Raw genomic sequence first — 113,155 nt, 5'->3', positions numbered from 1 at the left:
CGGCCACCACCGACCTGACCGTCTACAGCCCCGAGTCGGCGCTCGGCAAGGCGATCCTGGGCGGCCGGCCGGGGCAGACCTGCACCTACACGGCGCCGAGCGGTGCCGACATCAAGGTGACCGTGGTCAACTTCGAGCCGTTCTCCGGCTGACCGTCGCCGGTCGCACCACCCCGCTCAACGGCATCGCTCCCGAGGCGTGGCACCACCGGTGTCACGCCTCGGCGGCGAACACCACCTGGTAGCCGCTGGCCCGCAACGCGCTGATCAGCGTGTCCGAGTGCTCCACGCCCCGGGTTTCCACCGACAGTGCCACCTCCACCTCGCCGAGGCTGAGGTGCGGGTTGGCCCGCTGGTGCTCAACGTCCACCACGTTGGCCCGGTGCTCGGCGATCTGGCTGAGCAGCGACGCGAGTTGCCCCGGCCGATCCGAGCAGCGCACGGTAACCCGCAGATAGCGACCCGCGGCGGCCAGGCCGTGCTCGATCACCCGCATCATCAGCAGCGGGTCGATGTTGCCGCCGGAGAGCACCGCGACCACCGGCGTCTCCACCTCGACCACGCCGGCCAGCAGCGCGGCGACGCCCACCGCCCCGGCCGGCTCGACCACCTGCTTGCCGCGCTCCAGCAGCATCAACAGGGCCCGGGAGATGTCTTCCTCGGAGACCGTCACGATCTCGTCGACCAGCTTGCGCACGTGGTTGAAGGTGATCTCCCCCGGCCGGCCGACCGCGATGCCGTCGGCGATGGTGGAGAAGGCGGGCAGCCGGACCGGTTCCCCGGCCACCAGCGAGGGCGGGAACGCCGCCGCGCCGGCCGCCTGGACGCCGATGATCCGGACGTCGGGCCGCAACGCCTTCGCGACCACCGCCATGCCCGAGATCAGTCCGCCACCACCGACCCCGGTGATGATCGTCTTCACCTCCGGGCACTGTTCGAGGATCTCCAGCGCCACCGTCCCCTGACCGGCGATCACGTCGGGGTGGTCGAACGGGTGGATCAACACGGCGCCGGTGCGCTCCGCGTACGTGTGGGCGGCGACCAGCGACTCGTCGACGGTGTTGCCAGCCAACTCGACCTGCGCGCCATACCCCTTGGTGGCGGCCACCTTCGGCAGCGGCGCGTTCACCGGCATGAAGACGGTGGCGTGCGTCCCGACCAGGCCGGCGGCGAGGGCCACGCCCTGCGCGTGGTTGCCCGCGCTCGCCGCGACCACACCGCGCTCCCGCTCCGCCGCCGACAACCGGGAGATCCGCACGTACGCGCCCCGCACCTTGTAGGAGCCGGCGCGCTGCACGTTCTCGCACTTGAGCCAGGTCGGCCCGCCCAGTGCGGCGCTGAGCGGGCGGGAGGGCTCCATCGGGGTGGTCCGGATGACACCAGCGAGCAGTTTCCGTGCAGCCCGCACGTCGTCGAGACCGACCAGTTCCGTCATGCCCCGATCGTGCCACCCGCCTCCGGAGCCCTCGGCGGCGACACCGGGGGTCGCCGGAGCGAGCTCGGTGGGCACGCGCACCCGATGACGATCAGGCAGAGGCCGGCGTCCCCGTACCGACCCGGGGATAGCCGGGGGCGTGGCGTGCCCACGGGGCGGCCATCTCGAACTGGCCGGCCACACCGAGCAGCAGCAGCTCCGACCCCGGCGGACCGACCATCTGCACGGCGACCGGCAGGCCGTCCGGGCGGCGGCCGACCGGCACCACGACCGCCGGCAGGCCGGCGATGTTCCACGGCGCGGCGTACGGGGCGTACCGGATGTTGGCTGTCATGTTCGCCCGCCAGGACCGGTCGGACCAGCGTGCCGCCTCCGGGGGTGCGGTGGCCAGCGCCGGGGTGAGCAGCAGGTCGACCGAGTGGTCGGTGAAGAAGTCCACCGACCGTTGCCGCCAGGCGGCCCGGTCGGCCTCCCGCACGTAGCCGCGACGCTGCGCCCATTCGCCGAGCGCGACGTGCCGCCGGGTACGCCGTTGCAGGCCACGCCGGTCCAACCCGGAGGCCCGGACGTCGGTGGCGGCGGCGGCGAACCAGGTGGCGATGCCCTGCAGGCCCAGCGCGGTGGGGTAGACCGGATCGGCTGGCACCGTGTCGTGCCCGGCGGCGGCGAGGAGTCGGCCGGCTGCGGCGACCGCGTCCCGGTTGGGCGCGTCCGGTGCGACGCCGCGCACCGGGGAGCGCAGCGAGACGCCCACCCGTAGCCGCTGCGGTGGGACCAGCTTCTCGGGACGCCGGCCGGCGAGCACCGAGAAGCCGACCGCCGCGTCGGCGACGGTGCTGGTCAGCATGCCGTGCTCGGTGAGGCCGAACCAGTCGTCCGCGCCGAGCTGGCAGGGCACCACGCCCCGACCGGGCTTGAGCCCGACCAGACCGCAGCAGGCCGCGGGAATGCGGATCGAGCCGAGACCGTCGTTGCCGTGCGCGATCGGAACCAGCCCGGCGGCCACCGCGGCGGCGGCGCCGCCGGAGGACCCACCGGGGGTACGCGTGCTGTCCCACGGATTGCGGGTCACCGCGCTGTCGTCGTCGGTGAGTGCCCACAGCCCCAGCTCGGGCATCCGGGTCACACCGAGGATCACCGCGCCGGCGCCCCGCAACCGACGCACCACCTCGTGGTCGGCCTCCGCGACGTCGGTGCGCGCGGCCGCCGACCCGTTCCAGGTGGGCAGACCGGCGACCGGAGTGTTCTCCTTGACCGCCACCGGCACCCCGGCCAGGGGCAGGTTGGCCAGGTCCTCCTGCTCGTCGACCTTCTCCGCCTCGGTGATCGCCTCGCCGCCGCGCACGGAACGGAACGCGGCCAGCTCAGGGTCGGCACGGGAGATGTACTCGAGGTGGTCGGCGACGACCTGGGTGGCCGACACGTCACCCCGGCGCACGCCCCGGGCGATCTGCTTGGCGGTCGCCCCGACCCAGGTCGCCATGATGTCCTGCACGGCCATCCTCCCCAGCGGTCAGCCCAGCGCCTGCTCCAGATCAGCGAGTAGGTCGTCGACCGTCTCGATGCCGACAGACAGTCGCACGAGATCGCCGGGAACTTCAAGCGGCGAGCCGGCAGCACTTGCGTGTGTCATCCGCCCCGGATGCTCGATCAGGGATTCCACGCCACCCAGCGACTCGGCGAGCACGAAGAGCTTGGTGCGGTTGCAGATGTCCACGGCGTGCTCCTCACCGCCAGCGGCACGGAACGAGATCATGCCCCCGAACCGGCGCATCTGCTTGGCGGCCACCTCGTGACCAGGGTGCGAGGGCAGCCCGGGGTAGATCACCTCGGCCACCTTGGCGTGCCCGTCGAGGTACGCGGCGAGCCGCTCGGCGTTGTCGCAGTGCCGGTCCATGCGTACCCCGAGGGTCTTGATGCCGCGCAGGGTGAGCCAGGCGTCGAACGGGCCGTTGATCGCGCCCATCGCGTTCTGGTGGTAGCGCAACTCCTCGCCGAGGCTGCTGTCCGCGACGACGAGTGCGCCACCGACCACGTCGGAGTGCCCGCCGATGTACTTGGTGGTGGAGTGCACCACCACGTCCGCGCCGAGCGCGATCGGCTGCTGCAGGTACGGCGAGGCGAAGGTGTTGTCCACCACCAGCAACGCGCCCGCGTCGTGTGCCACGGCGGCCAGGGCGGCGATGTCGGCGATGCCGAGCAGCGGGTTCGTCGGTGTCTCCAGCCAGATGATCTTCGTGCGGCCGGGCTGCACGGCCGCCCGGATCGCGGCCGGGTCGGAGACCTTGGCCGGGGTGAACGTCAGACCCCAGCGCTCGGCGACGCGGGCGAACAGCCGGTACGTGCCGCCGTACGCGTCGTCCGGGATCACCACATGGTCGCCCGGCTTGCACACGGCCCGCAGCAGGGTGTCCTCGGCCGCCAGACCGCTGGCGAAGGCGAGCCCCACCGGCCCGCCCTCCAGCGCCGCGAGGCACTCCTGGAGCGCGTCGCGGGTCGGGTTGCCCGAGCGGCTGTACTCGTAGCCGAGGCGGGGCGCGCCGACGGCGTCCTGCGCGTACGTGCTGGTCTGGTAGATCGGTGGAATCACCGCGCCGGTACGGGCCTCAGGGTCCTGGCCGGCGTGGATGGCGAGCGTCTCGAAGCCGTGACTCATTCTGGTGAGGCTAGTGCCCCGCCGGAGAGGGCTGGGACGGAACCCGCGCTCCCGGGCGGGGGCCGGACCGTCCGGCCCGGCCCCCGCGCGCCGATCGGCGGGCTGGCGGGCCGGTCAGGCGGCCGGAACCGGCAGAACGTGCAGGGTGGCCTGGTTGACCCCGGTCCAGTCATAGGCGACCGCGTAGAGCCGTGCGCCATTCGGCGACCAGGCCAGCGCGCCGGAGCTGAGTTCGTCGCCGAGCTCGAAGCGGGCCAGCTCGGTGCCGTCCGGCGTGAAGACGAACACGTCCGGGTCGTAGGTGGCGTCCGCCCCGGCGGCTACCCGGGTGCCGTCGCGGGAGACCTCGACGGCGTTCGGGTACGCACCGGTGGGGTAGGTCGCGGACGGGGTGCTGATGTCGGCGAACGGGAACGCCTGCGCCTCGTACGGCGCTCCGGCGGCGGTGTAGAGGGTGGTGCCGGTCGGGTCGAGGGCGATGTCCCGCAGGTTGCTGCCGAGCACCGACCACGCGTTCGTCCCCAGGGTGGTCAACGCGCCCGCAGTGCCGATGCCGTACGCGTACGCCGACGCCGGGCTCAACGACGGTTGCCCGGCGAGCAGCACCGCCCGGTTCTGGCTGGCCGCGGCGAGCAGCGGCGCACCGTGGAAGTCCTGGCTGACGACCTGGGTGGTCAGCCGGGCCGGCTGACGGCCGAGGTCGATCCGGCCGATGTTGCCGCCCCACTGGTCACAGCCGTAGCCGAACCACAGGTACCGGCCGGTCAACGCCAGCGACGACGGGCACTCGCCCGCACCGGTGTCGTAACGGGCCGACTCGATCAGCGAGCCGGTGTCGAATGCCGCGATGGTGTTGGCGGTGGGCAGCGCCACGTAGAGCGTCCGCCGGTCGGCACTGAGCAGCAGGTCGGTGGGGCCGGGCAGGCCCGACAGGGTGCCGGTCACCACGCCGGTCGCGCTGGTCACCACGACGTCGGTCGAGGAACGGCCACCGCTGACGAAGACCCGGTCACCGGCCGACACCACGTCGGCGACCGTCTTCAGCGGCAGTGGGGTCGCTGTCGGCGCGGCGGCCGCCTGGGCGTGGCCCGGGACCGCACCGGTGAGCAGCCCGGCGGTCAGCGCCGCGAGCACCAGGGTGAAGCCTCTTCTGATCTGCAAGGTTCGTCCTTTCGGAGCATCGACGCGTACGCCGATGGCCGGGTCGTCAGGTCGCACCGGGGAGTCGGATCGTCGGCCTGACGAGACCCGCCCGGCGGCGGGCCACCGCGACCGACCGGCCGGGCGACGCCGTCGCCACAGCACGCCACCCCCGCGCTGATCCATTCACATGAATGGATAGCACAGCCGGTACGCACGTGGGGGGCACCAGGTCCCGCGAGGGAGCCGGCATAGCCTGACCCGATGAGCGGTTGCGTGTTCTGCGGGATCGTGACGGGCGAGGTGCCGGCGTTCCGGGTGGCTGACACCCCGGCCGGGGTGGCGTTCCTGGACACCCGGCCGGTGTTCAAGGGGCACGTGCTGGTGGTGCCCCGGGTGCACCTGGTGACCCTGGCCGAGCTGCCGGCCGACCTGCTGCCCGACTACTTCGCGCTGGTCCAGCGGCTGGCGGTGGCGGTGGAGACCGCTCTCGGTGCCGGTGGGACGTTCGTGGCGATGAACAACAAGGTGTCCCAATCGGTGCCGCACCTGCACACCCACGTGGTTCCGCGTACCAAGGGCGACGGGTTGCGTGGCTTCTTCTGGCCGCGCACACGGTACGACGACGACGCCGAGGCCCAGACGTACGCAGACCGCATCGCCGCGGCCCTTCCGGGTGGGGCCTGAGTCACGGTGGTACGGGTAAGGAAGCAGGACCCTCCGGTGTTACACGCTGGGAGAGGTACGAGAGGAGATCCCCACCGTGTTTTTGCGCCGCATGAACGCCGAAATGGTTTCGCCCGACCAGGCCCTGCCAGGTCGCCCGATCGCCATGCCGGTCGCCGACCGCCACGAGGTGCTGGGCACCCCGTTGAAGGGCCCGTTCCCTGAGGGCCTTCAGGTCGCGGTCTTCGGCATGGGCTGTTTCTGGGGCGCCGAGCGGCTGTTCTGGACGCTGCCCGGCGTTTACACCACCTCCGCCGGCTACGCGGGTGGCATCACCAAGAACCCGACGTACGAGGAGACGTGCTCCGGCCGGACCGGGCACGCCGAGGTCGTCCAGGTGGTGTACGACCCGAGCAAGATCAACTATGAGGACCTGCTGAAGGTCTTCTGGGAGAACCACGACCCGACCCAGGGCATGCGCCAGGGCAACGACGTGGGCACCCAGTACCGCTCGGCGATCTACACGACCACCGACGAGCAGCGGACCATCGCCGAGTCGTCCCGGGACGCGTTCCAGCCGATCGTGACGCGGGCCGGCAAGGGTGAGATCACCACCGAGATCGCCCCGCTCGGCAGCTACTACTTCGCCGAGGACTACCACCAGCAGTACCTGGCTCCGACCAAGAACCCGAACGGGTACTGCAACCACGGCCCGAACGGCATGAGCTGCCCGGTCGGAGTCGCACGAGTCGGCGGCTGACCACCGCCACTGCGTCAACTGGCAAGGCCACTGGGTTTCGACCCGGTGGCCTTGTTCGGTGTCGGGCTCGTTTCGGTGGCATGGTCGTCAGCAACAGCGCTGCCCCACCCGACGGCTGTCCCTGCTCGCCCCGGAATGCCTGTCAGCGTCGTGCGTCTGGACCGGTCTCGTACGCGCACGGAGACGAGCATCTGCTACCGGCCGCATCTTCCACGATGAGCGCCGAGTTGTCCGCGTCAAGCCAGTAGCGCTGCCCCGGCTGGACAAGCACGGGCCGCCGCAAAACCAGCGGCGCCCCGCCGCCCAGGCTCACCTCAGAAATGAGCGTCAACCGTTCTGCGCGCATCTCGCCTGCCATCGGCCAACGATAGTCCGGGTCCCTCCGGCCGGCCGAAATGCGGGGGCGGCACGCATCGTCGGACGCGGTAACGCACGTCCGGCACCGCTCACTGACCACCCATTGCGGTAACTGGCAAGGCCACTGGGTTCCGACCCGGTGGCCTTGTTCCGTATCGGGGTCGGTTCGGTCGCATGGGCGCCGATCGCTCGCCCACGCGGACCGGTGGCGGACCCGCACCACCGCTCCCGCCAACATCGACGCGGAAAATTCCGGCCCGAGGTGTCGTATCCGCCCGGCGCCGTTCGTAGCGAAGATGGAGGCAGACAAAGGTCCGCCCGGGACGAGGGAGCAGACATGGCCGAGTACCTCATCTACTTCAACCAGCAGTGGGTGGGTGACCACACCGAGGAGTGGTTTCGCGGGCGCGGGCCACTCGCCGCGGCGGTCGTGAACGAGATCAAGGCAGCCGGGGAGTACGTGTTCGCCGGCGGCCTGGAAGAGGACGGCCCCGTCTTCAGTGCCGACGCCACGAGCGGCACGACGATGTTCGCCGACGGGCCCTACGTCGAAACCAAGGAGTGGCTGGGCGGGCTGACCGTGGTGGACGTGGCTGACGAGGAAACGGCCCGGATGTGGGCCGGCAAGATCGCGGAAGCGTGCGGCTGGCCCCAGGAGGTCCGACGGTTCGGCCGCGGCCCGCAATCCGCTGGCGAGTGAGCAGGAAGTTGGCGGCTGGCCAGACCACTGCACCCGCAGAAGCGTGCTGCCCGGCCGCCGATGAGGCGGCCGGGCATTCCCATTTGGCCCTGTGATCGAAATCCGTTGCCGAGCCCGGCGAGGACTCGATAACGTGGCCGTACACGTGAAGGGAGGTGGTCCAGACTTGTATAGCAATCGGACTCGTGAGGTGGCTGTCAGCTAGCCGCTGTCCTCGACAGTGATCGGTCCGCCGCAAGGCGGACACCAGCACCATCGTCGAGACCGTGTGGCAGCGGTGCGGCGAATCCACGACAGCCACCCGACCCCCGGGGTGCCGGCCAAGTCCAGCCGGCCCGCGCACCAGCGCGGAGCGCCCCGGGGGTCGCTCCATATCCGGGGGAGCGGCGATGTCCATGCGCGAGCTGGTGGTGCTGGGGACGGCCAGCCAGGCGCCGACCCGCCAGCGCAACCACAACGGGTACGTGCTGCGCTGGGACGACGAGGTGATCCTCTTCGACCCGGGTGAGGGCAGCCAGCGCCAACTCCTGCACACCACGGTCACCGCCACCGACCTGACCCGGATCTGCGTCACCCACTTCCACGGCGACCACTGCCTCGGCCTGCCCGGCACCATCCAGCGGCTCTCCCTGGACCGGGTGCCGCACCCGGTCGCCGTGCACTTTCCCGCCGGTGGCGCCGAATACTTCGCCCGGCTCCGGCACGCCACGTCCTTCTACGAGACCGCCGAGCTGCAGGTCACCCCGATCGAGGCGGACGGCCAGCGGATCGACCTTCGCTGCGGCACGCTGGAGGCACGCCGGCTGCGACACCCCATCGAGACGTACGGCTACCGGCTCGTCGAGCCGGACGGCCACCGGATGCTGCCGGAGAAGCTGACCGCGTACGGCATCGCCGGTCCGGCCGTCGGCGAGCTGATCCGCGTCGGGCACCTGGACCTCGACGGGCGCCGCGTGACCCGCGACGAGGTGAGCGTGCCCCGACCGGGGCAGCGGTTCGCGTTCGTGATGGACACCGGCCTCTGCGACGGGGTGTACGCCCTCGCCGAGCACGCCGACCTGCTGGTCATCGAGTCGACGTTCCTGGAGTCGGAGGCCGCGCTCGCCGCCGAGGTCGGCCACCTGACCGCGGCGCAGGCCGCCCGGGTGGCGACCGAGTCCGGGGTACGCCGGCTCGTGCTCACCCACTTCTCCCAGCGCTACAACGACCCGCGCCGGTTCCACGACGAGGCACGCGCACACTTCGACGGCGATCTGATCATCGCCGAGGACCTGATCACGGTGCAGCTTCCACCCCGCCGGGTAGCCTCGGCCGGGTGACCGTCACGCTCCGCCCCGCGACCGATTCCGACCTGATGGCGGTGGGTGCCCTGCACCAGCGCTCCCGGGTCGCCGCGTACTCCGCCTTTCTGTCGGCCGAGGCGTTGGCGGACCCGACACCGGAGGCGATGGGGCGGTACTGGGCCGAGCGGTGGCACTGGGAGCGCGACACCCACCGGCTGACCGTGGCCGAACGGGCCGGGGCGCTGGTCGGGTTCAGTCACCTGGGCCCGGACGACGAGGACGACCCGGCCACCGGGCTGCTCAACGCGATTCACCTCGACCCGGTCGAGCAGGGCCGCGGCACCGGCCGCACCCTGATGGTGGACGCGCTGGACGGCATGCGGGCCCGAGGCTGGCGGCGAGCCGTGCTCTGGGTGCTCCGGGACAACGCCCACGCCCGCTCCTTCTATGAGCGCGGCGGCTGGATACCCACGGGCGACGAACGAGACGAGGCGATCGGCTCAGCACCAACCCGACAACTCCGCTACACCCGCCCGCTCTAAATACCCCCACCCCGCCTCACCCCCACCCCTGGCCCGCCGATCTTGCAGTTTCTGTCGGGACAAAACGCCGCTATAGCGACTTTCACGCGACAGTAAGTGCAAGATCGACGGGCGAGGGGGGTGAGGGTGAGAGCGGGGGTGCGGGTGCGGGGCGGGTTTAGTGGGCGCCCAGGTGGGCCAGGAGGTCTTGGCGGGTCAGGACTCCCTTGGGCTTGCCGTCGACCAGGACCAGGGCCGCATCGGACTTCTCCAGCAGGCCCACAGCCTCGCTCACCGGCTGACCGCCACCGATCATCGGCAGCGGGTCGCCCATGTGCCGCTCGATCGTGTCGTGGAGGTGCGCCTGGCCGGTGAACAACGCGTCGAGCAGGTCCCGCTCGGCGATCGAGCCGGCCACCTCGCCGGTCACCACGGGTGGCTCGGCCTTGAGCACCGGCAGCTGCGAGACGCCGTACTCGCGCATGTAGTCGATCGCGTCACGGACCGTCTCGGTGGGGTGCACGTGCACCAACTCCGGCAGCCCGCCCGGCTTGCTGGCCAGCGCGTCGGCCACCGTCGGCTCCGCGCCGGAGTTGTCGAGGAAGCCGTACCGGGCCATCCACGAGTCGTTGAAGATCTTGGAGAGGTAGCCCCGGCCGCCGTCCGGCAGCAGCACCACCACCACGTCGTCGGGGCCGGCCTTGCGGGCGACCTCCAGCGCGGCGACCACCGCCATGCCGCAGGAGCCACCCACCAGCAGCCCCTCCTCGCGGGCCAGCCGACGGGTCATCTCGAACGACGCCTTGTCGGAGACCTCGACGATCTCGTCGGCCACGCCCTGGTCGTACGTCTCCGGCCAGAAGTCCTCGCCGACGCCCTCGACGAGGTACGGCCGGCCGGTGCCGCCCGAGTAGACCGAGCCCTCCGGGTCGGCTCCGACGACCCGCACCCGCCCCTCGGAGGCCTCCTTGAGGTACCGGCCGATGCCGGAGATGGTGCCGCCGGTGCCGACGCCCGCCACGAAGTGGGTCAGCCCGCCCTCGGTCTGCTTCCACAGCTCCGGGCCGGTGGTCTCGTAGTGCGAGCGCGGGTTGGCCGGGTTGCTGTACTGGTTGGGCTTCCAGGCGCCGGGGATCTCCCTGGTCAGCCGGTCCGAGACGTTGTAGTACGAGCGCGGGTCCTCCGGGGCGACAGCGGTCGGGCAGACCACCACCTCGGCGCCGTACGCCCGGAGCACGTCCTGCTTGTCCTGGCTGACCTTGTCGGGGCAGACGAAGACGCACTTGTAGCCCTTGAGCTGGGCCACCAGGGCCAGCCCGACACCGGTGTTGCCGCTGGTCGGCTCGACGATGGTGCCGCCGGGCTTGAGCAGGCCGGCGGCCTCGGCGTCCTCCACCATCCGCAGCGCGATCCGGTCCTTCACCGAGCCGCCCGGGTTGAGGTACTCCACCTTGGCGAGCACGGTGGCCTGGATGCCCTCGGTGACGTTACGCAGACGTACCAGCGGGGTGTTGCCGATCATGTCGACGACGTTGTCGTAGTACTGCACGGTGTGCCCTTCGTTGCGGCGCCGGCAATGGCGGCCGGGCAGACGTTTCCTCGCCGCCCAGCGTACGTGTCGTCAGGGCACCAGCCGCCCGGGGATGACAGAGCTGCGGCGGGCCTCCCACTCCAGGAAGCGATCGGTTTCGGAGAGCACGCTGCCGGCCAACCAGGTGATCATGACCGCGTCGTCGGCCAACCCGAAGATCGCCAGCGGGATCTCCGGGAGCAGGTCGATCGGCGACACGATGTACGCCGTCGCCGCGGTCATCAGGGCCAGCCGCAGGCCACCGTCGTACTCCCCTTTGGTGGTGGCCCGGATCATCCGGGGCAGGGCCGCCAGCCGGGTGCCCAGCGACGGCCCACCGCGGGCCCCGGCCGCCAGTGCCCGCGCCAGGGCCGTGAACGCCGCGCTGCGCTTCAGTGTCTTCCCCATCGTCGCGCTCCTCTCCGCCGGATCAAGCGTGGCGGGTCGACGCAAGCCGGCCGGCCTCTCCCGCCCAGATACCCCGTCGCGTCGGTTTCCAGGCACCCGCGTGCCGTCACGACGACAGCGGTGTGTCGGACCGGCGCGATAATGTCGCGGTATGGGGGTGGCTGATTCCGTCGTACCCGGTAGTGAGCGCTGGCGGCAGGCCCGGCGGTTCGCCCGCCTGGCGGCGATCGGGACGGGCGCCACCGCGGCGGCCGCGGTGGCGACCGGCGGGGTGCTGCTCGGCCAGGCCCGGCAGGCCCGACGCACCATCCCGATGGCCGAGGCACCGCCGCCGCGCTGTGACGGGATCTACGGCGCGAAGTTCCCCGGACCGGCGCTCACCATGGTCGTGCTCGGTGACTCGTCGGCGGCCGGCTACGGCGTGCACCGCCGTCGGGAGACACCCGGCGCGCTGCTCGCCACCGGCCTGTCCCGTCGACTGCACCGGCCGGTGCAGGTGCACCGCTTCGCGGTGGTGGGTGCCATCTCCTCGGCACTCCGTCACCAGGTGGAGGCGGCCTTGGAGTGCCGACCCGACATCGCGGTGATCCTCATCGGCGGCAACGACATCACCAACCGCACCCCCCGCGGGTTGGCGGTGCGCTACCTCGTCGAGGCGGTGCACAGTCTGCGCGACGCCGGCTGCGAGGTGGTCGTCGGCACCTGCCCCGACCTGGGCGCGATCCGCCCGATCCAGCCGCCTCTGCGCTGGCTGGCCCACCGGTGGAGCCGTCAGCTCGCCGCAGCCCAGACGGTCGCGGTCGTCGAGGCCGGCGGTTCGACGGTCTCCCTCGGTGATCTGCTCGGCCCTCGGTTCGCGGCCGAGCCGACCCGCATGTTCGCCTGGGATCGGTTCCATCCCTCCGCCGAGGGTTACGCGATGGCAGCCGCCGCGCTCCTGCCGACGATGCTGTCCGCGCTCGGCGCAGGGCAGGAACGACGGGCCACACCGACGCGGGGCGAGGGCGTACGGTCGCTGGCGGAGGCCGCGCAGGAGGCGGCCCGGCACGCCGGCACGGAGGTGAGCGGCACCCAGGTCCGGGGCCACGACCGGGGGCCAGCCGGCCGGTGGGCGCAGTTGCGCCGCCGGGCGTTCTTCGGTGTCGGCACGGTGCCGCAGCACGGGTCCGCCTCGGACACCTCGACAGTGGAGGGACTGGCATGAACGAGCGCAGCGAGCGGGGCGTGACCGCCGGCCTCGCCGGCCGGCTGGGTCGGGCGGCGGCAATCTCGCTGCTGGCCGGCACCGTGGGAGGCGCCGCCGTCCTGGCCGGTGAGGCGTTCGTCGCCCGGCACCGACGCTACGCCCAACCGGAGCTGGGGTTGGCCCTGCGGGCCACGATCGGCCGGGCGGGCGCTCCGCCGCTGCGGCTGGTGCTGCTCGGCGACTCGTCGGCACTGGGGGTGGGTGTCGACCGCCTCGACGACACCATCGGCGGCCAGTTGGCCAACCTGCTCGCCGAGGGCCCGACCGGCCGGCGCGTGCACCTGTCCAGCGTCGGCGTCTCCGGGTCCCGCTCGACCGACCTGGCCACCCAGGTGGCCCGGGCCCTGCTGGGTGAACGGCCGGACGTGGCGCTGATCCTGATCGGCGCGAACGACGCCACCGGGCTGCGCCGGCCCTCCGACGCTTCGGCCTATCTGGGCGCGGCGGTGCACCGGCTGCGCGAGGCACGGGTCGAGGTGGTGGTGGGCACCTGCCCCGATCTCGGTGCGGTTCGTGCCATCGCGCCTCCGCTGCGCCAGGTGGTCGGCTGGTCCGGGCGTCGGATGGCCCGCGCACAGACCACGGCCGTGTTGGATGCGGGCGGTTCGGTCGTCGACCTCGCCACCGAGACCGGGCCGGTGTTCCGGGCCGACGCGGGGACGCTCTGCCACGACGGCTTCCACCCCTCCGCCGACGGCTACCGGGTGTGGGCCCATGCGCTGCTGCCGGCCATCGCCGCGGCGGCGACGGTCGCGACCCGACGCTAGATCGTCCCGGCCAGGGTGACATTTCCCGCCGCGCCGGCTTCTTCCGCGCCATGTTACTGGCGGGTTAACGTTGGCCCATGCCGATTGAGTCGTCCCGCGACGCCGTCATCGTCGCCACCGCCCGCTCCCCCATCGGCCGGGCGCACAAGGGTTCCCTGCGCGACGTCCGCTCCGACGACCTCGCCGCGACCATCGTCCAGGCCGCCCTGGACAAGATTCCCCAGCTCGACCCGACCACGATCGACGACCTCTACCTCGGGTGCGGCCTGCCCGGCGGCGAGCAGGGCTTCAACATGGCCCGGGTGGTGTCCACCCTCCTCGGTCTGGACACCGTGCCCGGCGCCACGCTGACCCGCTACTGCGCCTCGTCGTTGCAGACCACGCGGATGGCGATGCACGCGATCCGGGCCGGCGAGGGTGACGTGTTCGTCTCCGCCGGTGTGGAGGTCGTCTCCCGCTACGCCCGGGGCAGCTCCGACGGGCTGCCGCCCGAGGCGCAGGCCCTGGTCGGCGGCGGCTGGGAAAACCCGCGCTTCGCGGCGGCCGCTGAGCGCTCGAAGCGCCGCGCGCAGGGCGGCGCCGAGACGTGGACCGACCCGCGCGAGGCCGGGGAGCTGCCCGACATCTACCTGACCATGGGGCAGACCGCGGAAAACCTGGCCCAGGTGTACGACGTGACGCGCGCCGACATGGACGAGTTCGGCGTACGCAGCCAGAACCTCGCCGAGAAAGCCATCGCCGACGGCTTCTGGGCCCGGGAGATCACCCCGGTCACCACGCCGAACGGCACCGTGGTGAGCACCGACGACGGTCCCCGCGCTGGCGTCACCCTCGACGCGGTCGCCGGCCTGAAGCCGGTGTTCCGCCCGGACGGCCGGATCACGGCAGGTAACTGCTGCCCGCTCAACGACGGCGCAGCCGCCGTGGTGGTGATGAGCGCCCAGCGGGCCGAGGAACTCGGCCTCACCCCGCTGGCCCGGATCGTCTCCACCGGTGTGACCGCCCTGTCGCCGGAGATCATGGGCCTCGGGCCGGTCGAGGCGTCCCGGCAGGCGCTGCGCCGGGCCGGCATGACCATCGACGACGTCGACCTCGTCGAGATCAACGAGGCGTTCGCCGCGCAGGTCATCCCCTCCTACCGGGAGTTGGGCATCCCGGAGGAGAAGCTGAACGTGATGGGCGGCGCGATCGCGGTCGGTCACCCGTTCGGCATGACCGGCGCGCGGATCACCGGCACCCTGCTCAACGCCCTGGAATGGCACGACAAGACCATCGGTCTGGAGACCATGTGCGTGGGCGGCGGCCAGGGCATGGCCATGGTGCTCGAACGGCTCAACTGAGCCGAGTCGACGTCAGAGCGCGCTGCGGGTCGCCGTCACCTCGGCGGCGGCCCGCGTTAGCGCCTCGCCCCCCGCGTCGGCGGCCACCAGGTCTGCCGCCACGACCCGCAACTGGTCGGGCAACGCCAGATCGTTGTCGAGCCGGGGCACCACCCGCCGGGGCTCACCCTCGGCGTCGGCGGCCAGGTTGGCGATCTCCTGCACCAACCGGTGCACCAGGTCGGCACGGGACACGTTGCCGGTGGTCGCGACCGCTGCCCAACGCGGCGACTGCCAGTGCCCGACCTGACGGACCAGCAACTGCACGGCCTGATCCAACTCCGCTGCGCTCATCGCCGCCGAGTCTACGGCCGGCACCGGCCACGCCACGGCGGGCCGGTCAACGGCGTAGGTAGCTGAGCAGCCGCAAGATCTGCCAGTAGAGGAAGACCAACCCGGTGAGCAGGCCGAACGCGCTCAGCCACGCGTACCGGCGGGGTCGGCCGTCGCGCACCGAACGCTCAACGAGGTCGAAGTCGAGGATGAAGCTGAACGCCCCGGCGATGATTGCCACCACCGAGAAGGCGTACGGCAGCCAGCCGACCTCCCCACTGACGCTGTAGACCTCCAGGCCTGGTCGCCCGGAGATCAGGTACGACACCAGGTTGACCACGCTGAGCACGGCGATGCCGAGCAAAGTGCCGATCACCAGGCGAGCCAGCCGGGGCGTCGCCCGGATCACCCGGGCCCGGTAGAGCGCCGCCATGCCGAGGAAGACGCCGAAGGTGCCGGCCACCGCCTGCACCACGATGCCCGGGTAGACCTGCTCGAAGGTGCGGCTCGCCACTCCCAGCAGCAGGCCCTGGAGCACGGCGTAGCCGACGATCGGCGCCGGGTTGGTGATCCCCCGCAACGAGATGACCAGGACCAGCGCGATGGAGGCGAGCGCGCTGCCGGCGAGCGCGGCGCCGAGCCACGCCGCGTCGGGGATCACCACCCAGGACACCACCGCGGCCGCGCCGGTGACCAACAGCAACCCGACGGTACGGGTCACCACGTCGTCGACCGTCATCGGCTCGACGTCGCGGGCGCCGAGCACCCGGGCCTCCACCCGGCCGGTCTCGTCCAGCCGGTTGAGCACCGGGTTGTTACTGCGCACCGCCGCCTCCTTCGCCCGCGTACCCCTCGCAGTCACTCTGCCCCGGGCGGACCGGCGGCGGCGGGAAAACGGCGCTGACGACGGCGCCCGCCCCCGCCAGAGCGGGAGCGGGCGCCGGTCGGCAGTGCGGACGAGGTCAGTCGTCGCCCTGGAAGTAGCTCAGCAGGCGCAGGATCTCGATGTAGAGCCAGACGAGGCTGACCAGGATGCCGAACGCGGCCACCCAGGAGTAGCGCTGCGGCAGGCCCATCCGAACGCCGTCCTCGATCTCCTTGAAGCTGAGCACGAAGCTCAGCGAGGCGACCACGATGCAGACCAGGCTGAAGCCGATCGCCAGCGGGCTGCCGTCGCGCAGGCCGGTGTTGACGCCGAAGATGGCCAGCACAAAGTTGATCAGCATGACCGCGAAGAGGCCGGTCATCACCGCGATCATGCCCTTGACGAACGCCGGGGTGGCCCGGATGACCTTCGCCCGGTAGAGCATCGCCATCAGGAAGAAGATGCCGAAGCTGGCCACGGCGGCCTGGAGCACGATGCCGTCGTAGAGCGTCTCGAACGCCTTGCTGACCATGCCGACGAAGACGCCTTCGACGACCGCGTACGTGATGACGAGCGCCGGGTCGGCCATCCGGGAGAACGAGATGATCAAACCGAGGACCAGGCCGACCACCGCCGCGCCGATCCAGGCGACACCGACCAACGAGTCGGGCACGAGCACCCAGGCTGCCGCGGCGGTGATGCCGAGGATGCCGAGCAGAGCGACGGTCTTGACGACGACGTCGTCGACCGTCATCGGCGCCACGGTCGGCGGCGCGGCCGGGTAACCGGCCTGGGACGGGTACTGCTGGGGAATGCCGGGCTGTCCGTACGGCCCGGCCGGGGCGTACCCGGCGGAGCGCTCCCGCTCGGCCGCCTGGCCGAGCCGGGCGAGCACCGGGTTCGAGGTCTTCACTGTCTGGCCTCCCTCAGGGGGTCGTGTGCACGTGAACGTGCCCTCCAAGAGTAAACGGCCCAGCCAAGTCCTGGTGATCACGAATGAGAATGTGTCGAGGTGATCCGGTGTGCCCGGGGCGGGGGTCGAACCCGCACGCCTTTCGGCAGCCGCTTTTAAGGCGGCCGTGTCTGCCGTTCCACCACCCGGGCGGGTGGCACCGGCGCGCCGACACGCACGGTGCAGTGTCACCGTAGCCGGTTAGCGGCGACCCGACGTACCCAGCAGGGCTGGCCACATTAGGGTCGATGCCGTGAGCAGCGCAGCCCCCACGGCCCCCGACGCAGCCCCTGAGCAGGCCTTCCGCCTCGCCGGTCGGGTCAAGGGCCGACCTCGGGCCACCCGTCTGCTGGCCGCCGTCAGCCGCCACCGACCAGATCTGCTGGTCGCTCTGATCTGCGTGGTGCTGGCCGGCTGGCTCACCCACGGGCTGTGGCCCGACCCGACCGGCCGCGTCCTGGCACTCAATCCGGAGGACCAGACCCTCTACGAGTGGTTCCTGGCGGTCGACGCCCGCGCGCTGCTCGGCGACTTCAACCTGCTCACCGAACGACTCAACGCGCCCGACGGCGTCAACCTGATGGCCAACACCTCGGTGATCGCGCTCGGCATCGTCTTCGCGCCGGTCACCCTGCTGCTGGGCGCGCCGGTCACCTTCGCGCTGCTGGCCGCCGCCAACCTCGCCGGCACCGCCCTCGCCTGGTACCTGCTGTTCCACCGCACGCTGCGTACCCGCCGGATCGCCGCCGCACTCGGCGGAGGGTTGTGCGGGTTCGGCCCCGGCATGGTCTCGCAGACGAACAGCCACCTGCACATGACCGCGCAGTGGCTGGTGCCGGTGATCGTCTGGCTGGTGGTCCGCCTGCTGCGGGCGGCCGACCCGGAGCCGGCGGCACCCGACGTGACCGGTCGCACCCAGCCCGCCGTGCCGGACCGCCGACGGATGTTCACCTCGGCGGCAGGGCTGGCCGCCGCGATCAGCGCGCAGGTCTTCATCGGCGAGGAGGTGCTCTTCCTTGCCGCCGTCACGCTGCTGGTGATGGCGATCAGCTATGCCGTGGTGGACCGGGACCTGGCCCGACGGGCGCTGCCCGGCTTCGCCGGAGGGCTGGCGATCGCCGCCGGGCTCGCCCTGCTGGTGCTCGGCTACCCGCTCTGGTTCCAGTTCGCCGGGCCGCAGGGGGTTGCCGACGGGATGTTCACCCCGGCCTACTTCTCCGCCGACCTGAGCAGTTGGTGGGCGGTCTCCCCACTGTCGGTGGCCGGCAGCGACGAATCCGCCCGGCTGACCACCGGACCGGCCGAATACAACACCTTCCTCGGCTGGCCCCTGCTGCTGGTGGCCGTGGGGTGCGCGATCTGGGTCGGGCGACGCCGCCTGGTCTTCGCCTGCGTCGTGGCGGGCCTGGTGATGGGTGCGCTGTCGCTCGGCCCCGAGGTGGTGCTCGGCGGCACCAGGACGGCGCTTCCCGGCCCGTACGCGCTGATCGGCGGGCTACCGGTGGTGGACGGCGCGTTGCCGATGCGGTTCGCGCTGGCGCTGCTGCCGATCGTCGCGACGCTGCTGGTGCTGGCGGTCGACCGGGCTCTGCGCAGCACCGGTCGGGCGCGGCGGCTGGTGCCACTGGCCGTCGGCGCGGCGCTGCTGCCGATCTTCCCGACCCCCCTGCCGACCGCCGAACGGCCCGCCGTGCCCGAGTTCATCAGCGGCGGCCACTGGCGGCAGTGCGTACGCCCCGGCGGGGTGCTGGTGCCGGTGCCGCTGCCCACGCCCAAGGAACCCTGGCCGATGCGCTGGCCGACCGCCGCCAACGCCGCATTCGGTCTACCCGAGGGGTTCTTCATCGGGCCTTACGGGCGGGGCGGTACCGCGGCGATGGGCACCTTCAAGCAGCCGACCTCCGCGCTGCTGGCGGACGTCGCCCGGCGCGGCGACCAACCGGCCATCGGCGACGAGCAGCGCCGTCAGGCCGCCCGGGACGCGGACTTCTGGGGTGCCTCCTGCGTGGCGTTGACCGACGACGCCCCGCACGCCGACAGCCTCCGAGCCACCCTGGAGCAGCTCTACGGCCCCGCGACCCGCCTGTCCGACGCCTGGATCTGGCGAGTCTGACCACCCGCCCCCCCAACGGCCGCCGCCCCCACTCCGCCGATCTTGCACTTACTGCCCGGACAGAACGTGCCAACAGCCGTACAACGGCGTCCGGAAGTGCAAGATCGATGGAGCAGGGGCGGGTTTGGGTATGTCAGACGCGGGGCGCGCCCACCGGCTGGGACGCCTCGACGAACTCCTCGCGCGGGTCGTGCAGCTGCCCCAGGGCGACCACCTCACGCTTGAGGAAGAACGCCAACGACCAGTCCACCACCACGCGGACCTTGCGGTTGAACGACGGGATCCGGCTCATGTGGTACGTCCGGTGCATGACCCAGGCCGGCCAGCCGGTCATCTTGATCCCGTACACCTGGGCGACGCCCTTGTGCAGACCGAGGCTCGCGACGCTGCCGACGTGCTTGTGCTTGTAGTCGACCGGCTCACGGCCCCGGATCACGGCCGCGATGTTGTCGGCCATCCGGGCAGCCTGGCGCACCGCGTGCTGCGCGCTCGGCGAGCAGAAGTTGCCCGGCTCCTTCGTCAGGTCCGGCACGGCGGCGCAGTCACCGGCGCTCCACGCGCCCTCGACCACCTGGTCGCCGTCCACCACCTGGAGAGTGGGCAGGCAGGTGATCCGCCGACGGTCGTCGCGCGGGAAGTCAGTCGAGTCCAGCATCGGGGACGGCTTCACGCCGGCCGTCCACACGATCGTGTCGGACCGGAAGCTGTCACCGTCGGAGAGCTTGACCACCCCGTCGACGCAGGACTCGAGCCGGGTGTCCAGCCGAATGTCCATGTTGCGCTTGAGCAGCTGCTGCACGGTGTAGGCGCCCATGTCCCGGTCGACCTCGGGCAGCACCCGCTGGGTGGCCTCGACCAGCACCCAGCGAACCTCGTCCTGCTTGAGCTCGGGGTAGTAACGCAGGGCGTCGCGAGCCATGTCCTCCATCTCGGCGAGCGCCTCAATGCCGGCGTACCCACCGCCGACGAAAGTGAAGGTCAGCGCCGAACGGCGGACCTCCTCATCCGGCGTGGCCGCTGCCACGTCGAGACGGTCCAGCACGTGGTTGCGCAGGTAGATCGCCTCGCCGATGGTCTTGAACCCGATGCCCTGCTCGTGCAGGCCGGGGATCGGCAGGGTGCGGGAGACCGAACCCGGAGCCACGATCACGTGGTCGTACGTGATCTCCCGGGCCGGGCCGCTGATCGGCTGCACGGTGGCCACCTTGCGGTCGTGCTCGATCCGCGTGACCGTGCCGGCCACCATCTTGCAGCGCCGCAACTCCCGCCGCAGCGGCACCACGGAGTGCCGCGGGGAGATGTTGCCCGCTGCCGCCTCAGGCAGGAACGGCTGATAGGTCATGTGTGGCTGGGGATCCACCACCATGACCTCAGCCTCACGGGAGCTGAGCTTCTTCGACAGGCGCAGCGCGGCGTACAGACCGACGTGCCCGGCACCAACCACAAGGATCCGCTTCGGATTCACGTTGTCTATCTTTCCCCGGCCGGCTCAGGTAATCCCGCTCGCGGCCCCCATCTGTGACGGAGCACAACCCCTGTGACCTGCGTAACTCTCATTTCACGCGCGTCACCGGCGCCGCAGGAGCCAGCCCAGCAACGTAGACATCCCCACCGCCACCAACAGCCCCAGCACTGTCACCCACTGGTGTCCGGTTCCCCCGCCGATGCCTGCTGCCTGCAACAACAGCACCCCCAGCACTGCCGTGCCCAGCACGACGGCCCCCGACCGCAGCAACCACCGGGTGATCAACTCGGGGTCCACCACCGCGTCGTAGGGCAGCAGCGCGGCCAGCGCGCAGAGGGTGTGCCCCAGGTAGAGCAGGGCGGCGATGGCGAGCAGCCGCCAGAGGGCGACCGGGCGGCCGTACCCGTCGGTCGCGAGCAGCCAGCCGCCGACCGTGACCAACGTCGTGAAGGTCGCCCAGGTCCGGCGTGGACCGAACGCGGGCAACAGTGCGGCAACCGCCAGGAACAGGATTGGCCGTCCGGAGAGCACCTCGGCGGGAAAAGCCAGGATGAACCCGGCAAACACCGTGACGAAGATTCCGGCCCGAACCAACAGCGGGGCAGCGCTGATCCGGGCGACAGCGTTCTGGGCCGCCCGAACCCGCCCGGTGACAGCGTCGATCATCTGCGCCTACCCTCGTTCGCGACTGCGGGGCTCGCAAGCGCACTCCTCGCGCTCACCGGCCACCGCCCCTCACCGGCCACCGACCCGAGGAGCCGTCGCCAACCGGGCCACGTCCCGCAACACCTGGTCCAGGCTGCCGGCGCCGGCCCAGCGCACCACCGGTACGCCGTGTTCCCGGAGCTGTCCGATCATGATTTCGCGATCCAAGCGCCACAGCCGGTACGCCACCTCGGCCCAGGTCTGGTCCTTCGGCGGCGCCAGGTCGGTCGGCAATGTGTCGACGGCCACCACGAACCGCCCGGCACGGGCCAGCCGGGCGAGCATCTGCGCCGACCGTTCGTCCAGCAGCGGGGTGAGCACCACCACCAGCGCGTCCGAGGAGAGCAACTGCGGGCCGAACACCTGGTCGTACGGCTCGTGCGAGGACGAGTGGACGCGGACGTCGAGGAGCCACTCCAGCACCGTCAGGTACTGCCGACGCCCAGCGGCCGGCCGCAGCCGGCGAGCTGCCGGCCCGTACTCCAGCAGGGACACCCGGTCGCCACGGTGCAGGTAGTGCTCGGCGATCGCGGCGGTGGCCCGGACGGTGGTGTCCAGCACCGAGGCGGCCCCGCCCACCCCGCCGGAGCGGCCAGCCTCAGCGAGCACGTCGAGCAGCACCACCACCTCGGCGTCGCGGTCGGAGAGAGTGGCCGCCACGTGCAGTTGCCGGGCACGCAGCGACACCCGCCAGTCGATGCGGCGCAGCCGGTCCCCCGGGCCGAAGCGCCGTACGCCGGCCAACTCGCCGCCCTCACCGGGCCGGCGGGAGTGGTGTGCCCCGACCAGACCGGCGGCGCGGGGCATGGCCTCCACCGCCTCGAACGGCTCGGTACGCGGGTACACCCGCACCCGGACCGGCTCGCTGATCACCGCCCGGGAGACCAGCAGGCCGCCCGCCGTGGCGACCCGGGCGCCGGCCGGGCCGACCGGGTGCCGGCCCCAGCGCAGGGCACGTCCGGCCAACTCCAGGTCCACCGCCGCACCGGTGGGCACCGACGTCACGAACGGCCGGTCGGCGAGGGAACGGCCCGTGCCGCTGGCCGGCGTCTCTCCGTTGTTCGGTGTCGTGGTGGCGGGAGGTACGTCGTCGGCGGTCTCGTCGTGTGCGAAGCCGGCCCGGTCGACGCGCAGCCACGGCGACACGCGGGAGCGCAGCACCACCAGGTCGTAGTCGACCGTGTCCGGGTTGCCGACGCTCACCGCCGCGGTCACGTCGCCGCCCTCGACCAGCGGCGCGTCGTCACCCGAGGTGATCCACACCTGCGGCAGCGCCGTGGGTCGTCGGCGCAGCGCGTACGCGGTGCCCAGCGCGAACGGGGCGGCCAGCACGATCAGGTCGACCCGCCCCAGCAGCACCCCTGCCACCAGCAGCAGGCCGGCGAGCAGCACCGCCCGGCCGAGCGCCCGGGTGGGCGCCCAGCCGGCAGCCGGTTCCGGCTCGGTGGCTCTCGGCACGGTCGGACCCGTCATCAGTGCCGAGGCCCGCCGGCGGCGTAGCTGGGTAGCGCGCCGCTGGCCGGGGCGGGGGTCGCCTCCAGCACCTCGCCGACCACGAACGCCGGATCGACGCGACGCAACCACATCTCCGGGCGCAGGGTGATCCGGTGGGCCAGAGCGGGGGCCGCCACCTCCTTGACGTCCTCCGGCACCACGTAGTCCCGTCCGCCGAACACCGCGCGGACCCGGGCCAGCAGCAGCAGCGCCAGCGAACCGCGAGGCGAGGCTCCGACCAGCACCGACGGGTGCTCACGGGTGGCCGCGGTGAGGGACACGATGTAACGGCCGATGGAGTCCTCCACCACCACGTCCTCCAGCGCGGCCTGCATGGCCCGGAGCGTGGCCGCGTCGACCACCGCCTTGATGTCCGCCTCCTCGCGGCGTCGGCTCATCCGACGGCGCAGCACCTCCCACTCCTCTTCGTGCTGCGGGTAACCGAAGGAGACCCGCAGGAGGAATCGGTCCAGTTGCGCCTCGGGCAGCGGGTACGTGCCCTCGTACTCGATGGGGTTGGCGGTGGCCAGCACGTGGAACGGCTCGTCCAGCTTGTAGGTCACACCCTCCACCGAGACCTGCTTCTCCTGCATCGCCTCCAGCAACGCGGACTGGGTCTTCGGCGGCGTCCGGTTGATCTCGTCGGCGAGGAGCAGGTTGGTGAAGACCGGCCCGGCCCGGAAGGTGAAGTCGCCGTTGCGCTGGTCGTAGAGGAAGGAGCCGGTGACGTCGGCGGGGAGCAGGTCGGGGGTGAACTGCAACCGCCGGAAATCCAACCCGAGCGCCTGGGCGAACGATCGTGCGGTGAGCGTCTTGCCCAGCCCGGGCAGGTCCTCCAGCAGCACGTGGCCGCCCGCGAGGATGCCGGCGAGGACCAGTTCCAACGCGTCGCGCTTGCCGACCACGACGGTGCCGACCGCGTCCAGCACCGCCCGAGCCAGCTGGCCGACCTCGGCGGGGGCAATGCTCCGGTCCACGTCGTTCATCAGATTTTCTCCAGTTCGGCGACGATCACCGCGAGGTCGCGCGGCGACGGGGTGCGGCGAGGTGGGGTCTCCAGGAACGTCCACAGCCGGTCGCCCAGCAGGACACGGGCGCGGGCCGGATCCGACTCACGGGTGACGCCGTGCTTCAGGCGCATCCGCTCGTCGGCCAGTTCACCGATCCGAGGCAGGACCACCTCGGTGAAACGTTCGGGTCGGGTGTTGGACCAGTCCAGTGGCCATTCCCAGCGATTGATCGCGGAACGCAGCGCGTCCCGCGCACCCCAGTTGTAGCTACCGTCCTCCTCGCCCGTCACGGCCCGGCCACCCGCTGGCGGCGGGGGTGGCGGCGCGAGCAGGGCGGTGACTCGGCGGACCGCCAGCACGGCGAGCACCCCGGCGACGAGTACGGGCAGCGACACCTGCAGGCCGACCGCGCGGAGGCCGACGACCAGCACCGCGACCATGCCGGCGGCCCACGCGAGCGAGCGCAGCACCGGGCCGACCCGGGAGCCGCGCGCCTGCGGGCCCGTCGGCGCGGCCTCCTCCTCGAAGGTGAGCAGATCGTCGATGCTGGTGCTACTCATGCGGTCACCACCGCTGACAGTTCGCCGCGCAGCCGGCGCAGCGCGGCGCGGGCCTGGTCCCGGGTGCTCTCGCCGACCGGGCGGGTGGCGTACCGGGCTTCCCGGTAGACGTGCGCGAACTCGCCCAGCACGTCGGTGCTGACGATCGCCGGCACCCCCGCCGCCGGGTCACCGCGCAGCAGCCGGCTGACCAGATCGGTGGGCGTGTCTCCGGTAAGTCTCGGGACGCCGGCCGCCGCGGCGGCCTCCTCCAGGCGCACCCAGCAGGCGATCACCGCCACCCGCGGATCGGTGTCCCGGTCGTCGAGCTCCACCAGGCCGGCGTCGAGGGCGGCGACCACGTCGCGGGCAGTGCCCTCGGCCGTACGCCGGGCCCGGTGCGCGGGCAGCGAGCGGATCGCCCGGCGACGTCGGAAGCCCCGCAGCAGGATCCAGGCGAGGTAACCGAGCGCGGCGAGGATGGCGAGACCGAGCAGCACCATCGCCACGGTTCCGATCCACTCTGGAATGTGCGCCTGCGTGGCCTCACCGGCGTCGCGCGGCTCGACCGGAATCGACGGCGGCGGCTCTGCGGTCGGGTACTCGGGCACCCACGGCAGGCTCTCCGCGGCTGGCGGGATCCGGCTGGCTCCGATCGACGAGTGGGCTGACGCCAGCGCGGCACCGGCAAGCAGCACGGCGACCGCCCCCACCGGCCACCACCGGCGAAGCAGGCCGAGCGCCGGGCGTAACACCCCCGGCTCGGCCTCAGACGGTGTCGGCGGGAGTGTTCCGTCTGTCATCGCCACCGCCACCGCCCCACGCGCGTCTCAGTCCACTCCGGCCAGCAGCTTGGCCTGGCCGAAGACGTCGTCCAGCATCTCTGGTGTCAGCCGCCCCGTAAAGGTGTTCTGCTGGCTGACGTGGTAGCAGCCCAGCAAGTCCGGAGCGTCCGTGCCGGACCAGTGTGCCCCATGACCGAACGCCGGTCGCGGGCTGGGCGGGCGCTGCCCGTACACCTGACGTAGCACCGGCCACCACGCCGCCCAGGCGAAGGCGCCCAGCGCGACCACGACGCGCAACGTGGGCCGGATCAGCGTGACCTCGCGATGCAGCCAGGGTGCGCAGGTGTCCCGTTCCTCTGGGGTCGGCTTGTTGTCCGGGGGCGCACACCGGACGGCCGAGAAGATCCGCAGGTCCCGCAGGGCGAGCCCGTCGTCGGCGGCGACGCTGGTCGGCTGGTTGGCCAGCCCGGCCCGGTGCAGCGCGGCGAACAGCACGTCACCCGACCGGTCGCCGGTGAAGATCCGGCCGGTGCGGTTGCCGCCGTGCGCGGCGGGCGCCAGCCCGAGGATGGCGATCCGCGCGTCGCCGGTGCCGAAGCCGGGAACCGGCCGGCCCCAGTATTCCTGGTCGCGGAACGCGGCCCGGCGGGTGCGGGCGACCTCCTCCCGCCACCGGACCAACCGGGGGCAGGCGAAGCAGTCGCTCACCGCCGCGTCGAGGTGAGCCAGGTCGGTCGCCCGCGCTGCGCGGGCGACCACCTGCTCGGGGGTACGCGACTCAGCCAAGCTTGGCCCGGAAGAGTTCCAGGGTGCGGGCCCAGGCGCTGGCGGCGGCGCGCTGGTCGAACGCCTCCGGCCGGTCGTCGTTGAAGAAGGCGTGCGAGGTGCCCGGGTAGTCGTAGAGGTGGCAGTCGCCACCGGCCTCCTCGATGGCCCGGCGGGCGGTCTGAATGCCCTCGGCGGCCGAGGTGCCGTCCTCTTCGGAGCAGTGGATGACCGCGGCCTTGCCGGCGTAGTCGACCCAGTCGGGGCGCATCGACTCCCAGGGCAACACGGGATAGAAGCCGGCGGTGGCGACGATCCGCTCGGAGATCGTGGCCGACCAGAGGGCAAGGCTGCCGCCGGCGCAGAAGCCGACGGCTCCGACCTTGCCGGTGACCTCCGGCCGCCCCGCGAGATAGTCGGCGGCGCCGGCGATGTCCTTGGCCGCGTCGTCCATCCGCATCGCCATCAGCAACCGCTGCGCCTCGTCCGGCTCGCTGGTCGTCTCACCGTGGTAGAAGTCCGGGGCGAGGGCGACGAAGCCGGCCTCGGCGAACCGGTCCGCCACCGATCGGATGTGCGGGACCAGGCCCCACCATTCTTGGATGACGATGACGGCGGGGCTGGCCGTGCCGCTGGCGGGTATCGCGAGATACCCCTCGCTCGTGCCGCCGTTGCTGCGGTAGCTCACCATTTCGCCCATGGGCCGTCCTCCTAGCGGTCAGTCATCGTTGGCTGGTCGCCCAGTGGTCCTAGTGCCGGTAGCCTGCCATGCCGCGCCGCCGCCGGGAAGACGCCGGAACAGTGGCATTCACCTCCCGTTCGCCCGCCGATGACTCCGGGTACGCCGACGGCGGCGGGGTAGGTCCCCGCCGCCGTCGATGCCGATCTACCGCTCTGGTCAGGCCTTCTTGGTCAGGCAGAGCACATAGCCCGTCTTGCCCGGCTCGATGCTGGAGTAGATGTACCCCTGTTCGCCTTCCTTGAAGTACTGCTCACAGGTGGTGTCGGCCTTGGCCTGGGCCTCGCTCTGGTCGTTCACCCGACCGACGACGCTGTACGCCGCGTCGGTGGAGGTGCACTCGACGACCTTGGCACCATCGACAGTCTCCTGCTCGGTGCCCGTGATCTCCGGCAACTCGGCGATGCAGTCGCCGGTCTTGGCGGCAGCGGTCTCGTCCTTGTTGAAGTAGTTGCCGATCGCCGAGGCGACGCCGAACTTCAGACCGGCGACGACGACGATGGCGAGGACCGCGCCGACGACGCCGAGAACCTTCTTCGCACCGGACTTCTTCGCCTCCTGCTCGGCCGGCTGCGACTCGGCCGGCTGCGACTCGGCCGGCTGCGACTCGGCCGGCTGTGACTCGGCCGCCTGTGGCTCGGCCGGGCCCGGCTCCGCCGGCTGCGGCGTCTCGACGGCCGGCTCAGCTGGTGCGGCGTCGGACGCGGGGGGCGGTGCGACCTGCTCTGACACGGGGGTTTCCTTCCGAGGGGTTGAGGAGCAGACGACACCGTAACGATCACTGATTTCCGATGCCGTCCCGCTCACCTCGGCCGTTCAGCTATTTCCCAGCTTCAGTCGCATGATCCATTTCACACCGTGGCTCAGCTCGTCGCGCTGGGGGTCGGCGCAGCGCTCGGCGTGCCGGTCGCGGTCGGGTCTGCCGTGGGCTGGCCGGTCGGGATCGGCGTGGTGCTCGGGTCCGGAGTGCTGGTCACGCCCGGCGCGGCGGTGGGTGGTTCGGAGGGGATGGGCGCGCCCGGAGCGCGGGGCGCGAAGGGCGCCTGCTCGGGGCAGTACGGGTACGCCCGCAACGGCGTCTTGCCGTAGGCGTCTTCCGAGCAGTCCGGGTAGCCGAGGCGGATCGGGTCGCCGTTCTGGTCGAAGAGCCGGGCATTCTCCACCAGGCGGCCCTCACTGTCGTAGACGAAGACGTCCCGGACCCGGTCGTACTGACTGTCGACCGAGGTCTGGTCGTAGCCGTAGTCGCCGTAGCGCATCCGGTCCTCGGCCTGCATCAGAGCGGCGAACGCGAACACCACCAGCACCGCGCTGCCGACCTGCACCGCCGAACGCGGCCAGCGGGTCAGCCGGGCGGAACCGCGGCCGATCCAGATGGAGGCGAGCACGAAGCCGACCAGCATGACCAGGCCGGCGAGCAACTCGCCACCGAACCTCGGCAGCAGCCCGAAACTGCCGCCGGTGCTGATCACGGTGACCAGCATCGCCGCCAGATAGCCGCGCACCACCCACCAGCCGGGGCGCAACAACCGGAGGAAGTCGCTGGCTGTGGCGTACCCCAGGGGTGGGCCGAGCCGGATGTCGAGCGCGCGCAGCCGGGTGCGGACCCGGACCACCGCGGTCGCGACCCGCTGGTCGAGATTGCGCCCACCACCCGGGGCGGCGCCGGCTGCGGCGCGCAGCTCTGCGGCGTACGTCTCGGGCTCGCCCAGTCGCTCGACGAGGGTGCCCTCCGCCTCGGCAGCGACCTCGGTGAGGTGGTCGCCAAGATCTTCGATCAACTCGTCGCGTTGCGTGGGCGGCAGGTCGGCCAGAGCGGCCCGGACCCGTGCCACATAGTCGGTGATCTCCTGCTCCGTGACGGTCATGCCGCCATCCCCCGATCGTCGAGCAGACTGTCCATGGTCGTGGCGAACGAGCGCCAGAGCTTGCCGGAGCGGGTCAACTGGTCACGCCCCGCGGCGTTGAGTGAGTAGTACTTACGGTGCGGCCCGGATTCGCTCGGCACGACGTACGTGGTGAGCAGGCCGGCGGCGAAGAGGCGGCGCAGCGTCCCGTAGACCGAGGCGTCGCCGACCTCCTCCAGGCCGGCCTCGCGCAGCCGGCGCAGGATGTCGTAACCGTAGCCGTCCTCCTCTCGGAGCACGGCGAGGACGGCCAGATCGAGCACGCCCTTCAGCAACTGTGTGGTGTCCACGCGATGCACACTACTGTGCAATCCACAGTACCGTCCAGAGTTTCGGCCCCGACACGCGCTGATCCACTCAGCATTCACTCTCGCCCCGACGCGCGAACTCCTCGAGAGAGACGCGCTGCTGCACCTCCTCGCCGTCGACGATGTCGGTGAACAGCACCGTTCCGGGCGCCAGGTCGGCCAGTTCGCCAAGGCGGAAGGACACCCGGAGCGTGGTGAAGCTGCTGTCATCGGCGACCGCGTACATCGTGAAGGCGACATCGGGATCGACCACCGGCTCGGGTGGGAAGCCGTCGAGGAGCACGGTTGCGGGCGACGTGGCGGTACGCGGCACGGTGTAGTCCCACCTCGAGTAGGCCGGCGCCACCGTCACCGGGACCGACGGGGTTGGCGACGACGGCTCCTGGGTGCGGAAGAGCACCACGACGTCCGGTGGCCGGCTCGCGCACCAGGCCACGGCCGCGAGTGGACGGCCGGCGTCGTCAACGGTCAGTCCGGTGACGCCCTTCCTCTCCGGCGAGCAGCCGGTCAGTCCGCCGACCATGAGCGCCGCCACGGCCAGCAGAGCGACCGTCCGGCGCGTCGTCGAGTTTGCGTGAAGGCCCATTCACCGACGGTCACAGCTCAGCGTCAGCGCACGACCTCGGGCCCGTCACGGTTCGACGACGATCAGTGCGGCATCTACTGCAGGCTCCAGGCGATGCCGTCCAGAATGTCGTGCTCCGAGGCGACCACCGACGGCATCCCCGCCCGCTCCATGATCACGCGGAGCACCAGCGCGCCCGCGCCGATCACGTCGGCCCGGCCCGGGTGCATCACCGGGTTCGCCAACCGCTGCTCACGGGTCTGACGCAGCAGGTCCGCGGTCACCTCAGTGACCTCCTCGTACGACACCCGGGCGTGGTGGATGCGCTCCGGGTCGTACTCCCGCAGGCCCTTGGCGAGGGCGACCACGGTGGTGACCGACCCGGCGAGGCCGACCAGGGTGGCCGCCTCGCGGCCGGGCACCACGGCGAGCGCGCGGTCGACCGCGGCCGCGATGTCGGCCTGCGCCGCCGCGACCTGCTCGGGTGTCGGCGGGTCGCCGGGCAGGTGCCGCTCGGTCATCCGGACACAGCCGATGTCCACCGAGACTGCCGCGCGCACCCCACCGGCCCGGTCACCGACCACGAACTCGGTGGAACCGCCACCGATGTCGACGACCAGAAACGGTTCCTTCGCGTCGGCCGGCAGCCCGCGCACGGCGCCGGTGAACGACAACCGGGCCTCCTCGTCGCCGGTGACCACCTCGGGCGCGACGCCGAGGGTGCGCTGCACCATCTCGGTGAAGTCGGCGGCGTTGGCGGCGTCCCGCGAGGCCGAGGTGGCGCACATCCGCACCCGCTCAGCGCCCAACTTCTCGATGTCGGCGGCGTACGACGCCAGCGCCACCCGGGTCCGTTCGATCGCCTCCGGTGCCAGCCGGCCGGTGCGGTCCACCCCCTGCCCGAGCCGGACGATCTCCATCCGTCGGGTCAGGTCGACCAGCGGCGCCTGCGACCCGGCCGACTCCTCGGGCAGGTCGGCGACCAGCAGTCGGATCGAGTTGGTCCCGCAGTCGATGGCCGCCACACGCGTCGTCACGGCAGCAACCTTACGGTAGGACGGACGGCCACCCTGCGGCTTGGTCGGACGGCAACCACGCCCCGGACGAGTCGACCGACGAGCCCTCCAACAGCTCCGCGCCGAGGGCAGTCAGGTGATGCCGGACAGCGCCACCCTCCCGCTCGCTGGCGACCAGCCCGGCAGAGCGCAGCGCGGTGGCGTGCTCCGAGGCCGAGGAGAGACTGATCCCGACGGCCCGGGACAGCACGGTGGTCGTCAACCCACCGTCGGCCGCCAACCGGCGCAGCACCAGCGCCCTGGTCACGCCGAGCAGTCGACCGAGGGAATCGCCCCCGGCAGCGGCCCCCCGCGTACTCATCACCGCCGGATAGACGAGCAGGATCGGATGACCTGGCTCGACCAGTACCCGGGGGCGGGGCCCGGCCAACGGGGACGGCAGCAGGATGAGCCCGTGGCCGGTGCCGGGCAGATCTCCGCCCCACCACGTCCGCACCTCGAGCACCGGCTCCCGCCACCGGATCGCCGGGTGCAAGCCCGCGAAGAGGCCGTCCAGGCCGTGCTGCGCCAGCCGCAGGCTGGCACAGGTCACCTGCTGGCGGTACGCGGACACCAGATCGGGCCAGTTCGGTGCCAGGACCGCGTCGAACCAGGTGCGGACAGCCCCGCCGAACAGGTCCAACACTTCCGGGTCGGCAGCCGCGAACCGTCGCCGCAGCGGGGTGACGTGCGCGTGCGCGTACGCCGCGGTGGCCTCGGCGCGGATTCGCCAGGCCGGGGTGGCCCGAATCGCCTCCAGGCCGGCCTCGACCGATTCCAGGCCGGAGAAGGGGGTGACGAAGTCCGGCAGACGCCCCCGGGCGGGCAGCAGGTGCCGCAGCGTCGCGGTGGCGGCCTGCGCGGCGCCCGTACTCTCGACCGCCGCCGCCCGCTCGGCCAACGCCGGTGCCATCGCCGCGACCGTCGGGTCCCGCAGCCACTGACCGGCCAGCAGTGCGGTGCCGACCGGGTGCAGCCGATCGGCGAATCGCACCCGGCAGAGGTCCGCCGGCCCGAGCTGGAGGCGAAGCATGAGGGACAGCCTGCCTGCCTTCGCCCAGGACCGAAAGGGTTGATCCGTAGGCGGGTCACCTCCAGTGTGGACGCGGGGTCGACGGGGGGTGGCCGACGTGCGGCGATCGGTGGCAGTGTTGACGGGGCTCTGCCTCATGATCGTCGCCGCAGGCTGTGGTGAGCGGGGGCGGCCCTCGTCGACCCCGTCGTCGGCGGCACCCTCCGCGTCCAGCGAACGCCCGGCAGCCGGCGACCACGACCTCACCCTGAGCCACAACGGGCTCGACCGCGCCTACCTGCTGCACGCCCCACCCGGTTACGACCCGAGCCGGCCCGCCGCGCTGATCATCGCGCTGCACTTCTACCCCGGATCCTCCACCTCGATGCGGGAGCTGGCCGGCCTGGAAGCCAGAGCTGACAAGGACAACGTGCTGGTCGCCTACCCCGACGGGGTGGGCGGCGGCTTCAACGCGCTGATCTGCTGCGGCAGCGCGGACGACGTCGGCTTCCTCACCGCCCTCACCGACCACCTGGTGCAGACCTGGCGTGCCGACCCCAACCGGGTCTTCCTCACCGGCATCTCGAACGGCGGGGACATGAGCTTCCGGGCGGCGGTGGAGAGCACGGGCAAGTTCGCCGCGATCGGGGTGGTCAGTGGCGGTTACAGCGGAAAACTGACCACGGCCGACAGTTACGTGCCGAAGAGCCCGGTCTCCGTGATCACCTTCATCGGCGGCCAGGACCGGTACGCGTCGACCTTCCAGACCGGCATCCAGACCTGGCAGCAGCGGCTCACCTGCCAGCCGAGCCCGAAGGCGTCCGGGGTGCCGGGCGTGACGCACACGGTGGCGGGCTGCAAGGACGGCAGCGAGGTCAGCGTCTACACGATCGCCGACATGGGCCACAGCTGGCCGGGGGCGACAACCGGCCAGCTCGCCGCATCCTCCGCGGGCCTGTCCGCCACCGACCTGATGTGGGAGTTCTTCGCCGCGCACCCCCGCAAGGCCTGACTACAGCCGCAGCAGCATCCGGATGTTGCCCAGCGTGTTCGGCTTGACCCGCTCCAGATCCAGGAACTCCGCGACACCCTCGTCGTACGAGCGCAGCAGCTGCTCGTACACCGGTTGCGGCACCGGTGCGCCGTCGATCTCCTGAAAACCGAACGCGCCGAAGAACTGCGTCTCGAAGGTGAGCACGAAGATTCGTGCCACACCCAACTCGCGGGCGGCGTCGATCAGCTCGCCCACCAGCCGATGCCCGATCCGCCGGCCCCGACAGGACGGATCCACCGCGACCGTACGGATCTCGGCCAGGTCCTCCCACATCACGTGCAGCGCGCCGCAGCCCACCACGGCGCCGTCGGAGGGGCGGACCGCCACCCGGAACTCCTGCACCTGCTCGTAGAGCGTGACGGTGGCCTTGCTGAGCAGCCGCCGGTCATTGGTGTAGGTGTCGACCAGCCGCCGGATGCCGCGCACATCCCCGGTGCGGGCCCGCCGCACCAGGATCTGACTCTCGGGAGCCGACGACCCGGCCTGCGCGCTCATTCGCTCGCCGGCACGTCCACGCACGGGCCGGCCGTCCACCAGGGCTCGACCAGCTCCAGGGTCTCGTCACCGAACGGGTTCACCCCGGGGCCGGCGCCCAGCGCGTGCCCCAGGTGCACGTGCAGGCACTTCACCCGGCCCGGCATCCCGCCGGCCGAGATACCGGCGATCTCCGGCACCTCGCCGATCGCCTCCCGCCGGGCGAGGTAGTCCTCGTGCGCGGCCCGGTAGTGGGCGGCCAGCTCGGGATCCGTCGTCAGCCGGTCCGCCATCTCCTTCATCAGCCCCGCCGACTCCAGCCGGCTGCACGCCGCGGTGGCCCGGGGGCAGGTCAGGTAGAAGAGCGTCGGGAACGGGGTGCCGTCGGAGAGGCGGGGAGTCGTCTCCACCGCGTCGGGAAGGCCGCACGGGCAACGGTGGGCCACCGCCCGGGTGCCGCGGGGCGTCCGGCCGAGCTGCGCGGCCACCGCGGCCAGGTCGGCCTCGGTGGCCGGCTCACGCTGCGGCAGGGGTACGGAATCCGCCGCCGGCTCCGACGGTGGTACGACAGTCACGGTGCCCATCTCTCCTGGTGTGCTGATCGGTGGATCACTTGCCCGGCTGCTGGCTGTCCGCCGCCTGCACGCTCGACCAGAGCGTGTCGTACCAGGTCACCGGGCCGGTCGGCGCGCCCGAGCCGGCCGACTTCCCGGCGTCCCGGGCGGCGCCCTCCGGGTCGTGCAGCACCACCATCATCTTTTCGCCCGGGCGGCCCATGAAGAACCGCTCCCGAGCCTGCGTCGTGATGTACGCCGGGTCTTTCCAGTTGGCGGCCTCGGTGGCGAGCTTGGCGATCTCCGCCTCCTGCACCGCCTGGGCCGCTTCCATCCGCTCGATGTCGGCCTGCTGGTCGAGGTAGACCCGGACCGGGTACGTGTAGGCCAGCGCGAGCGCGATCAGGACCGCGAACAGCACGGTGGCCCGACCGGTGAAGCGACGTGGGTGGGGTGCGGCGAGCCGCTTGACGGCACCACCGGCGGCAGTACGCCGAGCGGCGCCAGGACGATTCGCGGAGCGAACGCCCTCAGCGCCCCGAGCCGCGCCCGGTGCCCGACCAGCGGCGCCACGCGGTTCGGCGCGCACGCCGGTCTCGCGGACCGATCCCCGGGTGACCCGGCCACCACCCGGCCGGCCGGACTGACCCGGCCGGCGGGCGGGACGTTGACCACCCGGTGTGCGGCGCTGCTGCATCGTCACACCCCTCCCCCGAGGCTTTAGGCCGAACGGTAGCGCGGGAACGCGCCAGCGCCGGCGTAGCGCGCCGCGTCGGCCAGCTCCTCCTCGATCCGGAGCAGCTGGTTGTACTTCGCGACGCGGTCCGAGCGGGCCGGCGCGCCGGTCTTGATCTGGCCACAACCGGTGGCCACCGCCAGGTCGGCGATGGTGGTGTCCTCGGTCTCGCCGGAGCGGTGGCTCATCATGCACTTGAAGCCGGCCCGGTGGGCGAGATCCACCGCGTCCAGGGTCTCAGTCAGCGAACCGATCTGGTTGACCTTGACCAGGACCGCGTTGGCCGACTTCTCGGCGATGCCGCGGGCGATGCGCTGCGGGTTGGTCACGAACAGGTCGTCACCGACGATCTGCACCCGGTCGCCGATCGAGGCGGTCAGCGTCTGCCAGCCGCTCCAGTCGTCCTCCGCCAGCGGGTCCTCGATCGACACGATCGGGTAGTCACCGGCCAGCTTGGTGTAGTAGTTGCTCATCTCCTCGGCGGACTTCGCGGCACCCTCGAAGGTGTAGGTGCCGTTGTCGAAGAACTCCGTGGCGGCCACGTCGAGCGCGAACACGATGTCGGTGCCGAGCCGGTAACCGGCCTTCTCGACCGCCTCGGCGATCAGGTCCAGGGCCGCCGCGTTGGTCGGCAGGTTCGGCGCGAAGCCACCCTCGTCGCCGAGCCCGGTCGACAGGCCCTTCTTCTTCAGCACCGACTTCAGCGCGTGGTAGACCTCCGCGCCCGAGCGCAGCGCCTCACGGAAGGTGGGCGCGCCGATCGGTGCGACCATGAATTCCTGGATGTCGACGTTCGAGTCGGCGTGCGCGCCACCGTTGAGGATGTTCATCATCGGCACCGGCAGGAGGTGCGCGTTCGGGCCGCCCAGGTAACGGAAGAGGCTCAGCTCGGCGCTGCCGGCGGCGGCCTTCGCCACGGCCAGGGAGACCCCGAGGATGGCGTTCGCGCCCAGCTCCGACTTGCTGTCGGTGCCGTCGATGTCGAGCATCTTCTGGTCGATCAGCCGCTGCTCGCTGGCCTCGTACCCGATGATCTGGTCGACGATCTTGTCTTCGACGTTGGAGACCGCCTTCTCCACGCCCTTGCCCTGGTAGCGGTCGGCGTCACCGTCGCGCAGCTCGATCGCCTCGAAGGCGCCGGTGGAGGCGCCGGACGGCACGGCGGCACGGGCGACCGTGCCGTCGTCCAGGCCGACCTCGACCTCGACCGTCGGGTTGCCCCGCGAGTCGAGAATCTCCCGGGCGACGATTCCCTCGATGGTTGCCACTAAGTCGCTCCTCGTTGTTGTGATCCGGTCCGTGGGTGGGCCGCGACGGTGCGGCTGAGGCAGGTGTTGAACGCAGCGTATCGGGCCGCGAGAACGGACACGGCGTCGCCCGCGCACCCGAGTCGCCCCGCACTGACGGACATTCCCGGATTTTCGGGCGTCAACCGGCAACGGGTTTGCGCTGCGCGGACCAGATCCACCAGGCTGTTCGCCATGCCCGCCGCCTCGACCACCCTCCGCATGCTCGCCGTGTCGGTCATCGCGTCGCTCACGGTCACTGGCTGTCAGACATTCGAGGACGCCGGAGTCGCCATGGGGCGCTCGGAACTCGTCAACGACCTCGCCGCCCGGCTCGACCGGGCGCTGGAGCTGACCTACTCGGCCGACTACCAACTCCCTGGGGGCCAGAGCGCCGCGATCGTGCAGGCGCAGGACCCGGCCCGGTCCGCGTACACCTACCCGGGCGGGCGGCTCACCGTCACCCCGGAGGCCATCACCCGGTGCACGACAACCGGCACCCGCCCGGAGTGCACGCTGGTCGCCCCGCCCGCCCCGGGCAGCAAGCCCACCGTGACGCTCTTCGGCGAGGCCAACGCGCAGGGCCTCGTCACGCCTCCGGTGGTGGTCGGTCTGCTGACCGCCGCCGCGCTCGACCCGCAGGCGGTCATCAGGCAGAGCGACACCACCGTCGCCGGGCACCACGCCGCCTGCGTCGAGGTGCAGGCATCCTCCGGCGACTTCACCGCCTGCGTGACCACCGAGGGCGTGCTCGGCAGCTTCACAGGGGCGGTCGACGGCAAGCCGATGGACCTGGCGCTGAGCCGCTACTCCGCGACGGTCGACACGGGGGCGTTCGACCCGCCCGCCGGCGCCGGACTCGTGGACCGCCGCCCCACCGGCTCGTAACCGCCAGGCGGCGCTGAGCGGCGCGCGGCACGACGGCGCTGACCCGCGTGCGGCACGGCGGCGCTGACCCCGCGTGGCACGGCGGCGCTCAAGATCAGCGCAAGTTCGCCGATGTTGCTGCCTCCACCGCGCCGGAAGCAGCAACATCGGCGACGTTGCGCGGACCCGACGCTGCGCGGAGCCCGGGGAGCCCGGGAGCGCGGTCGTCAGAGGCCGAGCAGGGTACGCAGGTGGCGCGGGGGCGGGCAGTCGTGGGCGAGCATCGCGTCGTGCCAGTCACGGACCGACACCCCGTCCGGGCGGGCGGCGGCGATCTCGGCGACCTCGCTGTAGCCGACGAAGTAGGTGGAGAGCTGCGTGGAGGTGAGCTGCGCCCGGCGCCACTTGCCGGCCGCCTCGCCCTCCTCCTGGAAGCCGCGCCCGGTCATCAGCGCCATCGCCTCGGCCTCGGGCAGGTCCTCGGCGTGCACCAACTGGTCGAGCAGGGCGTTGATGGTCATCCGTAGCTGCATCTTGAGCTGCTGCAACCGCACCGGCAGGCCGCCGAAGCCGAGCCCGACCATCAGCTCCTCCGCGTACACCGCCCAGCCCTCGATGAACGGGCCGGACTCGGCGAGTGCCCGGACTCGGGTGTCACCGACGTAGCGGCGGGCGTGGGCGAGCTGGAGGAAGTGCCCCGGCATCGCCTCGTGCACCGTCAGGTTACGGATCATGTGGTCGTTGTATTCGCGGTAGAACGACTCGACCTTGTGCGCCGGCCAGTCCGAGGGGGTGGGCGCGATGCAGTAGAAGGTCGGCACGGCCGCCGTCTCCAACGGGCCGGGCGAGTCGCAGTACGCCACCGCCACACCACGCGCGAACTCCGGCATCTCCTGGATCACACACTTGTCGTCGACCAGGGTGATCAGGTCGTGCGCGCGGACGAAGTCGGTGGCCTCGTCCAGGGTCACCCCGGCCAGCTCGACGATGGTCCCGTCGTTCGGGTGCTCGGCGGCGAGCATGTCCAGCGCCTGGCGTACCGCCGCGTCGTCGGCCCGACCACCGACCAGCTCGACGGCTGCCTCGCGGATCTCGGCGGTGACCCGGTCCAGGTTGGCCCAGGCGCGGCGCTGGATCTCGGCGGCGCCCAACTCGGTGTCCAGGGTGTGCCAGAGACGGGCCTCCCAGCGGCGCCGGCCCAGCCGCGGGTCACGGCCCGGGCCGGTGTCGGCGGCCAGGCCGACCCGCAGCCAGGCGACGAACTCCTCCAGCGCGGCGATCGCCGCGGTCGCCGCCGGCTCGACCCGGTCGTGCTGGCTCGGCGCCTGGGCGAGCAGCGCCGGCAGTTCGTCGCGGATCAGCGCGGCCGTGCCGGTGAACTGCCCGACCGCCGTCTCCGCGTGGATCCGCGGCATGTCCCGCAGCGTCGCGCGGGCGGTGGCGAGAGCGTCCGGTACGGCGGCGAGCCGGCCGGCGAGGCTGGTCAGCCGGACGTCCGCAGGAGCGAACGGGCGGGCGAGGAGGGCGTGCAGCAGCGGGCCGGGATTGTGCCTCAGCGGATCCCATTCGTGCGCCCGCATCTCGGTCGACTCGAACAACCCCCGGTCCACCAGTGAGCTGAGCAGCGCGTGGTCGACCTGTTCCGCGACATCCAGAGCATCTGGATCGATCTCGGAGAGCGCGTCGGCGGCCTCCTTGAGCATCGCCTGGTCGGCGGCGACCGCGCCGGCCGAGAGGTCCGGCAGTCGATCGTCGTAACGGTGGTCCCCCACGGAGGTGGCGAGCCCGGGCCGGCTCTCCAACACCGCCTCGACGATCCGCTCAGCCAATGGCACGAAGGACTCCATGCCCCGACCCTAGACGGCACCCCTGACCCGAGCAGCCGCACCAACCCCCGGCACGCCCAGTCGACGCCCCTGAGCCACCCGCCGCCGGCTCAGTGGTCAGAGAGACCCGGTGGCCGGTCGGACTCGGCGGCGCGGATGGCCTCGGCGTAGGCGAGGGTGGCGCGGCGAAGGGCCGCTTCCGGGTCGATTCCCGCCTCGCGTGCTGCCGCGACCGTTGCCAGGAGGCTGGCGCCCAGCCGTGCCTCCGGGTCTACCTGGGTGTCGGCCAGTGGTGGCGGGACTGCTCGGCCGGCGCGGGCGGCGCGACCCAGGATCTGCGCGGCCAGGGCCAGTGCGGGCTGGCTCAGCGCCACTCCGTCCAGCACCGAGTCCCGCGCCTTCTCGGCGCGCTTGATCCGCTCCCAGTTCTCGGTGATCTCCTCCAGCGTGCCCGCCTCCGCACCGGCGAAGACGTGCGGGTTGCGGCGGATCATCTTGTCGACCAGGCCACCCGCCACGTCGTCGATCGTCCAGCGCTCGTCCTCGGGCAACTCCTCGGCGAGCCGCGCGTGCAGGACCACCTGCAACAACACGTCGCCCAACTCCTCGCGCAGCGCGTCGGTGTCGTCGGCGCTGATCGCGTCGTACGCCTCGTAGCTCTCCTCCAGCAGGTAACCGGCGAGGCTACGGTGCGTCTGCGCCCGCTTCCACGGGTCGCCGCCCGGCGAGGCCAGGCGGTCCAGCACGGCCACCGCGTCGAGCAGCCGGGCGCCCGGCGGATCCCACGAGCCGTACATCAGCTCCATCTCGGCCAACCCTGGCTGCCGGGCCAACCGCAGACCCAACTCCCGGGCCAGCGCCTCGTCGCCCGCAGGGCCGGCCAGCCACACCGCTGTGCCATGCGTCGCCACCGCATCCAGCAACGGCTGTGTCGCCGGCCCGTCCACGACGGTCACCTCGGCGCCCGCCTGGCGCACGGCCATGGTCAACTCGCTCTCCGCGCCGGTCAAAACCGGGTGCTGGCGTACGACGTCCCAGGCTGCCGAAGTCAGCAGGCCGGCCGGCAGCCGCGGTGAGGTGACCAGAAGGACGATCCGTGCCGTCATCCTCAGCTGGCCGTGCCCTCGGTGCCAGGGCCAGCGTCGGGGCCGGCGTCCGGGCCAGTGCCTGGGCCAGCGTCCGGGCCGGCGGTCGACGGCACCGGCTCCGGGGTGGAGATGTCCGAAACCGTGCTGTCCTGCTCAAGGTAGGGCAGGTTGTACCTGCCGAAGCCGCTGTTCGGCACCTGGAGCAGGGCCGGAATTTCCAGGGTGGAGTAACGAGGGTTGACGGAGACGTCCTCCCGCTTCACCTCATCCTGGAACGCCGCGCTGAGAGCCACCACCGCCGCCACCTGCTGGGCGATGGCCGGATCGGCGAACGCCTCGCGCTGCTGCTCGACCGTCCAGCCGGGAGGGGCCACCTTGCCTTCCACCATCTTGTCGTAGACGGTGGCGCGCAGGTCGTCAGTCAACTCGGCCGGCGGCAGGCCCGCCTGGAGGGAGAGGAAGAGGTCGTACCAGTCAGCGGCGAGCCTCGCGTATTCGGTGCCCGGAGCCCCGAAACTCTCACCCAACTCGTCGGCGGCGAGCTGGTCCTGCACCGGGATCTTCTTCTCCGCGATGATCCGCTTGGCCAGGTCGATCCCGACGAGCAGGTTGAGCATGTCCTGCTTGGTCGCGCCGATCTGGAGCATCTCCGGCGAGGGGGACGCGGACGGCCCGTTCTGCTGCTTGAACGCCGCCCGGACGGTCGTCTCGTACTTTGCCTGAGCCTCGGCGTGAATCGCATCGACGCGGTCCACCGAATAGGAGGTGTCACCGACGTACGCGGCGATGCCCGGCGCGGACTTGCCGCAGGCAGCGAGGGAAAGGACACCCAGGGCCGCGACGCTGGCGGCGGCGATCACACGGCGAGCACGCATGCCCGTCACTCTCTCATGCCCTCTCCCATGCTGTGACGGCCCCCACCTCACCCAGGACCCACCTCACCCCGCCGCGACGGCGAGCGGGGCGGGGGCACCCAGCACATCGGAGAGCAACTGCGCGCACCACTGGAGCAGCGCCTGGTCACGCAACGGCTCGCCACCGACCCGACGGGTGGTCGGCCGGGGAACGCTGACCTGGTCGGTGGCCAGCTTGTAGACGGCGTCCGGGTGGTAGCGCTTGAGCCGTAGCTGCTTCGAGTCCGGCAGGGGCAGCGGACCGAACCGCACGTGCTTGCCCTGCATGGACACGTCGGTCAGGCCGTACCGGCGGGCCAGCAGGCGGAACCGGGCCACCTCCACCAGGTTCTGCACCGGTGCGGGTGGCTCGCCGTACCGGTCGGTCATCTCGGCGACCACCTCGCGCAGCCGCTCCTCGTCTCGTGCCTCGGCGAGCTTGCGGTACATCTCCAGACGCAGCCGCTCCACGCTGACGTAGTCGTGCGGCAGGTGCGCGTCGATCGGCAGGTCGATCTTGACGTCGGTCTCCTCCTCCGACCGCTCACCCTTGAACGCGGAGACCGCCTCGCCGACCATCCGCACGTAGAGGTCGAAACCGACGCCCTCGATGTGCCCGGACTGCTCGCCGCCGAGCAGGTTGCCGGCACCACGGATCTCCAGGTCCTTCATCGCCACGTACATGCCGGCGCCCAGCTCGGTGTGCTGGGCGATGGTCGCCAACCGCTCGTGGGCGTGCTCGGTGAGCGGCTTCTCCGGCGGGTAGAGGAAGTAGGCGTAGGCGCGCTCCCGACCCCGGCCGACCCGGCCGCGGATCTGGTGCAGCTGGGCCAGGCCGAGCAGGTCGGCCCGTTCCACGATCAGCGTGTTGGCGTTCGGGATGTCGATGCCCGACTCGACGATCGTGGTGCAGACCAGGACGTCGAACTCCTTCTCCCAGAAGCCGACCATGACCTTCTCCAGGGCGTCCTCGCTCATCTGGCCGTGCGCCACCGCGACCCGGGCCTCGGGCACCAACTCCCGCAGTCGCCGCGCCGCCCGGTCGATCGACTCGACCCGGTTGTGCAGGTAGAAGACCTGCCCGTCGCGGAGCAACTCGCGGTGGATGGAGGCGGCCACCTGCCGGTCGTCCTGCGCCCCCACGAAGGTGAGCACCGGGTGCCGCTCCTCCGGCGGGGTGGCGATGGTGGACATCTCCCGGATGCCGGTGATCGCCATCTCCAGGGTGCGCGGGATCGGGGTGGCCGACATGCTCAGCACGTCGACCGACGCGCGGAGCGTCTTCAGGTGCTCCTTGTGCTCGACACCGAAGCGCTGCTCCTCGTCGACGACCACCAGCCCCAACTGCTTGAAGCGGGTGGCAGTCTGCAACAGCCGGTGGGTGCCGATGACGATGTCGACGGTGCCGTCGGCGACCATCTCCAGCGTCCGTTCGGTCTCCTTCGCGGTCTGGAACCGGGACAGCTGTCGGATCTGCACCGGGAACTGGCTCATCCGCTCGGCGAACGTGTTGTAGTGCTGCTGCACCAGCAGGGTCGTCGGCACCAGCACCGCCACCTGCTTGCCGTCCTGCACCGCCTTGAACGCCGCCCGGACGGCGATCTCGGTCTTGCCGTAGCCGACGTCGCCGCAGATCAGCCGGTCCATCGGGACGGTCTGTTCCATGTCCCGCTTGACCTCGTCGATCGCGGCGAGTTGGTCCGGCGTCTCCTGCCAGGGGAAGGCGTCCTCCAGCTCCCGCTGCCAGGGGGTGTCCGGGCCGAACGAGTGGCCCTTGGACGCCTTGCGGGCGGCGTAGAGCTGGATCAGCTGCGCGGCGATCTCCCGGACCGCCTTACGGGCGCGGGCCTTGGACTTCTGCCAGTCCGAGCCGCCCATCTTGTGCAGGGTGGGCTGCTCGCCGCCCACGTAGCGGGAGAGCTGGTCGAGCTGGTCGGTGGGGACGAAGAGGCGGTCGCCGGGTTGGCCCCGCTTGCTGGCCGCGTACTCGATGACCAGGTATTCGCGGCTGGCGCCGTTGACCGTGCGCTGCACCAGCTCGACGTAGCGGCCGATGCCGTGCTGCTCGTGCACCACGAAGTCGCCGGCCTTGAGCTCCAGCGGGTCGATGGTGTTGCGTCGCCGGCTCGGCAGCTTGCGCATGTCCCGGGTCGAGGTGCCCCGACCACCCGTCACATCGTTGCCGGTGAGCAGCACGAACCGGGACGCCTCGTCGACGAACCCGCTGCTCAGCGCCCCACAGGTGACCACCAACTCGCCGGGGACGGGCGCGGTCGGCACCTCCTCGGTCAACCGCGCGCCCAGGCCGGCGTCGCGCAGCACCTCGACCGCCCGCTGGGCCGGGCCGTGCCCCTCGAAGACCAGCGCGATCGACCAGCCCTCGCCGGCCCAGCGCTTGAGGTCGTCGACCACCCGCGTGGTCTCGCCGTGGTAGAGCGGGGCCGGCTGGGCGGACAGCGTCACCGCGATGGCGTCGTCCGGGGTGACGGAGCCCTGTTCCGGCGCGTCCTCCCAGGGCTGCCGCGTCTCGGCGGTCTCCGCCTCGACGAGACCGAACGGGGACAGCGTCCACCACGGCTGGCGGAGTTTGCCCGCAGTGGCGCGGACCTCCCCGAGGGTCCGGAAGGCGGCGGCGCCGACGTCCACCGGGGCCTGGCCGCCGACCGCGGCGGCGGCCCAGCTGGCCTGCAGAAACTCCTCCGAGGTACGCACCAGGTCGTGCGCCCTGGTGCGGATCCGCTCCGGGTCGCACAGCAGTACGTGGGTGCCGGCCGGCATGGCGTCCAGCAGCAACTCCAGCGAGTCGGGGCCGACCAGCACCGGAGCCAGCGACTCCATCCCCTCCACCGGGATGCCCTCGGCCAGCTTGTCGAGGATCTCGGCCAGCTCGGGGTGCTGCTCGGCGAGTGCGGCGGCCCGTTCGCGGACCGACGGGGTGAGCAGCAACTCCCGGCAGGGCGGCGCCCACAGCAGCGGAACCTGCTCGATGGTCCGCTGGTCGGCGACGGCGAAGGTACGGATCTCCTCCACCTCGTCGCCCCAGAACTCGATTCGGGACGGGTGCTCGTCGGTGGGCGGGAAGACGTCCAGGATGCCGCCCCGCACCGCGAACTCGCCGCGCTTGGTGACCAGGTCGACCCGGGCGTACGCCATGTCGATCAGACGGCGGGCGACCTCCTCCAGGTCTGCCTCCTCGCCTGCGGCGAGCTGCACGGGCTCCAGATCGCCGAGCCCCTTGAGCTGCGGTTGAAGCAGCGAACGAACCGGGGCCACGACCACCCGCAGTGGCCCGGTGCCACCGTGCGCGTCGGTCGCCTCCGGGTGCGCCAGCCGGCGCAGCACGGCCAGCCGACGGCCCACCGTGTCCGAGCGGGGGGAGAGCCGCTCGTGCGGCAGCGTCTCCCAGGAGGGGAAGACCACGATCTGCTCGGCCGGCAACAGCCCGCCCAACGCGGCGGCGAGATCGTCGGCCTCCCGGGTGGTGGCGGTCACCGCCAGCACCGGCCGCCCAGCACCGCCGGCGGCGTTGTCCGCCGCGACCGCCGCGACGGCGAACGGGCGCAGCGCGGCGGGGGCGGTGATGTCGAGGCCGTCGACCTGGGCGGCACCGGAGCGCGCCAGGTCACGCGCCCGGGTCAGCCCGGGATCGGCCAGGGCGGCGGAGAACAGACCGGTGAGCATGTGATCACTTCCAGGGGAGTCGACGCACACGACGGCGGCCCCTCGTCCAGCCGGACGGGGGGTGCATGACCAGCCTATCCCCGTCCACCGACAGACACCGCCTTCCGCCCAGGTACGCGTCGCGCCACCCCTCCCACGCCCCACGCGCCCCTCACGCCCGCCCCAAGATCCGCGCAACTTCCCGGAAGTTGCTGCTTCCGGAACGCGGGAGGCAGCACCTTCCCCGATGTTGTGCGGATCTTGCCGGCGAGCGCGCACTCAACGCCCCGGGAGGGTCGCTCGCGCTTCCACCGACGTGCTCCGTCCGTCAAGATCACGCTCGATCCAGGATGTAGTGGCCTCGAAGCCGGAGGAGAGCACTCTTTCCTGGATCGAGCGCGATCTTCCCCGATCGGGAGGTGCGAACCGCACCGGCGAGGGCGTTCGGGCGACCGCCGACCGGGCCAGCGGCCGGACCGGGCCAGCGGCCGGACCGGGCCAGCGGCCGGACCGGGCCAGCGGCCGGACCGGACCGTGGATCTTGACCGGTAGGTGGCGTCTGTGGTCGGGTTTCGGGATGGGAGAGCAGTGGCGGGCGCAGTTCGACGCGCAGGTGAGCTTTGCCAACGGCGGCGGGCTGAACACCGAGGGGTTCCGGCTGGACATCCCGGGGCGGGAGATCACCGACGACGACCTGGCGGCGTTGTTCGTCCGGCACCTCGGGTTGCTGATGGTCGCCGAGGTCCGGATCAGCGCGAAGACGATCATCGAAGAGCCGCACAAGGGCGGCCGGGGTGTCGCCGTCGACGAGCCCGGCTCCGAACGTCGGCTGGTCGAGTTGAGCCACGTGATCAGCGACGGGATGATCACTCTGCCTGGCTGGCCGGCCCCGCAGATCAGTGACTGGCTGACCTTCGCGGCGTCCCGGGCGAACTACGCCCCGGGCACCGAGTTCCACGTGGCACGGATCGACATGATCGCTAACACCGGCACGTACCTGGACACCCCCGCCCACCGATGGTCCGGCGGCGACGACCTGGCCGGGGTGCCGCTGGACCGGCTCGCTGACCTTCCCGGCGTGGTGGTCCGGGTGCCGGCCGGCACCCGGGCGGTGGACCGGCTGATGCTGGCCCCGTACGAGGTGGCCGGGCGGGCGGTGCTGCTGCACACCGGGTGGGATACGCACTTCGGCACCGAGCGGTATGGCGCGCCAGAGGCGCCCCACCTGGCCGGGGACGCCGCCCAGGCGTTGGCCGACGCCGGTGCGGCCCTGGTCGGCATCGACTCGATCAACATCGACGACATGAGCGCAGCGGCCGGGGGCGTACGCCCCGCGCACAGCACCCTGCTCGCCGCCGGTATCCCGATCGTGGAGCACCTGACCGGCCTGGACGCGCTGCCGCCGAACGGGTTCCGGTTCACCGCGGCCCCACCGATGGTGGCCGGCATGGGCACCTTCCCGGTCCGCGCCTTCGCCGTCATCAACCCCTGACGCCGTCAATCCCAAACCCCACCAACCAACCCCTGACCCCATCAAGCCCAGACCCCATGAAGCCCGGACGCCGACGCGTCAGACGCCGGACTGGAGGTGGCGCAGGACCGCGATGACCCGCCGGTGGTCGGATTCCGACGGGGGCAGGTCGAGCTTGCCGAAGATGCTGGTGATGTGTTTCTCCACCGCCCCGACGCTGAGGAACAGCGCCGAGGCGATCGCCACGTTCGACCGCCCCTCGGCCATCAGGGCCAGTACGGTCCGTTCCCGCTCGGAGAGGCCGGCCAACTCTTCGACACCGCGGGACGCGCCGAACAGTTGCGTCACCACCTCCGGGTCGAGCACGGTCGCGCCACCGGCGACCCGGGTGAGCGCGTCGACGAACTCGCCGACCTCGGCCACCCGGTCCTTGAGCAGGTATCCCACTCCCCCTGCGCCGCCGGCGAGCAACTGCGCGGCGTAGCGGGTCTCCACGTACTGGGAGAAGAGCAGCACCGGCGTACCGGGATGGGCGACGCGTACGGCGAGCGCGGCCCGCAGCCCTTCGTCGGTGTACGTGGGTGGCATCCGGATGTCGATCACCGCGACGTCCGGCCGGTGTTCGTCGACGGCGGCCCGCAACGCCTCCGGATCGGCCACCGCGGCAAGCACCCGGTGTCCCCGGTCGGTGAGCAGATAGCTGAGCCCGTCGCGCAGGATTCCGGAGTCTTCGGCGATGACCACCCGCAACCTGATCATGGTCGTACCGGGAGTTCCACGGTGACCAGCGTCGGCCCGCCGGGTGGGCTGTCGATCCGCATCGTGCCGTCCACGGTACGGGCCCGGTCACGCAGACCGGCAAGCCCACCGCCGGGCAGCGCAGAGCCTGCCGAGCCGATCATGGCTCCTCCGCCCCCGTCGTCCCTGACCTGCACCCGCAGCAGTCCGTCGTGTTGGCGCACCTCGACGGTCGCCCGCCGGGCCCTGCCGTGTTTGGCGACGTTGGTGAGCAACTCGGCGACGCAGTAGTAGGCGATCGTCTCCACGGCCGGTGACGGTCGTTCGCTCAACTCGACCCGCAACACCACGGGTACGGCGCCCCGGGCCACCAGGGTGGCCAGCGCCGCCTCCAACCCGTTGTCGAGCATCGGCGGGTGGATGCCCCGGGCCAGGTCCCGAAGGTCGGTGATCGCGGTCTTCGCGTCCCGGTGCGCCGTCTCCACCAGCGCTCTGGCTTCCGGCGCGGATCCGTCGGCGAGTTTCTCCTTGACCATCCCCAGCTTCATCGCCAGGGCGACCAGTTGCGCCTGGGTGCCGTCGTGCAGGTCGCGTTCAATCCGGCGCAGCAGCGCGGCGGCGTCGTCGACGGCCAGGGCGCGGGTCTGTTGGAGGGTGTCGAGGCTGGTCGGGCCGAGCAGGCCCCGGATCAGCAGCTCGTCCAGGAGCAGGACCAGGCGCAGCAGCCAGGGTCCGACCAGCAGCATCGCGGCGCCGATCCCGGCCAGCAGGAACGACCGGGGCCAGGTGTCGAAGAAGAAGTCGCCGAGTTGCAGGGCGGCGCGGTGCGGCCGACCCAGACTGTCGGTGTTGACCGGCTGGACGAACTTCCACCAGAGCGGATGGCTGAGCAGAAACACCGGGTAGCAGAGGAAGGCCGCGGTCACCGCCGCCGCGAGCAGGGTCACCGGCAGCTTGATGATCAGATAGGCCAACGCTCGCCAACCCGTGGCATCGCCAAGGCCGGTCCGGACGTACCCCACCGGCCCGGGCCGTCGTCGGACCGGGCGTGGGTCGTCGACCCGCAGCCCGAGCGTCGCCCGGGCGAGCGCGCGGTGCAGCCGGCCCCAACCGCGAGCGCCGAGGACACCGGAGGACATCAGCGGCAGGCCGAGCAGCGTCAGCGAGGACAGGCCGCCGACCACGACCGTGAGACCGGCGTACGCGAAGCCGGCTACCGCCAGCGGCAGGCTGGCCAGCACGTACCCGACCCGGTTGCGGAGCTGCCGGAGACGCGTCATCTGATCCTCCCGACCAGCCGATCGACATGTCGGCTCAGCATGCCCGGGTGCGGGCCGCCCGCGTAGCCGGGCAACCCGCCGTGATCTTTCGGGTTAACCCCACCCGATCGGCGGGAGAGCCGCATTCATCTGCGGTCCGCGCTTCGGCAGGGTCGACGGGGACATCCGTTTCGTCGATTGGAGCAGGTCATGGTACGTCCGTTGTGGACTGTAGTGGTGTCGGTCGGCTCGTTGGTCGCCACACTCGCCGTCCCGCCCCCGCCGGCCGGTGCCGACCGTCCCGGGGCAGAACGTCCGGCGCTGGCTGCCGCGCTCGACCAGATGGTCGAGGACGGCTTCCCCGGTGCGGTGGCTTACGGCCGGGTGGACGGCCGACGATGGCAGGTGGCGGCGGGAGTGGCCGACCGGGCGACCGGGGCGCAGGCCCGGCCGGACGACCGGTTCCGGATCGCCAGCAACACCAAGGCGTTCGTGTCGACCGTGCTGCTGCAACTGGTGGGTGAGGGCAGGCTCACCCTCGACGACTCGGTCGAGCGGTGGCTGCCCGGGGTTGTCCGAGGTAACGGCAACGACGGCTCGGCGATCACCGTCCGGCAGTTGCTCAACCACACCAGCGGAATCTGGGACCCCACCGGCGAGCGGAGCTTCTGGGCCCCGTACCTCGACGACCACGACTGGGACCGGGTCATCACGCCCCGCACGGTGGTCGCCATGGCGGTGGCGCACCGGCCGGACTTCGCCCCCGGCACCTCGTGGGGCTACTCGAACACGAACTACCTACTGGCGGGCCTGATCATCGAGGCGGTCATCGGCCGGGACGCGGCGAGCGAGGTACGGCGGCGGATCATCGGCCCACTCGGCCTGAGTCAGACCTCGTTTCCGGTCACCGATCCGAAGATTCACGGCCGGCACCTGCACGGCTACGACCTGACCGGCCGCGATGTGACCCGGTTCAGCCCGTCGTACGACTGGACCGCCGGGGCGATGATCTCGACGGCGGCGGACCTGGCGCGGTTCCACCGGGCGCTGTTCGGTGGACGGCTGCTCGCGCCGGCACAGCAGCGTGAGTTGGAGACCCTGGTGGCGACGGACGACGGGCCGGACGGGTACGGCCTGGGCGTGCAACGGATGACCGTCCCCTGTGTCGGTGGCCCGACGGAGGTGTGGACGACCGACGGCGGCGGGCACGGCTTCACCAGCATCGCGGTGACCAGCCTGGACAACTCCCGGCAGCTTGTCCTCGCCGGCAACGTCTACGACATCGACCGGGACGTCCGAGGCGAGTTGCCGGTGCCGGCGAGCGCGGGTTCGCTGGCCGCAGTGCAGTCGGTCCTCTGCACGACCGGCTGACCCGGGCCGGCGGCGAGATCCACGTGCCGGCGCGTCAGTAGCGCACCGCGATCCGGCGGTCGACCGCGTCGACGAGGATCTCGCCGCCGTACGGGATGATCAACTGCGGGTCGGTGTGACCGAGGTCGACGTCGAAGACGACCACCGCGTCCGGGTTGTACGGCGTGAGGGCGCGGATGATCGCCTCCCGCTGGGCCGCGCCCCACGCCGACCGCTCCGGCACCGACAACGGCCGGTCGAAGTCCCACGCCTTCGGCCGGCCGACGACGATCGCCGGGAAGGCGGCGAGCAGCCCTCGCTCCCCCATGTTCCGCACGATCCGGAACACCTCCTGCGCGCTCGGCATCTCCTGGGAGGTTTCGAAGACCAGCACGGAACCGTCCAACTCGGCGACGGTCGGCACCCGGTCGGCGGCCATCAGCCAGTGCAGGATCTCCAGGCAGCCACCCCAGGTGCGCCCTCGCACCACCCGCTCCGGCCCCTGCCAGCGCCAACCCTCGCCGGGCAGCATCTCCGGCTCGTACTCCAGCGTCTCGGGCTCGGTCCACGGGTTGGGCCGGTCGCCCCAGGCCGGCGCGGAGGTCAGCTCGTACCAGTCGGAGCCGAACAGGGCGGCGCGCAGCGAGTCGAAGGTCATCGGGTGCGGCGCGCCCGGCCGGCCGAGGTGCACCAGCACCGATCCGCCGTGGTAGGCGACGATGCCCAACCGGTACAGGTGGTTGAGCACGTTGGTGTTGTCGGAGTAGCCGAAGTAGGGCTTCGGGTTGGCCCGCAGCACGTCGTCGTCGAGGTGTGGGGTGACCGTGATCAGGTCGTCCCCGCCGACCGTGGCCAGCACGGCGGTGATGCTCGGGTCGGCGAAGGCGGCGGTCAGGTCGCGGGCCCGATCGCGCGGGTCCGCTCCCATGACCCGGGTGGTCGGATACTCCACCGGCTCCAAGCCGAACTCCTCACGCAGCCGCCGCAACCCCAACTCGTACACGTGGGGGAAGAGGGCGGGCAGGCCGGCGGAGGGCGAGACGACCGCGACCCGGTCGCCCGGCCGTGGTTTCGTCGGGTAGTTCAGCGACGTCATGATCGAACGCTAACCGCCCGGCCAACCGGTTTCCGCCCGGTGATTCACGAAACGGACCATAGGCACGCGACAGGCGACCCTCGACGCCGTGCCCGCTCCAGCCCCGGCTCGAGCGGAGACGGTGGTTGAGATCACGTCGGAAAACGCCGCCTCGGGGGCAGTGGATCACCCGGGGGCCCTCCAGACCACCGGTCCGCGCGGATACCATCCAGTAAGTCGGACAGCGCTGTCCTTCGTATCCACGTAAGGGAGCGCATCGTGACCGACCAGCATGACCACGACGGCCCGGACGCCGCCCTGCGCGCCGACATCCGCCGACTCGGCACCCTGCTCGGGCAGACCCTGGCCCGCCAGGAGGGTCGCCCGCTGCTCGACCTCGTCGAGGAGATCCGCGCACAGGTCCGCAGCGACGCCCCGGCGGCCGCCCAGCGCCTCGGCGGGCTCGACGTGACCACCGGCACCAAGCTGGCCCGCGCCTTCTCCACCTACTTCCACCTGGCCAACATCACCGAGCAGGTGCACCGTGCGCGGGATCTGCGCCGACGCCGCGCGGTGCAGGGCGGCTGGTTGGACCAGGCAGCCAAGATGATCGCCGAGCGCGGGGTGCCGGCCGAGGAGATCGCCAACGCGGCACGCCGGCTGGCGGTCCGGCCGGTCTTCACGGCGCACCCGACCGAGGCGGCCCGCCGCTCGATCCTGTCCAAGCTGCGGGCGATCGCCGACGAGTTGGACACCGAGACCGCCAACGCGATCCTCTACGGCGCCAGCGACGAGGGCCCGGCCAACCGCCGTCTGGCCGAGCTGCTGGACCTGATGTGGCAGACCGACGAGCTGCGCCTCGACCGACCGGACCCGACCGACGAGGCCCGCAACGCCATCTACTACCTGCGCGACCTGTACGCCGAGGCCGCCCCGCAGGTGCTCGACGACCTGGCCGACACGCTGCGCACGCTCGGCGTGGAGACGTCACCGACGGCCCGGCCGCTGAGCTTCGGCACCTGGATCGGCGGCGACCGCGACGGCAACCCGTTCGTCACCCCGGCGGTCACCCGCGAGGTGCTGACCATCCAGCACGAGCACGGCATCGCGGCCACCGAGAAGGCGATGGACCACCTGATCAACGAGGTCTCGGTCTCCCGCCGGCTGCGCGGGGTGTCCCTGGACCTCTCCGCCAGCCTCGCCGCGGACCTGGACGCGCTGCCCGAGGTGGCCGCGCGGTTCCGCCGTGTGAACGCGGAGGAGCCGTACCGGCTCAAGGCACGCTGTGTGAAGGCGAAGCTCGCCAACACCCGGCAGAGGTTGCGCCAGGGCACCGCGCACGTGCCGGGCCGGGACTACCGGGGCTCCGCCGAGCTGATCGCCGACCTGGATCTGCTGCGCGCCTCGCTGGCCCGCAACTCCGGGCAGCTCACCGCCGTCGGCCGGCTGGCCTCCACCATCCGTACGGTCTCCGCGTTCGGCCTGCACCTGGCGACCATGGACGTCCGGGAGCACGCCGAGGCGCACCACGCGGTGCTCGCCCAGCTCTACGAGGCCGTCGGTGAGGTCTCCGACTATCCGGCGCTGACCAGGATCGAACGCACCAAACTTCTCGCCGACGAGCTGACCGGTCGCCGACCGCTGTCGACCCTGGACACCCCGCTCTCCGAGCCCGCCCGCAAGACGTTCGACGTGTTCGGCACCATCCGGGAGGCCCAGGACCGGTTCGGCACCGAGGTCATCGAGTCGTACATCATCTCGATGACCATGGGCGTCGACGACGTGCTGGCCGCGGTGGTGCTGGCCCGCGAGGCCGGCCTGGTGGACGTGCACAGTGGGCGGGCACGGATCGGGTTCGTGCCGCTGCTGGAGACCCCGGCCGAGCTCAACGCCGGCGGCGAACTCCTCGACGAGCTGCTGTCGCTGCCCGCGTACCGGGCGCTGGTGACCGCGCGAGGCGACGTGCAGGAGGTCATGCTCGGCTACTCCGACTCCAACAAGGAGGCCGGGATCACCACCAGCCAGTGGTCGATCCACCGGGCGCAGCGCGCGCTGCGCGACGTGGCCGCCCGGCACGGGGTACACCTGCGGCTGTTCCACGGCCGGGGCGGCACGGTCGGGCGCGGCGGCGGGCCGACGCACGAGGCGATCCTGGCCCAGCCGTACGGCACGCTGGACGGCGCGATCAAGGTGACCGAGCAGGGTGAGGTGATCTCCGACAAGTACACCCTGCCGTCACTGGCCCGGGAGAACCTGGAGCTGACCCTCGCCGCGGTGCTCCAGGCGACCCTGCTGCACACCGCGCCTCGGCAGCCGGCCGAGATGTTGGAACGCTGGGACGCGACGATGGACGTGGTCTCCGAGTCGGCGTACCGGTCCTACCGGTCGCTCGTCGAGGACCCGGACCTGCCGGCGTACTTCTGGGCGTCCACCCCGACCGAACTGCTCGGCGCGCTCAACATCGGCTCCCGGCCTGCGAAGCGCCCGAACACCGGAGCGGGGCTGTCCGGTCTGCGGGCCATTCCGTGGGTGTTCGGGTGGACGCAGACCCGGCAGATCGTGCCGGGCTGGTTCGGCGTCGGCTCCGGGCTGGCCGCCGCGCGTGAGGCCGGGTTGGCGGACGTGCTGGCCGAGATGCACCGCAACTGGCACTTCTTCCGCACGTTCCTGTCGAACGTCGAGATGATGTTGACCAAGACCGACCTGAGCATCGCCCGCCGGTACGTCGAGACGCTGGTGCCGAAGAAGCTGCACCCGATCTTCGAGCAGATCGAGCAGGAGTACGAGTTGACCAAGCGGGAGGTGCTGGCGGTGACCGCCTCACCCGCCCTGCTGGAAAATTCACCGGTGCTGCAGCGCACCCTGGCCGTACGCGACACCTACCTGGAGCCGCTGCACCATCTCCAGGTGGCCTTGCTGCGTCAGTACCGGGAGTCCGGCGCCGCCGGGCGGGCGGTGGCCACCGCTCCGGGCGGCCGACGCGCACCGAGCGACGGCACCGCCCTGGAGCGGGCACTGCTCACCACCGTCAACGGCATCGCCGCCGGGATGCGCAACACCGGCTGATCGACAAGAACGGACAACGGGCCCCGGTCGCTACGACCGGGGCCCGTTCCGTAGGTCACACCGAACGACTGTCAGAAGTCGCCGCCGCCGAAATCCCCGCCACCGAAGTCACCGCCGCCGAAGCCGCCACCACCGAAGTCACCACCGGCGTAGTCCCCTCCGCCGAAGTCCCCGCCCTGGTCGCCGCCGAAGTCCCCGCCCTGGTCGCCGCCCTGGTCGCCGCCGTCCCCGCCCTGCTCGGCGCCGTCGCCGAAGCCCTCCTGGTAGCCGGCGTCATAGCCGTACCCGGGGTCGGCGAAGGCGGGCGAGAACAGCGCGTCGGCGATCAGGATGCCGCCGAGCACACCGGCACCGGCGCCCAGCGCCGTCTTCCACCACGGTGTCGAATACCAGCCGGCGGGCACCGGTCGACCCTGATAACGCCCACCGGGGTAGTAGTAGGGCGTTTCCCGACCGGGCTGCGGACCGGCCCGGAAGGTCTGCCCCTGCACGTCGACCTCGCGCTCCTTGGTGAGCTGCCCAACGCCGCGGGCGGCGGCCAGCGCCGGCACCTCGGGGCCCGGATCGATACCCAGCGCGGTACGCGCCGCCCGGATGTACGCCAGCCCCTCCAGCGCGGTCTCCCGGGCCAGCCCGAACTGGTGCGGCGTACGTGCCTGCTCCAGCTGCGAGCCCGCCGCGTTGTACCGCTCACCGGCATCGGCCAGCGCCTGGCGCACCGCCGGCTCCTCGCCCTGCAGGTTCATCAACTGGCCGCCGAGGCGCTCGTACCACCGCTGCGCCTCCGCGCGGGCGTCGCCGAGCTCGGTGCGCTGACGGGCACTTGCCTGAGCGCGGATGAGCGCCGCGGCGCCCAGCGCGCCGACCAGCACGACGACGAGGCACAACACAAGTTCCATATCTTCGACCGTACTCCCGGGTGTCTCGTCGTAGCCGTCTGGCAAGCTCCGGTGATGGACGTCTCGACCCTGCTCCTGGTGATCGTGTGCCTCGGTGCTGGCGGGGCGGTGGGCTGGCTCGCGGCCCGGTCCCGGTCGGCGGCCGACATCGCCCGCCTCGATGCCACCCTGGCCGCCACCCGAGAGGGCGAGGGCCGGCTGGAGCAGTCCATGCGGGCCCTGAACTACGAGGCCACCGCGCAGTCCCAGGAGGCGGTGGCCCGGGCGGTCGCCCCGCTGCACGACACGCTTCGCCGCTACGAGCAGCGGGTGGCCGAGCTGGAGCACGACCGGGTCGACGCGTACGCCGAGCTGCGCGAGCAGGTCCGTTCGATGACCGCCGTCTCCGGCGAGCTGCGCACCGAGACCAAGCAGCTGGTCGCGGCGCTGCGGGCGCCACAGGTGCGGGGCCGCTGGGGCGAGCACCAGCTGCGCCGGATCGTCGAGGCGGCCGGGATGCTGGAGCACTGCGACTTCTCCGAGCAGGTCACGGCCGCCACCGATCAGCAGGTCGTCCGACCGGATCTGGTGGTCCGACTGCATGGCGGCCGATCGGTGGTGGTGGACGCCAAGGCGCCGTTCGACGCGTACCTGACGGCCATGGAGGCCCGCGACGAGCGCGGCCGGGACACCCACCTCGACGCGCACGCCCGGCACCTGCGGGGGCACGTCGACGCTCTGGCCGCCAAGTCCTACTGGTCGGCGTTCGACAGCTCGCCGGAGTTCGTGGTGCTGTTCGTTCCCGCCGACCCGTTCCTCGACGTCGCGCTGCAGCGTGACCCGACGCTGCTGGAGCACGCCTTCACCCGCAACGTGGTGCTGGCCACGCCGGCCACGCTGGTCGCACTGCTCCGGACGGTCGCCTACTCCTGGCGACAGGAGGCGCTGGCCCGGAACGCGCTCGCGGTGCACACCCTCGCCCGGGAGCTGTACGGCCGGCTCTCGACCCTGGGTGACCACGTGGGCAAGCTCGGGTCGTCGCTGGCCGGTGCGGTGACCGCGTACAACCGGGCGGTCGGCTCGCTGGAGGCCCGGGTGCTGGTCAGCGCACGCAAGCTCGCCGAGCTGGGCGTCTCGGACGAGGAGTTGCCCACGCCCGCCCAGGTCGAGTTGACGCCCAGGCAGCCGCAGGCGCCCGAGCTGGCCGATCCGGCCGACGACGGGGTCTCGGCCCGCTAGGGCAGCTAATCAGGAGCGGTTGGCACCCGACACCACGAACGGGGTGCCCTGCTGGCAGGTGGTCATCATGCCGGGCTCGACCCGGCCGGTGACCTCCACCCGCGTACCCGGCTTCAGCACGTCACGCGGCCCACCGAGGAGCAGGTAGCCGTCGAGCAGAACGCAGTTGGGCTCCACGCCGCCCTGCACGGTGCCGGACAGGGTGGTGGCCCCGACCCCCGGTGGCGTACTCGGGCCGCCCGGCTTCGGGCCCGTTGGCGGGGTGGTCGGTGCCGGGTCGACGGTCGACGGCGGGGCGGTCGGCTCGGGCGTGGGCTGGCTGGTCGCCGGCTGCGCTCCCGTCGGCGTCGGGGTGGGCGTGCCGCCTCCGGCGTCCTGGTTGCCGCAGGCGCTCAGCGCCGCGCAGACGGTCAGCGCGGCAACGGCGAGCCGAAAGGTCCTCATACCGAATCTGACGCAGGCCGGGCCGTGTTCGTTCCCGTGCTCAGCCGCGCGCCGCCGCGGCCTTCATGTCCCGCTTCAGCTCCTGCGGCAGCGAGAACGTGAGCCGCTCGTTGGCGGTGGTGATCTCCTCGACGTCGGCGAAGCCCCGCGCGGCGAGGTGAACCAGCACCTCCTGGACGAGGTCGTCCGGGACGCTCGCGCCGGAGGTCAGGCCGACCGTGTTGGCCCCCTCCAGCCAGGCGTCGTCGATCTCGTGGGCGAAGTCGACGAGGTGACCGGCGCGAGCGCCCGCGTCCAGAGCGACCTCGACCAGGCGGACCGAGTTGGAGGAGTTCGTCGAGCCGACGACGATCACCACGTCGCAGTCGGCGGCGATCTCCTTGACCACGTGCTGCCGGTTGGAGGTGGCGTAGCAGATGTCGTCGCTGGGCGGGGACTGCAGCAGCGGCAGTCGCTGCTTGAGCCGGGCCACCGTCTCCAGCGTCTCGTCGACCGAGAGCGTGGTCTGGGAGAGCCAGACGACCTTCTCCGGATCACGGACGGTGATCTTGTCGGCACCATCCGGTCCGTCGACCAGTTGGATGTGTGCGGGGGCCTCACCGGCCGTGCCGATGACCTCTTCGTGCCCCTCGTGGCCGATGAGCAGGATGTCGTAATCCTCGGCGGCGAACCGCTTCGCCTCGTGGTGCACCTTGGTGACCAGCGGACAGGTCGCGTCGATCGCCTTCAGCGAGCGCTGCTTGGCCTGCTCGTAGACCTCCGGAGCCACGCCGTGTGCGGAGAAGATGACGGTGGCGCCCACCGGCACCTCCTCGTTCTCCTCTACGAAGATCGCGCCCTGGGCCTCCAGGGTCTGCACCACGTGCTTGTTGTGCACGATCTGCTTGCGCACATAGATCGGGGCGCCGTAGAGCTTCAGTGCCTCCTCGACGGTCTGCACCGCGCGGTCGACGCCAGCGCAGTAGCCGCGGGGCTTGGCCAGGAGCACGCGCTTGCCGGTCCGTGGAGTCGCCTCAGCCTCAGTCACCCGCCCATCCTACGTGCCGCCCCTCCCACCGCCACCTCAGCCAATTCCCGCGCAACCCACCCCCAAGCCCTGGGTGATCATGAAGTTATCGCCGCGACACGCCGACAAAGAGGGCAATAACTTCATGATCGACGGGGGTCGGGGGTGGGGTTTGTAGGGTGGGCGGCGTGACTGTGGGTGGGGGTAGCGGGGGGAGTAGTGCTGAGGAGCCCTGGCCGGTGCGGGTGGTCAGCCAGAAGGTGGGCGCCTGGATCGCCAAGCTCGGCTGGGTGTGGGTGGACGGACAGGTGGCGCAGATCAGCCGCCGCCCCGGAGCCAGCACGGTCTTCCTCACCCTGCGTGACCCGTCGGCCGACCTGAGCCTGACCGTCACCACCAACCGGGACGTACTGGATGCTGGGGCGCCGGAGTTGCGCGAGGGCGCGCGGGTGGTGCTGCACGCCAAACCGGAGTTCTACGCCGCCCGGGGCACGCTGAGCCTGCGCGCCGACGAGATCCGCCAGGTGGGGCTCGGGGAGCTGCTGGCCCGGCTGGAGAAGCTCAAGAAGCTGCTGGCCGCCGAAGGGCTCTTCGACCGTGCCCGCAAGCGCCGACTGCCGTTCCTGCCCGGCCGGATCGGGCTCATCACCGGTCGCGCGTCGGCGGCGGAGCGGGACGTGCTGACCAATGCCCGCCGACGTTGGCCCGCAGTGGAGTTCCGCACTGTCAACGTGGCCGTGCAGGGCCCGTCCGCCGTGCCGCAGATCGTCGACGCGCTCAAGGTGCTGGACGCCGACCCGAGCATCGACGTGATCATCATCGCCCGGGGCGGCGGCGGCATCGAGGACCTGCTCCCCTTCTCCGACGAGGCGCTCTGTCGTGCGGTGTTCGGCTGTCGTACCCCGGTGGTCAGCGCGATCGGCCACGAGACGGACGCGCCGCTGATCGACTACGTCGCCGACGTCCGCGCCTCCACCCCGACCGACGCGGCCAAGCGGGTCGTCCCCGACCTCACCGAGGAGGTACGCCTCATCGGCCAGGCCCGGCACCGCCTCGAACGGGCGGTGCGCAACCTGGTCGACCGCGAGACGCACCGGCTCGACGGGCTGCGGTCCCGGCCGGTGCTGGCCCGACCCCAGGTGATGGTGGAACATCGGGCGACCGAGCTGGCCGCGTTGCGCCAGCGGGCCGGCCGCTGCCTGGAGCACCGGCTCGCCGCCGCCGACGACGACCTGCGCCACACGCTGGCGCGGCTGCGCGCGCTCTCCCCCGCCGCCACCCTCGACCGGGGGTACGCGATCGTGCAGCGCGCGGACGGCCACGTCGTCCGCGCGGCGGCGGACGTCGCCAAGGGCGACCCGTTGCGGGTACGGCTGGCCGACGGCGAGCTGGCCGCCACGGTCGACGGCTGAGTGGCGACGCGGTGACCCGGGGAGTGATGTGCTGAGATGGACGCGATGACTGACGACAAGAAGGCCGGGCCGGACGAGCGGCTCAGTTACGAGCAGGCCCGCTCCGAGCTGGCCTCGGTGGTCGAGCGGCTGGAGGCCGGCGGCACGTCCCTGGAGGAGTCGCTGGCGCTCTGGGAGCGCGGCGAGGCGCTGGCGGTGATCTGCCAACGCTGGCTGGATGGCGCGCGTGCGCGGATCGACGCCGCCCGGCAGGAGCCCGCTTCCTGACCAGCCGGTGGGGCGGCCGACGCCGCCCCACCCGCGTACGTCAGTTGAACAGGCTGTACAGCTCGGCCGGGGCCTCGACGACCTGGTCCGCCGGCGGCTTCTGCGCCGCGGTGGCGGCGCCGTAGTCGGAGTACGTCATCCGGATCTCCTGGGCGGTGGTCTGCCCGGCGGCCGGCAACTGCAGCACCAACTCGCTGAGGCGGCCCTGCGGGTCCACCTTCGCGGTGAACGGGACCGTCTTCGCCTGGGTCCCCAGCGCCGCGATCGTGGCGGCGTTCAGCGAGCCCGCCTCGGCGGCCTTGGTGACGTCGATGGTGCCGGCGTACGTGCCGGTTCCGGTGCTGCGGACCTCGGTGATGCCCTGGGTCAGGACCGCGCTGCCGGCCGGGTCGACCTTCTCGAAGTCGAAGCCGAGGCTGCGGTTGCCCTTGATCCGGGCCTGGTCCAGGTGCTGGTACTTGCCGAGGTTGAGTTGCTTGATGGCGGGCAGGTTCTGGGCGGCGGGGCCGGTCAGCTCCAGCTTCACCCAGCTGTCCGGCTTGTAGTGGATGAGGTCGAGCTTCATCGTCAGGTCGGATGAGGGGCCGCCGATCGCGACCTTCATCGCGGCGCTCTGGCTCGGCTGGTGCACCTGCCCCTCCGCCGTCGAGCCGGCCCCCGTGAGGGTGAACCGGAAGTTGCCGCTGCTGATCTCCTTGGTCGAGTCGAGCAGGGCCTGCTTGGCGTCGCCCTCCACCGGCGCGCCGCCGGACGGGCTCGCCGTGCCGGACGCGGTCACCGTCGGGGACGCGGTCGATCCGGGGGTGCCGGTTCCATTGCTGGCGCAGGCGGCCAGCGCGGGCGTGATCAGAGCGGCGGCTACCAGGCCGACGCCGAGTCGTCGAACAGTCATACGTGTCTCCCAAGAGGGTCACCCGACGACCTGGACGGCGCCGGAAACCGGGCGACGCGGCAGCACCGTCGGCCGCGTCGCGCGATCCGGACCGAGCAGCGCGCCCGGATCACTCCCTCTCTGTTCCCTGTTGGCGCGTCGGACAATCACCCGCCTGTCCGGTTGTCCGTGACCGGCGCCCGAAGGAGCCCAGCGAACGGGGTCGGGGCGACACCAGGCCGCCCCGACCCACGATGTCGATCTACTTGAACATCTCGTACGTCTCGGCCGGAGCCTCGACGACCTTGTCGGCCGGCGGCTTCTTCGCGCCGGTGCCGGTCCCGTAGCCCGTGTAACTGATCTTGACCTCGTGCGCGGCGGTCTCGCCGGCGGCCGGCACCGAGATGACCAGCTCGGTGAGTCGACCCTGCGGGTCCAGCTTGGCCGTGAACGGCAGCGCCTTGGCCTGCGCACCCAACGCGGTGACGACCTCCTCGTCGAGGGCGAGCGACTCGGTGGCGGCGGCCGAAATGTCGATCTTGCCGGCGTAAGCGCCCTCGGCGGTCTTCTGCACGTCGGTCACACCCTTGACCAGGGCGTCACTGTCGACCGGGTCGAGCGACTCGGGATCCAACTGGAGGTCCGCGATGCCCTCGACCTTGGTCTTGTCGAGGTGCTGGTACTTGCCCTTGTTCTTCGCCGCACCGGGGAGGGCGGCGACCATGGCACCACCGAGGTCCATCTTCACCCAGCTCTCCGAGTCGATGTAGACCAGGTCCATCTCGATCGACATGTCCTGGGACGCGTCGCCGAACTTCACGGTGACCTGTGCGCTGTTGCTGGGCTTGTGCACCAGGCCGCCGCCGGTCATCTCGGCACCCGCCAGGGTGAAGGTGAAGTCACCCTTGGCCATCTCCTTGGTGGAGGCGAGCAGCGCTTCCTTCGGGTCGGCCGGGACCGCCGGGGCGGACGGGGACGCGCCCGTGCCGGCGGCCGGCTCGGCGGCGTCGGACTTGCACGCGGCCAGGCCGGGGACGAGCAGGGTGGCGGCGAGGAAGCCGAAGCTCCACCGTCGAATATTCACAAAGATCTCACTTCAAATCAGGGGGGAATGTCCGGCGGCGACACCTGCCGGACCTGAGCCGGGGCAGCTTAACGGATCTTCACCACCACTGGATCCGTCGATCGGCTGAGCCCGGTCAGCGCACCGAGCCGGCCAACTCCCGTAGCTCGTTGTCCCGGGCATCGCCGATGATGATCATCGTGCGGGTCGGCTCCAGCAGGACCAGCGCCTGCTGGTTCCCCCGGGCCGTGTAGAGCTGCCAGGTCCGGCCGGCCAGCTCGGTAGGACCCTGCGGCTGCCCCTGGTCGGTCAACTCCGCGGGGAGCAGCCGCTCCGCCGGCACGCTGCTCTGCAGGAGTTGGACGCCCCGCCCTTCCGGCGTGAGATAGCCGATCCGCAGATTCGCACCGCCCTCGACGGTCTGGTAGCGGGCGCTGACCGTCGACCAGCCGGAGCCGAGCCCCTGCGGCTGGCTCACCGGAAACGTGTTCGCCGCCCGAGCCTGCTCGATCGCCGGGGCCGGATCGACCGTCGTGGCCTGGTCACCGCCGAGGAAGCCCCGGTAGAACGCCAGCAGCAGCGCGATCGGGACGAGCAGCACCAGCAACGAGATCGCCATGTCCTTCGGCGACCGCTCGGATTTGGCGGACTTCACCGGAGGTAGCGGCGTCGGATCGTTCCCGACGGGCGCATCATCGGGGCCGGTGGGGACGTCGACCGGCGGCTGGCCGTCGGGCGGCGTGCGGTCGGCGGGTACGCGGTCGGCTGGCTGTGCGGGCTCCACCCCCCTATCTTCGCAGCCGCCCGACCGGCGGTATCCGGGCCATCACCGCCCCGCGCCGACGCCCGGTCGGCCATCGTGTGAGGATCAGCGACAAAGCCGGCAGTGGGGACCTCCCTGCCGCCGGTCGTCCCCGCACCGTCGCGAGGAGGAGTAGCCGTCATGACGAACACCAGGACGCGGATCCCACAGGATCTCGACCGAAACCTCGCCCTCGACCTGGTCCGGGTCACCGAGGCCGCGGCGATGGCCGCCGGCCGGTGGGTCGGTCGGGGCGACAAGGAGGGCGGCGACGGGGCCGCGGTCGACGCGATGCGCAAGCTGATCAACTCGATCCAGATGCGCGGTGTGGTGGTGATCGGCGAGGGCGAGAAGGACAACGCCCCGATGCTCTTCAATGGCGAGCACGTCGGCGACGGCACCGGCCCGGAGGTGGACGTCGCCGTCGACCCGGTGGACGGCACCACGCTGATGAGCAAGGGCATGCCGAACGCCGTAGCGGTGCTCGCCGTCTCCGAGCGGGGTGCGATGTTCGATCCCAGCGCCGTGTTCTACATGGAGAAGCTCGCCGTCGGGCCGGCGTACGCCGACGTGATCGACATCAACGCCGGTGTGGCGGAGAACATCCGTCGGATCGCCAAGGTCAAGGGCACCGACGTCTCCGAGGTGACGGTCTGCGTGCTGGACCGGAGCCGCCACGACGACCTGGTCGCGCAGATCCGTCGGACCGGGGCGGGCATCCGATTCATCTCCGACGGCGACATCGCGGGCTCCATCGCGGCCGCCCGGGGCGAGTCGGACGTCGACGTGCTGATGGGCATCGGCGGCACCCCCGAGGGCATCATCTCCGCCTGCGCCCTGAAATGCATGGGAGGTGCGATGCAGGCCAAGCTCTGGCCGCGCGACGAGCAGGAGCGGGAGAAGGCGCTCGCCGCCGGGCACGACCTGGACCGGGTGCTGGGCACCGATGATCTTGTCACCGGGGACAACTGCTTCTTCGTGGCGACCGGCGTCACCTCCGGGGACCTGCTGCGCGGGGTGCGCTACCGGGCCGGCGGCGCGTACACCCAGTCGATCGTGATGCGGTCGAAGAGCGGCACCATCCGGGTGATCGACTCGTACCACCGGCTGGAGAAGCTGGCGCTCTACTCCGCGGTCGACTTCGACGGTCGTCCGCTGGCCGAGCAGGAGTGACCGCCGCCGACACGGCGACACCGCAGACCCTGTCGCCCGCCCGCCGAATCACGGGCGTCGCGCTGGCGTCGATCTCCGGGGTCGCCGTGGCGGTGCAGTCCCGCATCAACGGCGAACTGGGGGTACGCCTGGAGGACGGGTTCGCCGCCGCGGTGTTCTCGTTCGGCATCGGCCTGTTGGTGCTCCTGGTGCTGGTGCCCGCCACCCCCGGCGGGCGGCGTGGTCTGGTCGCGGTGCGGCGCGCACTCGCGACGGGCGCGCTGCGGCCGTGGCAGTGCCTCGGCGGAATGTGTGGGGCGTTCCTCGTGGCCACCCAGGGCCTCACCATCGGTTCGCTGGGTGTCGCGGTCTTCACCGTGGCGGTGGTCGCCGGCCAGTCCGGCAGCAGCCTCGCCGTGGACCGGGCCGGGATCGGGCCGACCGGCCGGGAGCCGGTCACCCGGTGGCGGCTCGCCGGTGCGGTGCTCACCGTGCTCGCGGTCGGCCTGGCGGTGGGTGACCGACTGGGCGACCCGGGCGCACTGGCGCTGGCCCTGCTACCCCTGCTCGCCGGGGTGGGCATCGCCTGGCAGCAGGCGGTCAACGGACGGGTCCGCGCGGCGGCCGACAGCGCGTTGACCGCCACGCTTGTCAACTTCGCCGTCGGCACGGTCACCCTGCTCGTCGCGATCGCGATCGACATCGCCGTACGCGGCTGGCCGGCTGGCCACCTGCCCACCGAGCCGTGGCTCTACCTGGGTGGTCCGATCGGCATCGTGTTCATCGCGATCGCCGCGGCGATCGTGCGTTTCACCGGGGTGCTGCTGCTCGGGCTGGCCACCATCGCGGGTCAGATCGTGGGGGCGGTCCTGTTGGACCTGTTGTCGCCGACAGCGGCCTCACACCCCGGCCTGAACACTCTGCTCGGTGCCGCGCTGACCATGGTGGCGGTGCTGATCGCCGCGTTGGCGCCACCCGCCCGCCGCTGACCGGCCCCCGCCCAACCCTCAGCGGGGTGGCGGTTGCGACGGGTCGGGCGGATCAGACACCGCCGGCAGACCCGGCGGGTAGGGCGCATACGGCGGGTAGGGCGGGCGCGGCTGGTACCGGCCTCCGTACGCGCGGGCCGGATCGACCAGCCTGGCGATCCGGATGGCCAGCAGCACGCCCGGCACCGTGGCCAGCAGCGCGAGTGCCACCGCGACCCTGCTCTGCGGCGGGTTGCCGACCAGCCATCCGGCGAGCGGCAGTCCGGACAGGAGCACGGTGAGCAGCAACCCGGTAAGTACCCACCCGATCCACCGGGTCAGCGCACCCTGGTAGGAGGCTCGGACGATCAGGGCCACCGCCGTCACGACGACCATTGGCAGCACGACGAACAGCAGGGCATCGGACGTCAGGGAGTCATCCTCGCGCTCCCAGACCCCGGCCAACACGATCGCCGCGACCAGCATCGCCCCGCTGCCGACGACCCCCCACCAGCGCGGACCTCCACCGCGGCGAATCGCCAGGTGACCGGCCAGCACGGTGACCGTGACGCCGAGGGTCAGCGCGAGCGCGACGGCGAGCAGCAGGTCGGTCTGGCGGCCGATGGGTCCGTCACCATCCAGAAGGGGCGGATCGTCCCAGTGGGTGTCCTCCGGTCCCGTCCGAACGAGGAAGCCGTCGCGTTGCCATTCGCCGTCCGGCCGTCGGTGCAGGATGCCGTCCCGACCGTTGGCGACCAGCACTTCATGGCCACCGCTGGCAGCGGGGTAGACGATCAGTTCGCGGGAGGCGAAGTGCTGGCGAACGTCGCCCGGGCTCGGCGACCGGCGCGCCATCTCCTCGCGCTGGCGGTCCGGCATCTCCCAGGTGACCCGCCAGGTCACACCGGCGTCGTCACTCTGCTCCACCCGCAGGTGCCCGGTGACCACCCGGTAGCAGCGCTGAGGCTCGTCCGGTACGCATGCCTGCCGGCGAGGAGAGTCCTGACCGTCCAGTCGCTCCCGCTCGCTGTCGGTGGCGGGCCGCCAGGTGGTCCCCCCGTCCTCGCTGACCGACCAGGCTCCGTCCGCTGGCCCGGCCGGCCAGGTGTCGCCGCTGTATCCCGAGCCGAACGAGACCGCCGGGTGACCGTCGAGCAGGGCCGTCCCCACGGCGTAGGGGTAACGAATCACGCTGGTGGCGGCCACCGCCAACACCGCTGGCGGTAACACCACCAGCAGCCGGACCAGACGGGCGGCCCGCTCGCGCACCGGTCGGCGCCGCGATCGTGTCCAACTCCACCAGGCCAGGCCGAGCGCCGGCAGGGTGAGCAGGTCGGTCCGGTCAGCCCGGACCAGCGACGGTCCGGCCAGCACGGTCCAGGCCGACGAGGCGAGTTCGGCCGCGTACCCGCTGGTCTTGATGAGCGCGAACCCGGCCCCCACCGCGACCAGGCCGGCCAGCGCGGCAGCCCGGGCCGGCCACCGCGGCACCAGGAGGGTCAGCAGCACCGCGACCAACGGCGGGGCGAGCACGAGACCGGCGACGTCGCTCAGCTTGCCGGTCAGCAGGCCGGGCAGCGCCGCCTTCAGCAGGTGGTCGTTGACCACCAGGACGACCAGGGCTAGCAGGGTGACGGGGTGACAGAGCCAGGCCAACGTCGTCGGCGCGCCGTCACGCGGTGTTCCGGGACCCGTCATCCCCTCAGGGTCAGGTCGACTCGTCTCGATCTGGACACGGGTCGGTCGGGGTCCGATACCGACGATCAGCCGGCGTCGGAGGAGTGCCCGGGGAACAGGTGGGCGCTCGGGTCGATGGCCACGGCCGCGTTGTTGACCGCCGTCGCGGCCTCGCCGAAACCGGTGGCGATCAGCCGGACCTTGCCCGGGTATTCGGTGATGTCACCCGCGGCGAAGACCCTCGGCAGGTTGGTCGCCATCGCGCTGTCCACCAGGATGTGCCGGCGGTCCAGCCGTAGACCCCACTCGGCCAGTGGGCCCAGGTCGGCGGTGAAGCCGAGGGCTGCCACCACGGTGTCCACCGGGAGCGTCTCGGTGGCACCACCGCGCACGGTCACCTCGGCGCCGGTCACCGTGCCGTCCCCGATCAGCCGGCTGACCTCGGCGTTGACCACCACCCGCACCGGCAGCGACAGCACCCGGGCGACCGTCGAGGCGTGCGCCCGGAACTTCTCCCGTCGGTGCACCAGGGTCACCGAACGGGCCAACGGCTGCAGCGCCAGCGCCCAGTCGAACGCCGAGTCACCGCCGCCGACGATCAGCACGTCCCGATCGGTCAGCTCGGCCGGGTCGGTGACGAAGTAGACGATCCCGGTGCCGGGGGCGCCGTCGGCGCACGGCAGTGGTCGAGGGCTGAAGCTGCCGAGGCCGCCGGTGACAACGACCGCGCCGCAGCCGAGTTGCTCGCCGCCGGCCAGGCCGAGCACCGGGCGATCATCGGCGTACGAGAGCTTCTCGGCACGGGTGCCGAGCAGGTACTGGGGCGCGAACGGGGCGGCCTGGGCGACCAGGTTGGCCACCAGGTCCCGGCCCTTGACGGCGGGGAAGCCGGCCACGTCGAGGATCAACTTTTCCGGGTACATGGCGGTGACCTGACCGCCTGGCTCCGGCAGCGCGTCGATCACCGCCACCGACAAACCCCGGAAACCCGCGTAGTACGCGGCGAAGAGACCGGCCGGACCGGCCCCGATCACGGCGACATCGACCTCGCGCATGGCGTACCGTCGCTTTCCGCTTACGGATCAACGCTTGCTGATCTCGACGGTAGGCGGACGGCGGCGGTCGGGCAAGCACGTCCCAGAGGCGCGCCGAGGAATTGGTCAGGGCAGGCTGAGCGTGGAACCCGAGTAGTCCGGGCCATCCACGGCAGGCCGCCGCCGACGGAACAGGATCGCCGCCACCACCCCGCCGAGCAGCCCGAACAGGTGGCCCTGCCAGGAGATCCGCTCGTCGGTGGGGAGAATGCCGACCAGTTGCCAGCCGTAGAGCAGGCCGACCAGCAGGAAGACCGCGAAGTTCCACCAGCTGCGCTCGACGATGCCCCGGGTGAGCAGGATGCCCAGGTAGCCGAAAATGACGCCGCTGGCCCCGACGACCACCGAGTTGGGTGAGCCGGTGAACCAGACGCCGAGCCCGCTGACCAGGATGATGACCAGGGTCGACCAGAGGAACCGGCGGGCGCCGGCGGCCAGGACGAAGGTGCCCAGCAGGATCAGCGGGATGCTGTTGCTGTAGAGGTGGTCGAAGCCGTGGTGCAGGAACGGGGAGAAGAAGACCCCGTCCAACCCGTCGATGCGCTGCGGGATGATGCCGGCGGTGGCGTCCAGGCCGAACGCGAGCCCCTGGTCGACGGCTTCGATGAGGAAGAGGAACGGGATCACCGCACACATGGCGACGAACGCCCGACCGAGGGCGGCGTAGAACGCCTCGGTGCCGAACCGGTAGGGGTCGCCACTTGACGGGTGCAGGGTCACCCCACAACTGCTATCAGCAAAAGCGGCCGACCGCCACTCGCGTCCCGTCCGAGCACCCCGGTGTACGCGCGACGGCGGGGCGGGTGGTCGCCCACCCGCCCCGCCGTCGACACCGTCAGTAGTGGCCGTTGTTCTGGAAGTAGGTCCAGGCTCCGCAGGGCGTCTTGTACCTGCCCTTGATGTAACCCAGCCCCCACGTGATCTGGGTGGCCGGGTTCGTCCGCCAGTCGCTGGCGACGCTACCCATCTTGCTGCCCGGCAGTGCCTGCGGGATTCCGTACGCACCGGACGAGCCGTTGTTGGCCTTGTGGTTCCAACCGCTCTCCTTGGTCCAGAGCTTCTCCAGGCAGGGGAACTCTGCGATGCCGAAGCCCGCGCCGATCATCAGGGCGCAGCCGGTCTTGCGGTTGCCGCTGAACTCCTCGCAGGACGCCGGGATCGGCCCGTCGTACGGCTTGGCGGGGGCGTTGGCCGCAGCGCGTTCGCGCTTGCGGGACGCCGCGGCCGCCTCGGCCCTGCGGGCGCGCTCGGCGGCCTCCTTGGCGGCTTCCGCCGCGCGTAGCTTGGCCTGGTATTCGGCGGCCCGCTGCTGGGCGAACTTCACCTGGTGGGCGGCCTGCCGCTCGCGTTGGTAGGCGAGATCGGCCCGGTCGACCTCAAGGCCGACCTGCGCGGTCAGGCCCTGTTGCTGGGTTTCCCGGTCTTCGCCCAGGTAGAAGCCACCGGCGACGCCCACGGAGAGCAGCGCCACAGCAGCCGTACGGGCACCCAACCGGCTCCACAGCCGACTCACGAAGTGGTCCCTTCGTCGGGGGCAAGGACGCGGCGCGGCGCGGGCCACAGACGGGCCGTCAGCCGTGCCACGAGCGCCCCGACCTGTTGCCGGTCGCTCCGACGCACCGACCGCCGCCGATGTCGCCCGTCTCGCGACGTTCGATCACCAACGATCCCCGTGGTGCGTGGACGCTCGTGGGACACGATTGCGCACAGTGAGGCTGATGGGAAACCAACCGCCCTGTTTGTGATCTGCGCCACACTTAAAATGCGGACAAAAGCCCGCATAATGCACCATCAGATCGGGATGTCCTCTAGGAGATCCGTGACCATCGCGGCGATCGGAGATCGCTCCGAACGGCTGAGGGTGACGTGGGCGAAGAGCGGATGACCCTTGAGCGCCTCGATAACAGCGGTCACCCCGTCGTGCCGGCCGACCCGCAGATTGTCCCGCTGGGCCACGTCGTGCGTGAGCACCACCCGGGAGCCCTGCCCGATCCGGGACAGCACGGTCAACAGCACCCCGCGCTCGAGCGACTGGGCCTCGTCCACGATCACGTAGGCATCGTGCAGGCTGCGCCCCCGGATGTGGGTCAGCGGCAGCACCTCGAGGATGCCTCGCGAGGTGACCTCCTCCAGCACGTTCTCATGCACCACCGCGCCGAGCGTGTCGAAGACCGCCTGGGCCCACGGCGACATCTTCTCCGACTCCGACCCCGGCAGGTAGCCCAACTCCTGGCCACCGACGGCGTACAGCGGGCGGAACACGATCACCTTCTTGTGCCGGCGGCGCTCCATCACCGCCTCCAGCCCGGCGCAGAGCGCCAGCGCCGACTTGCCGGTGCCGGCTCGGCCACCCAGCGAGACGATCCCGATCGCCTCGTCGAGCAGCAGGTCGAGAGCGACGCGCTGCTCGGCCGAGCGGCCGTGCAACCCGAACGCCTCCCGGTCGCCCCGGACCAACCGAACCGACTTGTCCGCCAGCACCCGACCGAGCGCGGAGCCGCGACCCGAGTGCAGCACCAGGCCGGTGTGGCAGGGCAGCCCGGCAGCCTCGTCGAGATCGAGCGCCTCGCCGGCGTACAACTGGCCGATCTGCTCCTCGCTCAGCTCCATCTCCGACATGCCCGTCCAGGTCGGGTCACTGGCCTGGCCGTGGCGGTACTCGTCGGCGCGCAGGCCCACCGAGGCCGCCTTGACCCGCAGCGGCATGTCCTTGCTGACCAGGGTCACCTCCCGCCCCTCGGCCGCGAGGTTGAGTGCGACGGAGAGGATCCGGGCGTCGTTGCTCTCGGTGCGGAACCCGGGCGGCAACACACCGTCGTCGGTGTGGTTGAGCTCCACCCGCAGGGTGCCGCCGACATCGTTGGCGGGCACCGGTCGGTCGAGTCGGCCATGCCGGACCCGTAGGTCGTCGAGCATCCGTAGCGACTGCCGGGCGAACCAGCCCAGCTCCGGATGGTGCCGCTTGCCTTCCAGTTCGGTGATGACCACCAGAGGCAGCACCACCTCATGCTCCGCGAACCGGTGGAATGCCGCCGGGTCGGAGAGCAGCACGGAAGTGTCCAGGACAAAGGCCTGGCCGGCTGGTCGCGGCTCCTTCGGGTCGGCCGGCGCGGCGGCCGCCGAGCGGCGGCTCCTGGTGGCGCGGCGGGTCGTGGCAGTCGCGGCCGGGGTCTGGTCGGCACCGGCGGTGGTACGGCGAGTCGTCACAGGCCTGCTCCGACGGATGGGCACCCGCCACCCGTGTTCCGCCTCCTCCGGTGCCCGGGGACACGGGGTCGGATGCGGAACCCCATGCGCGAGGTCGCAGATCCGGGCGGACCGGCTGGCTCGGGAGAACCCCGTGCCATGCCTAGACGCTAGCCGCGCCGGACCTTCCCGGCTAGAGGTGGAACGTGGAACTCCCAAGACGGGCGCGTCAACACCGCTTCGCCGGGCGCCTCACCAGCACGGGGCGCGCGGCGGAACCGGCCGGGATGCATGCCCCCTGCGCGCATCCCGGCCGGTTGGGGCCATCGTCACCGGTCTGACGTGACCCCGACGGTGCGTGTCCGCCGCGGACGACGCACCGCGTTCGTGGCGCCGGTCGGCGGGCCGTGGCCCGCCGACCGACCTCAGCCGGTACGTCGAACGAGCGTGCCGGTCGGGTGCCGCCCCGTGATCGGGGCGGCCGGCGCGGAGAACGACGAGCCGGTGTACGTGGTGCCGGGACGGGCGACGGTGCCGGCCGAGCGGACGACGCCAGCCGGGGAGACCGACAGGGCGGAGGCGATCGCCGCCTGAGCGTCGCGGCGACGCCGGTTCCAGGCGCCCCGGTCACCGTCGAAGTAGCCCTGCCGGTAGCCGAAGCGGTAGCCGATGCGGTAGCTGAGCTGCCCGTGCAACCGGCCGGCGGCGTAGCTGGTGGCACCGAGCACCAGGACGAGGAACACCGCGAGGAACGGGCTCATCGGGCAACTCCGGCCCAGCCCGGACGCCAGGTCATCGCTCCTCCGGCTCGATCGTGGTGGGATCCGCGACGAGCAGCCGGTCCAGGTCGTCGGTGCTGACCTCCTCGACCAGCTCGACGCTGATCCGGCAGCCGTCCAGCACGACCTCGGCCATCGAGGACCGGCGGATCTCGCCGCCGGCGTCGTAGACCCGGACGCTCAGCTCCGGGCAGCCGAGATGGGTACGCCAGGCGTTCCACTCGGCGCGGTCGCCGACGCTCAGCGACAGGTAGCGGCAGCCTCGGGCGAGGTAGAGGCGCCAGGGGGCGGTCAGCCCCGCGGCCACCCCCTCGGCGATCAGCCCGAAGGCCTGGGCGCGGGTGGCGAGCTCGGTCACCACACCCCCCTGGCGCCGGGGGCATGACGCATGTGAGCACCAATCGTCTCATGCACGTGACACACCGTAGATTGTCCCATGGGCGTGACAGTATCAGCTTTTCGTCCGCTTACGTTCGTCACTATGGGCATCTATTCTGCCCGCGTGACACCCCTCAACCGTGGCACAGAATCGTTTACCGGAAATCCGAAGATCCCGTCACGTCCGCGTGACAGCAGCGAGCCGGGGCACACGCCCGCAGCCGGCTGGCCGTACCGTCACGGGGTGACCGAGACGGCCCATGCGCGGAAGATCGCCTTCGCCACCTTCGTCCGGCGCGCCCTGGACGAGGCGCGGGCGACCCGGGCCTGGAGTGGCACCGAGGTGTCCCGACGCACCGGCGTCTCCCGGCAGACCATCAACCGGTGGGTTCGAGGCGACTGGGCCAGCGACCCGGAGGCCGAACGGGTGGTGGCCTTCTGCGAGGGCCTGGGCCTGAATCCGGCGGCGGCCTTCGCCGCGCTCGGCTGGGACCGCACCGCGGCCGGCCCCCGCACCGGCCAGCCCGCCCCTCCGATGGACCCCGACGTGGAGGCGCTGCTGCGCCGCCTGGTCGATCCGAACGTGTCGGACGCGGAGAAGTTCCACATCCGCGAAACCATCAGATATCTCGCATACCGCCCAACGTTGCCGGTCGATGTCCGCAATAGGGGTAATCAGGCAGGGTAGTTCCTCAGATAGCGAAAGAACGCCTGGTCAGGTTCATTCGTTTGCCTCCGGGGCTCGAACGGGCACGCTAGCGTCCCTATTCGTACTGCTTGGGCTCGTCATCGGCGGGGGGGACGGGACAAGGCCGAACCCAGCCCTGCGGGACATAAGGAGGGGTCTGTCCATGACCCTGAAGTGGTTAGCAGTCGTGGTCGCGACGGTGTCGATGACACTCTGGGCGACCGGTAACGCGGTGACCCTCGCGGTCGACGGCGGGCAGCTTCCGCTGCTCGTCAACCTTTTCGTGCTCATCACCGCCGGCACCGCGGTCGTCCTGGCCGTCGTCGCCGAGCTGCACGAGCGCATGAACGACCGGATCAGCGCGCTCAGCGATTTCCTGGTAGCCAAGCTCACCGAGATCGAGAACCACACCGGCGATCGCAACACCGGGTTCGTGGAGGGCTACCTGTTGAGCCACGGCCAGGAGGCGGCCGTGGTGCCGTTCGGCCGGCGCGGACGAGGAGCCGCCGAACGCTGATCGCGTACCGCCGAACGGGTTCGCTCGGCCAGGAATGAGCCTCCATCGCCGGGGTACGCTGACGCGCGTGCCGCCGTTGAATCTGGGCAATCAGCAGCCGAGAACCCCGTTGAACGCCGACCAGGCCTGGCGGATCACCGCCAGCCGGGCGGCCGGGACCGTGCTCTTCTTCGACTTCGACGGCACGCTCGCGCCCGTCGACGACGATCCGACCGCGGTACGCCCGGCGCCCAAGGCGCTGGCCGCCATCGAGGCGCTGGCCCCGGTCGTGCAGCGGGTCGCGATCGTCTCCGCCCGACCCGTCGAGTTCCTTCGGGATCAGCTCGGCGGGCTCGCCGGTGTGGACCTCTACGGTCTGTACGGGCTGGAGCACAGCCACTCAGGCGGGGAGACCGTCACCGAGCCGGCCGCGCTGCCCTGGGTGCCGACCATGGCGGAGCTGGCCGACCTGGCCCGGGCGGAACTGCCGCCCGGCACGCTTGTCGAGTTCAAGCGGCTCTCCGTCGCGCTGCACTGGCGTACCGCTCCGCAACTCGGCTCGACCGTGCAGCAGTGGGGGCAGGCGCAGGCCGACCGGCTGGGGTTGCGGGTGCAGGCCGGGCGGATGGTGCTGGAGCTCAAGCCGCCGGTCGACCGGGACAAGGGCATGGTGATCGGCGAGGCGATCAAGGGTGCCACCGGGGCCTGGTACTTCGGCGACGACGTCTCGGACATCAAGGCCTTCGCCGCACTGCGCGCCCGCGCCGCCGCCGACCCGGATTTCCTCGGTGTCTGCGTGGCCGTGGCCAACCCGGAGACCGGTCAGGAGGTGGCCACCGCCGCCGACCTGACGATCGAGTCCCCGGCTGCCCTGGGCGACTTCCTCACCGAGGCGCTGACCCACCTGCCCTGAGCTTGGCGGCCGGCGACAGACGCGTCGCCGGCCCGGTCAGGCGCCGTAGCGGCGTTGTCTGGTGGCGTACGAGCGCAGTGCGCGCAGGAAGTCGATGTGCCGGAAATCCGGCCAGTTGAGCTCGCAGAAGTAGAACTCCGAGTGCGCCGACTGCCAGAGCATGAAGCCGGACAGTCGCTGCTCCCCGCTGGTGCGGATGACCAGGTCGGGGTCGGGTTGGCCGCGGGTGTAGAGGTGCTCGGCGATGTGCTCGACATCGAGCACCTCGGCCAACTCCTCGATCGTGCCGCCGGTGGCGGCGTGCTCCAGCAGCAGCGAGCGGACCGCGTCGGTGATCTCCCGGCGACCGCCGTAGCCCACCGCGATGTTGACCTCCGCACCGCCGGTGCGCTCACGGGTGCGCTCCTCGGCGCCCTTGAGCGCCGCCGCGGTCTGCGCCGGCAGCAGGTCGAGCGCCCCGACGATGCGCAGCCGCCAGGGGTTGCCCTCCTCCGCCAACTCCACCACCAGGTCCTCAATGATCTTGAGGAGAGGGTCCAACTCACTCGCTGGTCGGCGCAGGTTGTCGGTGGCCAGCAGATAGAGGGTGACGTGCCCGACGCCAGCCTGGTCACACCAGCCGAGAACATGCTTGATCTTTGCCGCGCCGACCCGGTGCCCGTCGTTCGGGTCGACGAAGCCCATCTCCCTCGCCCATCGGCGGTTGCCGTCGCACATCACCCCGACGTGCCGGGGCACCGGCTTACCCGCGAGCTTCGCCGTGAGCCGGCGCTCGTACACGGAGTAGATAAGGTCCCGCAGCGTCATCACCTAGCAGCGTAGCGACCCGTCAGCCAGATCACTGCCTCGGAGCCCCATCCCCGCCCGGCAGACCGACACCGATCATCGCCAGCGTACGGGCGGTGAGACGTCCGTCACCCAACCCCAGCTCGACCACGTCATAGAACACCCGGTCGTCCCGACGGGCGGCCCGGACCGCCGCGTCCACCACCCGACGGCGGCGCGCCAACCAGGCCGCGACCGAACTGTGCCGCAGGTGGGTGCCGAGACGGCGACGCAACCCGTGGGCGTAGCGGCGGGCGGCCGCCTCGGGCGCCTGGGCCGCCGCCGCACCAGCGAGCGCACCGGAGAGCAGCGCGTAGAAGATCCCCTCCCCGGTGAACGGATTGATCAGCGACAGCGCGTCCCCGGCCAGCAGCGTCCGCCCCTGCCCCGGTGCCGGCCGATGGGTGGACAGCGGCAGGTGATGGGCGCGCAACGCGGTCACCGTCGCCAGGTCGGTGCCCGGCAACAGCGCGGCCAGCCGGTCCAGCAGGTAGGCCCGGCTCAGCGAATCACCGCGCAGCACCTCCCCGTACCCGACGTTCGCCCGTCCGTCGCCGATCGGAAACGACCAGGCGTACGCCGGCCAGCGCGCCTTCGAGGTGACGATGAGCTGCTCGGATGGGCCGGGCAGAGCCGGGGCGTACCCCCGAATGGCCAGCGCCAGGTGCCGGTCGGGATTCTGCGGGTGGCCGAGCGCCCGACGCACCACCGACCCCGCGCCGTCCGCGCCCACCACCACCCGGCCGGACAACTCCCCGTCGAGCACCACCCGGTCGGCGCGCGGCTCGACCCGGCGCACGGTGTGCCGGCGCAGTTGCGCGCCGGCCGCCACGGCCGCCGCCACCAGCCGCGCGTCGAAGACCTCCCGGGGCACGGTGTACGCAGGTCGGGGCAGCGCCCGGGCCACCGCCCCGCCCCCCGGTGCGATCATCCGTAACGCGGGTAGCGGCGCATAGCCCGCCACCGCCTCGGTCACCCCCAGCTCGGCGAGCACGTCCACCGAGTGCGCGGCGATCCCGTCGCCACACGCCTTGTCCCGGGGAAAGTCGGCCCGGTCCAGCAACAGCACGCTGGCACCCGCCCGGCGCGCCGTCAGCGCGGCAGCCGCCCCGGCCGGCCCCGCTCCCACCACCACCACGTCGAACTCGTCGTCCACCGCGCGCCTCCCTCCGTCCGGTGCGACACGGCCGTTCCGCCCCGCCCGGCGATCCGCCCGCGCTGCCGCGCCGGCCGCTGTGTCCGGCGCCACCCGTCATCCTGCCCCCGTCCACTTACGAGAACCGATACCGAAACTCCCACCGTGGAGTGGTGGCGGGCCATGAAAGCCGCAAAGGGCGCGGACCGCCCGCGCAGCGGTTGAGGTGTCTGTGATCGACACCAGGTCGCCGACATGGGGGTGTCGCGTGGTCCGGATGCCCCCACATCGCCGACCTGGCGTCGATCATGTGGGTTCAGGGGGTGGGGTCGGTGGTACGGGCTGCGCGGCGCAGGCCGTAGAGGGTCAGGGCGGCGGCGGCGAGCAGCGGGGCGCCGTCGCGGACCAGGCCGTCCACGCCCAGCAGCCACCAGCACAGCGGCAGGTCCACGGCGAGGACGGCCACCGTGACGACGACCAGCAGGCCACGCGCCCAGTCCTTGCCCCGCATCAGGAACGCGGTACAGAACAGCACCGCGTAGCTGGCCGCGATGCCCGCGCCGAACCAGATCAACACGGCCGGCACGGCGGTCAGCCGACCATCCAGAATGGAGCCTCCGGCCACCAGGGCCGGCACCAGCATCAGTGGGCTGTACGTGAACGCGGCCACCCGGCTGGTCAACAGCCAGGCGCTGGCCTCCGGCCGGCGGGGCGGGGTTTCCCGCCAGGAGAGGCCGGCCCGGTCGATGACCAGTCGCGGCCGGTGCCGGACGAGATGTCCGGCCAGCGCCGACGACCGGTACAGCAGCCAGACCACCGCCACACAGAGCGCGGTGAGCACGGCGAAGCCGAGCAGGCCGGGCAGCGGTGGCACTCCCTGCCGCGGCACGATCAGCCGGCCGACGGCGAAGATCGTGGTGACCGCGAGGATCAGCCCGAACGGGCGGGCAACCGTTCGGCCTCGGCGTACGTGCCCGATCAGCAGCAGGAATCCGAACGAGCGCAGCATCGCCCAGCCGGTGCGCACCGCCAGACCGAAGCCCTGCTCCGGGGCGTACCACCAATTGAGCACCTCGACCACGACGGTGGCCGCCGCCGTCGTCGCGAGCAGGATGGTGAGCACCCGGACGGCGGACGGCCGCCGGACCTGGGTCTCGGCGGCCGTCCTCATGGGATCCGATGTTGCCCGCTGGGGGCGGACTTCACACCTAGCGCTGCGGCTGCGCGGCGTCCAGACGCGCGCGCAGCGCGTCCAGCTCGGCCCAGAGCACGCCGGGCAGTTTGTCGCCGAACTTCTCGAACCACTCGGTGACGAGTGGCAACTCGTTACGCCACTCGTCGGGGTCGACCTTCAGGGCGATCCGAACGTCCTCCGGGGTCATGTCCAGGCCCTCGACGTCCAGGGCGTCGGGCGCGGGGACCATGCCGACCGGAGTCTCGACCGCTTCGGCAGTGCCCTCGATCCGCTCGACGACCCACTTGAGCACCCGGGAGTTCTCCCCGAAGCCCGGCCAGAGGAACGCGCCGTCCGGGTCCTTGCGGAACCAGTTGACGTAGTAGATCTTCGGCAGCTTCGCCTCGTCGCCGTCGGTGCCCTTGCCCATCTCGATCCAGTGCCGGAAGTAGTCCCCGGCGTTGTAACCGATGAACGGCAGCATGGCCATCGGGTCCCGCCGGACCACGCCGACCGCGCCGGACGCGGCGGCCGTCGTCTCCGACGAGAGCGTGGCACCCATGTAGACCCCGTGCACCCAGTCGCGGGCCTCGGTCACCAGCGGGACAGTGTCCCGGCGGCGGCCACCGAAGAGGATCGCGTCGATCGGTACGCCGTTCGGGTCGAAGTACTCGTCGGCGAGGATCGGGCACTGGGTGATCGGGGTGCAGAAACGGCTGTTCGCGTGGGAGGAGAGGCTGTCGCTCTCCGGCGTCCAGTCGTTGCCCTTCCAGTCGATCAGGTGCGCCGGAGGCTCGCCCATGCCCTCCCACCAGATGTCGCCATCGTCGGTGAGGCCCACGTTGGTGAAGACGGAGTTGCCCCGGTCCAGGGTGCGCATGGCGTTGGCGTTGGTCTTCCAGTCGGTGCCGGGCGCGACGCCGAACAGGCCGTACTCCGGGTTGACCGCGTAGAGGCGACCGTCGGGACCGAACCGCATCCAGGCGATGTCGTCACCGATGGTCTCGACCTTCCAGCCGGGGATGGTCGGCTCCACCATGGCGAGGTTGGTCTTGCCGCAGGCAGACGGGAAGGCGCCAGCGATGTGGTAGACCCGACCCTGCGGTGAGGTGATCTTGAGGATCAGCATGTGCTCGGCGAGCCAGCCCTCGTCGCGGCCCATCACGCTGGCGATCCGCAGGGAGTAGCACTTCTTGCCGAGCAGCGAGTTGCCGCCGTAACCGGAGCCGTACGACCAGATTTCCCGGGTCTCCGGAAAGTGCGAGATGTACTTGGTCTCGTTGCACGGCCAGGCGACGTCCTGCTGCCCGGGGGCGAGCGGGGCGCCGATCGAGTGCAGCGCGTGCACGAAATCCCGGTCGTTGCCCATCGCCTCGAGCACCCGGGTGCCCATCCGCGTCATGATGCGCATCGACGCGACCACGTACGGGCTGTCGGTGATCTCCACACCGAACATCGGGGACTCGGCCTCGACCGGGCCCATGACGAACGGGATGACGTACATGGTGCGACCGCGCATCGAACCGCGGTAGAGATCGGTCATCGTCCGCTTCATCTCGGGCGGCGCCATCCAGTTGTTGGTGGGGCCGGCGTCCGCCTCGTCGACGGAGCAGATGAAGGTGCGTTCCTCGACCCGGGCGACGTCCGTCGGGTCGGTGCGCGCGTAGAACGAGTTGGGCTTCTTCTCCGGGTTCAGCCGGATCAGCGTGCCGGCCTCGACCAGCTCGTCGGTGAGCCGGCGCCACTCCTCGTCGGATCCGTCCACCCAGACGACACGGTCGGGGGTGGTCAGTTCCGCGACCTCACGGACCCAGGCGAGCAGTTTCGGATGGGACGTCGGGGCCTGATCAATACCCCGCACAACAGCCGGAGCAACCATGACACATCTCCTTGTGGTCGACGCTGACCGATCTATGGGATGCACGAGACTCAGCGGCGCGATGCGTCGCCTTCGTGGAAACCTGGGATTGGCCTCAGCGTAAACCGGGCAGCCTTCCGAGTCAGTGGGACTGGTTGTGAAGAACTGCACAAGGTACGGCCACGCTGCGGCATCACGAGCTGATACCCGCTTTCCCGCGCAGTTTCACGCAAATCTTGTTGTGCACCCCGGCGGACGCTTGTTGCGGTCGGGCCGTGGACCTGCCCCGCCGACCGGTGCGTGGATTCCCGTTCCGAGGCGCGTCAGTCCTCCCAATTGGCTACGCTGCGTGCAACGGTTCCGCACGCCGCGCTGGGCGCTTCCGGGCGACCACGCCCGCTCGCCGTTGCTACCCCTCTGACCGGCCGACAGCCGGTAGGCTCCCCCCGTGGCCGCCACAATGACCGGGGAACAACCGGGTCCCCGGCAGACCCGGCAGGGTCTGGTCGGCATGCTGCTGGACCGCTTCGGTCACCTTGTCCGCGAGTTGGGCAAGTTCGCCACCGTGGGCGGCGTCGCCTTCCTGGTCGACTTCGGGCTCTTCAACTACCTGACGAGCAGTCGTAACGTCGAAGAGTTGACGGCGAAGACGATCTCCACCGTGATCGCGGCCTCGTTCGCCTTCGTGGGCAACCGGTTCTGGACCTGGCGGCACCGCCAGCGCAGCAACCCGGCCCGCGAGTACGCACTGTTCTTCTTCTTCAACGCGGTCGGCCTCGGCATCGCGGTGGCCTGCCTCGCGATCAGCCGGTACGGGCTCGGCAGCATCTGGCCGGACGTGTTCCAGACGCGCCTGGCCGACAACATCGCCAGCTACCTCGTCGGCGCGGGCCTCGGCACGCTGTTCCGATTCTGGTCGTACCGGCGGTTCGTCTTCGTCGAAGCGGGAACCCCGACCCTTCCACAGGTGAAGCCCGACCCCGATCACGGGGCGTGACCTGCCGCTCACCTCGTTCGGCCGGTGATCGCCGGCCGCACCGACTGCCCTAAGGTGTTTCGCATGCGTCTTGTCCGTCTCCTGCCTGAGCGCTGGCAGAAGTTCATCCACGAGGCGCTCAAGTTCGGCATCGTGGGCGGCATCAACACCGTCATCAATTACGCGGTGTTCAATGCCCTTGCACTGACCGTTTTCGTCAATGGTCAGTTGAAGGCGTCGGTGATCGCGACCATCGTCGCCACGATCACGTCGTATCTGATGAATCGGCACTGGACGTACCGGGATCGCCCGAAATCGGCACTCCGCCGGGAATACGTCCTTTTCTTCCTGTTCAACGGGGCTGGCCTGCTCATTGAACTGGGTGCCGTGGCAGTGGCGAAGTACGGCCTCGACATACACGGCCTGCTCGCGTTGAACGTGGCCAAGACCGCCGGTGTACTGCTGGCCACTCTGTTCCGATTCTGGTCATACCGGACCTTCGTCTTCCAGCCCGTCCCGAAGGTCGAGGTCGAGCCCGACGCGAAGCCCGCAGCCACCTGGCACAGCATCCCGCGTGACGAGTGGGACACGATGGCGGAGATGGACCCGGTCGCCGAACTGGCCGAATCCGTGTCAGAGCTGGAAGAGGCGGAAGCGGAACGCGCCGACCCACCGCCCGGCGCGCCCACTCAGGGGCGGTCCAAGCGGCTGAGCGTCAGCCCCGCCGCCGACCTGGACGCGGAACTCGCCGCGGAGTTGCACGTCAGCACCCGCCGCGCGCCCCGCCGGTGACGGCACCCGACGCCCGCTCCGGCACTGGGCAACCTGCCGAGCTGTTCTTCGAAGATCTTGTCCCAGGGCTCACCGTCGACCTCGGTGTGGTCACCGTGGATGGCGACGAGATGGTCGCCTTCGCCCGCCGCTTCGACCCGCAGTGGTACCACGTCGATCCCGACCTGGCCGGGGCGAGCCGGCACGGCGGGCTGATCGCCAGCGGCTTCTACACGGTCAGCCTGTTCATGCGCGCGTACGTCGACCACCTGCTGTCCCGGGCGGCGGCGGACGCATCCCCCGGGCTGGAGGAGCTGCGCTGGCTCGCCCCCGTGCGCGCTGGCGATCGACTCGCCGTTCGGGTCGACGTGATGGGCGCCCGGCCGTCGACCGCCCGCCCGGGGCTGGGCACCGTCAGCCTCACCGGCACCATGCTCCGCCTCGGCCCGGACGACCGGCCCGAGCAGGAGGTGCTGCGGACCCGCTTCCGTGGCTGGTTCGCCGTGCGACCGGCCGAAGCCGACCCAGCCGAAGCCGACCCAGCCGAGGCCAACCCAGCCGAGGCAAGCCCAGCCGACGCCGGCCCAGCCGAGGCAAGCCCAGCCGCTAACGCCGACCAGCCCGTCAGCGGCACGCCGAGGGCCGAACCACACGACTGACCCGCCCCCACGCGTACGGCAGGGGCGGGCCTCAGGCGGTCCGGATCAGGTCGTGGTGTCGCGCAGCGGCTTGCCGTCCTGCATGTCGGCGAGGATGTCGCGCATCTCCCCGTCACCCAGCGAGTGCTTGTCGTGCTGTGCCTCGACCAGCTCGTACAGGGTGGTCTGCACCTTTCCGACGTTCGGCACGTCGGCGAGCACCGACTGGCCGCGCTCACCGGCCGACTCGATGGTGAGCGTGCCGCAGCCGAGCAGGCGCTCGAGGAACCGCTGGTTCATCGAGTGGTCGTTGACCCGGGTGAGCGGAAGGTCCCGCCGGTCACGGGAGAAGACACCCTGCTGGATCAGCACACGCTCGTTCGTGAACAGGTAGTGCGTGGTGCGCCAGACCAGGAACGGCCACAGGCCGAGCCAGAGCACCGCGACCAGGGCGATCGCCCCGATCACGGCCAGCACGATCGAACCGCCGCCACTCTCGGGCAGCAGGAGCACACCGACCACCACCGCCGCAATGGCCAGCACCAGCACCGCGATCGGCTGGATCAACGCCTTCCAGTGTGGGTGCAGATGGAGCACGACATGCTCGTCCTCGGTGAGCACGTCTTCAGGAAACGCCACGACAACCTCCATCGCCATTTTTCCGACGCGCAGACGGTAACCGGTCCAACCGCCTGATCGGATCAGCCTCACGGGGGTGCCTTGTGTCAACAGCGAGACCTTTCGCCGCCGGAGGCCCTCCTGGCAGCGAAAGTCCAGGACGTCACCGAAGGTGCAGGACGTCTCCGGCGGCAAGGGTGCGGTTGCCGTCAGGGGTGGTGACGATGAGCTGGCCGTCCGGGTCGACTCCGGTGGCGGCGCCGGTCAGGGCCTCGCCGTTGGGGAGCAGGACGCGTACCTCGCGGCCGACCGTCGCGCAGGCCGCCAGGTAGGCGTCGCGCAGGCCACTGGCCACCGCATCACCGCCCGCGGAGCGCCAGCGGTCGTACCAGTCGGCGACCGCCCGCAGCAGGGCCCGCAGCAGCGGGTCCCGGTCGGTGGCCGCCGCCCCGGCCAACTGCAGCGAGGTGGCCGGTAGCCCGGTCGGATTCTCCGGCAGCTCGTCGGCGCGCAGCGTCACGTTGAGCCCGATGCCGAGCACGATGGCCGGCGGTTGGTCCGCCGAGCGCCCCGGCACCGCCTCGGCGAGCACGCCCGCGCACTTCGCGTCGTCGATCAACAGGTCGTTGGGCCACTTCAGGGTGGCCTCCAGCTCGGCCAGCCGGGCCACCGCCTCGACCAGCGCCACGCCGGCCAGCAACGGCAGCCACCCGTACCCCGTGGGGGTCGCGGGCAGCCAGCCGCGATCCGGCACGGCCTCGCCGGGCCGCAGCAGCACGCTGGTGGTGATGCCGGCCCGCGCCGGCGACTGCCAGACCCGACCGCGGCGCCCACGCCCGGCGGTCTGCCGTTCGGCGACCACGACCAGGCCCTCGGGCTCACCGGCTCGCGCCGCCTCGGCCACGTCGGCGTTGGTGGAGCCCGTCTCGGCGCGCAGCTCCAGTCGGGCCCACGGCCCGTTCGGGGCGACCAACGCGCGGCGCAGCCGGGCCGCCGACAGCGGCGGACGGTCCAGATCGGTGTACGGGGAGCCCGACATTCCGCCAGCCTACGACGGTGGTCGCGTCGACACTGAGGCGTACTGCACAGCGGCGCCCACCTGAACCATCGTTATATTCCCTGGGTGACTACCGAGACCGGGACCAACATCCACAGCACTGCGGGCAAGCTGGCGGACCTGGAGCGCCGGGTCGACGAGGCGGTGCACGCCGGGTCGGCCCGCGCGGTCGAGAAGCAGCACGCGCGAGGCAAGAAGACCGCCCGTGAGCGGATCGAGATGCTGCTCGACGAGGGCTCGTTCGTCGAGCTCGACGAGCTGGCCCGGCACCGTTCCACGGCCTTCGGGCTGGAGAAGAACCGCCCGTACGGCGACGGCGTGGTCACCGGCTACGGCACGGTGGACGGCCGGCAGGTGTGCGTCTTCGCGCAGGACTTCACGGTCTTCGGCGGCTCGCTCGGTGAGGTCTTCGGCCAGAAGATCGTCAAGGTGATGGACCTGGCCATGAAGATCGGCTGCCCGGTGGTCGGCATCAACGACTCCGGTGGCGCGCGCATCCAGGAGGGTGTGGTCTCGCTCGGCCTCTACGGTGAGATCTTCTTCCGCAACGTGCGGGCCTCCGGCGTCATCCCGCAGATCTCGCTGGTCATGGGGCCCTGTGCCGGCGGCGCGGTCTACTCGCCGGCGGTCACCGACTTCACCGTCATGGTCGACCAGACCTCGCACATGTTCATCACCGGACCCGACGTGATCAAGACGGTGACCGGCGAGGACGTCGGCATGGAGGAGCTGGGCGGGGCACGCACGCACAACTCCCGCAGCGGCAACGCGCACTACCTCGCCAGCGACGAGGAGGACGCCGTCGACTACGTCAAGGCGCTGCTGTCGTACCTGCCGTCGAACAACCTCGACGAGCCGGTGGTCCTCGAGGCTCCCGCCGAACTGGCGATCAGCGACGAGGACCGGGAGCTGGACACCCTGATCCCGGACTCGGCCAACCAGCCGTACGACATGCACAGGGTGATCGAGCACGTCCTCGACGACGGGGAGTTCCTCGAGGTTCAGCCGCTCTACGCGCAGAACATCGTGGTCGGCTACGGCCGGATCGAGGGGCGGCCGGTGGGCGTGGTCGCCAACCAGCCGATGCACTTCGCCGGCACCCTGGACATCGCCGCCTCCGAGAAGGCCGCCCGGTTCGTCCGCACCTGCGACGCGTTCAACATCCCCGTGCTGACCTTCGTGGACGTGCCCGGCTTCCTGCCCGGGACCGGCCAGGAGTGGGACGGCATCATCCGCCGGGGCGCCAAGCTCATCTACGCGTACGCCGAGGCGACCGTCCCCAAGGTCACCGTGATCACGCGCAAGGCCTACGGCGGGGCGTACGACGTGATGGGTTCCAAGCACCTCGGCGCGGATCTCAACTTCGCGTGGCCGACCGCGCAGATCGCCGTGATGGGCGCGCAGGGCGCGGTGAACATCCTCTACCGCTCCGAGCTGGCCGGCGCCGAGGACCCGGCGGCGGTCCGGGCCGAGAAGATCGCCGAGTACGAGGACACCCTGGCCAACCCGTACGTGGCGGCCGAACGCGGCTACATCGACTCGGTGATCGCGCCGCACGAGACACGCACCCAGATCGTCCGGGCGCTCCGCGTCCTGCGCACCAAGCGGGAGACGTTGCCGCCGAAGAAGCACGGCAACATCCCGCTCTGATCTCGCCGCTGCCTGCTGGCCCCGAGCCGAGGGTCAGCAGGCAGGGTTGGCGGCGGCGCACATCCGGGCAACCGCCGCCACGGCGAGCTGGCGGAGTTTCGCCTCGGTGCCGTCATCTGCGATGCGGAGCAGCGAGACAGTGTCGCCGACCCGGACGACGGCCAGGAGGGTCGGCGGCGGTGCATTGCCGAACGTCTGCCCGGTCTGCACGTCCCGAGGGGCCGTGACCGAGTCCCGCAGGATGGCGGCGTCGTCCCCCGCGAAGCCCCGCTGCACCACCGCCCACCGGTGGATCACCTCCATGATGTGGGTGCCGTCTGCCGTCTCCCACTTCTCGACGCTTCGCCACTCGGCGCACGGCGCGACCAGGTCGTCCAGACCGGTGAAGAGCTGTCGAGCCGTCTGTGGTTCCAGCCTGAAGAGATCCTGCATGACCAGTGCGTCGCCCGGCACCAGGACGCCCTGAGTGGGCTTCCGCATGAGGGTCTGCGAACGGGACAGGATGGACATTTGCCAGCCGTCCGATCGCCCCTGGCTCGTCCGGCAGTGGCCGAGCGTGTCCTCCAGCCGGACCGGCTCGCCCAGCCCCGCCTGGCTGAGCTGCACGTAGACCGGCTGCGGCAGGTCGGCTGGCTGCAGCAGGGCGTCGGTGGTGATCTCGTGCCGGGTCGGCGAGGCGGAGGGCGCGGCGGCCGGCTGAACCAATGGCGGGGACGTCCTCGGCGCGGCGACCGCCACGGCGGAGAACCCGGCGAGGGCCAGCACGACGGTCGCGACCACGATCTTGCGCTGGCTGCGGCGACGGCCCCGGGAGCGGATCTCCTCCGGGGCGAGCCAGCGCGCGTCCCGCAGGTCCCGCTGGATCCGTTCGACGAACGTCGGGTCGTCACGCATCGGTGGCCTCCTCCAGATCAGAGACGGCGAGCAGACCGGCGAGCGCGGCACGCCCCCGGGAGAGTCGGGCCTTGACCGTGCCCACCGGGGCCGCGGTCTCCCGCGCCACGTCGGCGACCGGCATGCCCATCAGGTAGTACAGGGCGATGGCGACGCGTTGTTCCTCGGGCAGTAGACGCAGCGCGGCGACCACTTCGACGGTGTCGGTGCCCGGTCCGGGAACGGTCTCGGTGACCCCGTGTCGCAGGTACGCGCGGGCCCGGCTGCGCAGGCTGCGCCACCGACTGACCGCGATCCGGCTGGCCACCACCCGCAGCCACGCCTCCGGGTCGTCGTACCCGCTGACCGTCGACCAGCGCTGCCACGCCCGGATGTACGCCTCCTGCACGGCGTCCTGCGCCTCGACCCGGTCGCCGGTGAGCGCGTAGACGAAGCCGAGCAGCCGTTGCCGACTCCCCCGGTAGAACTCGTCGAACCCGTCGACGTCCGGCACCCGCTACCTCCCCGTGTCGGTCGCAGGGAACACGCACCGGGTGGGGGCGGCGGTTGCCCCGATCAGGCGATCATCTTCTCCAGCTCGGCGAGCGGGAACGCGCCGGCCCCGATCCGCTCCCGGACCGCCCGGCGTACGGCCCGCTGGACGGCGACGTTGGCCGGCGTTGGTACGCCGTGCAGCCGCCCGAGCAACGCGATCTCCCCGTTGAGGTGGTCGACCTCGGTCGAGCCGGTGCCCCGGGCGAGGCTCTGCCAGGTGGAGCCGCCGGAGCGGGCCTCCCCGTCGACCGGGCGCTGCCCGACCAGGTCGCCGCGCTCGGCCTTCTCCTCCTCCGACGAGGTGTGCGCGATGCCGGCGGCGGCGAGTGCGGCGACACCTTCGGCGCGTACCCGCTCGGCCAGCGCGTCCGGGATGTCCCGGCCGAGCAGCGCCTGCAGGCCGTTGCCGAGATTGCTGAGCAGCTTGCCGTACTTCCAGCGCAGCACGTCCGCGCGAACCGGAGCGACGAACCCGGCCGCGCTCAGATCGGCGGCGATCGCCCGGTCGGTGTCGTCGGCGCCGCCGGGGTAGCGCCCGATGTGGAGCATCCCGGGGTGCGGGTACCCGTTGGCCACCACCACACCCGGATCCAAATGGGTGGCCGGCAACCAGACGCAGACCGGGTGCACGTCGGCGAAGAGCCGCAGCGCGGCCCGCTCGTTGGCCACCCCGTTCTGCGCGGTCAGCAACGGCAGACGCTCGCCCGCCGTGCCACCGCCGACCACCGGCGCGTCCACCCAGGCGGCCAGCGCGCCGGCGGTGTCCTGCGACTTGACCGTGAGGACCAGCACCGTGTCCGCTGGCAGCGGCTGGTCACCGGGGCCGTCCACGGCGGCGAGCCGGGCGGTGACCTCCCCGTCGGGCTGTCGCAGGGTCAGACCCCGCGCGCGGATCGCGTCCAGATGCGCACCCCGGGCCACCAGGGTCACGTCCCGGTCGGCGTGAGCCAGCCGTACGCCAATGGTTCCGCCGACCGCACCCGCCCCGATGATCACATACCGCATACCGCCATTCTGCCCGCCCGTCCCCCGCCCTCGTGCCGGCCTCCCAACCCGGGCCGGGGGCGGTTACTGCGTCAGGCCGGCGTTGGTGAGGATTGGCCCGGCGAGGAGGAGCGCACCCGCGACCAGGGCCGCCAGGTTGACCAGGGCGAAGACGGTCACCCAGAAGATCGCCGGGAACGGGGTGAGCCCGGCGAGTTGGTCAGCGTCGGAGGCGGGCATCCGGCCCCGCGAGCGCAGCCGCTGCAGCTCGACCACCGGCCGCACCCCGCCGAGCAGCAGGAACCACACCCCGACGTACGCGAACGCGGCCTGGACCTGCGGGGTCGCGTACCACGAGACGGCGAACACCAGTGCGCCGGTGACCAGCAGGGACACCACGCCGAAGGCGTTGCGGATCATGATCAGCATGGCGAGCAACAGCGCCACCGCGACCCAGAGCAGCAGGGTGATCCGGTTACCGCCGAGCAGCCAGGCGCCGGCCAGCCCGACCAGCGGTGGGGCGACGTAGCCGGCGAGCAGGGTGAGGATCATGCCCGGCCCGGTGGGACGGCCAGCGGAGAGGGTCAGCCCGGACGTGTCCGAGTGCAGCCGTATGCCACGCAGCTTGCGGCCGGTGAGCAGCGCGACCAGGGCGTGCCCACCCTCGTGCGCGATCGTGATGGCGTTGCGGGCGATCCGCCACGGCAGCCGGGTGGACACCACCACCAGCGCGACCGCCGCGGTGATCAGCACCAGCAGCGGGGGCGGGTCCGGCTGCGCGCCGAACAGCGTGTCCCACAGGTCGCTCAGCCCGTCGATCGACATCATGGGGCGCGAGCCTACCGGCGGCGTTCCATGTCGTTCCCGAGGCACCGGCTCGCATCCTGTGAGACTGATCGGGTGGCGAGTGAAGCGGGAGGTGAACGCAGGTGAGCGCAGCACCCGCTGGCAGCTCGACCCGGCCCCCCTGCGCTGATCCGTCACGCTTCGCTGACCGGGACGATCAACGCTCGCCGATGAAGCTTTTTTCAGCTTGCCTTGCGATCTAGGGCACTTACCTCCAAAGATGGATGTCGATAGAGCGACGTCCTTGGAGGCACTCATGGCCCGTACCTCGTCATCGCTGCGCCGCGTGCTCGCGGCCGGCCTCACCGTCCTCGCCACCGCGGCGGCGGCCCTGGTCGCGACCGCCGGACCGGCGGCCGCAGCCACCACACCCGGCATCGACGTGTCCCGCTACCAGGGCACCATCAACTGGACCAGCGTCCGCAACGCGGGCATCCAGTTCGCCTTCATCAAGGCGACCGAGGGCACCACCTACAAGGACCCGAACTTCAACGCGAACTACGTCAACTCGTACAACGCCGGGGTGATCCGCGGGGCGTACCACTTCGCCCGGCCCAACATCTCCGCCGGCTCGACCCAGGCCAACTACCTGGCCTCCAACGGCGGCGCCTGGTCGGCGGACAGTCGCACCCTGCCGGCCGCGCTGGACATCGAGGCGAACCCGTACAGCGGTGGCTACTGCTACGGGCTCAGCACCACCGGGATGCGCAACTGGGTGCAGGACTTCCTGAACACCTACCGCTCCCGCACGGGCCGGTACGCCGTCATCTACACCACCACGAGCTGGTGGAACCAGTGCACCGGCAGCTGGACCGGCCCGTGGGCGAACCACCCGCTCTGGCTGGCCCGCTGGGCGAGCGCGCCTGGCGCCCTGCCGGCCGGCGCTTCGGTGTGGAGCTTCTGGCAGTACACCAGCACCGGCGCTGTCTCCGGAATCAGTGGAAACGTCGACCGCAACTACTGGAACGGCGACCGGAGCCGGCTCATCGCCCTGGCCAACAACACCTGATCGGGCCGTTGGCGGCAGCGGGATCGACGGTCACCACACGGTCGACAATCGGTCCGGCTGCCGCCACACACCGGTGCGGGTCAGACCCGCCGTCGGGTCAACGCCGGCGCCATCACCGGAGCATCCTCGCGGACGAGCGCGTCCCGCCGGCTGAGCCGCCGGACGCCCACCGAACCAACGGTGATGGCAACGACGCCGAACAGCGCGACGAGTACCGGAAGCCCAACGCTGATCAGCAGCAGTGCCACATCGCCGAGTGCGACGAGCATCCACAGTGCCAGCCGGGGCCGGGCGTTCCTGTATCGGTAACCCATGTCGCACCTCCCTCCGTCGTTGGAGATCAGATACCCCGAACGACGCAAGAACATGCGAGAGAGGTTCGCGCAGGTGCGAAACGCCTGTCAGTTGACCCGATCGGGCTTGAAGCCCTTGACGATCTGGTCGAAGTTGGCGAGGTTGGCCTGCCAGTCCTTCTCCGCGATCTCCCACCGGATGGCGTAACCCCGGTTGGTGGCGGTTACGAAGCCCCGGTTGCGCACGTGGATGCGGGTGCCGTCCCGGGTCTCCAGCCACTCCCAGTCGGCGCAGGTCCGATACCAGTCGCAGGACTTGATGCTGCCCACCAACTGATAGTTGTTGACCAGGCTCTTGCGGTACGGTTCCTGACCCTTCCAGTCGACGACCGCGTCCTTCTTCGGGCTGGAGGTCCACTGGACCAGCATCTTGCCAGGCCCGCCGGACTGGTTGAAGACGACCGTGTCCGAGCTGGTCTGACGGCCGCTCCAGCCGGGTGGGAGCGGAATGGAGAAGGTCGGCCCCTCGTGCAGCTTCCAACCCGCCGGCAGCGCGTTCGGGTCGGTCGACGGCGTGGCCGAGGGCGACGCACTCGGTGCGCCCGTGGTGGGCGGAGGCGCCGCCGGAGCCGAGGACTGCGCCGGCGCCGACGTCGCGGCCGCACCGGTCGTCGGGCCGGTCTGCGGGGTCTCGTTGTCGTCGCCCTTGGTGAGCATCGGCACGATCACCACGAGGCCGATCAGCAGCAGGGCCACAAGCGCCCCGATCAGCACGTTGCGTCGGGTGTTGTTCGGCTTCGTGCCGTCCGACGGCGGGACCGCCGCACGCCCGGCCGGACTCACCGGCGGCATGAGCGACGTCGGCGTCGTCGGCTTGCGCTGCTCCGGGGCCACCGGCGGTCCGTCGACCACAGTCGGTTCGTCGTCGACGTTCGCCGTACCGTCGCCGGTCGTGTCGGCCGTGGCCGTGACCTTCGCGGTCGGGTCGGCATCGGACGGGCTGTCGATCGTGGCGGTCGGCTCGGCCGGCACCACCGCGGTCGGGTCGGCTGGCACCGGTGCGGTCGGGTCGGAATGCTCGCCGGAGGGGACGACGGTCGTCGGCGTGGCATCGGCGGCGGGGCCCGCAGCGGCGGCAACCGAGGTCGCTGCGGCGGCCGGCGGCGGCGACACCGGCCGGTCGACACTCTCGGCCGGTCGCGGCGCGGGGACCAACGGCGGGCGCGGCTCGCGGGGACCGTTCGGCCCCGGCCGACGTACGCCATCAAGCAGCGAGATCCCGCGCGCACGCTTGCCACCGGCCCGGCGCAGCAGGCGTTCCGCCACCTCGGCGGTGATCCGCTCGTTGGGGTCCTTGCGCAACAGACCGTTCAGCACGGCCTTGAGCGGGCCGGCGTTCTTCGGCGGCGGCATCGGTTCGGTGGCCAGCGCGGCCAGCGTGGCGATCGCCGACGGCCGCGCGTACGGCGACTTGCCCTCGACCGCCGCGTAGAGCGTCGCGCCCAGCGACCACAGGTCGGCCTCCGGCCCGGCGGTGCCCTCCCGGGCCCGCTCCGGCGAGATGTACGCGGGCGAACCGAGAACCATGCCGGTGCGGGTGACGTTGGGGTCACCGGGGATGGTGGCGAGACCGAAATCGGTCAACACCACCCGGCCGTCCTCGCCGAGCAGCACGTTGCCGGGCTTGACGTCGCGATGCATGACGCCCGCCTTGTGGGCGGCGTTGAGAGCGCCCAACACGCCGAGCCCGATCTCGACCGTGCGGGCCACCGAGACCGGACCGTCCTCGGCGAGAGTGTCCTGCAACGACCTCGACGCCACGTACTCCATGACGATCCACGGATCGCCGTCGGTGCGCAGCACGTCGAAGATGCGGACCACATTGGCGTGGTTCAGCCGGGCAATGGCCCTGGCCTCCCGCAACGAGCGCTCGCGCATCTCGCGGCGCTCCTCGTCGGTGAGACCGGGCGGCGGCACCAACTCCTTGATGGCGACGTCCCGGTGCAGCACCTCGTCGCGCGCCTTCCACACCCGGCCCATGCCGCCCTGGCCGAGCGGCGACAGAAGCCGGTATCGGTCAGCGACAAGTTGGGGGAGCGCATTCGACATCGCTGAGACGGTACCCGGACCCGCCGACGGTCACACCGCCGGCACGCCACTGTGCGCTTCCCGCAACTTCGCGCCGCGTACCCTGGCGTCATGTCTGCCGAAGAGCCGCTGTTCCGGGTCGTTCGCGGCGTGCCCACCGCCGAGGAACTGGCCGCCCTGGTAGGGGCGATCATCGTCCGGTCCCGCCCGGCCTCCGCTTCCGCGCCGGCAACCCCGTCCACCTGGGCACGCAGCGGTCGACCGGCCGGCCGTGTCGGGTGGCGCACCGCCGGCCTGCCCCGCTGACCCGACCCGCCGTACGGGGGCTGCCAGGGGCCGCGCGGAGCCGTTACCCTCACTCAGGGAAACGGTGCCGTGACAGGTAGGGAGGATCAATGATCCCCGAAGAGGACCGGCCAGCGCCCTGGCTGCGCGGTTACAGCGGCATCGAGGCCGACATCAGCCAGCTCAGAGAGTTCGCCGACCGGCTCGCCGCCGAGGTCGAGAACAACTACGCCCCGCACCTGTCGTACATCGCCGAAGACATGTCCGCCAAGCTGCCCAACCCGTGCGACGCGTTCATCGAGCTGGTCACTTTCCTGCACGCGCACCACGAGACGCAGCAGGCCACCGCCGACATGGTGTACGCCGTCCGCGGCGCCACCGGCCACCTGGCTGCCGCCGCCGATCAGGTCGCCTCCCGATACGCCGACAGCGACGCCTTCACCGCCGCACGAGTGGTGGACGTGCGACAGGCCCTCGCCGACCCGACAACCATGCTGCCCGGCGGCCCGACGCCGATGCTGACCGACCCGACCGGCCCCGACGCCGAAAAGCCGGTGGTGCTGCCGTGATCGAACGGGGCACCGGCCGCACGTCCGGCCTCACCGACTGGCAGCTCATGGACGTCAACAGCATGTGGGCCTGCCTACAGGACCACGACACCGCCAACCACTGGAAGCAGGTCGCCGGCTGGCGCAAGGTCTGCGACCTGGCGCAAACCCACCTCGGCCGCCTCCGGGAATACCGGCGCGGCCTCGCCGAGGCATGGCCACCCGAAACCAGCGCCGCCTCCAGCACGTACCTCGCCGAACTCGACGAGCTGATCGACAAGGTGCAGCGCACCCACAACGCCGCCGCCGCGAACTACACCGCGCTCTCCGCCGCCACCCAGGCCATCGGCACCACCCGCGCCGCCCTCCGCAAGATCCATGAGGAGTACGCGACCAAGTTCCAACAAAAGCAGGCGTACGAGTCGATGGCCGCCGACCCGAAAGCGGTGATGGGTAACCGGGTCACCGAGGCGCCCGTTACCGACGGGGAACTGGAACGGCTGAATGTGCAGGCACGGGCCGCGATGTTCAGCCTCAGCAGCGAGCTCCAGCAAGCCCAAGCAACCCTCCAAAAACCACCAGCAGCACCGAAGAGCGCAAGGCAGCCGGACGATCCCGATGTGTACGGCAGTTATCCGGCGCCCGTGATTCCGCCCATCGTGCCGGTACCCATATCCACCTCCACAACCACCCATGCTCGAAGCGCAGGTCCCGAGCGGATGAGTCCGGCACCCGTAATACCGGGGGTGGGACCAGTTCTTGGGGGAGCCACGGCGGGAGTTCCGTCGGCACCCACCAACACGGCCACGCCCACGATTCAGACGCCGGGCACGGTCGTCCCACCAGCCCCTGCCGGGCCCGGGCTTGCACCAGGGATACCCCCTGGTCTTCCCATAGGCTCGTCAACAGCGCCGGCCGCACGGACTAACCAGCCTGGGGCACTCGCAAGGCCAGTCAATGGCGGCACCGATGGTGGTGCGGCGCGGTCCACGCCGCCCGTTCGCCCCGCGCCTTCTGCCGGATTGATCGGGGGTATTCCAGGATTGAGTACAGGTCCACCCACGGGCAACGCTGGCGCCCCTAGAAGAATCAATCCGGTTGGCGGGGTCATTGGCGGCGGCAATGCAGGGACCGGACCCACTGGTTCAGCAGGAAGCCGGCCAGGTGGGGGACGCAGCATCAATGGAAGCGTAGGCGGCTTCCCGATCGGTGGTGCACCCGGATTGCCTGGAAGCGCGGGCCGCCCGGGCATCCTGGCGGAGTCCGAGGAGAAATCCCGTCGCTGGGATCCAGATAACCCTTGGGAGACCGATCAGGGCGTCCCTCCGGTGGTTCAACCTCCAGACCGGGACGATCCGATCGACCCGGGTCCTGCAATTGGCTTCAGCAGGTAATGAACCCGTTCCTAGCAAGAGTTTCCAGGATCATTCTGGCCGGAACACTGCTACCTGCGAGCCTCGCTGCCCCAACTCAAGATGCGGACCTCATACGAGGCGATCAATGGCATCTTCCGTTTCTTCGCATCGATGAGGTGCGCCTGCTAAGCCAAGGGTCCGGCGTGGTCGTCGCGGTTCCCGATACAGGAGTCGACCCCCATCCTGACCTAAGCGGAAATCTGCTGGTTGGCACAGACGTCATTCCCGGCGGTAGCGGCGACGGACGCCAAGATCGAGACAGTCATGGAACTTCGATGGCTGGCTTGATAGCAGCCCATGGAAGAACTAACGATAAGGGCGCTATCGGCATCGCGCCTATGGCAAAGATTCTCCCAATCCTTGATACCCCACTTAATGGCGAGGGCGATCCTGACGCGTTGGCCTCCGGCATCGAGTTTGCCGTCACGCGGGGCGCCGACGTTATAAGCATCTCAGCCGTCGCCGGCGCCAGCGTGCGACTTCAGCAAGCGATTAGAGCCGCCCAGGACGCCGACATCGTAGTAGTAGCCGCGGCCGGCAACTGGCCTCCAGACACTGGCGTGCGTTTTCCGGCCAGCGAAGAAGGCGTGATCGCCGTTGGTGGTGTCGGGCGCGATGGACTGCACGCTGCCGTCTCCGTGACCGGTCCGAAAGTCGACGTGGTCGCTCCCGCGGTCGACATCTACAGCACCAGCTATGACGGAAAGTATTCGAAGGGCACTGGAACATCGAGCGCCACGGCGATCGTGGCGGGGGCGGCGGCCTTGATTCGATCCAAGTACCCGTATCTGCCGGCGCGGGAGGTGGCGCACCGGCTCACGGCCACGGCGGTCGACAAGGGCGCGCCTGGGCGCGACGACGAGTACGGCTATGGCGTGATCGATCTTGTGGCGGCGCTGACGGCAGACGTACCGCCGCTGGGGTTTGAGTCTGTGAGCGCGCCGGCCGGTGCTGGCCCGACGACGACGGCTGGTGCTCTGCCGGGTGATGAGGGCGGCGGTGCGACCGCGCGTGGCCTGGCCACTCTCGGGGTGATCTTGGCTGCCGGGGTCGGATGGGCGGTGGTGGCACGGCGGCGTCGACGCGGCGATGATCCGCCGCCCAGGATCAGTCGCTGACTGGCCGGCGGACGGCGCTCGACTCGGTTGCCTTGGTTTGGCGGCGTCTGGGGCGGTGGGTTACCCCGAACTGGGGCTGAATCGGGTCGCGCGCGGTGGGGGCGGGTCGCTCGCGGGTTGATCGACTCCATATCGGCGATATTGCGGGATCCGATGCGGCTGATAGGCCGATGTCGGCGATATGGAGTCGATCAAGGTTGCTTCGGGGCCAGTTCGCCGAACACCAGCGTGACGGCCGCCAAGGCGGTTGAGCGTGAGTGGCGGGGGTGGTGAGCCGGTAACGTCGCGTGGGTGTCTGAAACTCTGCCGCTCCGCCTCGTGCTTGCCTCAGCGAGCCCTGCCCGTCTCAAGTCTCTCAAGGCCGCCGGAATCGAGCCGGATGTGCTGGTCAGCGGGGTGGACGAGTCCTTGGTGGTGACCGAACGGGCCGAGGAGTTGTGCCTGGAGTTGGCTCGGCTCAAGGCGCAGGCGGTGTTGACCCGACTCAGCCCTGGCGCCGACCAGCGGACGCTGGTGATCGGCTGCGACTCGGTGCTCGCGTTCGACGGGGAGATCCTCGGCAAGCCGGCCGACTCGGCGGACGCGACCCGGCGATGGTTGCGGATGCGGGGGCGCAGCGGCGTTCTGCACAGCGGGCACTGCCTCATCGACGTCACCGCCGGGCGGCGCGCGGAGGCGGTCGCCTCGACCACCGTCCACTTCGCGGACATTAGCGACGACGAGATCGCCGCGTACGTGGCCAGCGGTGAGCCGCTCGCGGTTGCCGGCGCGTTCACCATCGACGGGTTGGGTGGGCCGTTCGTGGAGCGGATCGAGGGTGACCCCGGCACGGTGATCGGGCTGTCGATGCCGCTGCTGCGTCGGCTCCTCGCGGAACTCGACCTCCGCATCACCGACCTGTGGACGAAGGTCGCGCCCGGGGGCCAAACGGTCGAGCCGATCGGTAACGTCCGGTCATGACCACCAAGTCGATCCCGCTCACCGACGAGCTGCACGCCTACCTGATCGCACACGGCTCCCCACCGGACGAGATCATCCGGGACCTGGCCGAGGAGACCCGCTCGGTGCTGCCGGAACACGCCACCATGCAGGTGGCCCCGGAGCAGGCCGCCTTTCTGACGTTCCTCACCCGACTGCTCGACGTGCGGCAGGCCGTCGAGGTCGGCACGTTCACCGGGCTCTCGTCGCTGGCGATCGCCCGCGGGTTGCCCGAGGGTGGGCGGCTGACCTGCTTCGACATTTCCGAGGAGTTCACCGGCATCGCCCGGCGCTACTGGGAACGGGCCGGCGTGCAGGACCGGATCGACCTGCGCATCGGTCCGGCCGGGGACAGGCTGCGGGAGCTGCCGTACGAGCGCCACCTGGACTTCGCGTTCATCGACGCGGACAAGACCGGATACCCGGTCTACTGGGCGGAGCTGGTGCCCCGGATGCGGCCGGGCGGAGTGATCGCCGTCGACAACGTGCTGCGCGGTGGCCGGGTGATCGCTCCGCGGGACGCCAACGATCGGGCCATCGCCGCTTTCAACGACGAGGTCCTCGCCGACGTACGGGTGGACCCGGTGATGCTGCCGATCGCGGACGGCCTGACCCTCGCTCGGGTGCGCTGAGCACCGGGAAGCATCGAGCCCCAGGAAGCAGGCCAGCCACAGACGAGGATGTCGGGGTGTCCTCCCAAGACGGACACCCCGACAACCACGAACGCAGCCCGCGAACCGGTCGGGTCAGCGGACGCTGCGGGCGAACTGCCGGGCGGCCCAGTAGACGCCCAGCGCCGCGAGGACCGCGGTGATGCTCAGGCCCTGCCAGACCTTGTCGCTGCCCAGGTCACCGGCGAACAGCGCCCGGGTGCCGTCGACCGCCCAGGAGAACGGGTTCCAGTTGGCGACGCCCTGCAACCAGCCGGGTGCGAAGGTCAGCGGCAGCAGGATGCCGGACAGCAGCAGCACCGGCTGCGCCACGGTGTTCATCAGGGGGGCCAGCGCGTCCTCGCTCTTGACCTTGAGGGCGACGCCGTAGGAGACGGCCGAGGTCATGAGGGCGATCAGGGCGAGCATCAGGTACGCCAGCAGCAGGTCACCGAGGAACACCCGCAGGTCGAACAGGAGCGCCAGCAGGGTGATGATGACCGCCTGCACGAGGAGCGAGACCACGTCGCGCAGCGAGCGGCCGAGCAGCAGGGCGAGACGGCTGATCGGGGTGACCCGGGAGCGTTCGATGACACCGGCGCGCAGCTCGGCGATCAGGCCGAAGCCCTGGAAAAGGCCGCCGAAGATCGCGAGCAGCACCAACAGACCGGGTACGAAGATCTTGTAGGCGGCGGCCTGGGTGGGCGCGTTGAGTGCCGGCTTGAGCAGCGGGGCGAAGAGCAGCAGGTACATGACCGGCTGGAACACGCCGACGAAGACCCAGACCGGGTTGCGCAGCAGGAGTTGAGTCTGGCGCTGGAAGATCAGCCATGTGTCACGGGCGAATTTCATGAGTCGTCTCCGGGGGTCAGGACTCGCGCAGCGAGCGGCCGGTCTTGGTGAGAAAGACGTCGTCCAGGCTGGGTCGGTGCAACTCGATCGAGCGCAGCTCCAGCCCAGCGTGGTCGAGCCTGCGCAGCACCTGCGGAATCGCGGTGGCACCGTCGTCGACGTAGAGGCGCAGGCCGCCCTCATCGGCGGTCTCCAGCTTGTTGACGTACAGCTCGCCGTCGAGCGCCTTGGTGGCCTGCGGAGTGGCGGCCGGGTCGAGGCCGACCAGCACCACGTCGCCGGAGATTTCCCGCTTGAGCTCGGCCGGCGTGCCCTCGGCCACCACCTCGCCGTTGTCCATGATCGCGATCCGGTCGCAGAGCGCGTCGGCCTCGTCCAGGTAGTGCGTGGTGATGAAGACGGTCATCCCGTCGCCGCGTAGCCGCCGGATCTCGTCCCACATGTGGGCGCGGCTCTGTGGGTCGAGGCCGGTGGTGGGCTCGTCCAGGAAGACGATCTTCGGCTCGTGGATGATGCCGAGCGCGATCTCCACCCGCCGGCGCTGACCGCCGGAGTAGGTGCTGCATTTGCGGTCGGCGTACTCGGTGAGCTGGAAGGCATCCAGGGCGCGGGCCGCGCGCCGCTGCGCGTCGGCCTTGCCGATGCCATACATGCGGGCGTGCAGGACCAGCTCTTCACGGGCGGTGGACTCGTCCCAGGTGCTGCCGCCCTGCGGGACGTAGCCGATCCGCCGGCGCACCTCGGCCGGGTCCTTGCGCAGGTCGGCGCCCGCGATGGTGGCCTCGCCACCGTCCGGCTCGATCAGCGTGGCGAGCATCCGCAACGTGGTGGTCTTGCCTGCGCCGTTCGGACCGAGGAAGCCGAAGATCTCGCCCTCGGCGACCTCAAGGTTGACGCCCCGCACGGCGTCCACCGTCTTCGTCTCTCGACCCGCGCGGGAGCGGAACGACTTCCTTAGCCCCCTGGTCTCGATCATTTCTGCTCCTGGTCGGTCGGGCCGGCCACGCCGGCCGTCGAGTGGGACGACGCCGGACGGCGCACTCCCCCGCTGTGCCGACAGCAGGCTAACGCGATATAACTCCTCTAGTCAACGTTGATTATTCCGCGTCGGCCTCGGTCGGCGGCTCTCTGCGCTCCCTCCAGCCCGACCAACCCTCCACGTTCTCCAGCTCAGCAGGCAGGTACGACACACCGGACTCGATCCGTTCCGCGATCCGTTCGCACCACCCCATCTCCGCCTCCGCCCGCACCGCCCACAGCTCGAACATCCAGCCCACGTGCGCCGGCTTCCGGTTACGCACCCAGTCCGACTCGAGCGAGGCACGCATCGACTCGACGCCAGCGCGCAGCAGATTGGCCCGGTTGCGCAGGGCCGCGGCGGCCTCGGCGCGCGGCATGGCCGGCAGGAAGGAGAAGGCCGCCGCGAAGGGGTCGGTTGGCTCGCTGAGGTTCCACCAGAGGTTGCGCAGCAGCGTCTCGAACTCGTCCTCGCCCGTGGCGGTCACCTCGTAGGTGGTCCGGGCCGGACGGGCACCCACCTGCTCGGTGGCGACGGCGCGGAGCAGTCCCTCCTCGGTGAGCTTGCGCAGGGCGTGGTAGATCGACCCTGGCTGCACGTTCGCCCATTTGTCGGCGCTCCAGCTCAACAGCTCGCGGCGTACGTCGTAGCCGTGCACGGGCTGCATCCACCGCACCAGACCGAGGATCATCATTCGAGTCGCAGACACCCGACAAGCGTAATAGCCAAGTTTGACTACAGCGTCGCGGCACAGTGCGGCATCCCACACTGAGCGATCGTTAGGGCCAGTTGGGCGGCCGATACACTCCCCGTCAGTAACCTGCCCGGGAGGAGCCACGAAGGTGCGCAAGGTACTCATCGCCAACCGCGGCGAGATCGCCGTCCGGGTGATCCGTGCGTGCCGCGACGCCGGCCTGGGCAGCGTCGCCGTGTACGCGGACTCCGACCGTGAGGCCCTGCACGCCACCCTCGCGGACGAGGCGTACGCGCTCGACGGGGACACCGCGACCGAGACGTACCTGCGCATCGACAAGCTGCTCGACGTCGCCGCCCGGGCCGGCGCCGACGCCGTGCACCCCGGCTACGGCTTCCTGTCCGAGAACGCCGACTTCGCCCAGGCGGTCATCGACGCCGGGCTGACCTGGATCGGCCCCACCCCGCAGGCGATCCGCGACCTCGGCGACAAGGTCACCGCCCGGCACATCGCCCAGCGCGCTGGCGCCCCGCTGGTCCCCGGCACCCCGGACCCGGTCGCCAGCCCGGACGAGGTGATGGCGTTCGCCGTCGACCACGGCCTGCCGGTCGCCATCAAGGCCGCCTTCGGCGGCGGCGGGCGCGGCCTCAAGGTCGCCCGGACCATGGAGGAGATCCCCCAGCTCTTCGAGTCGGCCACGCGCGAAGCGGTCGCAGCGTTCGGCCGGGGCGAGTGCTTCGTCGAGCGCTACCTGGACCAGCCCCGGCACGTCGAGGCGCAGGTCCTCGCCGACCAGCACGGCAACGTGATCGTGGTGGGCACCCGGGACTGCTCCCTGCAGCGTCGGCACCAGAAGCTCGTGGAGGAGGCGCCCGCGCCGTTCCTCACCGACGCGCAGCGGGCACAGATCCACGACAGCGCCAAGGCGATCTGCCGCGAGGCCGGCTACCACGGCGCCGGCACGGTCGAGTACCTGGTCGGCGTGGACGGCACCATCTCCTTCCTGGAGGTCAACACCCGACTCCAGGTCGAGCACCCGGTCACCGAGGAGACCGCCGGCATCGACCTGGTGCGCGAGCAGTTCCGGATCGCCGACGGTGAGAAGCTGCGGATCACCGAGGACCCGACGCCGCGCGGGCACTCGATCGAGTTCCGGATCAACGGCGAGGATCCGGGCCGCAACTTCCTGCCCGCCCCCGGCACGGTCACCGCGCTGCGACTGCCCACCGGCCCGGGTGTCCGGGTCGACACCGGCATCTCGGCCGGGGACGTGATCGGTGGCAACTTCGACTCGTTGCTGGCCAAGGTGATCATCACTGGCGAGACGCGTACCGAGGCGCTGGAGCGTGCCCGCCGCGCGCTGGACGAGATGGTCGTCGACGGAATGGCCACCGCGCTGCCGTTCCACCGACTGGTCGTGCGGGACGAGGCGTTCACCGCTGAGCCGTTCACCGTGCACACCCGGTGGATCGAGACCGAATTCCACAACACCGTGCCGCCGTTCGCCGCCGCCGCCGGTGCCGCCGAGGCGCCGGCAGAGCGCGAGACCGTCGTGGTAGAGGTGGGTGGCAAGCGAATCGAGGTCCGCCTCCCCGCCGGCTTCGGCGGGGGTACGACCACCGCGGCACCCGCCACCCGTAAGCCGGCCCGACGCGGCGGCGGAGCCAAGGCGGGCGCCCCGGTCAGCGGTGACGCGCTCACCTCGCCCATGCAGGGCACCATCGTCAAGATCGCGGTGGCGGACGGCGACACCGTGGCCGAGGGCGACCTGGTGGTGGTGTTGGAGGCGATGAAGATGGAGCAGCCGCTGCACGCCCACAAGGCGGGCACGGTCAGCGGGCTCACCGCCGAGGTCGGTGCCGTGATCACCGCCGGTGCCCCCATCTGCACCATCGCCTGAGCGGTCAGCGCAGGTTCTCGGCGGCAACCGCGCGGACGGCGGCGGTCAGGGCGTTCAGCACATCCGACTCCAGCCGCCAGTGCTGCCAGTAGAGCGGGACGTCCAGGTGTCGGCCCGGCGCGAGGTCGACACAGCCACCGGCGGCGAGGTCGGCCTGGGCGATCTGTTCCGGCACCATACTCCAGCCCAACCCGAGCCGGATCGTCGCGCTGACGGCCGGCACCGACGGCACGTAGTGCACCGGCGGGTCGAGCGGCCGACCCGCTACCGCCTCGATGAAGCGGTGTTGCACGCGATCCTTCCGGTCGAAGACGATCAGCGGCGCGCCCGCCAGCGCGGAAGCGGTGAACCCTCCGACGAAGTGGGACGCCACGAATTCCGGCGTGGCCAGCGCGCGGTATCGCATGGCTCCGAGCGGTAGCACCCGGCAGCCCTGCACCGCCTCCCGCTGGGCGGTGACCGCCGCCGTCACCGAACCGTCACGGAGCAGCTCGGCGGTGTGGTCCTGATCGTCCTGCCGCAGGTCGAACGAGAGCCCGGCCCGCTGTGGCAACCGGGCCAGCGCGGTGGGAAACCAGGTGGCCAGTGAGTCCGCGTTGACCACCACGGCGACGCGGACGCGACCGCCGCCGGCCAGCGGGCCGCGAGCGTCGGCCAGTGCCTCCCGTTCGAGAAGCGTGAGCTGGCCGGCCAGGCGCAGCAGCGGGCGGCCGGCGTCGGTTGCCACACACGGTCGGGCGCGGCGGACCAGCACCTGGCCGACGGTCTCCTCCAGCGCCTTGATCCGTTGACTCACCGCCGACGGCGTGACGTGCAGCAGCCGGGCCGCCGCGTCGAAGCTGCCCTCCGCCACCACCGCTGCGAGCGTCCGAAGCTGCGCCGAATCGAGACCGTCCATCAGCACAGCTTAAGTTGCGTCAGAATCTTTAGTTGGACTGGTGACTGTCGCCAGCTCTAGCGTCGATCCGTGCTCACCTCCGCCGTCGCCGGCTTCTCGATCTCCATCGCGCTCATCGTCGCCATCGGCGCTCAGAACGCCTTCGTCCTGCGCCAGGGCCTGCGTCGCGAGCACGTCGTACCCGTGGTGCTCACCTGCGCCGCGTCGGACGCTCTGCTGATCATGGCGGGCGTGGCCGGGGTCGGTTCACTGGTGACGGGCCGACCGGGCCTCCTGACGGCGATCCGCTGGGGCGGTGCGGCGTTCCTCCTCTGCTACGCGGCGCTCGCCGCCCGCCGCGCCCTCCGGCCCGGCGCCCTGCTGCCCACCGAGCGGCCGCCGGCCACGTTGGGGGCGACCCTGCTCGCCTGCGTCGCCTTCACCTACCTGAACCCCCACGTCTACCTGGACACCGTGCTGCTCCTCGGCGGCGTGGCCCAACAGCACCCGCACCGGTGGGTCTTCGGCGCCGGGGCCGCCCTGGCCAGCGCGGTCTGGTTCACCGCGCTCGGCGCCGGTGCGCAGCGCCTGGCGCCGCTGCTCGCCCGTGCCGTCGCCTGGCGGGTGCTGGACGCGATCATCGCCGTCGTGATGGCCGGGCTCGCCGCGGCTCTCCTGTTGGGCTGACCGACCCTGACACCAGGCACCGAGACGCCACCCGGACCAGGCCAACGGCAACGACGGCGGTGAGAGTGTTTTCCACGACCACCGGCGGCGGGACGGGCCGCGAGCGGGAATGATGGCCGGGTGCGGTTCCTTCACGGCGCGGTCCCCGCGCACGACCTGACCTATACCGACGTCTTCATGGCGCCGGCCCGCTCCGACCTGAGCTCCCGGCTCGACGTCGACCTGTCCACCGGTGACGGCACCGGCACCACCATCCCGCTGGTGGTGTCGAACATGACCGCGGTCGCCGGCCGGCGGATGGCCGAGACGGTGGCCCGCCGGGGCGCGATCGCGGTGATCCCGCAGGACATCCCGATCGAGGTGGTGGCGAATGTCGTCGGCTGGGTCAAGCAGCGGCACCTGGTCTACGACACTCCGATCACCCTGGGCCCGACCGAGACCGTGGGTGACGCCATCCACCTGCTGCCGAAGCGCTCGCACGGTGCGGTGATCGTGGTCGACGACGCCGGCCGGCCGATGGGCGTGGTCACCGAGGCGGACACCACGGGAGTGGACCGGTTCGCCCAACTGCGTCACGTGATGTCCACCGAGCTGCACACCGTCCCGGCGGACGCGGACCCGCGTACCGGCTTCGATCTGCTCTCCGCGGGCCGTCGTCGGCTCGCCCCGGTGGTGGACGCCGAGGGTCGGCTGGTCGGGGTGCTGACCCGCCAGGGCGCGCTGCGCGCCACGCTCTACACGCCGGCGGTGGACGACCGGGGCCGGCTTCGCATCGCGGCGGCCGTCGGGATCAACGGCGACGTGACCGGCAAGGCCGCGGCTCTGCTGGAGGCGGGGGTGGACACGCTGGTCGTGGACACCGCGCACGGCCACCAGGCACGGATGATCTCCGCGCTCCAGGCGGTCCGCAAGCTGGACCCGGGGGTGCCGGTGGCCGCCGGCAACGTGGTCACCGCCGAGGGGGTACGCGACCTCGTCGAGGCGGGGGCGGACATCATCAAGGTGGGTGTCGGGCCGGGCGCGATGTGCACCACCCGGATGATGACCGGCGTGGGACGCCCGCAGTTCTCCGCCGTACTCGACTGCGCGACCGCGGCCCGGCAGCTCGGCCGGCACGTCTGGGCCGACGGCGGGGTGCGGCATCCACGGGACGTCGCGCTCGCGCTCGCCGCCGGGGCGTCGAACGTGATGATCGGCTCGTGGTTCGCCGGCACCTACGAATCCCCCGGCGACCTGTACGCCGATGCGGACGGCCGGCGGTACAAGGAGAGCTTCGGGATGGCGTCGGCTCGGGCGGTCAGCGCCCGCACCGCCGACGACAGCCCGTACGACCGGGCCCGCAAGGCGGTGTTCGAGGAGGGCATCTCCTCGGCCCGGATGTACCTGGACCCGGCCCGACCCGGCGTCGAAGACCTGATCGACGAGATCATCGCGGGGGTACGCAGCGCCTTCACCTACGCCGGCGCACGGGACCTGACGCAGTTCCACGAGCGGGCGATCGTCGGCGTCCAGAGCGCCGCCGGTTTCACCGAGGGAATGCCGCTCCCCACGAGCTGGTAGCGCTCTTCGCCGCGTCGAGGGCTGCTCAGCTCGCCAGCCGGCGCAGCACGGCGCGGGCCGCCTCGCGGGGGTCGTCACCGACCCGGGCCGGCAGTGCGCCCGCCAGCCAGAGGGTGGCGAAGCCGTGGGCGATCGACCAGGCGGCGAGCGCGTCCCGCTCGGTGTCGGCGGGCGCGCCGTCGCTGGGTAGGGCGGCCACCCCGGCGCCGAGCGCGGCTCGGGCGCGCTGTCGTGCGGCGACCAGCTCGCCGTCGTCGGCCCGGTAGAGCTCGGGCCGGAACATCACCTCGAAGTACGCGCGGTGTGCGACGGCGAAGTCGACGTATGCCACACCCGCCTCCAGCAGGTCGTCACCCGTCGCGGTCAGCGCCTGGGCCAACCGGTCGAAGCCCTGGGCGGCGAGGGCGCTGAGCAGGCCCGCCTTGTCGCCGAAGTGGTGTGCGGGCGCGGCGTGCGAGACGCCGGCCCGACGGGCCAGGTCGCGCAGGCTCAGCGCGGTGGGCCCGACCTCCTCGATGGCCTCCAGCGCTGCGGCGAGGAGGGCCCGGCGCAGGTCGCCGTGGTGGTAGGTGCGCGTCTCGGTCATGCCCGAATCCTATCTTGTCATTGACAAGATGGCTCCTTGATCTGCAAACTTGCCACTGACAAGTTACCGAGGAGGATTCGATGGCACCCCTGATCGCCCTACTGGTCGGCACCGCGCTCGCCCGCCTGACCGGCCTGGCCGGTATCTCCGCACTGGACGGCTGGCACCCCGCACTGCGGGTCGGACTGGCCGTGATGTTCACGCTGACCGCCGTCGCACACTTCGCCGGTCAACGCCGTACCGACCTGATCGCCATGGTCCCGCCTCGACTGCCCCGGCCGGACCTGCTGGTCACCCTCACCGGGGTGATGGAACTGGTCGGCGCGATCGGCCTGCTGGTGCCCGCGACCGCGCGCCTGGCCGCGGCCGGGCTCGCCCTGCTCATGCTCGCGATGTTCCCGGCCAATGTCTCGGCCGCACGTCGACGGCTGACCCTCGGCGGACGCCCGGTCACCCCTCTCGGGCAGCGCACCGTCCTGCAGATCGCGTTCGTCGCCGCCGCGGCGGTAATTTCGTTTGGCCCCTGACTATCAGGGAGCTAACCTGCTCTTCGTGGAACTCGTGACGCTCCAGGACGTGCCTCTCGGCCGACTACTGGTGGTGGCCGGGCACCTGGTCGGGCAGCGGTGGAACCGCTACCTCGCCGAGGAGCACGGCCTCACCCAGGCCGGCATGATCACCCTGATGACGCTCGCCCGACACGGCGAGCTGCCCCACCGGGAGGTCGCCGAGAAGGGGTTCGTCCGCCCGGCGACCCTGACCGGCATCGTCGACACGCTCGAACGCGACGGTCTGGTCGAGCGCCAGCGCGACGACAGCGACCGGCGCAGCATCCGACTCGCCCTCACGCCCGCCGGACGGGAGCGGGTGGCCGCGCTCGGCGCACTGATGCACTCCGGACGCCCACTCACCTCGGTCGATGCCGACCCGGTGAAGGCACAGGTGATCCGAGAGTTCCTGCTCGAGGTCATCGGCAGCGGGGACGACCCGCGGATGACCGGACGCCCAACCGAACCGAAGGATCCGGCGTGCTGATCCGACTGCTGCGCAACCAACTGCGCTCCTACCAACGACCGTTGCTGGCCGTCGTGCTGCTCCAGTTCGTGGGCACCATGGCATCGCTCTACCTGCCCAGCCTCAACGCCGACATCATCGACAAGGGCGTTGCGCGGGGCGACACCGACTACATCGTGCACACCGGCGGGTGGATGCTGCTGGTCAGCCTGATCCAGATCGTCTGTTCGATCGCCGCGGTCTACCTGGGCGCTCGGATCGCGATGGGCTTCGGCCGGGATGTCCGGGCCGAGTTGTTCGGGCACGTCAACCGCTTCTCCGCCCGCGAGGTGGCCCGGTTCGGCGCACCGTCGCTGATCACCCGCAACACCAACGACGTGCAACAGGTGCAGATGCTCGTCCTGATGAGCTGCACCATGATGGTCGCCGCGCCGATCATGAGCGTGGGTGGCGTGGTGATGGCGCTCCGCGAGGATGTCGGGCTCTCCTGGTTGATGCTGGTCAGCGTGCCGGTGCTGGCCGTCGCGCTCGGCGCGATCATCCGTCGGATGGTGCCGGGCTTCCGGCTGATGCAGACCCGGATCGACACGGTCAACCGGGTGCTGCGTGAGCAGATCACCGGCATCCGGGTGGTCCGCGCCTTCGTCCGCGAGCCGTACGAGACGGATCGTTTCGCCGTCGCCAACGCCGACCTGGCAGCCACCGGTCTGCGTACCGGCCGCCTGCTGGCGCTGATCTTCCCGGTGGTCATGCTGGTGCTGAACGTCTCCAGCGTGGCGGTGCTCTGGTTCGGCGCGCAGCGGGTGGATGCCAACGCGATCCAGATCGGCGCGCTCACCGCCTTCCTGCAGTACCTGATGCAGATCCTGATGGCGGTGATGATGGCCACCTTCATGTTGATGATGGTGCCCCGGGCCGCGGTCTGCGCCGAGCGGATCGTCGAGGTGCTGGACACCGACTCCTCGGTGGTTCCCGCCGCCGAGCCGGTCAGCGAGCTGACCACCCAGGCCGAGCTGGAGTTGCGCGGGGTGCGTTTCCAATACCCGGGCGCGGTCGAGCCGGTGCTGCGGGACATCTCCTTCCGAGCCACCCCGGGCACCACCACAGCGATCATCGGCAGCACCGGCGCTGGCAAGACGACCCTGCTGTCGCTGATCCCCCGCCTGGTCGACGTCACCGCCGGCGCGGTGCTGGTCGACGGGGTGGACGTGCGGGAGTTGGCGCCGGACGAGTTGTGGCGGCGGATCGGCCTGGTGCCGCAGCGGCCGTACCTGTTCACCGGGACGGTTGCCAGCAACCTGCGCTACGGCAATCCGGACGCCACCGACGAGGAGCTGTGGGCGGCATTGGAGATCGCCCAGGCCCGGGACTTCGTGGCCCAGATGCCCGGCGGGCTGGACGCGCCGATCGCGCAGGGCGGCACCACCGTCTCCGGTGGGCAACGACAGCGCCTGGCCATCGCCCGGGCCCTGGTCCGGCAGCCGGAGATCTACCTCTTCGACGACTCGTTCTCCGCGCTCGACCTTGGCACCGATGCGCGACTCAGAGCCGCCTTGCGGCCGGTCACCGCGCAGTCCGCGGTGGTGATCGTGGCCCAGCGGGTCTCCACGATCATCGACGCCGACCAGATCATCGTTCTTGAGGACGGAGGGGTCGTCGGAGTGGGACGACACGCGGAATTGTTGGAAACCTGCCCGACGTACGCCGAGATCGTGGCTTCACAGCAGACGGCGGAGGTGGCGGCATGAGTGAGCGCGACGAGCCGCGCACCGCGGCCGTACCCAGTCAGAAGCCGGGAGGCGACGCGCAGCCCGGTGGCGACGCGCCGACGCCGAGGCGGCTGCCTCCGGGCCGCCAGGGCGGCGGGCCGCCCTGGGCGGGCGCCGGGATGCCCGCCGAACGGTCGATGAACTTCGGGCCGTCCGCCCGGCGGTTGCTCGGCCGGCTGCGCCCGTACCGGCTGCACCTGGGCGCGATCATCACCCTGGCCGTGGTCAGCGTCGGGTTCAGCGTGGCCGGGCCGAAGATCCTCGGCCATGCCACGGACCTGATCTTCACCGGGGTGATCGGCCGGCAACTGCCCGCCGGCACCACCGCCGAGCAGGCCGTCTCAGCGGCCCGGGCCAGCGGCAACAACAGCTTCGCCGACATGCTGGCCCGGATGGACGTGGTGCCCGGGGTGGGCATCGACTTCAACGCCCTGAGCCGGGTGCTGCTACTGGCGCTCGGGCTCTACCTGGCGGCCAGCCTGCTGTCCTGGTGGCAGGGCTGGCTGCTCAACGGGGTGGTCCAGCGCGCCGTGCAACGGCTGCGCGGCGAGGTGGAGGAGAAGCTCAACCGGCTGCCACTGCCCTACTTCGACCGGCAGCCCCGCGGTGAGCTGCTCAGCCGGGTCACCAACGACATCGACAACATCGCCACCAGCCTCCAGCAGACCCTCAGCCAGTTGCTCACCTCGCTGTTGACCGTCGTCGGCGTGCTGGCCGTGATGTTCTGGATCTCTCCGCTGCTGGCTCTGGTCGCCCTGATCGCGGTGCCGCTGTCGGTGCTGGTCACCCAGCGCATCGCCAAGCGCTCGCAGAAGCAGTTCATCGCGCAGTGGAAGCACACCGGCGAGCTGAACGGCCAGATCGAGGAGGCGTACACCGGTCATGAGCTGGTCAAGGTCTTCGGCCGGCAGCGCGAGGTGGAGGCCGCGTTCGCCGCGAAGAACGACGAGCTGTTCCGGGCCAGCTTCGGGGCCCAGTTCATCTCCGGGATCATCATGCCGTCGATGATGTTCATCGGAAACCTGAGCTACGTGGCGATCGCCGTGGTCGGCGGGCTGCGGGTCGCCTCCGGCACGATGAGCCTCGGCGACGTGCAGGCGTTCATCCAGTACTCCCGACAGTTCACCCAGCCGCTCACCCAACTCGCCTCGATGGCCAACCTCCTGCAGTCCGGGGTGGCCTCGGCCGAGCGGGTCTTCGCGGTGCTCGACGCCGACGAGCAGACCCCCGACCCGGTGGAGCCGGCCCGGGTCACCGACCCGCACGGTCGGGTCGAGTTCGAACACGTCTCGTTCCGCTACGAGCAGGACAAGCCGCTGATCGACGACCTGTCACTGGTCGCCGAGCCGGGTCACACGGTGGCCATCGTCGGCCCGACCGGCGCCGGCAAGACCACGCTGGTCAACCTGGTCATGCGGTTCTACGAGCTGGACGCCGGCCGGATCACGCTCGACGGGGTGGACATCACGACGATGCGCCGCGACGACCTGCGCGGCCGGGTCGGCATGGTGCTCCAAGACACCTGGCTCTTCGGCGGCACTATCCGGGACAACATCGCCTACGGACGGCCGGACGCGACCGAGGAGGAAATCCTCGCCGCGGCTCAGGCCACCTTCGTGGACCGGTTCGTGCGCAGCCTGCCCGACGGCTACGACACGGTCATCGACGAGGAGGGCAGCAACGTCAGCGCCGGCGAGAAGCAGCTCATCACCATCGCCCGGGCATTCCTCGCCGAGCCTTCGCTGCTGATCCTCGACGAGGCGACCAGCTCGGTGGACACCCGCACCGAGGTGCTGCTCCAACGGGCGATGGCCGCGCTGCGCTCGGACCGGACCAGCTTCGTCATCGCGCACCGGCTCTCCACCATCCGCGACGCCGACCTGATCCTGATGATGGAGAACGGCCGGATCGTCGAGCAGGGCACCCACGAGCAGTTGCTCGCCACCCACGGCGCCTACCACCGGCTCTACCGCTCCCAGTTCACCGGTGCGGTCGTCGACGAGGAGCCGGTCGGCCAACCGGCGGCGGTCTAGGGCGGGTCGACGTGCGCGCGACGCGATCGACGGCGACCCGCCCCGGATCGGCGGGTGGGTCAGTCAGGTGGGAGCAGATCGGCCGCTCGGGCGGCGACCTGCCCGCTGATCAAGGCGAGCGCGACGTCCGCCGGCATCGGTTCCAGGGCACGGCCGCCGCGCAGGCGCAGCGCGAGGCGCCCGTCGGCCGCCTCCCGAGGACCCAACACCCCCAGGTACGGGACGCGGCGACGGGCCGCGTCCCGGATCCGGGCGCCCAGCGAGCCGGCGACGTCGACCTCGACCCGCAGGCCGGCGTCGACGGCCCGCCGGGCCAGGTCGGCCGCCGCGTCGGCCTGGCCGTCGTCCACCGGCAGCAGCACCAGTTGGACCGGCGCGTACCAGGCCGGGAAGGCGCCCTCGTGCACCTCGATCAGGTACGCGAACAGCCGCTCCATGCTGCCGACGAGGCTGCGGTGCACCATGACCGGTCGACGCCGGCTACCGTCCGAGTCGGTGTACGACAGGTCGAACCGCTCCGGCTTGTCGAAGTCCAACTGGATGGTGGAGAGGGTCGACTCCCGGCCGGCGGCGTCGACGATTTGAATGTCGATCTTCGGGCCGTAGAAGGCGGCCTCCCCCGGAGCCTCGACGTAGTCCACCCCGGCCAGCGCGCCCCGGAGCAGATCCTCGGCGCGGGCCCACTGCGCGTCGTCGCCGACGTACTTCTCGCCCGGCCCGCGCAGCGACAGCCGGAAGCCGGCCGGGCGGACGCCGAGCGCGGCGTGCGCGGCGCGGATCAGCCGGAGGATCTCGGCGACCTCCTCACCCACCTGCTCGGGGGCACAGAAGGTGTGCGCGTCGTTGAGCGAGATGGCGCGTACCCGGGACAGCCCACCGAGCACCCCGGAGCGCTCGGAGCGGTACATCCCACCCAGCTCCGCGACCCGCAACGGCAGCTCGCGATAGGAGCGGCCCCGGGCGCGGAAGACCAGCGCGTGGTGCGGGCAGAGGGCGGGACGGAGCACGAACTCGTCGTCCGCGCTCAGCCGCATCGGCGGGAACATGTCGTCGGCGAAGTAGCCGAGGTGCCCGGAGAGTTCGAAGAGTTCGCGCTTGCCCAGCGGCGGCGAGTAGACGTGCTGGTGGCCGGAGCGGCGCTCCAACTCCCGGACGTACTCCTCGACAGCGTGCCGGGCGGCGGCGCCGGCCGGCAGCCAGATCGGCAGGCCGGCGCCGGCGAGCGGATCGGAGACGAAGAGGTCCAGCTCGCGGCCGAGCCTACGGTGGTCGATCATGTCGGGCTCCTGGATCGGGTACGACCCGGAGGCGACCTGGGCTCCGAACGGCACGCGGCCCTCGGGGGCGGATCGCCCCGGGGCCTGGTCGACGGTGGTTACGTCAGAGCGGCGCGCCGGGGATACCCGGCGTCGTCGTCACCACTACCGCTCTGCGCATACGGCGACCGTACCCACCGACAATCGGGGACGCACCCGGATTTGCGGCGGCGAAGGAGGGGGCGGGCCGCCGGCGCGGGACCCGCCGGCGGCCCAGGCGGCCCGAATCGTCAGGAACGGGGGACCCGACGGGCGTGGGCCGCGCCAACAACGGTACGCCGACGTACGCCGATTTGCCGACCGGTGCGGGACGGGTGGGACGGCCACCGCAAGCCGTCACCCGAGATTGGTTCGCCTCGTTGTACCTGGTTGGCCGGGTCGTGTCGACCGTCACGACGGGCCGGGGCCGTCCACGGTGACGCCGGACACGCAGTCAGGCTCAAGACACCCAATCGGCCGCATCCGGCGAGGTGGCAGGCGTGCCCGAACTACTGACTGACGTCGCATCGCCGACGTGGGCATACCTGTTGCTGCTCGCCCTGCTGATCGCGGACGCCTTCGTCCCGGTGATCCCCACCCAGATCGTCATGATCACCAGTGGTGCGCTCACCGTCTACGGCGGGCTCAACCTGCCGGTCACCATCGCCGTCGGCGCGCTCGGTGTGTTCGCTGGCGACCTGGCCTGCTACCTGCTCGGACGGGTCGCACCGGACCGGCGGTCGCCCCGGCACGCCGCCGAACTGAGCCGGGCTCGTCGGGTCGCCAATCGGGTCACCCAGGGGCTGCGAAAGCCCGGGCCGCTGGTCATCCTGCTCTGTCGGTTCGTGCCCGGCGGCCGGATGGCGGCCTGCTTCTCGGCCGGCCGCAGCCGCTACCCGTACCGACTGTTCGTGGTCTACGAGGCCGTCGCCGCGCTGGGCTGGGCCACCTACGGCGCGCTCGTCGGGCACCTGGGCGGCACCGCGCTGACCGAGTCGGCATGGCGGCTGGCCATCATCGCCACCGCCGCCGCGGCCGGCTTCGCCGCGGCGGGCTGGGCGATGACGCTGGTCAGCGCCCGCCAAGCCCGAGCCGCCGCAGCAGCAGACATCCCCATTGACTGAGTGTCGGCCCACCCTGCGGGTATAAGCTGGACTTATATTGACGAGATGTGGGACGTCAAACTTCATCCTGAGGTCGAGCAGTGGTTCCTCGGCCTCTGCAGGACGGATCCCGCCAGTGCCGACCTCATCAGTGAGGCCATCGACCTCCTCATGGAGCACGGGCCGGCGCTCGGGCGTCCGTTGGTTGACCGTCTCAAAGGCAGTTCCTTCCACCACATGAAGGAGCTGCGACCTGGATCCGCTGGCTCTACGGAGGTCCGCATGATCTTCGCTTCGATCCACTTCGAGAGGCGGTCTTCCTAGTTGCTGGCGACAAGTCTGGCCAGTGGCAGAGTTGGTACCAGACGGCCGTCGCCTTGGCGGACGATCGGTTTCAGGAGCACCTCATCAGCCTGAAGGGCGCACAACGATGACCGGTGGAGCCGACTGGCGGGACGTTAAGGCGAAGGCCCGAAAGCTCGACCCCTCCTGGGATCATCCGGATCGGGTTGCGCGACGGGCTCAGCAGCGCGAGCAGATGCTGGCGGCGGTCAGCGGCACGCAGTTGGCGGAGATCCGCAAGCAGCTGGGCATGACCCAAACCCAACTGGCCGAGGCCGCAGGGTTGACCCAGGCGAGGATCAGTCAGATCGAGAATGGCGAGCACACCAGCCTGGAAACACTCCGTGCCTACGTCACCGGGCTCGGGGGCCATCTCGACGTCGTCGCCCGCATCGGGAACATCCAACTGAACGTTGCCTGATCGGGCGTAGTCCGTCTGCGGAGAGGCCGACACGCGCCGCACCTGAGGAATCACACCGATTCTCCGGATGCCTCTAGGGGTGGTCCCCCGGAACGATTTCGGTGGCCGTCCCGGATCCGGCTGGGGTCCCCGCGGCGACAGGCTGAGGCATGCCTGGAACCCGGAGCACCGGCCTGTTCGCCCTCGGCGGCATCGCGTTGGCGGCGCTGCTCACCGTGATCGGCCACCTCGAAGTCAACGACGACCTCAGCCCGTGGGCGCTGACCATCAGCGATTTCGCGGTCTCCGACCGGGGCGGCGTCATCGATGTCGCCATGGTGGTGCTCGCGCTCGCCACCGTGGCCCTGCTGTACGGCCTGCGCCGCACCGGCCCACCCCGAGCACAGTCCGGTCGGACGACCGAGTTGCTGCTCGGCACCTGGTCGGCCGGGCTGCTGCTGGCCGCGGTGGTGCCGACGAACGAGCCGGGCACGGCCATGACCACGGCGGCCTACGTGCACCGGTACGCCTCGGTGGTCGCCTTCCTGGCGCTCCCGGTCGCCGGCTGGCTGCTCGCCCGCCGGCCGGATCTGGCCCCCGCAGCCCGGACGCTACGCACCCTCGTCCTGCTCAGCCTCGCCCTGGCGGCGGCGATGATCTGGTCCGCCTACCCCGGCGACCGGGTGCTCATCGGCCTGGCCGAACGCCTCCTCATCCTCACCGAGGTAGCGGTGCTGGCCACGGTGGCGGTGATCCAGACCCGGACTTCGGCGGCGGTCGGGCGAGGAGCGAGGCTCACTCCAGCTCGTGGAGCATCAGCTGGCGCGCTGCCTCGGTGATCGAGCCGGAGAGGCTCGGGTAGATGGTGATGGTCTGGGCCAGCTCGTTGACCGTGAGGTTGTTCTCCACGGCCATGGTGATCGGCAGGATCAGCTCGCTGGCCTTCGGGGCGACCACCACACCGCCGATCACCTGACCGCTGGCGGGCCGGCAGAACAGCTTCACGAAGCCGTCGGGGAGGTCGTCCATCTTTGCCCGCGCGTTGCCGGACAGCGGCAGCATCACCTGCCGGGCCGGCACCTTGCCCGAGTCCACCTCGTCCTGCGAGACGCCCACGGTGGCCAGCTCCGGGTCGGTGAAGACGTTCGCCGCGACGGTACGCAACCGCAGCGGGCGAACCGCCTCGCCGAGGGCGTGCCACATGGCGATCCGACCCTGCATGGCGGCGACACTGGCCAGCAGCAGCACGCCGGTGCAGTCGCCGGCCGCGTAGATGCCGGGCACGTTGGTCCGGGAGGCCCGGTCGACGGTCACGTAGCCGCCCCGGCCCAACTCCACGCCGTACTCGGTCAGGCCCAGGTTGGCGGTGTTCGGGATCGAACCGACCGTGATCAGGGCGTGCGAGCCGGTGACCTTGCGGCCGTCGGAGAGCTCCACCTCGACGCCATCGGCAGTACGCCGGACCGCGTCGGCTCGGGAGTTGTTGAGGATCTCCATGCCCCGGTTGCGGAACACCCGCTCGATGGCGGACGCGGCATCGGCGTCCTCGTGCGGCATCACCCGGTCCCGACTGGAGACCAGGGTGACCTCGACCCCCATCGCCAGGTACGCGCTGGCGAACTCCGCGCCGGTCACACCTGAGCCGACCACGATCAGGTGCTCGGGCAGCTCCGGCAGGTCGTACACCTGGCGCCAGGTCAGGATGCGCTCACCGTCCGGGACGGCGGTGGGCAACTGGCGGGGGGTCGAGCCGGTGGCCACCAGCACGGTGGACGCGGCGATCGAGTATTCCTCGCCGCCGTCGGCGGGGGTGACGACGACCCGGTGGGTGTGCCCGAGGGCGTCCTCACCGAGCCGGGCGGTGCCGGCCACGAAGGTGACCCCCGCCTTGAGCAGCTTGGCGTGGATGTCGGCGGACTGTGCCAGAGCCAGCCGCTTGACCCGATCGTGCACCGCCTGCGCGTCGACGGTGACCGCCTCCAGGCCGTCCGAGTGCACCCCGAACTCCTCGGTGTCCCGGTAGCCGGTGACCACCCCCGAGCTGGCGATGAAGGTCTTCGACGGCACGCAGTCGGAGAGCACGCACGCTCCGCCCGCGCCGTCGGCCTCCACCACGGTGACATCGGCGTCCAGCTGGGCGGCGACCAGCGCCGCCTCGTACCCGGCCGGCCCACCACCGATGATCACGATCCGGCTCACAGCGTTCGCCCTTCGTCCATGCTCACAGTGACTTTCTTCTCCCGAGCGCATTCGACACGCACTGTCGTATTCTCCCCCACCCGTCCGCCGGGCTATCGTCATCGCCGTGCGTCATCACGCCGCCTACGGCTCAAATCTCGACCCCGCCCGGATGCGCGCCTACTGTCCGCATTCGCCAATGGTGGGCACCGGCTGGCTGGAGGGCTGGCGGCTGACCTTCGCCGGGGCGGACGTGATCGGCTGGGAGGGCGCGGTGAGCACCCTGGTCGAGTCGCCCGGTGAGCGGGTCTTCGTGGCGCTCTACGACATCCACCCGTACGACGCGGGCCAGCT

At 71.1% G+C, this 113,155-nt stretch carries 111 protein-coding genes, 1 tRNA gene and 1 pseudogene (2 of these 113 running past the window's edge); 46 read left to right on the top strand and 67 right to left on the bottom strand.

All coding sequences use genetic code 11. The annotated features are described in order from the left end of the window. Window positions 1-152, top strand: partial view of a transcription elongation factor GreA gene (gene greA, locus HNR20_RS18665; protein ID WP_184181573.1) — the 3' portion only. Its footprint begins 346 nt before the window's first position; the window shows 152 of its 498 coding nt (coding positions 347-498); its start codon lies beyond the left edge, outside the window; its stop codon occupies window positions 150-152. A 61-nt stretch (window positions 153-213) separates the two neighbouring features. Here greA and ilvA read toward each other — a convergent pair whose 3' ends face one another. The 4 genes from ilvA to HNR20_RS18645 all read right to left on the bottom strand — a co-directional run bounded on the left by ilvA (window position 214) and on the right by HNR20_RS18645 (window position 5,251). Beyond that, window positions 214-1,434, bottom strand: coding sequence for a threonine ammonia-lyase (ilvA, locus tag HNR20_RS18660; protein WP_184181571.1), 1,221 nt, complete (start codon window positions 1,432-1,434; stop codon window positions 214-216). A gap of 91 nt (window positions 1,435-1,525) precedes the next feature. Beyond that, window positions 1,526-2,935 (bottom strand): amidase, encoded by a 1,410-nt coding sequence (locus HNR20_RS18655; RefSeq protein WP_184181569.1) that lies wholly within the window; start codon window positions 2,933-2,935, stop codon window positions 1,526-1,528. Window positions 2,936-2,947: 12 nt separating this feature from the next. Further along, the gene (locus HNR20_RS18650; RefSeq protein ID WP_184181567.1) at window positions 2,948-4,090 is read right to left on the bottom strand and encodes a cystathionine gamma-synthase; all 1,143 of its coding nucleotides are present in this window, start codon (window positions 4,088-4,090) and stop codon (window positions 2,948-2,950) included. Between the two features lie 114 nt (window positions 4,091-4,204). Further along, window positions 4,205-5,251: a YncE family protein gene (locus HNR20_RS18645; RefSeq protein ID WP_184181565.1), complete on the bottom strand. Its 1,047-nt coding sequence runs from the start codon at window positions 5,249-5,251 to the stop codon at window positions 4,205-4,207. Window positions 5,252-5,494: 243 nt separating this feature from the next. Here HNR20_RS18645 and HNR20_RS18640 point away from each other — a divergent pair, with 243 nt between their 5' ends. From HNR20_RS18640 to HNR20_RS18620, 5 genes are all read left to right on the top strand, one after another. Further along, window positions 5,495-5,917, top strand: a complete 423-nt coding sequence (locus HNR20_RS18640; RefSeq protein WP_184181563.1) for an HIT family protein — start codon at window positions 5,495-5,497, stop codon at window positions 5,915-5,917. A gap of 76 nt (window positions 5,918-5,993) precedes the next feature. Further along, entirely contained in the window at window positions 5,994-6,656 is a 663-nt protein-coding gene (gene msrA, locus HNR20_RS18635; protein ID WP_184181561.1) for a peptide-methionine (S)-S-oxide reductase MsrA, read from the top strand. A gap of 694 nt (window positions 6,657-7,350) precedes the next feature. Further along, window positions 7,351-7,713, top strand: a complete 363-nt coding sequence (locus HNR20_RS18630; RefSeq protein ID WP_184181559.1) for a YciI family protein — start codon at window positions 7,351-7,353, stop codon at window positions 7,711-7,713. A 389-nt stretch (window positions 7,714-8,102) separates the two neighbouring features. Then, window positions 8,103-9,032 carry a ribonuclease Z gene (locus tag HNR20_RS18625; protein WP_184181557.1) on the top strand — a complete coding sequence of 310 codons (930 nt, stop codon included), beginning with the start codon at window positions 8,103-8,105 and terminating at the stop codon, window positions 9,030-9,032. Continuing rightward, window positions 9,029-9,538, top strand: coding sequence for a GNAT family N-acetyltransferase (locus HNR20_RS18620; protein ID WP_184181555.1), 510 nt, complete (start codon window positions 9,029-9,031; stop codon window positions 9,536-9,538). The genes HNR20_RS18625 and HNR20_RS18620 overlap by 4 nt, the downstream gene beginning before the upstream one ends. 157 nt (window positions 9,539-9,695) lie before the next feature. On the opposite strand, the gene HNR20_RS18615 is transcribed toward HNR20_RS18620, so the two are convergent. Further along, a complete protein-coding gene (locus HNR20_RS18615) occupies window positions 9,696-11,066 on the bottom strand; it encodes a cystathionine beta-synthase (RefSeq protein WP_184181553.1) in 1,371 nt (456 codons plus the stop codon). A gap of 72 nt (window positions 11,067-11,138) precedes the next feature. After that, on the bottom strand, window positions 11,139-11,495 hold the full coding sequence (locus HNR20_RS18610) for a YkvA family protein (RefSeq protein ID WP_184181551.1): 357 nt from the start codon (window positions 11,493-11,495) through the stop codon (window positions 11,139-11,141). Between the two features lie 151 nt (window positions 11,496-11,646). Here HNR20_RS18610 and HNR20_RS18605 point away from each other — a divergent pair. The 3 genes and pseudogenes from HNR20_RS18605 to HNR20_RS18595 form a co-directional block, all read left to right on the top strand. Further along, window positions 11,647-12,713: pseudogene (locus HNR20_RS18605) on the top strand (SGNH/GDSL hydrolase family protein); the annotation flags it as partial. After that, window positions 12,696-13,508, top strand: a complete 813-nt coding sequence (locus tag HNR20_RS18600; protein ID WP_184181547.1) for an SGNH/GDSL hydrolase family protein — start codon at window positions 12,696-12,698, stop codon at window positions 13,506-13,508. The pseudogene HNR20_RS18605 and the gene HNR20_RS18600, both read left to right, overlap by 18 nt. Before the next feature lie 77 nt (window positions 13,509-13,585). Continuing rightward, window positions 13,586-14,848, top strand: a complete 1,263-nt coding sequence (locus HNR20_RS18595; RefSeq protein ID WP_184181545.1) for an acetyl-CoA C-acetyltransferase — start codon at window positions 13,586-13,588, stop codon at window positions 14,846-14,848. A 12-nt stretch (window positions 14,849-14,860) separates the two neighbouring features. Here HNR20_RS18595 and HNR20_RS18590 read toward each other — a convergent pair whose 3' ends face one another. The 4 genes from HNR20_RS18590 to HNR20_RS18575 form a co-directional block, all read right to left on the bottom strand. Beyond that, window positions 14,861-15,181 carry a hypothetical protein gene (locus HNR20_RS18590; RefSeq protein WP_184181543.1) on the bottom strand — a complete coding sequence of 107 codons (321 nt, stop codon included), beginning with the start codon at window positions 15,179-15,181 and terminating at the stop codon, window positions 14,861-14,863. A gap of 46 nt (window positions 15,182-15,227) precedes the next feature. Further along, complete coding sequence (locus HNR20_RS18585; RefSeq protein ID WP_184181541.1) at window positions 15,228-15,986, bottom strand: Bax inhibitor-1/YccA family protein; 759 nt, start codon at window positions 15,984-15,986, stop codon at window positions 15,228-15,230. 136 nt (window positions 15,987-16,122) lie between these two features. Next, window positions 16,123-16,938, bottom strand: coding sequence for a Bax inhibitor-1/YccA family protein (locus HNR20_RS18580; protein ID WP_184181539.1), 816 nt, complete (start codon window positions 16,936-16,938; stop codon window positions 16,123-16,125). Window positions 16,939-17,048: 110 nt separating this feature from the next. Then, window positions 17,049-17,129 (bottom strand) — tRNA-Leu (locus HNR20_RS18575). A gap of 101 nt (window positions 17,130-17,230) precedes the next feature. Here HNR20_RS18575 and HNR20_RS18570 point away from each other — a divergent pair. Continuing rightward, on the top strand, window positions 17,231-19,090 hold the full coding sequence (locus HNR20_RS18570; protein ID WP_184181537.1) for a hypothetical protein: 1,860 nt from the start codon (window positions 17,231-17,233) through the stop codon (window positions 19,088-19,090). A gap of 133 nt (window positions 19,091-19,223) precedes the next feature. On the opposite strand, the gene HNR20_RS18565 is transcribed toward HNR20_RS18570, so the two are convergent. The 14 genes from HNR20_RS18565 to HNR20_RS32735 all read right to left on the bottom strand — a co-directional run bounded on the left by HNR20_RS18565 (window position 19,224) and on the right by HNR20_RS32735 (window position 31,460). After that, on the bottom strand, window positions 19,224-20,555 hold the full coding sequence (locus HNR20_RS18565) for an NAD(P)/FAD-dependent oxidoreductase (protein ID WP_184181535.1): 1,332 nt from the start codon (window positions 20,553-20,555) through the stop codon (window positions 19,224-19,226). Between the two features lie 102 nt (window positions 20,556-20,657). Beyond that, window positions 20,658-21,218, bottom strand: coding sequence for a hypothetical protein (locus HNR20_RS18560; protein ID WP_373290983.1), 561 nt, complete (start codon window positions 21,216-21,218; stop codon window positions 20,658-20,660). A 72-nt stretch (window positions 21,219-21,290) separates the two neighbouring features. Further along, window positions 21,291-22,733: a DUF58 domain-containing protein gene (locus tag HNR20_RS18555; RefSeq protein ID WP_184181531.1), complete on the bottom strand. Its 1,443-nt coding sequence runs from the start codon at window positions 22,731-22,733 to the stop codon at window positions 21,291-21,293. Beyond that, window positions 22,733-23,740 (bottom strand): AAA family ATPase, encoded by a 1,008-nt coding sequence (locus tag HNR20_RS18550; RefSeq protein ID WP_184181529.1) that lies wholly within the window; start codon window positions 23,738-23,740, stop codon window positions 22,733-22,735. The genes HNR20_RS18555 and HNR20_RS18550 overlap by 1 nt, the downstream gene beginning before the upstream one ends. Next, entirely contained in the window at window positions 23,740-24,324 is a 585-nt protein-coding gene (locus HNR20_RS18545; RefSeq protein WP_184181527.1) for a hypothetical protein, read from the bottom strand. The genes HNR20_RS18550 and HNR20_RS18545 overlap by 1 nt, the downstream gene beginning before the upstream one ends. Further along, window positions 24,321-25,106, bottom strand: coding sequence for a DUF4129 domain-containing protein (locus HNR20_RS18540; RefSeq protein WP_184181525.1), 786 nt, complete (start codon window positions 25,104-25,106; stop codon window positions 24,321-24,323). Before HNR20_RS18540 ends, HNR20_RS18545 begins: the two co-directional genes overlap by 4 nt. Before the next feature lie 27 nt (window positions 25,107-25,133). Then, complete coding sequence (locus HNR20_RS18535) at window positions 25,134-25,874, bottom strand: uracil-DNA glycosylase (RefSeq protein WP_373290958.1); 741 nt, start codon at window positions 25,872-25,874, stop codon at window positions 25,134-25,136. Beyond that, window positions 25,867-26,553 (bottom strand): dienelactone hydrolase family protein, encoded by a 687-nt coding sequence (locus HNR20_RS18530; RefSeq protein WP_184181523.1) that lies wholly within the window; start codon window positions 26,551-26,553, stop codon window positions 25,867-25,869. The genes HNR20_RS18535 and HNR20_RS18530 overlap by 8 nt, the downstream gene beginning before the upstream one ends. A gap of 198 nt (window positions 26,554-26,751) precedes the next feature. Further along, on the bottom strand, window positions 26,752-27,324 hold the full coding sequence (locus tag HNR20_RS18525; protein ID WP_229686984.1) for an LppU/SCO3897 family protein: 573 nt from the start codon (window positions 27,322-27,324) through the stop codon (window positions 26,752-26,754). A gap of 131 nt (window positions 27,325-27,455) precedes the next feature. After that, window positions 27,456-28,460 carry an HAAS signaling domain-containing protein gene (locus HNR20_RS18520; protein ID WP_184181521.1) on the bottom strand — a complete coding sequence of 335 codons (1,005 nt, stop codon included), beginning with the start codon at window positions 28,458-28,460 and terminating at the stop codon, window positions 27,456-27,458. Beyond that, complete coding sequence (locus tag HNR20_RS18515; RefSeq protein WP_074316865.1) at window positions 28,457-28,789, bottom strand: PadR family transcriptional regulator; 333 nt, start codon at window positions 28,787-28,789, stop codon at window positions 28,457-28,459. The genes HNR20_RS18520 and HNR20_RS18515 overlap by 4 nt, the downstream gene beginning before the upstream one ends. A gap of 67 nt (window positions 28,790-28,856) precedes the next feature. Then, window positions 28,857-29,393: a hypothetical protein gene (locus HNR20_RS18510; RefSeq protein ID WP_184181519.1), complete on the bottom strand. Its 537-nt coding sequence runs from the start codon at window positions 29,391-29,393 to the stop codon at window positions 28,857-28,859. Between the two features lie 74 nt (window positions 29,394-29,467). After that, on the bottom strand, window positions 29,468-30,397 hold the full coding sequence (locus tag HNR20_RS18505; RefSeq protein ID WP_184188664.1) for a Ppx/GppA phosphatase family protein: 930 nt from the start codon (window positions 30,395-30,397) through the stop codon (window positions 29,468-29,470). Between the two features lie 22 nt (window positions 30,398-30,419). Continuing rightward, window positions 30,420-31,460: an ArsR/SmtB family transcription factor gene (locus tag HNR20_RS32735; protein WP_184181517.1), complete on the bottom strand. Its 1,041-nt coding sequence runs from the start codon at window positions 31,458-31,460 to the stop codon at window positions 30,420-30,422. 109 nt (window positions 31,461-31,569) lie between these two features. Between HNR20_RS32735 and HNR20_RS18495 the strand changes: the two genes are divergently transcribed. Further along, entirely contained in the window at window positions 31,570-32,451 is an 882-nt protein-coding gene (locus HNR20_RS18495; RefSeq protein WP_229686986.1) for a CE1 family esterase, read from the top strand. On the opposite strand, the gene HNR20_RS18490 is transcribed toward HNR20_RS18495, so the two are convergent. Genes HNR20_RS18490 through eno form a run of 4 tightly spaced genes read right to left on the bottom strand, consistent with a single transcriptional unit; the run spans window position 32,452 to window position 35,525 of the window. Beyond that, a complete protein-coding gene (locus HNR20_RS18490) occupies window positions 32,452-32,988 on the bottom strand; it encodes an amino-acid N-acetyltransferase (RefSeq protein ID WP_184181515.1) in 537 nt (178 codons plus the stop codon). It abuts the gene before it with no gap. Then, on the bottom strand, window positions 32,985-33,542 hold the full coding sequence (locus tag HNR20_RS18485; protein ID WP_184181513.1) for a DUF501 domain-containing protein: 558 nt from the start codon (window positions 33,540-33,542) through the stop codon (window positions 32,985-32,987). The genes HNR20_RS18490 and HNR20_RS18485 overlap by 4 nt, the downstream gene beginning before the upstream one ends. A gap of 34 nt (window positions 33,543-33,576) precedes the next feature. Further along, on the bottom strand, window positions 33,577-34,218 hold the full coding sequence (locus HNR20_RS18480; RefSeq protein ID WP_184188658.1) for an FtsB family cell division protein: 642 nt from the start codon (window positions 34,216-34,218) through the stop codon (window positions 33,577-33,579). Between the two features lie 23 nt (window positions 34,219-34,241). Further along, a complete protein-coding gene (gene eno, locus HNR20_RS18475; RefSeq protein WP_184181511.1) occupies window positions 34,242-35,525 on the bottom strand; it encodes a phosphopyruvate hydratase in 1,284 nt (427 codons plus the stop codon). 213 nt (window positions 35,526-35,738) lie between these two features. Here eno and HNR20_RS18470 point away from each other — a divergent pair, with 213 nt between their 5' ends. Then, entirely contained in the window at window positions 35,739-36,431 is a 693-nt protein-coding gene (locus HNR20_RS18470) for a hypothetical protein (RefSeq protein WP_184181509.1), read from the top strand. 206 nt (window positions 36,432-36,637) lie between these two features. On the opposite strand, the gene HNR20_RS18465 is transcribed toward HNR20_RS18470, so the two are convergent. The 4 genes from HNR20_RS18465 to mfd all read right to left on the bottom strand — a co-directional run bounded on the left by HNR20_RS18465 (window position 36,638) and on the right by mfd (window position 43,898). Continuing rightward, window positions 36,638-38,257 carry a DUF885 domain-containing protein gene (locus tag HNR20_RS18465; RefSeq protein ID WP_184181507.1) on the bottom strand — a complete coding sequence of 540 codons (1,620 nt, stop codon included), beginning with the start codon at window positions 38,255-38,257 and terminating at the stop codon, window positions 36,638-36,640. Window positions 38,258-38,346: 89 nt separating this feature from the next. Beyond that, window positions 38,347-39,342 carry a nucleoside triphosphate pyrophosphohydrolase gene (locus tag HNR20_RS18460; RefSeq protein ID WP_184181505.1) on the bottom strand — a complete coding sequence of 332 codons (996 nt, stop codon included), beginning with the start codon at window positions 39,340-39,342 and terminating at the stop codon, window positions 38,347-38,349. 2 nt (window positions 39,343-39,344) lie between these two features. Then, on the bottom strand, window positions 39,345-40,199 hold the full coding sequence (locus HNR20_RS18455) for a hypothetical protein (protein WP_184181503.1): 855 nt from the start codon (window positions 40,197-40,199) through the stop codon (window positions 39,345-39,347). Between the two features lie 63 nt (window positions 40,200-40,262). Further along, window positions 40,263-43,898, bottom strand: coding sequence for a transcription-repair coupling factor (gene mfd, locus HNR20_RS18450; RefSeq protein ID WP_184181501.1), 3,636 nt, complete (start codon window positions 43,896-43,898; stop codon window positions 40,263-40,265). Between the two features lie 556 nt (window positions 43,899-44,454). Here mfd and HNR20_RS18445 point away from each other — a divergent pair. After that, on the top strand, window positions 44,455-45,369 hold the full coding sequence (locus tag HNR20_RS18445) for a cyclase family protein (RefSeq protein ID WP_184181499.1): 915 nt from the start codon (window positions 44,455-44,457) through the stop codon (window positions 45,367-45,369). Window positions 45,370-45,447: 78 nt separating this feature from the next. Here HNR20_RS18445 and HNR20_RS18440 read toward each other — a convergent pair whose 3' ends face one another. Beyond that, a complete protein-coding gene (locus tag HNR20_RS18440) occupies window positions 45,448-46,098 on the bottom strand; it encodes a response regulator transcription factor (RefSeq protein ID WP_184188655.1) in 651 nt (216 codons plus the stop codon). A gap of 5 nt (window positions 46,099-46,103) precedes the next feature. Next, on the bottom strand, window positions 46,104-47,366 hold the full coding sequence (locus HNR20_RS18435; protein WP_184181497.1) for a sensor histidine kinase: 1,263 nt from the start codon (window positions 47,364-47,366) through the stop codon (window positions 46,104-46,106). 189 nt (window positions 47,367-47,555) lie between these two features. Between HNR20_RS18435 and HNR20_RS18430 the strand changes: the two genes are divergently transcribed. Next, the gene (locus HNR20_RS18430; protein WP_184181494.1) at window positions 47,556-48,716 is read left to right on the top strand and encodes a serine hydrolase domain-containing protein; all 1,161 of its coding nucleotides are present in this window, start codon (window positions 47,556-47,558) and stop codon (window positions 48,714-48,716) included. A gap of 34 nt (window positions 48,717-48,750) precedes the next feature. On the opposite strand, the gene HNR20_RS18425 is transcribed toward HNR20_RS18430, so the two are convergent. Next, window positions 48,751-49,791, bottom strand: coding sequence for a S66 family peptidase (locus HNR20_RS18425; RefSeq protein WP_184181492.1), 1,041 nt, complete (start codon window positions 49,789-49,791; stop codon window positions 48,751-48,753). Window positions 49,792-50,049: 258 nt separating this feature from the next. On the opposite strand from HNR20_RS18425, the gene ppc reads away from it, so the two are divergent. Then, the gene (gene ppc / locus HNR20_RS18420; RefSeq protein WP_184181490.1) at window positions 50,050-52,836 is read left to right on the top strand and encodes a phosphoenolpyruvate carboxylase; all 2,787 of its coding nucleotides are present in this window, start codon (window positions 50,050-50,052) and stop codon (window positions 52,834-52,836) included. 71 nt (window positions 52,837-52,907) lie between these two features. Here the strand turns inward: ppc and HNR20_RS18415 are convergent, their stop codons facing one another. Then, a complete protein-coding gene (locus HNR20_RS18415; protein WP_184181488.1) occupies window positions 52,908-53,735 on the bottom strand; it encodes a hypothetical protein in 828 nt (275 codons plus the stop codon). Between the two features lie 54 nt (window positions 53,736-53,789). Between HNR20_RS18415 and HNR20_RS18410 the strand changes: the two genes are divergently transcribed. After that, window positions 53,790-54,953 (top strand): DNA recombination protein RmuC, encoded by a 1,164-nt coding sequence (locus HNR20_RS18410; protein WP_184181485.1) that lies wholly within the window; start codon window positions 53,790-53,792, stop codon window positions 54,951-54,953. A 9-nt stretch (window positions 54,954-54,962) separates the two neighbouring features. On the opposite strand, the gene HNR20_RS18405 is transcribed toward HNR20_RS18410, so the two are convergent. Next, window positions 54,963-55,397, bottom strand: a complete 435-nt coding sequence (locus HNR20_RS18405; RefSeq protein ID WP_184181483.1) for a hypothetical protein — start codon at window positions 55,395-55,397, stop codon at window positions 54,963-54,965. Between the two features lie 40 nt (window positions 55,398-55,437). After that, window positions 55,438-56,424 (bottom strand): 4-hydroxy-3-methylbut-2-enyl diphosphate reductase, encoded by a 987-nt coding sequence (locus tag HNR20_RS18400; protein WP_184181481.1) that lies wholly within the window; start codon window positions 56,422-56,424, stop codon window positions 55,438-55,440. Between the two features lie 167 nt (window positions 56,425-56,591). On the opposite strand from HNR20_RS18400, the gene xseA reads away from it, so the two are divergent. Further along, complete coding sequence (gene xseA, locus HNR20_RS18395; RefSeq protein WP_373290959.1) at window positions 56,592-57,815, top strand: exodeoxyribonuclease VII large subunit; 1,224 nt, start codon at window positions 56,592-56,594, stop codon at window positions 57,813-57,815. Between the two features lie 45 nt (window positions 57,816-57,860). Further along, entirely contained in the window at window positions 57,861-58,082 is a 222-nt protein-coding gene (locus HNR20_RS18390) for an exodeoxyribonuclease VII small subunit (RefSeq protein WP_184181479.1), read from the top strand. A 40-nt stretch (window positions 58,083-58,122) separates the two neighbouring features. Here the strand turns inward: HNR20_RS18390 and HNR20_RS18385 are convergent, their stop codons facing one another. From HNR20_RS18385 to HNR20_RS18375, 3 genes are all read right to left on the bottom strand, one after another. Next, window positions 58,123-58,974 carry a hypothetical protein gene (locus HNR20_RS18385; protein WP_184181477.1) on the bottom strand — a complete coding sequence of 284 codons (852 nt, stop codon included), beginning with the start codon at window positions 58,972-58,974 and terminating at the stop codon, window positions 58,123-58,125. 241 nt (window positions 58,975-59,215) lie between these two features. Then, window positions 59,216-60,037 carry a hypothetical protein gene (locus HNR20_RS18380; protein WP_229686987.1) on the bottom strand — a complete coding sequence of 274 codons (822 nt, stop codon included), beginning with the start codon at window positions 60,035-60,037 and terminating at the stop codon, window positions 59,216-59,218. A gap of 115 nt (window positions 60,038-60,152) precedes the next feature. Then, complete coding sequence (locus HNR20_RS18375; RefSeq protein ID WP_184181475.1) at window positions 60,153-60,800, bottom strand: DUF4245 domain-containing protein; 648 nt, start codon at window positions 60,798-60,800, stop codon at window positions 60,153-60,155. Between the two features lie 159 nt (window positions 60,801-60,959). On the opposite strand from HNR20_RS18375, the gene glpX reads away from it, so the two are divergent. Further along, window positions 60,960-61,991: a class II fructose-bisphosphatase gene (gene glpX / locus HNR20_RS18370; RefSeq protein ID WP_184181473.1), complete on the top strand. Its 1,032-nt coding sequence runs from the start codon at window positions 60,960-60,962 to the stop codon at window positions 61,989-61,991. Then, a complete protein-coding gene (locus tag HNR20_RS18365; protein WP_229686988.1) occupies window positions 61,988-62,959 on the top strand; it encodes a DMT family transporter in 972 nt (323 codons plus the stop codon). Before glpX ends, HNR20_RS18365 begins: the two co-directional genes overlap by 4 nt. An 18-nt stretch (window positions 62,960-62,977) precedes the next feature. Here HNR20_RS18365 and HNR20_RS18360 read toward each other — a convergent pair whose 3' ends face one another. The 7 genes from HNR20_RS18360 to HNR20_RS18330 all read right to left on the bottom strand — a co-directional run bounded on the left by HNR20_RS18360 (window position 62,978) and on the right by HNR20_RS18330 (window position 70,032). Beyond that, on the bottom strand, window positions 62,978-64,636 hold the full coding sequence (locus HNR20_RS18360) for a hypothetical protein (protein WP_184181471.1): 1,659 nt from the start codon (window positions 64,634-64,636) through the stop codon (window positions 62,978-62,980). A 65-nt stretch (window positions 64,637-64,701) separates the two neighbouring features. After that, window positions 64,702-65,670, bottom strand: coding sequence for an NAD(P)/FAD-dependent oxidoreductase (locus HNR20_RS18355; RefSeq protein WP_184181468.1), 969 nt, complete (start codon window positions 65,668-65,670; stop codon window positions 64,702-64,704). 105 nt (window positions 65,671-65,775) lie between these two features. Next, window positions 65,776-66,429, bottom strand: coding sequence for a rhomboid family intramembrane serine protease (locus tag HNR20_RS18350; RefSeq protein ID WP_184181466.1), 654 nt, complete (start codon window positions 66,427-66,429; stop codon window positions 65,776-65,778). A gap of 115 nt (window positions 66,430-66,544) precedes the next feature. Beyond that, on the bottom strand, window positions 66,545-67,222 hold the full coding sequence (locus HNR20_RS18345) for an aggregation-promoting factor C-terminal-like domain-containing protein (protein ID WP_184181464.1): 678 nt from the start codon (window positions 67,220-67,222) through the stop codon (window positions 66,545-66,547). A gap of 278 nt (window positions 67,223-67,500) precedes the next feature. After that, window positions 67,501-68,916, bottom strand: a complete 1,416-nt coding sequence (phoH2, locus tag HNR20_RS18340; protein WP_184181462.1) for an RNA 5'-3' helicase PhoH2 — start codon at window positions 68,914-68,916, stop codon at window positions 67,501-67,503. A 404-nt stretch (window positions 68,917-69,320) separates the two neighbouring features. Continuing rightward, window positions 69,321-69,656, bottom strand: a complete 336-nt coding sequence (locus tag HNR20_RS18335) for a hypothetical protein (protein WP_130407318.1) — start codon at window positions 69,654-69,656, stop codon at window positions 69,321-69,323. 31 nt (window positions 69,657-69,687) lie between these two features. After that, entirely contained in the window at window positions 69,688-70,032 is a 345-nt protein-coding gene (locus HNR20_RS18330) for a hypothetical protein (RefSeq protein WP_110562608.1), read from the bottom strand. 264 nt (window positions 70,033-70,296) lie between these two features. Here HNR20_RS18330 and HNR20_RS18325 point away from each other — a divergent pair, with 264 nt between their 5' ends. The 3 genes from HNR20_RS18325 (at window position 70,297) to otsB (ending at window position 72,149) form a co-directional block, all read left to right on the top strand. After that, window positions 70,297-70,740: an XRE family transcriptional regulator gene (locus tag HNR20_RS18325; protein WP_110562598.1), complete on the top strand. Its 444-nt coding sequence runs from the start codon at window positions 70,297-70,299 to the stop codon at window positions 70,738-70,740. A gap of 163 nt (window positions 70,741-70,903) precedes the next feature. Further along, the gene (locus HNR20_RS18320) at window positions 70,904-71,257 is read left to right on the top strand and encodes a hypothetical protein (protein WP_184181460.1); all 354 of its coding nucleotides are present in this window, start codon (window positions 70,904-70,906) and stop codon (window positions 71,255-71,257) included. Window positions 71,258-71,324: 67 nt separating this feature from the next. Continuing rightward, complete coding sequence (gene otsB, locus HNR20_RS18315; protein ID WP_184181458.1) at window positions 71,325-72,149, top strand: trehalose-phosphatase; 825 nt, start codon at window positions 71,325-71,327, stop codon at window positions 72,147-72,149. A 36-nt stretch (window positions 72,150-72,185) separates the two neighbouring features. Here the strand turns inward: otsB and HNR20_RS18310 are convergent, their stop codons facing one another. The 4 genes from HNR20_RS18310 to HNR20_RS18295 all read right to left on the bottom strand — a co-directional run bounded on the left by HNR20_RS18310 (window position 72,186) and on the right by HNR20_RS18295 (window position 77,162). Next, window positions 72,186-72,956, bottom strand: coding sequence for an isoprenyl transferase (locus HNR20_RS18310; RefSeq protein WP_184181455.1), 771 nt, complete (start codon window positions 72,954-72,956; stop codon window positions 72,186-72,188). A gap of 31 nt (window positions 72,957-72,987) precedes the next feature. Further along, window positions 72,988-74,130 carry an NAD(P)/FAD-dependent oxidoreductase gene (locus HNR20_RS18305; protein ID WP_184181453.1) on the bottom strand — a complete coding sequence of 381 codons (1,143 nt, stop codon included), beginning with the start codon at window positions 74,128-74,130 and terminating at the stop codon, window positions 72,988-72,990. 295 nt (window positions 74,131-74,425) lie between these two features. Beyond that, window positions 74,426-75,280, bottom strand: coding sequence for a hypothetical protein (locus HNR20_RS18300; RefSeq protein WP_184181451.1), 855 nt, complete (start codon window positions 75,278-75,280; stop codon window positions 74,426-74,428). A 37-nt stretch (window positions 75,281-75,317) separates the two neighbouring features. Then, window positions 75,318-77,162 (bottom strand): phosphoenolpyruvate carboxykinase (GTP), encoded by a 1,845-nt coding sequence (locus HNR20_RS18295; protein WP_184181449.1) that lies wholly within the window; start codon window positions 77,160-77,162, stop codon window positions 75,318-75,320. Between the two features lie 439 nt (window positions 77,163-77,601). On the opposite strand from HNR20_RS18295, the gene HNR20_RS32925 reads away from it, so the two are divergent. The 3 genes from HNR20_RS32925 to HNR20_RS18280 all read left to right on the top strand — a co-directional run bounded on the left by HNR20_RS32925 (window position 77,602) and on the right by HNR20_RS18280 (window position 79,547). Next, entirely contained in the window at window positions 77,602-78,138 is a 537-nt protein-coding gene (locus HNR20_RS32925; RefSeq protein ID WP_184188641.1) for a GtrA family protein, read from the top strand. A 63-nt stretch (window positions 78,139-78,201) separates the two neighbouring features. After that, window positions 78,202-78,909, top strand: coding sequence for a GtrA family protein (locus HNR20_RS18285; RefSeq protein WP_184188638.1), 708 nt, complete (start codon window positions 78,202-78,204; stop codon window positions 78,907-78,909). Then, a complete protein-coding gene (locus HNR20_RS18280) occupies window positions 78,906-79,547 on the top strand; it encodes a MaoC/PaaZ C-terminal domain-containing protein (RefSeq protein ID WP_221309845.1) in 642 nt (213 codons plus the stop codon). The genes HNR20_RS18285 and HNR20_RS18280 overlap by 4 nt, the downstream gene beginning before the upstream one ends. A gap of 45 nt (window positions 79,548-79,592) precedes the next feature. On the opposite strand, the gene HNR20_RS18275 is transcribed toward HNR20_RS18280, so the two are convergent. Continuing rightward, a complete protein-coding gene (locus HNR20_RS18275) occupies window positions 79,593-80,165 on the bottom strand; it encodes a PH domain-containing protein (protein WP_184181447.1) in 573 nt (190 codons plus the stop codon). A gap of 142 nt (window positions 80,166-80,307) precedes the next feature. Continuing rightward, window positions 80,308-81,183, bottom strand: a complete 876-nt coding sequence (locus HNR20_RS18270; RefSeq protein ID WP_184181445.1) for a biotin--[acetyl-CoA-carboxylase] ligase — start codon at window positions 81,181-81,183, stop codon at window positions 80,308-80,310. An 84-nt stretch (window positions 81,184-81,267) separates the two neighbouring features. Between HNR20_RS18270 and HNR20_RS18265 the strand changes: the two genes are divergently transcribed. Next, a complete protein-coding gene (locus HNR20_RS18265; protein ID WP_184181443.1) occupies window positions 81,268-82,851 on the top strand; it encodes an acyl-CoA carboxylase subunit beta in 1,584 nt (527 codons plus the stop codon). Window positions 82,852-82,884: 33 nt separating this feature from the next. On the opposite strand, the gene HNR20_RS18260 is transcribed toward HNR20_RS18265, so the two are convergent. The 4 genes from HNR20_RS18260 to HNR20_RS18245 all read right to left on the bottom strand — a co-directional run bounded on the left by HNR20_RS18260 (window position 82,885) and on the right by HNR20_RS18245 (window position 86,091). Next, window positions 82,885-83,745 (bottom strand): hypothetical protein, encoded by an 861-nt coding sequence (locus HNR20_RS18260; protein WP_184181441.1) that lies wholly within the window; start codon window positions 83,743-83,745, stop codon window positions 82,885-82,887. Continuing rightward, window positions 83,738-84,238: a SigE family RNA polymerase sigma factor gene (locus HNR20_RS18255; RefSeq protein ID WP_184181439.1), complete on the bottom strand. Its 501-nt coding sequence runs from the start codon at window positions 84,236-84,238 to the stop codon at window positions 83,738-83,740. Before HNR20_RS18255 ends, HNR20_RS18260 begins: the two co-directional genes overlap by 8 nt. 62 nt (window positions 84,239-84,300) lie before the next feature. Then, window positions 84,301-85,284 carry a ketopantoate reductase family protein gene (locus HNR20_RS18250; protein WP_184181437.1) on the bottom strand — a complete coding sequence of 328 codons (984 nt, stop codon included), beginning with the start codon at window positions 85,282-85,284 and terminating at the stop codon, window positions 84,301-84,303. Between the two features lie 63 nt (window positions 85,285-85,347). Beyond that, the gene (locus HNR20_RS18245; protein ID WP_184181435.1) at window positions 85,348-86,091 is read right to left on the bottom strand and encodes a M50 family metallopeptidase; all 744 of its coding nucleotides are present in this window, start codon (window positions 86,089-86,091) and stop codon (window positions 85,348-85,350) included. Between the two features lie 274 nt (window positions 86,092-86,365). Here HNR20_RS18245 and HNR20_RS18240 point away from each other — a divergent pair, with 274 nt between their 5' ends. Beyond that, complete coding sequence (locus HNR20_RS18240; RefSeq protein ID WP_184181433.1) at window positions 86,366-87,118, top strand: GH25 family lysozyme; 753 nt, start codon at window positions 86,366-86,368, stop codon at window positions 87,116-87,118. An 80-nt stretch (window positions 87,119-87,198) separates the two neighbouring features. Here HNR20_RS18240 and HNR20_RS18235 read toward each other — a convergent pair whose 3' ends face one another. Beyond that, entirely contained in the window at window positions 87,199-87,432 is a 234-nt protein-coding gene (locus HNR20_RS18235; protein WP_184181431.1) for a hypothetical protein, read from the bottom strand. Between the two features lie 87 nt (window positions 87,433-87,519). Further along, complete coding sequence (locus HNR20_RS18230; RefSeq protein WP_184181429.1) at window positions 87,520-89,520, bottom strand: serine/threonine-protein kinase; 2,001 nt, start codon at window positions 89,518-89,520, stop codon at window positions 87,520-87,522. A gap of 90 nt (window positions 89,521-89,610) precedes the next feature. Here HNR20_RS18230 and HNR20_RS18225 point away from each other — a divergent pair, with 90 nt between their 5' ends. From HNR20_RS18225 to HNR20_RS18200, 6 genes are all read left to right on the top strand, one after another. Next, entirely contained in the window at window positions 89,611-89,805 is a 195-nt protein-coding gene (locus tag HNR20_RS18225; protein WP_184181427.1) for an acyl-CoA carboxylase subunit epsilon, read from the top strand. Between the two features lie 89 nt (window positions 89,806-89,894). Then, the gene (locus HNR20_RS18220; RefSeq protein WP_184181425.1) at window positions 89,895-90,353 is read left to right on the top strand and encodes a hypothetical protein; all 459 of its coding nucleotides are present in this window, start codon (window positions 89,895-89,897) and stop codon (window positions 90,351-90,353) included. Beyond that, complete coding sequence (locus HNR20_RS18215) at window positions 90,350-91,726, top strand: hypothetical protein (protein WP_229686990.1); 1,377 nt, start codon at window positions 90,350-90,352, stop codon at window positions 91,724-91,726. The genes HNR20_RS18220 and HNR20_RS18215 overlap by 4 nt, the downstream gene beginning before the upstream one ends. Next, window positions 91,726-92,865 (top strand): S8 family serine peptidase, encoded by a 1,140-nt coding sequence (locus HNR20_RS18210; protein WP_184181423.1) that lies wholly within the window; start codon window positions 91,726-91,728, stop codon window positions 92,863-92,865. The genes HNR20_RS18215 and HNR20_RS18210 overlap by 1 nt, the downstream gene beginning before the upstream one ends. Window positions 92,866-93,156: 291 nt before the next feature. Then, window positions 93,157-93,825, top strand: coding sequence for a Maf family protein (locus tag HNR20_RS18205; RefSeq protein ID WP_184181421.1), 669 nt, complete (start codon window positions 93,157-93,159; stop codon window positions 93,823-93,825). Beyond that, window positions 93,822-94,475, top strand: a complete 654-nt coding sequence (locus HNR20_RS18200; protein WP_184181419.1) for an O-methyltransferase — start codon at window positions 93,822-93,824, stop codon at window positions 94,473-94,475. Before HNR20_RS18205 ends, HNR20_RS18200 begins: the two co-directional genes overlap by 4 nt. A 114-nt stretch (window positions 94,476-94,589) precedes the next feature. Here HNR20_RS18200 and HNR20_RS18195 read toward each other — a convergent pair whose 3' ends face one another. The 3 genes from HNR20_RS18195 to HNR20_RS18185 all read right to left on the bottom strand — a co-directional run bounded on the left by HNR20_RS18195 (window position 94,590) and on the right by HNR20_RS18185 (window position 97,057). After that, entirely contained in the window at window positions 94,590-95,345 is a 756-nt protein-coding gene (locus HNR20_RS18195; protein ID WP_184181417.1) for an ABC transporter permease, read from the bottom strand. A gap of 16 nt (window positions 95,346-95,361) precedes the next feature. Continuing rightward, window positions 95,362-96,321 (bottom strand): ATP-binding cassette domain-containing protein, encoded by a 960-nt coding sequence (locus tag HNR20_RS18190; protein WP_184181415.1) that lies wholly within the window; start codon window positions 96,319-96,321, stop codon window positions 95,362-95,364. A gap of 121 nt (window positions 96,322-96,442) precedes the next feature. Beyond that, a complete protein-coding gene (locus HNR20_RS18185; protein ID WP_184188631.1) occupies window positions 96,443-97,057 on the bottom strand; it encodes a PadR family transcriptional regulator in 615 nt (204 codons plus the stop codon). A 148-nt stretch (window positions 97,058-97,205) separates the two neighbouring features. Between HNR20_RS18185 and HNR20_RS18180 the strand changes: the two genes are divergently transcribed. Further along, entirely contained in the window at window positions 97,206-98,957 is a 1,752-nt protein-coding gene (locus tag HNR20_RS18180; protein WP_184181413.1) for an acetyl/propionyl/methylcrotonyl-CoA carboxylase subunit alpha, read from the top strand. A gap of 4 nt (window positions 98,958-98,961) precedes the next feature. Here the strand turns inward: HNR20_RS18180 and HNR20_RS18175 are convergent, their stop codons facing one another. After that, on the bottom strand, window positions 98,962-99,855 hold the full coding sequence (locus HNR20_RS18175; protein WP_184181411.1) for a LysR family transcriptional regulator ArgP: 894 nt from the start codon (window positions 99,853-99,855) through the stop codon (window positions 98,962-98,964). A gap of 69 nt (window positions 99,856-99,924) precedes the next feature. Between HNR20_RS18175 and HNR20_RS18170 the strand changes: the two genes are divergently transcribed. Beyond that, complete coding sequence (locus tag HNR20_RS18170; RefSeq protein WP_184181409.1) at window positions 99,925-100,521, top strand: LysE/ArgO family amino acid transporter; 597 nt, start codon at window positions 99,925-99,927, stop codon at window positions 100,519-100,521. Between the two features lie 120 nt (window positions 100,522-100,641). Continuing rightward, on the top strand, window positions 100,642-102,081 hold the full coding sequence (locus tag HNR20_RS18165; protein ID WP_184181407.1) for a GuaB1 family IMP dehydrogenase-related protein: 1,440 nt from the start codon (window positions 100,642-100,644) through the stop codon (window positions 102,079-102,081). Between the two features lie 25 nt (window positions 102,082-102,106). On the opposite strand, the gene HNR20_RS18160 is transcribed toward HNR20_RS18165, so the two are convergent. After that, window positions 102,107-102,667, bottom strand: coding sequence for a TetR/AcrR family transcriptional regulator (locus HNR20_RS18160; RefSeq protein WP_184181405.1), 561 nt, complete (start codon window positions 102,665-102,667; stop codon window positions 102,107-102,109). Between the two features lie 80 nt (window positions 102,668-102,747). On the opposite strand from HNR20_RS18160, the gene HNR20_RS18155 reads away from it, so the two are divergent. From HNR20_RS18155 to HNR20_RS18140, 4 genes are read left to right on the top strand one after another with little or no spacing between them, the layout of a single operon-like run. After that, window positions 102,748-103,194 carry a DoxX family protein gene (locus tag HNR20_RS18155; protein ID WP_184181403.1) on the top strand — a complete coding sequence of 149 codons (447 nt, stop codon included), beginning with the start codon at window positions 102,748-102,750 and terminating at the stop codon, window positions 103,192-103,194. Between the two features lie 25 nt (window positions 103,195-103,219). Then, window positions 103,220-103,702, top strand: coding sequence for a MarR family winged helix-turn-helix transcriptional regulator (locus tag HNR20_RS18150; protein WP_184181401.1), 483 nt, complete (start codon window positions 103,220-103,222; stop codon window positions 103,700-103,702). Then, complete coding sequence (locus tag HNR20_RS18145) at window positions 103,696-105,429, top strand: ABC transporter ATP-binding protein (protein ID WP_184181399.1); 1,734 nt, start codon at window positions 103,696-103,698, stop codon at window positions 105,427-105,429. Before HNR20_RS18150 ends, HNR20_RS18145 begins: the two co-directional genes overlap by 7 nt. Next, window positions 105,426-107,483: an ABC transporter ATP-binding protein gene (locus tag HNR20_RS18140; protein ID WP_373290961.1), complete on the top strand. Its 2,058-nt coding sequence runs from the start codon at window positions 105,426-105,428 to the stop codon at window positions 107,481-107,483. The genes HNR20_RS18145 and HNR20_RS18140 overlap by 4 nt, the downstream gene beginning before the upstream one ends. A gap of 59 nt (window positions 107,484-107,542) precedes the next feature. On the opposite strand, the gene thrS is transcribed toward HNR20_RS18140, so the two are convergent. Next, window positions 107,543-108,760, bottom strand: coding sequence for a threonine--tRNA ligase (thrS, locus tag HNR20_RS18135; RefSeq protein ID WP_184181397.1), 1,218 nt, complete (start codon window positions 108,758-108,760; stop codon window positions 107,543-107,545). Window positions 108,761-109,278: 518 nt separating this feature from the next. Here thrS and HNR20_RS18130 point away from each other — a divergent pair. The 4 genes from HNR20_RS18130 to HNR20_RS18115 all read left to right on the top strand — a co-directional run bounded on the left by HNR20_RS18130 (window position 109,279) and on the right by HNR20_RS18115 (window position 111,462). Beyond that, window positions 109,279-109,902 carry a DedA family protein gene (locus tag HNR20_RS18130; protein ID WP_184181395.1) on the top strand — a complete coding sequence of 208 codons (624 nt, stop codon included), beginning with the start codon at window positions 109,279-109,281 and terminating at the stop codon, window positions 109,900-109,902. Between the two features lie 45 nt (window positions 109,903-109,947). Beyond that, entirely contained in the window at window positions 109,948-110,205 is a 258-nt protein-coding gene (locus HNR20_RS32725) for a type II toxin-antitoxin system RelE/ParE family toxin (RefSeq protein WP_311736875.1), read from the top strand. A gap of 106 nt (window positions 110,206-110,311) precedes the next feature. Then, entirely contained in the window at window positions 110,312-110,644 is a 333-nt protein-coding gene (locus tag HNR20_RS18120) for a helix-turn-helix domain-containing protein (protein WP_184181392.1), read from the top strand. Between the two features lie 149 nt (window positions 110,645-110,793). After that, on the top strand, window positions 110,794-111,462 hold the full coding sequence (locus HNR20_RS18115; RefSeq protein ID WP_184181390.1) for a DUF998 domain-containing protein: 669 nt from the start codon (window positions 110,794-110,796) through the stop codon (window positions 111,460-111,462). Here the strand turns inward: HNR20_RS18115 and HNR20_RS18110 are convergent. Continuing rightward, entirely contained in the window at window positions 111,419-112,822 is a 1,404-nt protein-coding gene (locus HNR20_RS18110; protein WP_184181388.1) for an NAD(P)H-quinone dehydrogenase, read from the bottom strand. The genes HNR20_RS18115 and HNR20_RS18110 overlap by 44 nt on opposite strands. A 106-nt stretch (window positions 112,823-112,928) precedes the next feature. Between HNR20_RS18110 and HNR20_RS18105 the strand changes: the two genes are divergently transcribed. Next, a protein-coding gene (locus tag HNR20_RS18105) for a gamma-glutamylcyclotransferase family protein (RefSeq protein ID WP_184181386.1) crosses the window boundary here: on the top strand, window positions 112,929-113,155 show its 5' end (the start). 229 nt of this gene lie beyond the right edge of the window; only the first 227 of its 456 coding nucleotides appear in the window; it begins with the start codon at window positions 112,929-112,931; its stop codon lies off the right edge, out of view.

This window comes from Micromonospora parathelypteridis, assembly GCF_014201145.1.
Taxonomy (GTDB): domain Bacteria; phylum Actinomycetota; class Actinomycetes; order Mycobacteriales; family Micromonosporaceae; genus Micromonospora; species Micromonospora parathelypteridis.
The sequence above is the reverse complement of the archived record's forward strand: the minus strand, read 5'-3'. Positions and strand labels throughout refer to the sequence as shown.

Excerpts from the sequence above, each read along its gene's own strand:
- ilvA (WP_184181571.1), bottom strand. The coding sequence starts at position 1,434 with ATGACGGAACTGGTCGGTCTCGACGACGTGCGGGCTGCACGGAAACTG.
- HNR20_RS18655 (WP_184181569.1), bottom strand. The coding sequence starts at position 2,935 with ATGGCCGTGCAGGACATCATGGCGACCTGGGTCGGGGCGACCGCCAAG.
- HNR20_RS18650 (WP_184181567.1), bottom strand. The coding sequence starts at position 4,090 with ATGAGTCACGGCTTCGAGACGCTCGCCATCCACGCCGGCCAGGACCCT.
- HNR20_RS18640 (WP_184181563.1), top strand. The coding sequence starts at position 5,495 with ATGAGCGGTTGCGTGTTCTGCGGGATCGTGACGGGCGAGGTGCCGGCG.
- HNR20_RS18630 (WP_184181559.1), top strand. The coding sequence starts at position 7,351 with ATGGCCGAGTACCTCATCTACTTCAACCAGCAGTGGGTGGGTGACCAC.
- HNR20_RS18625 (WP_184181557.1), top strand. The coding sequence starts at position 8,103 with ATGTCCATGCGCGAGCTGGTGGTGCTGGGGACGGCCAGCCAGGCGCCG.
- HNR20_RS18610 (WP_184181551.1), bottom strand. The coding sequence starts at position 11,495 with ATGGGGAAGACACTGAAGCGCAGCGCGGCGTTCACGGCCCTGGCGCGG.
- HNR20_RS18600 (WP_184181547.1), top strand. The coding sequence starts at position 12,696 with ATGAACGAGCGCAGCGAGCGGGGCGTGACCGCCGGCCTCGCCGGCCGG.
- HNR20_RS18595 (WP_184181545.1), top strand. The coding sequence starts at position 13,586 with ATGCCGATTGAGTCGTCCCGCGACGCCGTCATCGTCGCCACCGCCCGC.
- HNR20_RS18590 (WP_184181543.1), bottom strand. The coding sequence starts at position 15,181 with ATGAGCGCAGCGGAGTTGGATCAGGCCGTGCAGTTGCTGGTCCGTCAG.
- HNR20_RS18555 (WP_184181531.1), bottom strand. The coding sequence starts at position 22,733 with ATGACGGGTCCGACCGTGCCGAGAGCCACCGAGCCGGAACCGGCTGCC.
- HNR20_RS18550 (WP_184181529.1), bottom strand. The coding sequence starts at position 23,740 with ATGAACGACGTGGACCGGAGCATTGCCCCCGCCGAGGTCGGCCAGCTG.
- HNR20_RS18545 (WP_184181527.1), bottom strand. The coding sequence starts at position 24,324 with ATGAGTAGCACCAGCATCGACGATCTGCTCACCTTCGAGGAGGAGGCC.
- HNR20_RS18540 (WP_184181525.1), bottom strand. The coding sequence starts at position 25,106 with ATGACAGACGGAACACTCCCGCCGACACCGTCTGAGGCCGAGCCGGGG.
- HNR20_RS18530 (WP_184181523.1), bottom strand. The coding sequence starts at position 26,553 with ATGGGCGAAATGGTGAGCTACCGCAGCAACGGCGGCACGAGCGAGGGG.
- HNR20_RS18520 (WP_184181521.1), bottom strand. The coding sequence starts at position 28,460 with ATGACCGTCACGGAGCAGGAGATCACCGACTATGTGGCACGGGTCCGG.
- HNR20_RS18510 (WP_184181519.1), bottom strand. The coding sequence starts at position 29,393 with ATGGGCCTTCACGCAAACTCGACGACGCGCCGGACGGTCGCTCTGCTG.
- HNR20_RS32735 (WP_184181517.1), bottom strand. The coding sequence starts at position 31,460 with ATGCTTCGCCTCCAGCTCGGGCCGGCGGACCTCTGCCGGGTGCGATTC.
- HNR20_RS18490 (WP_184181515.1), bottom strand. The coding sequence starts at position 32,988 with ATGAGCGCGCAGGCCGGGTCGTCGGCTCCCGAGAGTCAGATCCTGGTG.
- HNR20_RS18480 (WP_184188658.1), bottom strand. The coding sequence starts at position 34,218 with ATGCAGCAGCGCCGCACACCGGGTGGTCAACGTCCCGCCCGCCGGCCG.
- HNR20_RS18470 (WP_184181509.1), top strand. The coding sequence starts at position 35,739 with ATGCCCGCCGCCTCGACCACCCTCCGCATGCTCGCCGTGTCGGTCATC.
- HNR20_RS18465 (WP_184181507.1), bottom strand. The coding sequence starts at position 38,257 with ATGGAGTCCTTCGTGCCATTGGCTGAGCGGATCGTCGAGGCGGTGTTG.
- HNR20_RS18460 (WP_184181505.1), bottom strand. The coding sequence starts at position 39,342 with ATGACGGCACGGATCGTCCTTCTGGTCACCTCACCGCGGCTGCCGGCC.
- HNR20_RS18455 (WP_184181503.1), bottom strand. The coding sequence starts at position 40,199 with ATGCGTGCTCGCCGTGTGATCGCCGCCGCCAGCGTCGCGGCCCTGGGT.
- mfd (WP_184181501.1), bottom strand. The coding sequence starts at position 43,898 with ATGCTCACCGGTCTGTTCTCCGCCGCCCTGGCCGATCCCGGGCTGACC.
- HNR20_RS18445 (WP_184181499.1), top strand. The coding sequence starts at position 44,455 with ATGGGAGAGCAGTGGCGGGCGCAGTTCGACGCGCAGGTGAGCTTTGCC.
- HNR20_RS18435 (WP_184181497.1), bottom strand. The coding sequence starts at position 47,366 with ATGACGCGTCTCCGGCAGCTCCGCAACCGGGTCGGGTACGTGCTGGCC.
- HNR20_RS18430 (WP_184181494.1), top strand. The coding sequence starts at position 47,556 with ATGGTACGTCCGTTGTGGACTGTAGTGGTGTCGGTCGGCTCGTTGGTC.
- HNR20_RS18425 (WP_184181492.1), bottom strand. The coding sequence starts at position 49,791 with ATGACGTCGCTGAACTACCCGACGAAACCACGGCCGGGCGACCGGGTC.
- HNR20_RS18415 (WP_184181488.1), bottom strand. The coding sequence starts at position 53,735 with ATGGAACTTGTGTTGTGCCTCGTCGTCGTGCTGGTCGGCGCGCTGGGC.
- HNR20_RS18410 (WP_184181485.1), top strand. The coding sequence starts at position 53,790 with ATGGACGTCTCGACCCTGCTCCTGGTGATCGTGTGCCTCGGTGCTGGC.
- HNR20_RS18405 (WP_184181483.1), bottom strand. The coding sequence starts at position 55,397 with ATGAGGACCTTTCGGCTCGCCGTTGCCGCGCTGACCGTCTGCGCGGCG.
- HNR20_RS18390 (WP_184181479.1), top strand. The coding sequence starts at position 57,861 with ATGACTGACGACAAGAAGGCCGGGCCGGACGAGCGGCTCAGTTACGAG.
- HNR20_RS18385 (WP_184181477.1), bottom strand. The coding sequence starts at position 58,974 with ATGACTGTTCGACGACTCGGCGTCGGCCTGGTAGCCGCCGCTCTGATC.
- glpX (WP_184181473.1), top strand. The coding sequence starts at position 60,960 with ATGACGAACACCAGGACGCGGATCCCACAGGATCTCGACCGAAACCTC.
- HNR20_RS18360 (WP_184181471.1), bottom strand. The coding sequence starts at position 64,636 with ATGACGGGTCCCGGAACACCGCGTGACGGCGCGCCGACGACGTTGGCC.
- HNR20_RS18355 (WP_184181468.1), bottom strand. The coding sequence starts at position 65,670 with ATGCGCGAGGTCGATGTCGCCGTGATCGGGGCCGGTCCGGCCGGTCTC.
- HNR20_RS18335 (WP_130407318.1), bottom strand. The coding sequence starts at position 69,656 with ATGAGCCCGTTCCTCGCGGTGTTCCTCGTCCTGGTGCTCGGTGCCACC.
- HNR20_RS18320 (WP_184181460.1), top strand. The coding sequence starts at position 70,904 with ATGACCCTGAAGTGGTTAGCAGTCGTGGTCGCGACGGTGTCGATGACA.
- HNR20_RS18310 (WP_184181455.1), bottom strand. The coding sequence starts at position 72,956 with ATGACGCTGCGGGACCTTATCTACTCCGTGTACGAGCGCCGGCTCACG.
- HNR20_RS18300 (WP_184181451.1), bottom strand. The coding sequence starts at position 75,280 with ATGAGGACGGCCGCCGAGACCCAGGTCCGGCGGCCGTCCGCCGTCCGG.
- HNR20_RS18295 (WP_184181449.1), bottom strand. The coding sequence starts at position 77,162 with ATGGTTGCTCCGGCTGTTGTGCGGGGTATTGATCAGGCCCCGACGTCC.
- HNR20_RS32925 (WP_184188641.1), top strand. The coding sequence starts at position 77,602 with ATGACCGGGGAACAACCGGGTCCCCGGCAGACCCGGCAGGGTCTGGTC.
- HNR20_RS18285 (WP_184188638.1), top strand. The coding sequence starts at position 78,202 with ATGCGTCTTGTCCGTCTCCTGCCTGAGCGCTGGCAGAAGTTCATCCAC.
- HNR20_RS18270 (WP_184181445.1), bottom strand. The coding sequence starts at position 81,183 with ATGTCGGGCTCCCCGTACACCGATCTGGACCGTCCGCCGCTGTCGGCG.
- HNR20_RS18260 (WP_184181441.1), bottom strand. The coding sequence starts at position 83,745 with ATGCGTGACGACCCGACGTTCGTCGAACGGATCCAGCGGGACCTGCGG.
- HNR20_RS18250 (WP_184181437.1), bottom strand. The coding sequence starts at position 85,284 with ATGCGGTATGTGATCATCGGGGCGGGTGCGGTCGGCGGAACCATTGGC.
- HNR20_RS18245 (WP_184181435.1), bottom strand. The coding sequence starts at position 86,091 with ATGATGTCGATCGACGGGCTGAGCGACCTGTGGGACACGCTGTTCGGC.
- HNR20_RS18240 (WP_184181433.1), top strand. The coding sequence starts at position 86,366 with ATGGCCCGTACCTCGTCATCGCTGCGCCGCGTGCTCGCGGCCGGCCTC.
- HNR20_RS18235 (WP_184181431.1), bottom strand. The coding sequence starts at position 87,432 with ATGGGTTACCGATACAGGAACGCCCGGCCCCGGCTGGCACTGTGGATG.
- HNR20_RS18230 (WP_184181429.1), bottom strand. The coding sequence starts at position 89,520 with ATGTCGAATGCGCTCCCCCAACTTGTCGCTGACCGATACCGGCTTCTG.
- HNR20_RS18225 (WP_184181427.1), top strand. The coding sequence starts at position 89,611 with ATGTCTGCCGAAGAGCCGCTGTTCCGGGTCGTTCGCGGCGTGCCCACC.
- HNR20_RS18220 (WP_184181425.1), top strand. The coding sequence starts at position 89,895 with ATGATCCCCGAAGAGGACCGGCCAGCGCCCTGGCTGCGCGGTTACAGC.
- HNR20_RS18210 (WP_184181423.1), top strand. The coding sequence starts at position 91,726 with ATGAACCCGTTCCTAGCAAGAGTTTCCAGGATCATTCTGGCCGGAACA.
- HNR20_RS18200 (WP_184181419.1), top strand. The coding sequence starts at position 93,822 with ATGACCACCAAGTCGATCCCGCTCACCGACGAGCTGCACGCCTACCTG.
- HNR20_RS18195 (WP_184181417.1), bottom strand. The coding sequence starts at position 95,345 with ATGAAATTCGCCCGTGACACATGGCTGATCTTCCAGCGCCAGACTCAA.
- HNR20_RS18190 (WP_184181415.1), bottom strand. The coding sequence starts at position 96,321 with ATGATCGAGACCAGGGGGCTAAGGAAGTCGTTCCGCTCCCGCGCGGGT.
- HNR20_RS18185 (WP_184188631.1), bottom strand. The coding sequence starts at position 97,057 with ATGATGATCCTCGGTCTGGTGCGGTGGATGCAGCCCGTGCACGGCTAC.
- HNR20_RS18175 (WP_184181411.1), bottom strand. The coding sequence starts at position 99,855 with ATGGACGGTCTCGATTCGGCGCAGCTTCGGACGCTCGCAGCGGTGGTG.
- HNR20_RS18160 (WP_184181405.1), bottom strand. The coding sequence starts at position 102,667 with ATGACCGAGACGCGCACCTACCACCACGGCGACCTGCGCCGGGCCCTC.
- HNR20_RS18155 (WP_184181403.1), top strand. The coding sequence starts at position 102,748 with ATGGCACCCCTGATCGCCCTACTGGTCGGCACCGCGCTCGCCCGCCTG.
- HNR20_RS18140 (WP_373290961.1), top strand. The coding sequence starts at position 105,426 with ATGAGTGAGCGCGACGAGCCGCGCACCGCGGCCGTACCCAGTCAGAAG.
- thrS (WP_184181397.1), bottom strand. The coding sequence starts at position 108,760 with ATGATCGACCACCGTAGGCTCGGCCGCGAGCTGGACCTCTTCGTCTCC.
- HNR20_RS32725 (WP_311736875.1), top strand. The coding sequence starts at position 109,948 with ATGTGGGACGTCAAACTTCATCCTGAGGTCGAGCAGTGGTTCCTCGGC.
- HNR20_RS18120 (WP_184181392.1), top strand. The coding sequence starts at position 110,312 with ATGACCGGTGGAGCCGACTGGCGGGACGTTAAGGCGAAGGCCCGAAAG.
- HNR20_RS18115 (WP_184181390.1), top strand. The coding sequence starts at position 110,794 with ATGCCTGGAACCCGGAGCACCGGCCTGTTCGCCCTCGGCGGCATCGCG.